This window comes from Sphingobacterium sp. BIGb0116, assembly GCF_024808035.1.
Lineage (GTDB): Bacteria > Bacteroidota > Bacteroidia > Sphingobacteriales > Sphingobacteriaceae > Sphingobacterium > Sphingobacterium paramultivorum.
The window spans coordinates 230686-346028 of record NZ_JANUDT010000010.1 but is presented as its reverse complement, the minus strand read 5'-3'; the positions used below and the strand labels follow the sequence as shown (position 1 = coordinate 346028).

At 39.1% G+C, this 115343-nt stretch carries 80 protein-coding genes and 2 pseudogenes (2 of these 82 only partly in view); 52 read left to right on the top strand and 30 right to left on the bottom strand.

The window, feature by feature from the left end; genetic code table 11:
• Nucleotides 1-1514, bottom strand: the 5' portion of a protein-coding gene (locus M2419_RS22910; RefSeq protein ID WP_153844795.1) for a fimbrillin family protein. 91 nt of this gene lie to the left of the window's left edge; only the first 1514 of its 1605 coding nucleotides appear in the window; its start codon is at nt 1512-1514; the stop codon falls past the left edge of the window.
• A gap of 156 nt (nt 1515-1670) precedes the next feature.
• Between M2419_RS22910 and M2419_RS22905 the strand changes: the two genes are divergently transcribed.
• The 11 genes from M2419_RS22905 (at nt 1671) to M2419_RS22855 (ending at nt 18979) form a co-directional block, all read left to right on the top strand.
• Nucleotides 1671-2801: a clostripain-related cysteine peptidase gene (locus tag M2419_RS22905; RefSeq protein WP_259255672.1), complete on the top strand. Its 1131-nt coding sequence runs from the start codon at nt 1671-1673 to the stop codon at nt 2799-2801.
• 160 nt (nt 2802-2961) lie between these two features.
• On the top strand, nt 2962-3666 hold the full coding sequence (locus M2419_RS22900) for a hypothetical protein (RefSeq protein WP_182330406.1): 705 nt from the start codon (nt 2962-2964) through the stop codon (nt 3664-3666).
• 91 nt (nt 3667-3757) lie between these two features.
• Nucleotides 3758-5728, top strand: a complete 1971-nt coding sequence (locus tag M2419_RS22895; RefSeq protein ID WP_153844798.1) for a DUF4836 family protein — start codon at nt 3758-3760, stop codon at nt 5726-5728.
• A gap of 175 nt (nt 5729-5903) precedes the next feature.
• On the top strand, nt 5904-6704 hold the full coding sequence (locus M2419_RS22890; RefSeq protein ID WP_227550088.1) for a tyrosine-protein phosphatase: 801 nt from the start codon (nt 5904-5906) through the stop codon (nt 6702-6704).
• Nucleotides 6705-6974: 270 nt separating this feature from the next.
• Nucleotides 6975-8558, top strand: coding sequence for a DUF3843 family protein (locus M2419_RS22885; RefSeq protein ID WP_159731506.1), 1584 nt, complete (start codon nt 6975-6977; stop codon nt 8556-8558).
• Between the two features lie 304 nt (nt 8559-8862).
• Nucleotides 8863-9417 (top strand): RNA polymerase sigma factor, encoded by a 555-nt coding sequence (locus M2419_RS22880; protein WP_153844800.1) that lies wholly within the window; start codon nt 8863-8865, stop codon nt 9415-9417.
• A 56-nt stretch (nt 9418-9473) separates the two neighbouring features.
• Entirely contained in the window at nt 9474-10430 is a 957-nt protein-coding gene (locus M2419_RS22875; protein WP_259255671.1) for a FecR family protein, read from the top strand.
• Between the two features lie 3 nt (nt 10431-10433).
• Nucleotides 10434-13781, top strand: a complete 3348-nt coding sequence (locus M2419_RS22870; protein WP_259255670.1) for a SusC/RagA family TonB-linked outer membrane protein — start codon at nt 10434-10436, stop codon at nt 13779-13781.
• A gap of 22 nt (nt 13782-13803) precedes the next feature.
• Nucleotides 13804-15327 (top strand): SusD/RagB family nutrient-binding outer membrane lipoprotein, encoded by a 1524-nt coding sequence (locus M2419_RS22865; protein WP_227550089.1) that lies wholly within the window; start codon nt 13804-13806, stop codon nt 15325-15327.
• 141 nt (nt 15328-15468) lie between these two features.
• Entirely contained in the window at nt 15469-17946 is a 2478-nt protein-coding gene (locus tag M2419_RS22860) for a phosphocholine-specific phospholipase C (RefSeq protein ID WP_259255669.1), read from the top strand.
• 178 nt (nt 17947-18124) lie between these two features.
• A complete protein-coding gene (locus M2419_RS22855; RefSeq protein ID WP_259255668.1) occupies nt 18125-18979 on the top strand; it encodes a PIG-L deacetylase family protein in 855 nt (284 codons plus the stop codon).
• A gap of 87 nt (nt 18980-19066) precedes the next feature.
• On the opposite strand, the gene M2419_RS22850 is transcribed toward M2419_RS22855, so the two are convergent.
• From M2419_RS22850 to M2419_RS22775, 16 genes are all read right to left on the bottom strand, one after another.
• Nucleotides 19067-20410: a TlpA disulfide reductase family protein gene (locus M2419_RS22850; protein ID WP_153844806.1), complete on the bottom strand. Its 1344-nt coding sequence runs from the start codon at nt 20408-20410 to the stop codon at nt 19067-19069.
• A gap of 12 nt (nt 20411-20422) precedes the next feature.
• Complete coding sequence (locus tag M2419_RS22845; RefSeq protein WP_259255667.1) at nt 20423-21649, bottom strand: thioredoxin family protein; 1227 nt, start codon at nt 21647-21649, stop codon at nt 20423-20425.
• A gap of 45 nt (nt 21650-21694) precedes the next feature.
• On the bottom strand, nt 21695-23188 hold the full coding sequence (locus tag M2419_RS22840; RefSeq protein ID WP_259255666.1) for a retropepsin-like aspartic protease: 1494 nt from the start codon (nt 23186-23188) through the stop codon (nt 21695-21697).
• Between the two features lie 75 nt (nt 23189-23263).
• Nucleotides 23264-24826, bottom strand: coding sequence for a PKD-like family lipoprotein (locus M2419_RS22835; RefSeq protein WP_153844809.1), 1563 nt, complete (start codon nt 24824-24826; stop codon nt 23264-23266).
• A gap of 7 nt (nt 24827-24833) precedes the next feature.
• Nucleotides 24834-25616: a DUF4843 domain-containing protein gene (locus M2419_RS22830; protein ID WP_153844810.1), complete on the bottom strand. Its 783-nt coding sequence runs from the start codon at nt 25614-25616 to the stop codon at nt 24834-24836.
• Between the two features lie 8 nt (nt 25617-25624).
• On the bottom strand, nt 25625-27079 hold the full coding sequence (locus M2419_RS22825; protein ID WP_153844811.1) for a RagB/SusD family nutrient uptake outer membrane protein: 1455 nt from the start codon (nt 27077-27079) through the stop codon (nt 25625-25627).
• 2 nt (nt 27080-27081) lie between these two features.
• Nucleotides 27082-30564 carry a SusC/RagA family TonB-linked outer membrane protein gene (locus M2419_RS22820; protein WP_259255665.1) on the bottom strand — a complete coding sequence of 1161 codons (3483 nt, stop codon included), beginning with the start codon at nt 30562-30564 and terminating at the stop codon, nt 27082-27084.
• 34 nt (nt 30565-30598) lie between these two features.
• A complete protein-coding gene (locus tag M2419_RS22815) occupies nt 30599-31714 on the bottom strand; it encodes a FecR family protein (protein WP_259255664.1) in 1116 nt (371 codons plus the stop codon).
• A 188-nt stretch (nt 31715-31902) separates the two neighbouring features.
• Complete coding sequence (locus tag M2419_RS22810; protein WP_259255663.1) at nt 31903-32481, bottom strand: RNA polymerase sigma factor; 579 nt, start codon at nt 32479-32481, stop codon at nt 31903-31905.
• A gap of 200 nt (nt 32482-32681) precedes the next feature.
• Nucleotides 32682-33407 (bottom strand): DUF4998 domain-containing protein, encoded by a 726-nt coding sequence (locus M2419_RS22805; protein WP_259255662.1) that lies wholly within the window; start codon nt 33405-33407, stop codon nt 32682-32684.
• Nucleotides 33408-33413: 6 nt separating this feature from the next.
• Nucleotides 33414-34688 carry a DUF5000 domain-containing lipoprotein gene (locus M2419_RS22800; protein ID WP_200845686.1) on the bottom strand — a complete coding sequence of 425 codons (1275 nt, stop codon included), beginning with the start codon at nt 34686-34688 and terminating at the stop codon, nt 33414-33416.
• A 55-nt stretch (nt 34689-34743) separates the two neighbouring features.
• A complete protein-coding gene (locus tag M2419_RS22795) occupies nt 34744-36660 on the bottom strand; it encodes a RagB/SusD family nutrient uptake outer membrane protein (protein ID WP_259255661.1) in 1917 nt (638 codons plus the stop codon).
• Between the two features lie 12 nt (nt 36661-36672).
• Complete coding sequence (locus M2419_RS22790; RefSeq protein ID WP_259255660.1) at nt 36673-40131, bottom strand: TonB-dependent receptor; 3459 nt, start codon at nt 40129-40131, stop codon at nt 36673-36675.
• A gap of 303 nt (nt 40132-40434) precedes the next feature.
• Nucleotides 40435-41562 (bottom strand): FecR family protein, encoded by a 1128-nt coding sequence (locus M2419_RS22785; RefSeq protein ID WP_259255659.1) that lies wholly within the window; start codon nt 41560-41562, stop codon nt 40435-40437.
• 152 nt (nt 41563-41714) lie between these two features.
• Entirely contained in the window at nt 41715-42290 is a 576-nt protein-coding gene (locus M2419_RS22780) for an RNA polymerase sigma factor (protein WP_120333010.1), read from the bottom strand.
• A gap of 160 nt (nt 42291-42450) precedes the next feature.
• Entirely contained in the window at nt 42451-43884 is a 1434-nt protein-coding gene (locus M2419_RS22775) for an arylsulfatase (protein WP_227550090.1), read from the bottom strand.
• A gap of 400 nt (nt 43885-44284) precedes the next feature.
• Here M2419_RS22775 and M2419_RS22770 point away from each other — a divergent pair, with 400 nt between their 5' ends.
• From M2419_RS22770 to M2419_RS22630, 29 genes are all read left to right on the top strand, one after another.
• On the top strand, nt 44285-45271 hold the full coding sequence (locus M2419_RS22770) for a LacI family DNA-binding transcriptional regulator (protein WP_153844821.1): 987 nt from the start codon (nt 44285-44287) through the stop codon (nt 45269-45271).
• A gap of 148 nt (nt 45272-45419) precedes the next feature.
• Nucleotides 45420-47768, top strand: coding sequence for a GH92 family glycosyl hydrolase (locus M2419_RS22765; protein WP_153844822.1), 2349 nt, complete (start codon nt 45420-45422; stop codon nt 47766-47768).
• Between the two features lie 10 nt (nt 47769-47778).
• Nucleotides 47779-48501 (top strand): basic secretory protein-like protein, encoded by a 723-nt coding sequence (locus M2419_RS22760; RefSeq protein ID WP_153844823.1) that lies wholly within the window; start codon nt 47779-47781, stop codon nt 48499-48501.
• Between the two features lie 10 nt (nt 48502-48511).
• Nucleotides 48512-50806 (top strand): GH92 family glycosyl hydrolase, encoded by a 2295-nt coding sequence (locus M2419_RS22755; protein WP_153844824.1) that lies wholly within the window; start codon nt 48512-48514, stop codon nt 50804-50806.
• A 603-nt stretch (nt 50807-51409) separates the two neighbouring features.
• Nucleotides 51410-54343, top strand: a complete 2934-nt coding sequence (locus M2419_RS22750) for a SusC/RagA family TonB-linked outer membrane protein (RefSeq protein WP_182330381.1) — start codon at nt 51410-51412, stop codon at nt 54341-54343.
• A 10-nt stretch (nt 54344-54353) separates the two neighbouring features.
• The gene (locus M2419_RS22745; protein ID WP_259255658.1) at nt 54354-55868 is read left to right on the top strand and encodes a RagB/SusD family nutrient uptake outer membrane protein; all 1515 of its coding nucleotides are present in this window, start codon (nt 54354-54356) and stop codon (nt 55866-55868) included.
• Nucleotides 55869-55879: 11 nt separating this feature from the next.
• Nucleotides 55880-56986 (top strand): fasciclin domain-containing protein, encoded by a 1107-nt coding sequence (locus M2419_RS22740; protein ID WP_120333017.1) that lies wholly within the window; start codon nt 55880-55882, stop codon nt 56984-56986.
• Nucleotides 56987-57007: 21 nt separating this feature from the next.
• Nucleotides 57008-58117, top strand: coding sequence for a DUF5007 domain-containing protein (locus M2419_RS22735; protein ID WP_227550091.1), 1110 nt, complete (start codon nt 57008-57010; stop codon nt 58115-58117).
• An 11-nt stretch (nt 58118-58128) separates the two neighbouring features.
• The gene (locus M2419_RS22730) at nt 58129-61287 is read left to right on the top strand and encodes a SusC/RagA family TonB-linked outer membrane protein (protein WP_153844828.1); all 3159 of its coding nucleotides are present in this window, start codon (nt 58129-58131) and stop codon (nt 61285-61287) included.
• 12 nt (nt 61288-61299) lie between these two features.
• Nucleotides 61300-62847, top strand: coding sequence for a RagB/SusD family nutrient uptake outer membrane protein (locus tag M2419_RS22725; RefSeq protein WP_153844829.1), 1548 nt, complete (start codon nt 61300-61302; stop codon nt 62845-62847).
• Nucleotides 62848-62858: 11 nt separating this feature from the next.
• On the top strand, nt 62859-63620 hold the full coding sequence (locus tag M2419_RS22720) for a fasciclin domain-containing protein (RefSeq protein ID WP_153844830.1): 762 nt from the start codon (nt 62859-62861) through the stop codon (nt 63618-63620).
• 36 nt (nt 63621-63656) lie between these two features.
• Entirely contained in the window at nt 63657-65273 is a 1617-nt protein-coding gene (locus M2419_RS22715) for a DUF5008 domain-containing protein (RefSeq protein WP_159731487.1), read from the top strand.
• Between the two features lie 16 nt (nt 65274-65289).
• A complete protein-coding gene (locus M2419_RS22710; RefSeq protein WP_259255657.1) occupies nt 65290-67026 on the top strand; it encodes a DUF4983 domain-containing protein in 1737 nt (578 codons plus the stop codon).
• 16 nt (nt 67027-67042) lie between these two features.
• A complete protein-coding gene (locus M2419_RS22705; RefSeq protein ID WP_153844833.1) occupies nt 67043-68413 on the top strand; it encodes a DUF1735 domain-containing protein in 1371 nt (456 codons plus the stop codon).
• Nucleotides 68414-68455: 42 nt separating this feature from the next.
• Nucleotides 68456-69499: a PKD domain-containing protein gene (locus M2419_RS22700; protein WP_182330379.1), complete on the top strand. Its 1044-nt coding sequence runs from the start codon at nt 68456-68458 to the stop codon at nt 69497-69499.
• Nucleotides 69500-69749: 250 nt separating this feature from the next.
• On the top strand, nt 69750-72047 hold the full coding sequence (locus M2419_RS22695; RefSeq protein WP_153844835.1) for a GH92 family glycosyl hydrolase: 2298 nt from the start codon (nt 69750-69752) through the stop codon (nt 72045-72047).
• Nucleotides 72048-72272: 225 nt separating this feature from the next.
• Nucleotides 72273-72635 (top strand): hypothetical protein, encoded by a 363-nt coding sequence (locus M2419_RS22690; RefSeq protein WP_070561742.1) that lies wholly within the window; start codon nt 72273-72275, stop codon nt 72633-72635.
• A gap of 184 nt (nt 72636-72819) precedes the next feature.
• A complete protein-coding gene (locus M2419_RS22685; RefSeq protein ID WP_153844836.1) occupies nt 72820-73926 on the top strand; it encodes an efflux RND transporter periplasmic adaptor subunit in 1107 nt (368 codons plus the stop codon).
• 13 nt (nt 73927-73939) lie between these two features.
• Nucleotides 73940-78490, top strand: coding sequence for an efflux RND transporter permease subunit (locus M2419_RS22680; protein ID WP_153844837.1), 4551 nt, complete (start codon nt 73940-73942; stop codon nt 78488-78490).
• A 163-nt stretch (nt 78491-78653) separates the two neighbouring features.
• Nucleotides 78654-80282, top strand: coding sequence for a DUF6377 domain-containing protein (locus tag M2419_RS22675; protein ID WP_153844838.1), 1629 nt, complete (start codon nt 78654-78656; stop codon nt 80280-80282).
• A 256-nt stretch (nt 80283-80538) separates the two neighbouring features.
• Complete coding sequence (locus M2419_RS22670) at nt 80539-83517, top strand: TonB-dependent receptor (RefSeq protein WP_259255656.1); 2979 nt, start codon at nt 80539-80541, stop codon at nt 83515-83517.
• 11 nt (nt 83518-83528) lie between these two features.
• Entirely contained in the window at nt 83529-85046 is a 1518-nt protein-coding gene (locus tag M2419_RS22665) for a RagB/SusD family nutrient uptake outer membrane protein (RefSeq protein WP_182330375.1), read from the top strand.
• 79 nt (nt 85047-85125) lie between these two features.
• Nucleotides 85126-86598 (top strand): glycoside hydrolase family 30 beta sandwich domain-containing protein, encoded by a 1473-nt coding sequence (locus M2419_RS22660; protein ID WP_227550093.1) that lies wholly within the window; start codon nt 85126-85128, stop codon nt 86596-86598.
• A 57-nt stretch (nt 86599-86655) separates the two neighbouring features.
• A complete protein-coding gene (locus M2419_RS22655; RefSeq protein WP_182330371.1) occupies nt 86656-87993 on the top strand; it encodes a DUF5125 domain-containing protein in 1338 nt (445 codons plus the stop codon).
• Nucleotides 87994-88190: 197 nt separating this feature from the next.
• On the top strand, nt 88191-88568 hold the full coding sequence (locus M2419_RS22650; protein ID WP_153844843.1) for a hypothetical protein: 378 nt from the start codon (nt 88191-88193) through the stop codon (nt 88566-88568).
• A gap of 413 nt (nt 88569-88981) precedes the next feature.
• Nucleotides 88982-89887, top strand: a complete 906-nt coding sequence (locus M2419_RS22645) for a hypothetical protein (protein ID WP_228280080.1) — start codon at nt 88982-88984, stop codon at nt 89885-89887.
• 5 nt (nt 89888-89892) lie between these two features.
• Nucleotides 89893-91881, top strand: a complete 1989-nt coding sequence (locus tag M2419_RS22640) for a TonB-dependent siderophore receptor (protein WP_259255655.1) — start codon at nt 89893-89895, stop codon at nt 91879-91881.
• A 22-nt stretch (nt 91882-91903) separates the two neighbouring features.
• On the top strand, nt 91904-92752 hold the full coding sequence (locus M2419_RS22635; protein ID WP_159731466.1) for an MbnP family protein: 849 nt from the start codon (nt 91904-91906) through the stop codon (nt 92750-92752).
• Nucleotides 92753-92900: 148 nt separating this feature from the next.
• On the top strand, nt 92901-93923 hold the full coding sequence (locus M2419_RS22630; RefSeq protein WP_259255654.1) for a cytochrome-c peroxidase: 1023 nt from the start codon (nt 92901-92903) through the stop codon (nt 93921-93923).
• A gap of 7 nt (nt 93924-93930) precedes the next feature.
• Here M2419_RS22630 and folP read toward each other — a convergent pair whose 3' ends face one another.
• Genes folP through M2419_RS22610 form a run of 4 tightly spaced genes read right to left on the bottom strand, consistent with a single transcriptional unit; the run spans nt 93931 to nt 96709 of the window.
• Entirely contained in the window at nt 93931-94773 is an 843-nt protein-coding gene (gene folP, locus M2419_RS22625; protein WP_259255653.1) for a dihydropteroate synthase, read from the bottom strand.
• Nucleotides 94774-94805: 32 nt separating this feature from the next.
• A complete protein-coding gene (locus M2419_RS22620; RefSeq protein ID WP_182330365.1) occupies nt 94806-95285 on the bottom strand; it encodes a DUF4920 domain-containing protein in 480 nt (159 codons plus the stop codon).
• A gap of 1 nt (nt 95286) precedes the next feature.
• Complete coding sequence (locus M2419_RS22615) at nt 95287-95865, bottom strand: L-threonylcarbamoyladenylate synthase (RefSeq protein ID WP_153844849.1); 579 nt, start codon at nt 95863-95865, stop codon at nt 95287-95289.
• Between the two features lie 25 nt (nt 95866-95890).
• Nucleotides 95891-96709 (bottom strand): 2,3,4,5-tetrahydropyridine-2,6-dicarboxylate N-succinyltransferase, encoded by an 819-nt coding sequence (locus M2419_RS22610; protein WP_075990775.1) that lies wholly within the window; start codon nt 96707-96709, stop codon nt 95891-95893.
• Nucleotides 96710-97108: 399 nt separating this feature from the next.
• Here M2419_RS22610 and M2419_RS22605 point away from each other — a divergent pair, with 399 nt between their 5' ends.
• Nucleotides 97109-97519, top strand: a complete 411-nt coding sequence (locus tag M2419_RS22605) for an RNA-binding S4 domain-containing protein (protein ID WP_088159990.1) — start codon at nt 97109-97111, stop codon at nt 97517-97519.
• A complete protein-coding gene (locus M2419_RS22600; protein WP_227550095.1) occupies nt 97476-98561 on the top strand; it encodes an isoaspartyl peptidase/L-asparaginase family protein in 1086 nt (361 codons plus the stop codon). Before M2419_RS22605 ends, M2419_RS22600 begins: the two co-directional genes overlap by 44 nt.
• A gap of 121 nt (nt 98562-98682) precedes the next feature.
• Here the strand turns inward: M2419_RS22600 and ytxJ are convergent, their stop codons facing one another.
• The 5 genes from ytxJ to M2419_RS22575 all read right to left on the bottom strand — a co-directional run bounded on the left by ytxJ (nt 98683) and on the right by M2419_RS22575 (nt 103350).
• Complete coding sequence (ytxJ, locus tag M2419_RS22595; protein WP_200845685.1) at nt 98683-99021, bottom strand: bacillithiol system redox-active protein YtxJ; 339 nt, start codon at nt 99019-99021, stop codon at nt 98683-98685.
• A gap of 1 nt (nt 99022) precedes the next feature.
• Nucleotides 99023-99763 carry a hypothetical protein gene (locus M2419_RS22590; protein WP_259255652.1) on the bottom strand — a complete coding sequence of 247 codons (741 nt, stop codon included), beginning with the start codon at nt 99761-99763 and terminating at the stop codon, nt 99023-99025.
• Nucleotides 99764-100050: 287 nt separating this feature from the next.
• Nucleotides 100051-100539 carry a 6,7-dimethyl-8-ribityllumazine synthase gene (ribH, locus tag M2419_RS22585; RefSeq protein ID WP_182330363.1) on the bottom strand — a complete coding sequence of 163 codons (489 nt, stop codon included), beginning with the start codon at nt 100537-100539 and terminating at the stop codon, nt 100051-100053.
• 87 nt (nt 100540-100626) lie between these two features.
• Nucleotides 100627-101298: a tetratricopeptide repeat protein gene (locus M2419_RS22580; protein WP_259255651.1), complete on the bottom strand. Its 672-nt coding sequence runs from the start codon at nt 101296-101298 to the stop codon at nt 100627-100629.
• Nucleotides 101299-101376: 78 nt separating this feature from the next.
• On the bottom strand, nt 101377-103350 hold the full coding sequence (locus M2419_RS22575) for a nucleoside-diphosphate sugar epimerase/dehydratase (protein WP_227550096.1): 1974 nt from the start codon (nt 103348-103350) through the stop codon (nt 101377-101379).
• Between the two features lie 85 nt (nt 103351-103435).
• Here M2419_RS22575 and M2419_RS22570 point away from each other — a divergent pair, with 85 nt between their 5' ends.
• Both M2419_RS22570 and M2419_RS22565 read left to right on the top strand, forming a co-directional pair.
• A complete protein-coding gene (locus M2419_RS22570; RefSeq protein WP_153844853.1) occupies nt 103436-104647 on the top strand; it encodes an alanine dehydrogenase in 1212 nt (403 codons plus the stop codon).
• 78 nt (nt 104648-104725) lie between these two features.
• On the top strand, nt 104726-105577 hold the full coding sequence (locus M2419_RS22565; RefSeq protein WP_153844854.1) for an alpha/beta hydrolase: 852 nt from the start codon (nt 104726-104728) through the stop codon (nt 105575-105577).
• Nucleotides 105578-105586: 9 nt separating this feature from the next.
• Here the strand turns inward: M2419_RS22565 and M2419_RS22560 are convergent, their stop codons facing one another.
• From M2419_RS22560 to M2419_RS27545, 3 genes and pseudogenes are all read right to left on the bottom strand, one after another.
• Nucleotides 105587-106633, bottom strand: a complete 1047-nt coding sequence (locus M2419_RS22560) for an ABC transporter ATP-binding protein (protein ID WP_259255650.1) — start codon at nt 106631-106633, stop codon at nt 105587-105589.
• Nucleotides 106634-106657: 24 nt separating this feature from the next.
• Nucleotides 106658-107068: a tRNA (adenosine(37)-N6)-threonylcarbamoyltransferase complex ATPase subunit type 1 TsaE gene (gene tsaE, locus M2419_RS22555; protein WP_259255649.1), complete on the bottom strand. Its 411-nt coding sequence runs from the start codon at nt 107066-107068 to the stop codon at nt 106658-106660.
• Between the two features lie 12 nt (nt 107069-107080).
• Nucleotides 107081-107932, bottom strand: a pseudogene (locus M2419_RS27545) (PglZ domain-containing protein); the annotation flags it as partial.
• Here M2419_RS27545 and M2419_RS27540 point away from each other — a divergent pair.
• On the top strand, nt 107925-108044 hold the full coding sequence (locus M2419_RS27540) for a YSIRK-type signal peptide-containing protein (protein ID WP_227550103.1): 120 nt from the start codon (nt 107925-107927) through the stop codon (nt 108042-108044). The pseudogene M2419_RS27545 and the gene M2419_RS27540 overlap by 8 nt on opposite strands.
• A gap of 257 nt (nt 108045-108301) precedes the next feature.
• Here the strand turns inward: M2419_RS27540 and M2419_RS27535 are convergent.
• A pseudogene (locus M2419_RS27535) lies at nt 108302-108634 on the bottom strand (response regulator); the annotation flags it as partial.
• A gap of 220 nt (nt 108635-108854) precedes the next feature.
• Here M2419_RS27535 and M2419_RS22545 point away from each other — a divergent pair.
• The 7 genes from M2419_RS22545 to M2419_RS22515 all read left to right on the top strand — a co-directional run.
• Nucleotides 108855-110105 carry an HD domain-containing protein gene (locus M2419_RS22545; RefSeq protein ID WP_182330355.1) on the top strand — a complete coding sequence of 417 codons (1251 nt, stop codon included), beginning with the start codon at nt 108855-108857 and terminating at the stop codon, nt 110103-110105.
• Between the two features lie 33 nt (nt 110106-110138).
• Nucleotides 110139-111179 (top strand): UDP-3-O-(3-hydroxymyristoyl)glucosamine N-acyltransferase, encoded by a 1041-nt coding sequence (gene lpxD / locus M2419_RS22540; protein WP_182330352.1) that lies wholly within the window; start codon nt 110139-110141, stop codon nt 111177-111179.
• A 139-nt stretch (nt 111180-111318) separates the two neighbouring features.
• Nucleotides 111319-112719, top strand: coding sequence for a bifunctional UDP-3-O-[3-hydroxymyristoyl] N-acetylglucosamine deacetylase/3-hydroxyacyl-ACP dehydratase (locus M2419_RS22535; RefSeq protein WP_172840641.1), 1401 nt, complete (start codon nt 111319-111321; stop codon nt 112717-112719).
• Nucleotides 112720-112729: 10 nt separating this feature from the next.
• A complete protein-coding gene (gene lpxA / locus M2419_RS22530; protein WP_075990789.1) occupies nt 112730-113518 on the top strand; it encodes an acyl-ACP--UDP-N-acetylglucosamine O-acyltransferase in 789 nt (262 codons plus the stop codon).
• A 17-nt stretch (nt 113519-113535) separates the two neighbouring features.
• Nucleotides 113536-114165, top strand: a complete 630-nt coding sequence (locus M2419_RS22525; protein WP_310442570.1) for an ATP-binding cassette domain-containing protein — start codon at nt 113536-113538, stop codon at nt 114163-114165.
• 300 nt (nt 114166-114465) lie between these two features.
• The gene (gene efp, locus M2419_RS22520; RefSeq protein ID WP_153844861.1) at nt 114466-115026 is read left to right on the top strand and encodes an elongation factor P; all 561 of its coding nucleotides are present in this window, start codon (nt 114466-114468) and stop codon (nt 115024-115026) included.
• A 253-nt stretch (nt 115027-115279) separates the two neighbouring features.
• Nucleotides 115280-115343 carry the 5' end (the start) of a 5-formyltetrahydrofolate cyclo-ligase gene (locus M2419_RS22515; protein WP_182983426.1) on the top strand. It continues 521 nt past the right edge of the window, so 64 of the gene's 585 nt are visible here — the first part of the coding sequence; its start codon is at nt 115280-115282; its stop codon lies off the right edge, out of view.

Genomic DNA, 115343 nt, shown 5'->3' with positions numbered 1-115343 from the left:
ACGGTTAATCTATAATTTTCGAAGGTTACTCCTGAAGGAGGGGTTTCATTATTTATCTTATAAGCAAGGGTATAATATTCGGACCCTTTCTTCATGGCTAATGCTTTGAAATAGTATTTTGGCTTGGCGATATCTTTTCCGTCATTGTCCTGTGCAAAATCTAGGCGGCTATCTGTGCTTGTCTTAGGCATTGCACCAGTTACAATATACATTGTATCGCACTGTGCCGTCCATGTTCTGACTTTGGTTTCCAGGTTTGCCCAAATTCCTTGGTTAAGACGTGATACCTGAGCTGTCATGTTGGTAAAATAAAACGTTGTTTTATTTTGGGTTGTATTTAAGTTGCGGTCTGCACTTGGCAACTGGTGGCCTCTGTCATAGCCTGTTGGCTGGAAACCTTTAAATAGATTGGGTTGAAACGCAGTAGATACTTGCGGATCATATCCCCATGCATCTGTACGATTGCCTGATCCAAGAATACTGCTGTATAATGGATAGGCTACCCAATAAGCCATTTTTAGCTTTTTGTCATAGAGCATCGCGTAATTCCTACTGTCGCTTGCATCGGGCATAAAATGTTGAATAAATACCTCGTCATTGCCTAGGTTACTCATTTTTGGGATTTCCAAATAAGCTTGTGAATCACCGATTCCACCACTTGGCTTGCCATTGTCGATTTTGATATCGAAGCTATATTGATTTCCAGCTATTAAATTTTTTAAATTCTGATTTTGCGGGATTGTCCAGGTGTAGGTATCACCATTAGCGGCCATAAACTTAATAGCTTTTCCTGTAATGTCTTCACCGGGGAGTAGTATAAATTCTATGCGAGCCGTTTTATTGGCATTTACCGATACTTTTCCTTGAACATCTTTTTTCTCCGTCGAATTGACTGTCAATTTCCCTGTTGTTAAGTCAAATCCTCCTTGCGTGCTTATGGACGGCATTTTTACCGTAATCTGGTTTGCTTCCAATGCGGCAGTATTGGTAATGGATAGATTAATGCTGACTTTACTCAATTGACGTACAAAAATAAGGGGAACCGTATTGTTACTCTTGTCGATGTTTTTGGCATTGTTTGCGTACATCAGATCTAAAGCTGTCGGATTAGACTGATCACTTAAATCAATTGGATATTGAAAATCTGTAAGGGATTTATAAGGATGATAGGCGATAAAATCTACTTTTTCAGCAGATAGGAAGATTGGGCGGGCACTTTGGAATATTGAGCCATTGAAAGTAAATAACTGATTTTTGACCTCATCAACAATGGAAGTTGCTTCCAGAGGCTGGCCTGATTTGGACATAAATACTCCGATCTGGTCATTCTGATCCCAGGAGGTTCCAGTTGCTTTCGTGTTAATTTGACCGACGATAGTCGGGGAAAATTGTACTGCAGCTTGCTCCATTTTAGATTCTGTTTTCTGGCAGGAATCTAATGTAAGCAATGCAATCATAAAGTAAGCTATTCGCAAGATATTCTGTCTTGGAATAGTTATGATCTTGTTAATCATATTGATAGTTAGTGTGTGTTAATAAAGTAATGACAAAAATACTTAAGTTAAGTTAAATTAATGTGAACCTTTCGTGTTCTTTTGTGTAATTAAATGTTTGTTTGATGTATATATTTGATTTTTAGATATATTTGTTGCGATTTTAATTGTATTTTGATGAATTCTAGGCTGTTCAGATTATTTGGAGTGTTTTATTTGCTATTTATAGTGCTGTTAACTAGTTGCAATGACAAAGAAAATGCTATAAATGAAAGAGATGGCCGTGTTTTGCTGGTTTATATTGGGGCCAATAATAATTTAGTTTCGGATGCTTACAATAGCATCAATGCAATGGAAGAGGGAATGGTTGGATTAGATGCAGATGTGTATGTGTATGCGACTTTGGCAGGTACTACACCTAAAATTTATAAAATTGTTGCTGACCAGAGCCCGGAAATAAAGAGTACGGTCATCAAATCTTATGGGGATCAAGATTCGGCGAATCCAGTAGTGATGAAGCAAATCCTGCAGACGATGAAAGGATGTGTTGGTAATCGCCCATCAGGTCTGGTTCTGTGGTCACATGCAACAAATTGGCTGCCGAATGTTGGGGTCAAGTTAATGTCGTTTAATGAAGATCGGGGAAATAAAACGGAGTTGCGAGATTTGCAGGCGATCATTCCTTCTGGGCTTGATTTTCTCCTATTTGACGCCTGTTCCATGGCAAGTGTCGAAGTATTATATGAACTTCGGGATAAAGCAAAGTATACGATAGCTTCTCCAGCAGAAGTGCTTTCAACCAGTATGCCTTATCATTTGGTCTTGAAACACTTGGTCGACCCTGATCTTGAACGGGGGCTGATATCTACTGCGACAACATATTTTAATTTTTATAATCAGTTGACAGGACTCTATCGATCTGCTACTATTTCTGTGGTCAATAATGCATATTGGCCAGATCTTGCAAATAACGTTCACGTCGCACTGACCAGATCCCCGCTCACGGTGATCTATCGCGATAACTTACAGCGATTGGATTTTGATGAAAAATCCTTATCGGCTGGCTTTGATTTTCTTGATTTTGTACATCAGAATATGTTGCCGATTGAGACTACCGCTATCGAGGCTACAGTTTCGAAATTGGTTATTTATAAGGCGAATACAGCAACTTTTTTAGGTAAACCCATTTTGCGATTTTCTGGACTGTCCTGTTATGTCCCTAATGATTTAAATAAGTGGATACATCCCTATTATAATTCGCTCCAATGGGCTAAGGATAGCGGTTTTAATTCCTTTGTGAAGGAGTAATAGCATCGCATTGGTTTTCTTCATTTTTCCCTGAAATCAGGTAGTAAACTGCATTCTCGTTTTTAATAAATTTGTCAATAGGAAAAAAATAGCACAATGTTTGCTGTTCATGTCAAAACATATATTGATTTGACAAATTATTAATCGTTACAACGTTGTAATGGAAGAAGTACTTAAAGTGAAAGGAAAATTGAAAAGATTTTATACGATGATCTGTGCCGTTGTAATGGCGTTGACATTATCGAGCTGCTTTGATTTTGTTGAGCAGATCGACTTAAAAACGAATGGTTCTGGGCATATTGCAGCGACATTGAATTTAAGTAAAAGTAAGACCAAGGTAGCTTCTTTAATGAAGATGAAAAGTATCAAGGGAATCCAGATCCCTTCTCAGGCCGATATGGAGAAAGAGATTCGATCTGCGGTTCAGCTACTCAAGCAGACTAAAGGTATTTCAAATGTACAATACAGCACAGATTTTACCAATTATATCGTTAATATTTCATGTGACTTTAGTCAGATAGAATCGTTGAATGCCTTTTCAGATATATTGGCAAATCGATTTAAAATGAAGATATCGAATTCAAACCGCTATTATTATAACGCACAAAGCAATGTGTTTGAACGCAAATTTGTGGCTTCTGCTGACTGGAAGACAAAATTCAATCAGTTGGGAAGCGATAATACGACCCAGTTTGCAGATGCATTCTATACGCAGATTATTCGTTTTGAAAAACCGATAGCATCTCAGGCAAACGGCCTGGCAAAGGTTGCCGGAAATAAGAAAGGGGTCTTGCTAAAGCTACCTTTTATGGATTTGGTATATGGTAAATCGAGTTTGGCAAATAAAATCACATTAACAAAATAACCTAATAACATTGGTGAAACCAGGACCATATTTAGTTGCTGAAAGCGCTTCTATAGAGTAGGTTGGGTGTAGCTGAAAAATTATTTATAAGATGAAATCAAAAATTATACTGGTAGGATTAGCCTGTTTGTCTTTTGGGACAATTGTAAAGGCGCAGGACTTGATCAAACAGATCCCTGAAGATGCAGAAATGATTGCGGCCTTTAACGTAAAAGATATTGTACAGAAGGCTAATGCAAATAAGCTGAACGAGTTGCTTCAGAAAGCAGGTTTTTTTGAGAAATCTGGAATCTCAGCGAGCAATGATATTAAAAATTTGGGAGTAGACCTATCTCAAACGGCCTATTTTTATACCAGAAAGACCGATAGTATCAGTTTTACGGAATTTATATTTTCCTTGAACAACAGAGGGCAATTTGAGAAACTGCTTCATGAGGCTGGAGAACCCAAAGCATTTGCCAATGGTTATACGAGCATAGGTCTCAAAGCCGGCAGTATGTTGTTGTATAACGATCGGGTTGCTCGATTTATTTCGGCGACGACAAATACCACCTTTTTGGATAATGATTCGATCGCTAGTCGTTATGGAATCAAAAAGGTGGATTACGTTGCACGTCCAGCCGACGACGAAGATGCTTGGGCAGATACAACTGTAGCCGCTGTGGATTCGGTTGCCGTAGTCTGGGATGCGGATGAAAATCTAGCTGTACCGGTATCCCCACCGGTTGCTATAGCTGTGGAGCCTGATACGATAGTAGGTGCTACGGAAGTACTGCCACCTGTTGCTGATATTGCGATGGATGAAGCGGCAGAAATACATGATCCTAGTTATTATGATTCACTTTATACGGCCTATGAAGATCAAAATCGGAAAAACGATTCTATTCGTAACGGCTTACGCGATAAATGGTTGTTGAATGAGGTTACCCGTTTGCTTTCAGGGCGTTATAAGCCTTTGTCAATTGCAGATCAGGATAAGGTTTTAAAGAATCTCGGGCTTATTCGATTGTATGTTCCTCGTGTAGAGGATCTGTACCGTGGTCTTTTACCTTATACCACCTCTCTTCCTTATTATTATATGGGAATCAAACTGGATAAGTTCAAGACGGGATATCAAGACGGTCTATTGGATTTAGTGCAAGAGGGGAGTGTGCTGAAATTAAAGGGATCTGTGGGTTTAGATAAAGACCTTGCTGAGATGACCAAAAGAATGTATGCGCGAAAACCTAATTCAAAGTTCAGTAAATATTTAACGGATAAAACCTTAGGTTTTTTTAATGTGAATATTAATTCGGAGGCTTATCTGAGAGAAATGCCTGCCTATATGGCAAAATATTATAGCGGTTTGTTGGGGCCTCAACAAGATGTTGTAGAATGGGGACTGATGGCTCTCGAAATAGCGCTAGATGAAAAGGCCATTGCCCAGGTGATGCCAGGAGACCATTTGGTTGTCGTTAACGGTCTTCGGAAGTTCAAAAAAGACTATATCGATTACACCTATGACGATGATTACAATGCAACCGAAGTGAAAAAGACGAAGGAAGAGACGCTTCCAGTATTTATTTGGATGTTCACGTCAAAGGATCAACGTCTGATAAAAAAAGGCTTGGACATGGCTGTTTCAAAGCAAGTTGGGCAGGTTTATGACGGTATTTATGCGTTTTCAAAACAGCAAGCCAAGGATTTTCCAATGTATGTTCTCTTGAAAGAAGACCTTGTAATGGTCAGTAATGATTCATTGTCTCTAAATGATATCCGTCAGAATAAGATGAATGCTCCCGGAAATAAAGACTTTGTAAAACTGATGAAGCAAAACAAGATGTCAGCAGCTATAGACCTACAAAAGCTACCTGCTATGTTAAAGGAAATGGGGGTTGCACCTGGTAAACAATGGGAAGCAACGCTGGCACAACTCAATCAATATGGCAGTACCGCAATTACTTCAAAGGGCGTAGTGGGTAACCGTGCCGAAGTTGAAATGTCGACAAGATTGCCGCAGACCAGTGATGGTGCGATCGGTTATTTACTCGATCAAATTTTGGCGGAATTAAATAAAAAGTAACTAAAGGAGGGTGCTGAACAATTTTATTGCACTATTGTTTGGGTGTCTTTTGTAATATTATGGTTATATTTTTATAATGTTAAAATAATATTAAGATCGTTTGGCTTGTTTATGGTACTTTTGACGTTTAATAAATTAAGTAAATAGACTAAAAAACGATTTTATACATCACGGTATGGGGATATTTTCAAAACTGTTTGGAAACAAAACTCAGGAATCAAAAGTAAAGGTTGTCGGTAAATTGGCCTTCTTGGAGGTGGATATGCATAACCATATCCTTCCTGGAATAGATGATGGAAGTCAATCAATTGAACAATCATTAGTATTGTTGAAAGGGCTTGGCCGAATGGGCTTCGAGAAATTTATATGTACACCGCATATTATGGATGGTGTACATCCAAATTCGATTCGTACGATTGAAGCTGCTAAGGACAAATTACTAGCTGGTATGGTTGGGCTGCCTAATATGCCGGAAATTCATGCAGCAGCTGAACATATGATTGATGACGGAATCGTGAATCTAATCGGGTCAAATGAACTCTGTGTTATGCCCGGTGGTTATGTGCTTATTGAGATGTCCTATTTACAAGAATCCAAAGCGCTATTTCAAACGATATTGGATATACAAAATCTCGGTTATCAACCTATTTTAGCGCATCCAGAACGTTATAATTATTACCATTATAACTTTAATATGTATAAACAGATTAAGGACGCCGGTTGCATGTTGCAGCTGAACTTGTTGTCTATCAGTCGGTATTATGGTGTTGAGGTGAAATCGGCAGCTTTGACGATGATTAAATCTGGGATGTATGATTTTGTGGGGTCAGACGCACATCATGAACGCCATTTGGCTGCTTTAGAAGATGTGGTGGCTAAATATCCTGTACGTGATTTACTCAAAACATGTCCCATATTGAATCCGTCATTGCAGGACCATTTGGGAAGTAATAAGAATGTGATCGCTACTGGCTAGCATCAAAATATATTAATTGGAGAAAGAGATACCTTTTTAGGTATCTCTTTTTTTGTGATAATTTTATCTGTCCTAGCAGATACCGCCTGCTTTTAGTCCAGTTAGCCTGCTTTGCTGTAAGGACGTATTTTAAATTTTACGAGGGATTCTTGGCTGTTATTTGCTGTTTGTAGTTGCTTTAACTCATGTAGATTATTTTCGTCCGCGTTTGTGTTTTGCCCATATGGATATTTCGAAAATTTGGCTACTTTTGGTTTTAGCATTTTTCATATGAGAGGAAACAGAATTTTTATTCAAGACTGGATAGCACACCATACTTATCAAAAAACAAACGAAATAGATAGTTATTACTTGCGCGTTGCAAATGAAATCAATGATAGTTTATCTACACTATGGTTTGAGGAGCAAGAGACAAATGATCTCATCCATACCGATGCTTTAAAGACATTGAGTATCTATCTAACGTGTTACTTAGAAGACGTTATTGCGAAAACAGGAATTTTTGCTGCTTTTAGAACGATCCATACAGAACTATACAATCAACTTTTGCCTTTTTATAATGATAATGACCTAATGGATTATTATGCTGAGGATATTAATAGTGAAGATATTGCTGTATTGACCTGGTTGTTTTTCAGTGAACGTAATCCACATTTATTTATTGATCCCCGTGGTCGTTTGATCCAATTGGTTACAGATTTGGCCTATTCGATCTTGGAAGAACATTATGAAGTTGCTCCTGAAAATGAAAAGTTAAAACTAGAATATGTTTTGGACGAAGGGGCGAACTATTTTGAAGTCCGTAATTTTATTGAAAAGCTTGTCGCCACAAATTACCTGACAGCGGGTGAATATAACACCAATCTCAATCATTTGATGCAAGTTGCGGAGATAGGGCGATATCAACACGATCAGAATCAGTTACAGCAGATGATCTATCGCGTTCGAGATAACCATTTCAATAATTATAGACTGCATCTGTTTGCATTGAAGGCATCTGAATTTGTAGCTGAGGTGGTTGGCAAAGAACATGCGCTATATGGTATTGTCAAAACTTTAGGTAATCGCATTAATAGCTTTTTTGAATATGTAAAAACGGACGAGCTTTATGTGCATGTAAAACATATCGGTACAAAGTCTGCGTTTAAAATCTTTAAGGACTCTATACAGCAATTTGTTGAACCTACGGAAACCTTATCTTTCTATATGGAAATTGTGCCATGGAAAGATGCTTGGAATCTCTCTGGAATCATGACCGTTGTGAATACCGATGAGGTAAATTTTGATTTACCGGAGCAGTATGAGATGACTTATCGCATTGAGGCCTTGAATGGTAAGGATAAGAGCTTGAAGAAAACGGAAAAGCAGCTGAAAGATATGGGTAAATTGTTCCAGTCAGAGCATAAGGCGGCTGTTGCGTTTATGGAAGGAAAAGAAGTGAAGGAATTTGCAACAGATTTCTTTAAGAAATATCAACAAAAATATCCGAGCAAAGAAGAATCTCCACTTCCAGAATCAAATTTGGATCTTACGGAAGATGCCCAAGTTACGGTGTTCTTTAATCCAAAAACGGGTTTAGAAGTTTTTGGCGGTATAGCGGAATTCTTTCCATTAAAGAATAACAACTTTGTAGAGAAAGATGATCAAAGTGAGGTACCTTATGCACGGTATTTTTTGAATCTTTTGGTTGAAGATTTTTTCCCAAGCGAGTTGCCGAAGTACTATGTTAATCTATTTAAGGCGGAGGTGGATAAACAGTTCTTCTTTCCAGTGGACGATGCGGTACTTGATTTCTTTCTCCGTTTCTATAAGCGAGGAACTTATTTCTTGGGACCATTTCCGTTGTTAAAATAACTTGTGTAGTCGACTAAAGAAATATAGGAATACATAAAAAAGTTCCATTGCCTACCTGCAATGGAACTTTTTTATGTATTTAAGTCAGGCTATTCTTTGCTGTATAAGATTGCGCGGTCTTCTGGCTATTATTTTGTTGATCGAATATCCCATGACACTAGTGTTAATTTAATATAAATTCATTATAATTAAATTGTTACCACTTATATTGCTTGAGCTTACATGCCACACATCCTACGCATTTCATGGGCATATTTTAAAAAATTCTCACTAAACTTGTAGGATCAATTATATGTGATGAAGAATGCCTATTGAAAATAATAATGCCCTGGATTTTAAAACTTTCTTTTTGTTGTATAAGGACAAAGTGTATAAATATGCTTATTTACATCTGAAAGAAGAGCCAGCTGCCGCAGATTTGGTCCAGGAAACATTCTCCCGAATTTGGAAAAAATGGGCGGAATTAGATGGAAATAAAAATCCGCAGTCTTACCTCTATACGATTGCCCGAAACCTTGTGTTTGACGAATTGCGGAAACAAAAGGTCAGATTCCAATTTCAAGCTTCAGATATCGATCAGACCAAATTGGTAGACAATTCGAATGAGGAAGCTATTCGGTTTAAAGATTTGGAGCGAGTTTATCGTGAGGCCATTTCAAAACTCCCAAAAGCGCGACTCGAAATTTTTCTTTTGAGTAAAGAAGAGTTTTTGGATAATCAGGAAATTGCAGATAGGCTTGGGATTTCCGTTAATACCGTTCGAGATCAATTGGTTAAAGGCAATAAGTTCGTTCGGCAATATATTATTGATCATTTTGAGATTTCAATAGCCCTATTGATTTTTTTAAATATTTTTTAGAGCCGCATCGTCTTTCGGTCATCTAGGTACGTATATGTATTTAAAGATGGGCATAGATGATGAATTCCAAAATAGCTGCTTTATATAAAAAATTCCTTAAGGGAGAACTTAGTCCCGAGGAAAACACCATATTTCTTGATTTACTGACATCTTGTGACAGGGATGAACTTCCAGGTGTGGAGGAAGTCGTTGCGTTGGACGATCGCGATTGTGAACTGAACAAAACAACTTCTGAAGATATTTTCTTTACAATTACTGGGACTTCATTGACTCCGTCCGTAATACCTATTTGGAAAAGGCGTTGGTCTGTCATTTCCGCAGCCGCCTGTTTACTGTTGATCAGTCTCGCCTGCCTATTCCAATTTAAAGTTAAGGAACAACATGGGACTACAGCTTCTGAAGTTGTTTATTATTCCAATCCGACAAAATTTGTTAAGCGCCTTGTATTACCAGATGGTACACATGTTTCTCTTCGACAAGGGGCAGAGATTGAATTGTTGTCAGATTTCGATACAGACAGCTTACGTCGGATAAAGCTTTCTGGGGAAGCATTTTTTGAGGTAGCGAGAAACCCGGGGCAACCTTTTGTAATTGCCAGTTCTGGCGACTTTGATGTACGTGTATTGGGTACAGCATTTAATTTAAATTGTTCTGAAGGACGTAGCAGCCTGGTGTTGAATCATGGTAAAGTACGGGTCTCACGTGCCGGACAATATTCTGTTGTTAGTCCCGGTGAGAAAGTCGCCTATGATAAGCAACACAAGCAATTTGATGTATCCAAAGCGGATACGAGCACTGCATCGAACTGGAAAAGTGATCTTTTGTCATTTAATCAAGTTCCACTTACGCAGATCGTAGCCGATCTAAATAATCTTTATCCTGATAGTCATCTCGAATTAATTGATTCTTTCCGGACTGAAAGTTATACCGGTTATCTACCGGCTAGCGATTTGGAAAAATCTCTCAAGATGCTTAATACTGCATTTAATCAAACAATTATCCATAAAAAGTAATTTATGAAAAGAACCAATTACTATTTAAAACTTATGGGAAGTGCGCTGCTCTTTCAGTCGCTCGCACTTCAGACCATGGCCTCACAATTTTCAACCAGTGAAGGAATCGGGAAAATCCTCACGCGAATGGAACAGAAATTCAACGTCAAATTTGGTTATGACGCTTCGATCTCGAACCAAAAGATCAATGAAGCCGCTGACCTTGATAAATTGAAAAAGGAGCAAATTGTTCAATTTATCCAGACAATTTCAGACGGAAATCTTGAGGTCAAAAAAATTGATGAGAAGCTTTATGTGATATCGAGAAAAACTGGCAACGATACTAAGGTGAAAAACGACAAGCCAGTTTCTAACGCTGCCAAAGAGATCCGAGGAAAGGTTGTCGACCAAGAAACGGGGCAGCCTATCGCTGGTGTGACCGTACGGGTTAAAGGGACTGCCATTGCTGTAACTACCGACGGAAGCGGTGTCTTCAAACTGCCAGATACTGCTGACGATGCGATCCTCCAAATTTCCTATATAGGGTATGAAAGTGTTGAAATTTTGTCGACACAAGCAGGCACTATTAAACTAGTCAAATCTTCCGAAGCATTGGAAGAGGTTGTTGTTACAGCGTTGGGAATAAAAAGAGAGCAAAGGGCTTTGGGGTATTCAACTCAAAGTGTGAAGGGAGAAGATTTGACTCGTGTGAAAGGAGTAGATGTCGGAACGACTTTGACCGGACGTATTTCTGGTGTACGTGTTATGAATAGTACAGAATTTAACAAAACACCACAAATCGAAGTACGTGGACTGACACCTATTTTGGTCATTGATGGCGTGGCTTACGAAAATATGGACCTAAGGGATGTCCCTGTCGACAATATCCAGGATATGACGGTCTTGAAAGGAGCTACTGCTACCGCCCTTTATGGAAGTAAGGGACAAGGAGGAGCAATCATGATCACGACCAAAAAAGGTCTAGCAGAGAAAGGAACAGAGATTACGGTGAATACCAATAATATGTTCTTTTCAGGCTATCTTGCGTTGCCTGAGGTACAGCATAGCTATTCTTCGGGCGAGTCCGGAAAATTTAACAATGATGATTATGTCTGGGGGGATAAGTTGGATATTGGCCGAACTGCCGAACAATGGAATCCAATTAGCAAACAGTATGAAGTAAGTGAGCTTACGTCAAGGGGTAAGGACAATTTTAAAAACTTTTTGGAACCAGGCTTCATCACCAACAATACAGTCAGCTTTACTAATCAAGGGGACCATGGAAGCATAAGAACATCCATTAACCATATTTATAATAAAGGACAGTATCCCAATCAAAAGTTGAACCTGACAAATATTTCGGTGACAGGAACAACCAAGATCAGCGAGAAATTTGACTTGGAAACTAGGCTTGGGTATAACCGAAGTTCTTCCTCTAATAATTTTGGTTCTGGCTATAATGATCAAGGATACATCTATAATATCTTAGTGTGGACCGGCCCTGAATATAATTTGAAAGATTACAAAGACTATTGGCTGGTGAAAGACCAGTCTCAAAATTGGATGTATAAAGGATGGTATGACAATCCATACTTGATCGCGCACGAAAAAACTACTCCCGAATTAGTCAATAAGGTGAATGCTGCTGTTACCTTGAATTATAAGGTTAACGATTGGGCGAAATTCATGGTGCGATCTGGTTATGATTATTATGGCAAGTCAAGGACTCAGCAAAATCCGATCGGAATATATGGAACACGGGGCGGATTTGAAGATTTTGGTGGATTTGATAGTAAAGGGAAGTATATGAAAGCCGATTATGATGGCTTTGCGACGACGAATGATGCGATCTTTACTGCCAAGAAAAATTTTGGCGACTGGGGAGTTGATGGATTATTAGGGGGGTCTATTTTCTATAGCAAGGATAATAATTTGATCGCGAATACGGTTAACGGTTTGTCAATTCCAGGATTTTATTCATTACGGAATTCAATCGATCCGGCAAAAGCGGTTGAGTCGCGTGTTAAAGAAATGCGGAATGGCCTTTATGGACGTCTATCTTTGTCTTGGCGAAATGCGATCTTTTTGGAAGCTACTGGACGTAATGATTGGGTATCAACGTTAACGAAGGATCATCGCTCTTATTTTTATCCTTCAGTTTCAGGAAGTGTTGTGGTTACGGACCTGCTTCCATCAAAGCCTCTCTGGTTGGACATGTTCAAGGTGCGGGGATCTTGGGCTATTACAAAATCTGTACTGAATCCATATGAGATAAATTCAACTTTTACGGTAACAAGCAATGTTTGGAATGGCTTGCCAACAGCCTCCTATCCGAATATTATCAAAGACTATTCGATTTCACCTACGCAACGCGATTTGACGGAGTTCGGGTTTGACTTCGCGGTATTGAACAATCGGTTGTATGGTAATTATACCCGCTACTATCGTTTATTACACAATCAGATTGTCAAAGCTAAGATTTCAAAAACTACAGGATTTGAGGAGCGCTTGATAAATACAAAGGAAGAGGAGATGACTAAAGGGCATGAAATCACATTGGGAGGTACACCGATTAAGCGTGAAAATTTCCAATGGGATATTACGATGAACCTTTCTCAGAACATGCGCTATTTCCACAAGTTAGATCCTCAATATTCAAAAGATGCATTATATGTTAAGGAAGGATTGCGGGCCGATTATATCGAATATAAGGACTGGGAGCGTTCTCCGGATGGACAGATGATACTAAATAGTTCTGGGATGCCAATTTCAGCTCAGTATGCCAATCAATTAATAGGATATACTGCGCCAAAATGGTTTTGGGGTTTTTCAAATCAGTTTCGTTATAGAGACTTCTCATTTGGTTTTAGCCTAGATGGTCGAATTAAAGGGATGTCCTACTCAACAATGAATGGTCGTTTATGGCAGACAGGTTCTCATCCTGATTCAGATACACCATACCGTTATGAGGAGGTGGTTAATGGCAATAAAACCTTTATCGCTCCGGGTGTTAAAATTGTTTCCGGTAGTGTGACCTATGATAAATACGGTCAGATTACAGAGGATACGCGTGTATTTGCTCCAAATGATAAAGTGGTTTCATATGAGGGGTATTACAAACGAGCCTATTCAGGCCGATGGAATTATTGGGACGAAACATTCATTAAACTTCGTGAATTGTCGCTTAGTTACCGAATGCCCGATAAGATCGCTTCGAAGTTTAAAGCGAAACGCGCCAGTGTCGGTGTGACGGGGCAAAATTTATTGTTGTGGACCAAAGAGTTTCGTTTCTCAGATCCAGATGTTGGTTCTGAAGATTTAAGTTCACCATCGATGCGTTACATTGGTTTCAATATTAACCTAACTTTTTAAAAATTACATGACAAATATGAACATGAAAAGATTATTGACGTATATCACCCTAGGTACTTTGGTGATGTCGACAAGTTGTTCCAAATTTGATGAGATCAATACCAATCCTGAGACACCATCGGTTGTTAAACCTTCCATGTTGGCTACTCGTATAATATTAAATTTGGCACGCCAATCCTCAACTAAAGGTTTTATGCAGCCTTATATGCTTACCAAAGAGATTGCTTGGACAGAATTAACAGAGGGATATCAATACAATAGCCTCGGCGAATGGGATATCTCGATGACCTCGATCAACGATGCTCATTTTATGGGAGAGTTTGCAACAAGCGAAAAACTCAAGAACTCGTATAATGGTCTGATGTATTTTGCGCGTGCCATGAAGTTTTACGAGGGGACAATGAGTGTTGGAGATATTCCCTATAAAGATGCATTAAAAGGGGAAACGGATAAAGTTTATTTTCCTAAATATGATACTCAAAAAGATGTTTTTCTGGGTATTTTGAATGAATTGGAGCTTGCAGATAAACTCTTTTCGGAAGGTGAAAAATTTGATGGTGATCCATTGTTCGCTGGAGACGTCACGAAATGGCGCAAATTGGTAAACAGCTTTGCATTAAATGTTCTTATTCAATTAAGCAAAAAAGAAAGTGATGCCGATCTGAAGATAAAAGATCGTTTTAAATCAATCTTGACCAGTAAACCGATCTTTGGTAGTAATGCAGATAATTTTCAAGTCGTTCATGAGGACAAAGCCAGCCAAACTTATCCTTTTTATAAGATTAGTAATAGCTTTGTTATTTATCCTATTGTTTCGACAGAGGTTATTGACCGATTGAAACAATATCAAGATAGAAGATTGTTTTATTATGCGAATCCTTCCGCATTACAGATCACAAACGGTAAACAGTCTAATGATTTTAGCGCGTACATAGGGACAGATCCTTCTCTTTCCTTTAGTGAAATTGCTGAGTTAAAGAAGAAAAATGATTATTCTAAATTGAATGACCGTTATACGGAACTAGTTAGTGGTGAACCAACACAACAATACAGTTATGCACATCTATGTTTTGTGATAGCTGAAGCTGCCGCAAGGGGCTGGGTTGCCGAATCTTCCGTTAATTGGTATAAGAAAGGAATTGAAGCCGCAATGAAATTTATAGCGGATAATACGCCGAATACGGCTCAATATACCCATAATATGCCATTGGATGCCAACTACATCAATACAGCAGTAGCAACTTATGGAAATCAATTTCCGGTTGTACTCGAAGCACAACTGGAGGCTATTATGACACAAAAATATTTAGCCAGTTACTTGCAGGGTCGTATGACCCCATATTATGATTACAGAAGAACGGGCTATCCTAAATGGAAAATCAATCCAACATCAAGTTTGAATTCAGTCGCACCGGATAAAATACCGATGCGGTGGCGTTACCCATCATTAGAGTACAATTATAATTCTGCAAATTTGGACGAGGCAATGCAGCGCCAATATAAAGGCAATGATGAGATCAACCAATTGATGTGGCTTTTGAAATAGACCATTTGGAAAAACAATCCCCGCAAATGAGATCAATCGTTTGCGGGGATTGTTTGTTAAAAACGTTACATAAAAAAAGGTAGCGAATGAATATATTCGCTGTAGACCATTGAATTTAGTAGAGAGACAACAAATTTATTTATGGATAGCAGAAGAGATTTTATCAAGAAGGCTTCATTGTTAGCTGGTGTTTTTGGCTTACAGAGTGCTATGCCAGATGCCATACAGCGAGCATTGGCGATTGAACCTATAACAGGAAGTACCTTTTTAGATGCCGAACATATTGTATTATTGATGCAAGAGAATCGTTCTTTTGATCATAGTTTTGGAACACTTCGTGGGGTTCGGGGATTCAATGATCCACGAGCGATTAAATTACCTAATGGTAACCCCGTATGGTTGCAGTCGTCGGCTGCAGGTAAGACCTATTCGCCGTTTCGACTGGATATCAAAAACTCAAATGCTGCCTGGACCGGAAATTTACCACATTCCTGGGAAAACCAGATGGCAGCCCGTAATCAGGGAAAACACGATAACTGGATCGAAGCGAAGCGTCCGGGGGGAAAGGTCCTGAAAGAGATTCCTTTGACGATGGGTTATTATACACGTGAAGATATTCCTTTTTATTATGCATTGGCTGATGCTTTTACAATCTGTGACCAGCATTTCTGTTCATCTATTACAGGTACAACAACCAATAGGCATTTCTTTTGGACGGGAACCTGTGTGCCGCATAAAGGGGCGAAGCCATTGGTGCGGAATTCAGATATCTATTTTAATCGTTGGGCACATTGGAAGACTTTTCCTGAGCGCTTGGAAGAAGCAGGGATCTCCTGGAAAGTCTACCAAAATGAAGTCAGCATAGAAAGCGGCTTAGACGGTGAGGATCTGTTGGGTAATTTCACGGACAATAATTTGGAATGGTTTGCGCAATATCACATTGAATTTAAGAAAAGCCATCTTGATTTTATGCGTAAACGTATTGCAGAATTACCCGCGGAGATTCAAGAACTTGAAAAAGCATTAGCGAATAATAGCTCCGAGAGTGTCCAGAAAACACAGAATAAACTCAAGCAGAAGCAGGAGCAGCTGAATAGCTACCAAAAACATTTGGCACGTCTTACGGATCATGCTTTTCAGCAGCTTCCTAAAGAACAGCGTGCCTTGCATGAACGCGCTTTTCAAACGAACGAGGGTGATTCTTTCTATCGTGAGACAAGCGTGGTGACACATGAAGGTGAAAAGATTACTGTTCCTAAGGGAGATGTTTTACACCAATTTAGACATGATGTGAAATCTGGGAAGTTACCTGCAGTGTCTTGGCTTGTAGCACCACAAAGCTTCTCAGATCATCCGAGTGCCCCTATGTATGGAGCTTGGTATGTATCGGAGCTTTTGAATATTCTGACAGAGAATCCCGAAATCTGGAAGAAGACTATTTTTATTCTGAACTATGATGAGAATGATGGTTATTTTGACCATATTCCTCCTTTTGTAGCACCTAACCCAGCAGATAGCCATTCAGGAAAGACTTCGCCGGAATTAGATTATAGTGGTGAATATGTGAGTTTAGCACAGGAGCTTGCCGACGGCGAAGAAAAAGATAATGCGACGGAAGGTCCAGTAGGGCTCGGTTACCGCGTGCCTTTGATTGTGGCGTCACCTTGGTCAAAAGGCGGTTGGGTCAATTCGGAGATTTGCGATATCACATCGACGATTCAGTTTATGGAGCATTTCTTTGAGAAAAAGTTGGGCAAGCATGTGAAAGAGGAGAATATCAGCTCTTGGCGCCGGGCCATTACAGGTGATTTGACATCGATATTTCGGAAAGCTGAGGGAGCGAATGCTGTTGATTTGCCTTTCCTTGATCGGAATCAGCAGATTTATGCGATTGATCAGGCGAAATCGAAACCGCTACCTAATAATTTTCATGTTTGGTCGAAAGAGGATGCCGCAGGATTGCGGTCTAAAGGTCATTCCACTTTACTGGCAAGACAGGAGAAAGGTCAGAAAAACTCCAGCGCGTTGGCTTACGAGCTTTATGTCAAAGACTCATTTGCTAAGGAACACAATCAGATTCATCTGACACTAGAGGCCGGTAATAAGGTCTTTGGTAGTAAATCGCTAAACAGCCCATTTAATGTCTATAGTGGACCGAGTTATAAAGACGGAGTGAAATTTTGGCCATTTGCAGTTGTCGCTGGTCAGGAGCTAAGCTTTGACTGGAACTTGGCGGACTTTAAAGATCACTACTACGATTTGACTGTGTACGGACCTAATGGTTTTATGCGCGGATTTAAAGGACAGGAGGAACCCTTATCTGTTGGAGCGACCTATGAAATAGGGAAGAAAGGTCTTTTGACAGGTAATCTTGTACTGGAGGTCCATAACAAAGGGAAAAAATCATTTCAAGTACATGTAGAAGATAATGCTTACAGCACCTGGAAAAAATCTATTGTACTTGCGGCAGGGAAATCTACGAAGTGGATTGTGGAATCTCATAAAACCCATGGTTGGTATGATGTGACGCTGCACGTGGAGGGAACCAAATTTGTACGCCAGTTTGCGGGGCGTGTGGAAACGGGTAATCATTCGAAAACTGACCCTCAGTTGGGATAATAAGCAAACAATTCATCGATAAGTGGTATCTGTTGGCGGTACTTCTTTAACTATGCGATCCTAGTTCTACAGTGGGCTAGGATCTTTTTTTGTGCCTGTATAGGAAGTCAATCATTTGTTTGTTATGATGAATTTAGTTAAATTCATCATACACTTTGACTTACCAGAAATTTTAACCATGATTAGACTTTTTTTATTCGCTGCATTGTTCTTATTGCAGACTACACTAAGTGTGGCTGAAAAGAGCCTAAAGATAATGATCATCTTTGCGCATCCTGATGAAGGCGAGAAATATACGGGCGGTATTGCTGCTTTGTATACAAAAATGGGGCATCAAGTAAAATTTATGTCGCTAACAAACGGAGATGCGGGTCATTATGCGATGAATCCAGTTGAATTAACTAAGATGCGCTATCAGGAGGTTATGGAGTCTAAACGAATATTGGCATTAGATGCTTATGAAGTACTGGATTATCATGATAAATATCTGAAAAATACAAAAGAGGCACAGGAGAAGGTTATCAAGAGTATTCAAGACTGGCAGGCCGATGTTGTATTTACATATTACCCTGCGGAAGGAGGGCATATAGATAATATGACCGCCGGTTATATTGTTCGTGATGCAGCACCAAACCTACAGATGAAGAAAAAGCCTGTCTTTGTATATGTTCGTGACTATCACACCATCAAATTTTCATATATACCTGATTTTGCTGTTGCCATTGATCCTGTTTGGCCGGTTAAACTAGCCGCTTTAGGGGCTCATCGATCTCAGCTTGCGGATGTTATTCCCCATAGTATGGGGATTTTGGATGAAGTTAGGGCAGATCCTAAGAAACAGAAGAAAATAATCTATGACAATGCATATCCATTCAGTAGTGTTACCGACATTAATCGACCAGCGCTGCTCAAGTGGTATGGAAAGGATAGTGCCGGGATAAAGTATATTGAATCCTATGAAATTGCTGAATTTGGACGTCAACTCGAGGATAAGGAGATGCCTTTATTTTTTCCAATGCTGTCTCAGAGATGAGGATTATTGCTACTTGAAAGATGCTTTGTTTTAAGAAAGGCCATCCTTGGATAGCCTTTCTTTAGGTAAATGTATGGCTGGATTTTCCTATTTTTTACTCCATTCTTCGAGTAGTGCCTTCAATTTAGGGTCGCTTGGTCTCGGACTGTCGGCTGAGATCAGGTTGCCAGATTTGTCGATGAGGATATAACGTGGAATCGAGTTGACTTTATAGGCGTCTGATAGGGTATTTCCAGATCCTGCGTGTAATTGGATACCTTTTAAGTTTTTTTCTTTAATATAAGCCTCCCATTTGGGTTTATCTTGATCAACGGAAACTCCAACAAAAGCGACTGATTTGTCTTTGAATTCCTCGTTCAATTTTTCCCAATGTGGTTCTTCTGCACGACAGGGACCACACCAGGTTGCCCACATATCGATTAAAACAACTTTACCTTTTAAGTCCGCAAGGCCAACTTTTTGACCGCTGATATTCGGATAGCTAAACTGAAATGCAGGTACACCAGTTTTTGTCTCGACAAGCTTAGCTTCAACAATCTTTGCACGTTCAATCTGCTCAGGTAAAGTAAAGTATTTTCTATAGGTATTATTCATTTCCTGAAAGTCGCTGTAAGAGCGTGCTCCTTCTAGACGTTGTAGCACATATTGTCCTTTAAGCACATCGGGACCTATCGCAGCAACCTGTTGATCAAATGTCGGTTTCGTTGCCAAGTCTAACTTCCTGTACACCATATTACTCATGAAACGATCTCCGTAAGGAAATTTAAGAAGCTCAGTTGTGAGAAAGCGATCTGCATTAAATTGCGTATAATAATCGCTCATTTCCTCTTTGCTCGGGTGTGCCGTACGGGGCATGTATAAATAGGAGATGGCATAATAAGCAAAATCGTAATCTACTATTTCAGGGAAAAATTTATCGAAATTTGTGTTTCCGGTTTTGACTGCTTTTTTGATACCATCGAGTTTTCCTTTGAATTGTTCCACCTCGGGGAAGAAATCTACATAGGTACTCATACCTCCCGGTGTTGTTCCTTTATCATGGAAACTTTTTGAAAGTTTATCCCAATGATAAAGCGCCTCATTTTCGGGACTATTCTTGCCAATAAGTTCATATTCACTCGGTGTCAATGTTAGATTAAGATCCTCACTGCCTTTGAAATAGAAGCGGAACAATCCCTGTTGATTTTGCGCGGTTCCGCTACCAATCGAATATAAGCCTTCATACTCTGGTGTGAAACGGAATCCAAATCGACCAGCAGCATCCGGAATAGCTGTTGCAATTTCTTTTAGCCGTCCATTAAGTACTTTGAATAGGCCTACACGTTTTACTTTAATAGGATCTGTTGTTCCGGTAACATTGCTCGGTTGTTGTGCTAGCACAACAACCGATGAAACGAATGTCGTCAATAATAAAATGGTTTTTCTGATCATGATTGAATTGGTTTAACTAAGTGTAAATGGAATAATTTTCTTGATATCTTTCGCTTGAAATAAATCTGGATTCTTTTTGTCTATGGCATCTTTCAAGGCAAGTATTTCTTTTTTTAATGTGGAATGACTGGAGCTAGACAGATCAGCGTTTAAGAGTGTTTGCACAGATTTTGTCGCGTTTTTAAAGTCTTTTAGATAGTAATAAAGTAAGGTCAAGCGGTAGTTATCGATGGCATCTAGTTGCTGCATACTTTGCTGTTGCTGGTATTCGGCTAATATTTTATTTAGTATTTTAGGCTCCTTTGCTTGGTCTATGATGACTTGTCCCAATGCATTGCTTCTAAGATCCCAAGTCGTGTAAAGATTGAATTGCGTGATCAATTTCATATAGGTATTGGCATCTTTGGAGCTTGTGTAATAATTGGAGATAAATGCGGGTAAAAAGATATCCCAAAGTTTGTCATTAAAAGTTGGACGAATATACGTGAGCATGCTTTCTAAGCTGTCCAGCTGTTGCGTAGAACCATATTGTTTGCTTTTCTTTGATGCCATTGCTGAAATTTTATTCCGAAGTAGATTACTACCGTACATCTTGATGAGTTGAGGTAGGTGTGTGTAAACCCAATCGTTGTATTTCGGGAGTGAGGTAACGCTATTGGCTAAAAATGCTGCTTCGCCGAAAAGGTCTTTTTGTTGATCCAGATAGCCTTCTAATTCTGCAAAATCGTGCTTCTCACCGGTCTTGATAAACCGCTCACTATAGGCCGCTGGATAGTTATTGTCCAGACTATTATTAAAGGCTAGAAATAATTCGGATTTGCTGCGTTGAACGGCTTCTTTTAACAAGGGGACAAATCGGTCTACCCCAAAGAACCCTGATTCGGTCAATAGCGTTTTTCCATCTGGATTTACAATAACATAAGTTGGGAAACCGGGGGCACCGTATTTTCGGGCCAGCCTTTTGCCGTCCATCTCCTTCATCACGTCGGTTTTGTAGAGAATATAATTGGCTTTGAGTTCACTGACCACAGCAGGGTCTGGGAATACTTGCTTATCCATTTCCGCACAGGGCATACATCCGACAAAGTAAAGGTCAATAAGGATAAGTTTGTTCTCTTTTTTTGCCAGCGCTTGACATTCGGCATAAGTTCCTTGAACTATTTTTTCTTGCGCATGCAACAGGCATGACAAGAGCAGACCACAACAGGTTGCGACCATATAAAAGATATTTTTTTTCATCTAATCTGTGTTTTGTGCGATTGTATATTTAGGACCTCTCAGTTGTTAAATTGTAATTGTTTTATTGTCCGCAACTGTAATTACAATGGGCTGTTCCTTTGCTTTTAGTCTTATTTCTTCAATCAGCATCGGTTTTTTCTTAAGTTGATCTTCGGTGTAATTGTCGATCCTTTGAATTATGGTCCCTGCTTTTAAGCCATCGGGGTTTTCAAGGGCACCTATTATTCCTAAAGCTTTCAGTCGACCAACATTGTCCCATCCAAATTGATAGTTTTTTACCAGAAAGTCTTGTGGGGCGGTATGTAGCTTATTCGGTGAAAAATGGACCTCATTATCTGCTAGATTGATTGTGATATTGTATCTGCTGAGGAGGCGGACGCCTATGGATCCATCAAATCCTGGCTTCCATTGCTCGTTTGCAGAACTACCTCCCATTAATGTAATGGGTAAACCTTTTACGGCGGGTAGTGGTGAAATAGCAAATTGATAACTGTTACCGGAGAAGGTCGGCGAAGAGACGCCCATGCTTACGGTTGCTGCCTGAGCTTCGGGCTTAAATCCACTGACAAGTAACTTATTTTGGCGTACAAAAGGGCGGAAACAGATGAGGTCATAGGATGCTCCGGTATCGAATACAAAATGTCCTGTATACGTTTTACCTTGTATGATTTCAAGTTGACCGGGAAGAATCATTACTCCCGCGGGCATTGTAATCGGAACGGTAGTTCCTTTGTCTTTATATTGAAAATCTCCAAAATCATACAGCGAAATTAAGTTTTTGTCGTAATCGATGTGGGTAATAAATTGACGAATTAATGTATTACCAATGATACCATCACCTTCTTTACCTATTTCTGGGAATATCGCAATACCCTGTCCGTTTAATTTTAAGGTGTCTAATAGAATGCTGTTATTGTCCGACACTTGAATTTTGGTATTGCCACCAACCACAGAAGCATTATTCTCTCTTGTGACCTTTAGGCCAATAGCATCGGCTAATTGTTGATTTACAGCCATGCCGTCCGCTCCAGTATCAAACAATAGTCGTAATGGTTTTTCGTATCCGTTGATTTTGACCTGGAGATAAATGGAGCCGTTCTTGTTTTCGAAGGGGATAATAGCACGTAATTGTGCTTTTTCCTTACGTTGCATACCGTAGAGTTGGTCAAATAGGGAATGGCGCACTAACTTGCCCGATTTATCGAGAAACGCTTCTGTATTACGCTGTTTATCGGCCCCAGATGTGATGTTCAATTGCAAGGTAGTTCCCTTTGCTGTTTTTTTTTCTGATGTAACCTCAATTTTTGAAACCGGGTAATTTTTGACAATCTGGTTTAAGCGAAACTGGGCTCCAGCATCAGTATGTCCAGCGATGGAGAAGTTGGGTGCCAATTCTCCAGCTATGAAAGCGGTGTCTTTCTGCTGGAACGTTTGAAGCAGTTTTTGGGTAAATATTTCTGTAGATTGTGCATAGCTACTGAACCAAGCTAAGGCACATAACCCAGATAAAATTGATTTTTTTGTTTGTATATACCACATAAAATTGGTTTTAAATACTTTTAACCATCGGTGTTTCTTAGAACCTTAGAGATGGCTTTAGATTTCCATAATGAATTAATAGGTACTCGGATAACTACTTTCAGATACCCTTGGCGAGATATATAAAATTGATCTGGCGGAACCAGTTCCTTCTAAAACTTGAGTGGGAACAGATTCTAAATTTCCAGAGTTTTTCTTAAACATTCTTATTTTATAGTTTGATCCAGATTTACTTCCTATGATAAAGAAATTGAAATTGTATTCCGGCTCGGTTGTGACGGCATATTTTAGATGTTTGATAAAAGTGACTTGTTCTCCACTTGGTACGGCATATTGTAATTGTTCAAAACCATTGCTAAGATTTCTGCTGTAAACATTGTTATTGGTGACAAAATATAATAGATTTTCATCTTCAGTCAACAAGGTATATAGTGAGGCATTCTGTAATAGAGAGCTCGAGCTTAAAGTTTCACTTTTAATAGTCAATTTTGTTCTGTCGCCTTCTAGAAAACACAAGGATTTTAAGGAAGGATCCGTTTTATCTTTCAAAATAGCGTATCCCTGTCTTTTAGAATAGTAATCCGGTGCTGGTAGGTATGTGGTGGATTTGAATCCTAAATATAAAGCTGTTTTATTGTTTTTGACCGTAGGTAATGTATTTCCATCAACACTTGAGAAAGTCGTCAATGTAGATCCCGATCCATTTACAAGCGTAACAAATGAACTACTGTTGTTATCAAATAAAATAGGATCTACACTATATTGGCTTGCAAAATAAGGGGATAGGCTATATGGGCTATTATTGTCGTCATATCTTACTTTGCTCCCAAATTGCCCTTTATTTACGCTATTGGAGTAGATATTGTATAATTCACCTCTATTAATAAGATATATGGCAGAATTTCCAACAAATGCACTCACTGGGGGAGCGATGTTTTGGTCTCCACCTATAAATAGTGTTGATTTGTCTCTGATTGTTTTTAAATTATTAATGCCTACAGCTTGTACATCTTTTTCTGTGGTGATAAATAAGGTTCTCGTATTTGCATATGTTGTAGGGTTCAAGATATTACTTTTGTATGCAGATGTAAAACTGAAATTACTTGCTTTGCCCTGAAGTTTAGAACCATTCGCTGTGCTAAGCGCGTTTTCGATTTTTCCATTGACCATGATACTTTGGGGGGTTAAAAAAAGATCTAGATCTGAATTTGCACCGTCATCTTTCAGTATGTACCAACCTCTAGTAAAAGCAGTAGCGACCGTTAGTGTTGTAGTTTTATATTGGGTGTATCCTGTTCTTTTATTCTTTGCAAGGAACACCAGCACCCAGTCTTTTGCGTCTTCATGGACTGCATATTTTAGATTTTTCGTATGACTAATTGTGTCTACTGGAGCCGATCGACCTTGCACATTTGTTTCATATATGCCCCAGCTATATTCTAAATCACCATCTTTGTTTGAGCTGATCTGTGGTTCAATCTTGATGGTATCTTGAAATGCAACTGCTGTATACTTGTCTTCGATACCTTCAATTTCAATGTACTCTTCTGTATTGTATGTGTAGTTGCTTTTATCTTTAGCACAAGAGGAGACAATTAGTGTAAGTCCAATTAGTAAATAATAGAGAAACTTTTTCATATTCGTTTTAGTTTGGAAAGGTGATTAATTCTCCATTTTCATCTTTTAATGGATTGCCCGGGTGTGCATTATTGTAATCGATCAATGCAGTGCCAAGGAAAGATTTATAATAGTTGATTAGATCTATAGCGCTATATACTTCTGAAAAAAAATTATCGTCCCATCTTTCTTGTGTAGTCTCAATCATAAATTGATGTTTTCGGACACTATATGCTCCAAAATAGTATTGAGAGATCGTAGTTGTCCAATTATTGGGTTTATTTAGACGATCTGTTATTTGGAGCTTACGCCAGAGTTTGCTGTTTTCTCCGAGCTTGAAATTGTTGTTTTCTACTAATTGAAATCCGAGATTTATCGTTTTGGCTTTTAATTCTGGATCGCGTAAGATAACAATTGGAACCTTTGCATGTACTGAATCGGCATTGATGCTATATGCATTTGTGAGACTCGGGTCGTCAAATGCTACATAATGTTTTCCGGGGATAGCATTATCGACATTTGGTAGATTTATTTGCTCAATTTTATAGCTGCGGTCTGTTTTGGACAATTTACCAATTGTATAAATGTCGAAGTATATGGTATCCCTAGTGATTTTTTCAGCATCGTAATAGAAAGTCGCACCTTTTAATGTATCCTGATATTCCGAAACAGTCGTTCCTCGCGGTACGATAGGAGGCCCAAACTGAATACGAGCTTCATCGTTAAAAATATAGTACTCATCTTTTGCACAGGAGATAAATATTATGGTGCATACTGAGAGCATAAATAGTATAGATTTATAGTTGTTCATTGTATTCCTTAATTAGATGATTCAACCGTTGGCATAGGTAATAAGTAATTAATTAAAGCTGCTGATGGAGCGAATAGCACTTGGATTTTGGGAACGTTTAACCTTTTGTAAGTGTAAAATGCCTGACCTTCAGCATAAAATTCTTTCCGATATTCTTTAATTATTTCTGATAGCAGGCCTGATTTGTCTTGTGGTATAGCAGTGGATCCAATATTCCGAGAGAGTCTGAATTGTTTAAAATAATCTAAACCTTCATTAAATGGTGCTGTTTCAGCTAAAATTAGATACATTTCACTTGTCCTAAGTAGTGGAATTTGTTTATAATCCGTGCTTACAGTAACGTTATTTTCATTTGTGAGATACTTTTTGATGACGTTATATTTTGAGCCGTTAGTCATGGTAATTAAATTCCATAAGGTAGCTTCCCTGAAATCGGTGCCGGTATTACCGTATAATTGATTTGTAATTGTTGTGGCCGATGTCCCTTTGCGGTAGAGGCCGTTTCCGAAATAATTTGTATAAGTTTTGGCCATATCATAAGCATAAAGGCCAAAAATTTGTTCGGTTGTCAGCATAAAATTTGATGCTGTATATTCAACGCCACCAGCTAATTGAAATTTAGGGGCATTTTTTTCGTTACGTGCTTCGATGATCTCTTTTGCAGCCAAATATGCTTTGTCGTTATCTCCATACCATAAGTTCGCCCTAGCTTCCAATGCCTTTATTGCATAGTAGTTCATGCGCATATTCCTGTAGGCGATAAAGTCATCATCTGGTTTAAAAGCACTACCATACCCATTGGGGTTGCGTATATCTGCCATTGAATAGTTAAGCATGGGATCTACTGATTTAATAAGTTCTTCTGCTTGTTTGATGTCGTTCAATAGTTGTGCTTTGTAGGATTCATAGGAAATATGTGCATTGATATTTCTTCCAAATTCTGTCACATAGGCTAATTCGTTGCCAATCGCATGGTTTTGAGGCATAGGACCATACAAGCGCATTAAATCTAAATGGATAAAGGCTCTTAAACCGAGGCATTCCCCTTTTATGATTTCGTATATACCTGCTGTTTTTAAGACCGATTTTTTTAAATCGATTTGTTGCAGTATAGCATTGATATGAGCTATTGTTTTATATTGTTGGCTAAAGATTAGGTTAAATTTGTCGATTACTTTGCTATCCGAGAAATTGTAAAGGCCCAATTGTTGTTCGACGGTGTTGTTTGTGACATCCCAACTTGATACTAAATTTTCAATGGTAGCAAAACTTAATTCTTTGCCATATGTACTTTCATTTTTTAGATTAATATAGACGCCAGTCAAAGCATCTTTAAATCCTTGTTCAGTATCAAATTGTTGATCCTGCGGAACTTGGGTTTTTGGTACGATATCCAAGAATTTGTTGCATGAAACTGTATAAAACGCAGTAGCAAGCAAGATTATATAGATAGATTTTTTCATGTTTAAAAAGTTGCATTTAAACTCAATGTAAATTGACGAGAAAATGGATAACTGGTTCCTCGTTCTTGACGAATAGTTGATATGATAAATGGGTCTGATATATTTAGTCCTACGTTAACATTTTCGAAACCGATTTTTTTAACCCATTTTGCATAACGGAAATCATATTGAACATTGAAATTCCGGGCATAAAAGGTATTCTCGTCTTGTACAAATCGGGATGTTTTATAAGTCGGCGTAGTATTTAATAGTCCTTTAAATGGAACAATATCTCCGGGCTGTTGCCAGCGGCCAGTATATACGCGTTGATCAACATTATTGGAATAATTTCCTGTTTCTACTCGGTCGGCCAGTGTTTTATTATACGTTTGTCCGCCGAACTTATAACTCAAGGCTGCAGTGAATGTCAATCCTTTATAGCGTACCATGGTATTTAAGCTACCCCATATTTTAGGATCTGTATTTCCGACAGCTGTCACATCATTTGCATTCCATGTGTAGGTTGGTGTACCATCCGATGATAAATATAGCTCCTTACCTGTGCTTGGATCTATCCCAAGAGATTTTACAACCCAAATCGCGTTGCTAGAATATCCTTCTATATACATCTGTGCAGCATCGTACTGGTTTCCCTGTAAAGTTTTCTGCGCATCTTTCAAGGCTTCGGAGGTTTTAATGATTTTATTTTTATTATGTAAAACCGTTCCTGAAACAGACCAGGTAACTCCTTCTGGCTTTTTCATAAGAAAAACTGTTGCGTAGAATTCGAATCCTTTATTGCGAAGTTTCCCAACGTTTGATGTGTAAGATTCAAAACCATTGGATGCCGGGGTATTAATAGCCGAGACTAAATCATTGGTGTTTTCGATATAATAATTTGCTTGTAGAAGAAGGTAGCGATCGAATAGATCGATATCTGTTCCAATATTATATTTCATGACTTGTTGCCATTTGAGGTCGGGATTACCCATTCCCAATAAATAGGACCCTATCCAGTTATAATAGCGATCACCGGTGTAGTAAGCGTAAGTCGTGAGCGCCTGATAGGTGTCGAAGTTTGTAGAACCTGAGGTTCCTACAGACCCTCTCAGCTTCAGTCTGTTGATTTTTCCTTCTTTATTGAAAAATTTTTCTTCATCTATATTCCAGCCTAAACCTGCAGACCAAAAAGGTGCGAATTTCTTGTTTGATCCAAATTGGGATGATCCGTCATAGCGAAATGTACCATCAATAAAATAGCGATTGGCATAATTGTAATTTGCATTTCCAACAAATCCCAACGTTCGATAGAAGTATTCTCTACCACTTGGTTTTCCTCCCTTTTGATATTGTAAAGCCATTGATGGGAAATCCAGATTAGAATTTGGAAACCCCTCTGCTAAAAATGAATAGTCGGAAGATTTACTTTGTAAAATATTTGCCTCAGCCCCTGCGAAGATCTGATGTTTATCTTTGATTTTGGTCCTGTAAGATAGGTTCAATCCACCCTCATATCTCATTCCATTTGAAATTCCAAGAGCATAATCCCCTTTTCTAAAGACATCATCACCGGTATAATTTGCAAAGTTTGTATGTTCTGCGGGTCTAAATGCATCATTTTGGCTATTTGTTTTCGTAAAACTAAATTTACCTGTAAGTAGGAGATCCTTTATGATTTTCCACTCAACAGCCGTCTGGTTTGTGATTAGCGTTTGTTCACCTTTTTCAAATGTTTTTAATGTCGCATCATAAAGGGGATTAGTTGGTAAGGTACCCCTTACGTATATGTTGTCATCATTTCCCGGATCGCCCAATACTTTATTGACATTCCCACTAACATCGTAAGGACGCCAGTATGGATTGAGTTTAACATAGTCTGAAAAAGTACCGTATGGAGATTCCTGACTCTTGACATTATTAACATTCAGATAATTTCGAAATAATAGGTTGTTGTAGGTGTATGATAAGGTGATCGATCCATTTATTGTATTTCGTGAAGAACCTTTCATCACACCCGCAGTATTATTGTTCTGTAAGGTTGCGGAATACCGAAATTGCTGGTCACCTCCTTCAAGACGTAGGTTATTTCTCAATGCATGTGAGGTTCTTAAGGGAATTGCCATCCAATCCGTTTCTACGCCACTATTGATTTCGTTGAGAAGAAAATTGTAATATCTCTTTGAAGGTATATCTTGATAAGCATTTGCTTTGTCATAATAACCAGCTTGCCGCTCCAGTTCCAGTTTATCCCTTGCATTGAGGAGATGGTAGCCGCTTAAATCTGCCATCTCAATTTTTAATTCTGATCCAAAAGTTAATCTCAGCTTTCCTGGACGAGGCATTCTAGTTGTTACAACTATAACTCCATTGGCACCTCTGGAACCGTATAAAGCTGTCGCTGCGGCATCTTTTAATAGCGTAATAGCCTCAACATCGTTTTCATTGATATCAATCAACGCTTGCAATGTCGTTTGAAATCCATCTATTACTATTAAAGGGGTATTTAATTGCGTCTTCGTTTCACTTTGAATCTGATTAACATTTGGGATACTTGCATTCCCTCGCATTTGGATCTCTGGAAGCCTATTCGGATCGGAACCAAATAAATTGCTTTCAATGATATTAAACGATGGGTCTATATTTCGAAGTGATGTTACTAAGTTGCGGGAACCGTATTGTTTTAATTCCTTAGCAGAAATAGTTCGAGACGCTCCGGTGAAACTTTTGTCTTCTTTTTTAAAGATACCAGTCGAAACTATAGAAACTTCATCCAGAGCGGTATTTTGTGGCTTTAACTGAATGGTCATTTCATCCTTATTCAAACTAGCTTTAACTTCTTTCTTTTCATAACCTACGGAAGAGATAATAAGAATTTCATTTAGTGAGGTTATGGGAAGGTTAAAGCTTCCATCAACTAGACTTTTAACACCTTTCTTTTCATCGTTTCTTAGTCGAATAGATGCGCCCTGAATAGGTTTGCCGTTTTCATCTAGGATCCTTCCGGTGACATAGCTTTGTAAGCTTTTACTTAGTAGTTTGTTGGTCTGGATTGGTTTTGAGATAGGTTTAATAATTACAGTCATATTAACAACCTCATAATCCAAACCATTTGGTTTAAGAATGGCATCTAAAGCTTGTTGAAGGGAGCTATTTTCGAGTCTAACACCCGTATCCTTAATTTTTTCGAGAATGACGTCTTTATAGAAAAAACTATAGCCAGACTGTTTTTCAAGTTGCTGGAAAACTTGCTTGATGGACAACTGATTTGAATTGATAGAGATGCGCTGCGCATTTGTTGTGCCATGGAGCTGCATCAGACTGATCGTCAAAAGCGCCGAAACAAGGTGAAAACGCAGTTTGTTTTTTCGGTTAAATACGGTGGGTAATTTGTTGTCATTACTGCTCTCCACAATAGCCTGAGGCCAGGTGATGGCGTCTGAGTTTGCTGAAATTTGGACATGGTTATCCCATGGGACCGAAGGTTTGGCCTTCCTGTTGTTTTGCATTAGGTTAATGTTTTATAAGTTCAGTATTAATAATTTAGTTTTTCAGTAGGATTGTTTTTTGTTGATTTTTATTCTGTACGATATCGAAATTCAACCCAGCAGTTTGGAGGACGGTTAGGATTTCCTGCAAATTCATCTGCTTATTGATTTTTCCACTGAATCGTTCGTTTATTTCGGAGTCGTCAAGACGGACGTTGAGATCGTACCATCTTGCCAACTGTTGCATGATTTCATTTGCTGTGGCATTATGGAAGGTAAAATAACCTTCACGCCAGGTTATATACTCGGCGGCATCCACATTTTTCTTACTGAGCGTTGTACCTTTAAAATTCGCTTGTTGGTTGGGTGTCAAGAGTATTTTCTGCTGCTGATGTTGTACTTCAACTTTACCTTCAACAAGTGTTGTTTGCGTCGTAAGATCATTATCATAGGCATTGATATTGAAATGTGTACCCAAAACTTTGACTTGTTGATCGGTTGTTTTTACAATGAATGGTTGTTCCGGATTTTTGCTAACTTCAAAATAGGCTTCACCATGTAATTCAACTAAACGCTCTGGGCCTATGAATTTCGAAGGGTAGCTTAAAGAGCTGTTCGCATTCATCCATACTTTGGTTCCATCGGGAAGTACAATTTTAAATAGTTGCCCCCGAGGTGTTGAAAGCGTATTTTGAACGATGTGATTTGCATTGTCATTATAGACAAGTTCTCCGTTTTTGATTTCCTGAACGCCTTCAATAGCTTGGGTAGCTTTACCTTGATTATTGAGTATGACGACTGCTCCATCTTCAAAAGTAAGCTGTACATTTTCCTGAACGGGGTGTATCATCGCTACTTGCGCAGGTGCTATTTTATCGAACACTGCATGCTGATAGTAGAAGTAGCCCATGGCAAAACCGAGCGCAATCGTAATCGAAGCTGCTATACGAATCCAATACCTATAGCCAATTGATTTAGGTTCAGGGAATGTCATACTATGATTTAGACGTTGTAGTATACGGTGCTGACTTGCTTGAATATCGTTATCCGTAGGCATGTTGCTTGCCTCGGCCTCTTCAAACCATTTTTTCAAGGTATCGTATTCGGCTTTATTTTCGAAGCCCAATAGATAGTTTTTGATTAGTTTTTGCAGCGTATTAGGTACTTTCATCTAGTTAAATCTATTTATTCATTTGTAAGCAGTCTCTTTAAGAGATTTATGTTCCCTTCGACTGTTTCAGCTATGATTGAGTTATCAGTGATATGCATTATCCTGTATCACTTGAATACATCATGATGACTTCACAGGTCGTTTGGTTAGCCTTGTATAGATATAGTCATCGAAAAAACTGAAAGCACCTACGCTAAAATGAAAAAAAAATAAAAAAATGAGAGAAAGGCATGGAAGTCTTTGGTAACTAGGCGTAAACGTTTGAGAGCTTTGTTTATTTGATTCTCAACGGTACTTTTTGATAGTCCGTATTCAAGGGCTATCTGGTTGATGGATTTGTGGTTGATGCGGCTTTCATTGAAAATAATTCGGCAACGTTCAGGAAGATTTTGTATTTCTTCTTGGATGAGGTCCAATAGATAGCGGTAATGTAAGCGATCTTCGATTGGCGCATCATCAACGATGATATCTACTTTATCGATATCCACCCTATGCTGTTCGCTATTTTTATTGAAGTAGGAGAAGGTGAGGTAGCGTGCGCCAGTTTTGAGGTATGATTCGATGTTATTGATTTCTTGCAATCTACTCCGGTTTTTCCAGATACTCAGGAATAGATCATGTAGAATGTCTTCCGTTGCTTCTGTATTTTTAGTTTTGGGGTAAACATATTGGTAGATTGTTTTCCAGAAATGATTGTATAGTGCATCGAATGCAGTTCGGTCGCCTTCTGCGATTTGTTTCAGCCAAAGTGCAATTGTACTATCCATCTTTTAGTTCCCCAATTATGGTACAAATGTATCTAAAAAAAAGATAGTTAAAAAAGGTTAGACAGGGAACTGCTTGAGAAGCGTTTCCGTCTAACCTTTTCTGTTGTAATCTACGGGATCAAAAAATGCATGTAAGGAAATCCCAATTATTTACCTTACCAAGTATCGTCGCAATAGTTACAATTTTGTTGGTATTCTTGTTATTTGCTATATTTCTGTTCTGTAAAAGCGGTATAAAAATAGTCGATAGAAGCTTGTACAGGTTTGTAAACAGTCCTATACTTGACCGTGCTTGGACTAACAATATTTTTTAAACTTGCAAAATCCTCATAGGGTGTAATACGCACAGTTGTGGAATCTCCGGAATTGTTACGATAGGTGACCTCTGTAAATTGCATTGGATAAAATGTGCCCTGTCTGGGCAAATTGTTCTCTCGGGCTAGTACCAGGAAATGCTCATTGGCGTTTGCTTTGTCGAATTTTGAAAATGAGCGATTTACAAGGGTACGTATATAACTCTGACCGTAAATAAACTGACTCGAGGCTACCGATCGAGAACTATCGCCTTGACTGGTAAATGAATAAACGTTTGCCGTGTATGTTGCTTCCGAAAGTGCATCTAAGGTGATGAGTTTGATTTTACCATGTTCGCTACCTTCTATCGGATAATTTTTTACTTCTGCCGTAGGCGAGAGACTGCTCCTTAGATAGACTCTAACACTATTCACTTTGGGGTCTGTCGTTACCTTAAAACGTAGTATCCCTCTTTGGTTACCGGGGATAATAGATAGCGAATCTACGCGACCCGGATAGTAAATTTCCCCATTTTTTAGGTATTCCCCATAATAATAGTCTGATGGCTTGCAACTGTAGGTTAAAAGGACAGTACCCAATACGATCAGCATATAATTCAATATCTTTTTCATAATTTATCAGTCTACGTATTTTCCATATAATTTCAATTCCGATATCGCAACTGTGAGGGCATTACCCAGAGGTTGTTCTCTAACGCCGTTCCATGTACAGTTTACTTTTATGCGGAAATATTTGAATCCGCTCGGGTTGTCCCAGTTTACTTCAAAATCTTCTCCCTTACGTGCATAATCTTGATCCTCACTATTTGCGTTAGTGCCAAAAGCTAGGCCGGATGGACGGACGCCTTCAAATGTTCCGAGTAATGTCCAAGAATCCCAGGAGCCATCTTGTGCAGGTGAATTACTGCCATAAAGTTCGAATTCTTTTGGGTGTGTAGCTTGAAACAATAGCCCATAATTGTCGTTTCGACCCCAAAGTTTGACCCGACTTACCTGTGCCTTTTTACGCGCATCCAACGTGAATTGGAATGGGATCGGAGCAGCCTTACCCCACCACTGCTTGTTTGTGATATAATATGGTGATCCTTCAATCCCATCAAATAGTGATACCTGCATTTCGGCACTTCCGCTTTGTGCATTGTAATTGCTGATGTAATCACCATTTCTATTCATATCGCTATAGGCCGTGATACCATTATAGATCAGTAAATTGTTGATTTCATATTCTTCTTGTGGTGTTAAATTGCGACGAATGGTGTCTGATACGTTACCCCATTGATCGCGTATTACAATACCGTAGGTTGTTGCGATCGGTTGTTCTCCACGAACGCGAATAACGCCTTCTTTGGACTTTGTATAGGTCTCGTTCAGGACATTCCAGCCGATCTCTTTTGTTGTCGGATTTTCCCCATATTTGAATACACTTAAAATGATATTTGCGGCATCTTTATTTTCAAATTTGAGGTTTACACCACCAAATGTACTATAGAAAAAATCGTTAGATTTAAACGATTCGGCTAAGATGATATAATTGGGCTTTCCTGTCTTGATTTTAATAGTAACAGGATCGGATTCCACGTCACCAACTGAGACAGCAACAAGTTTAACTTCATGTTCACCTATCGCAGCATATCCTTGTACAGCAAGTTGGTTATCGTATATGCTGGCCTTGGTGACCATTTCTTTTCCATTTTCCAATGTATACGTTGCCTTGACATAGCGTAAGTCTGCTGAAGTAGGTAAATCGTAGCTGATCTTTGCTCCGCCAGGAGCTTCTTCATAGGCAAGGTTCTTTAAGGTATTCGGTTTTTCTCCTTGTCTTGCTGCGGTAATGCCTATGTCTTCCTTGCAACTTGTCCATAGTAATGGAGCCATCAAAAGGATTGCTAGCATGATTGGAGCGGTTTTATTTATTAAATTTTTCATTATGCGATATTTGTAATTTAAATTACCATCCTGCACTTTGGACAAGATTTGGGTTACGTCTTCTTTCATTTAAGCTCAATGGCCAAAAGTAATCCCGATCCATAAATGACCGTGTATATAATAGTGTTGTCCGATAGTAAGAGCCTTCGGATGATTGATTGATATCCCATCCTAAAATTGGATTGTTTAGTTCTTTGACGGCATCTTTCCAACGGCGAAGATCCCAAAAACGTACACCTTCCAAAGCAAACTCATTTGTACGTTCACGTTTGATAATTTCACGCAGTCCATCTTTAGTTGCAGGTTTATTTGGCGCAGAAGAGTAATTTTGCCATGATTCAACGACACCTTTAAGGCCACTGCGCGTTCGGACAGCATCAATGTAGGAATAAGCTTCTGCTGAGGGACCATTTGTTTCGTTTAATGCTTCTGCATAGTAAAGGTAAAGATTGGCTAAACGCATTATCGGATGGCCAAACAACCGCGCAGTATATGCATTACTTGCACCAACTGTACTTCGATAATTATAATGTTTTTTTGAGGCATATCCTGTCCAATTGAATCGTGTGGGGTCCACTTTTCCTGAAGATCCCGAATATCTGAGATCAATATTGTAAGCATTTGCATCCGAACCGGCTTGCAACATAAATACACGTCCGGCATCAAACATTAAGGTGCCATAAAATCTATTTTCCCGATTTAGATTCATTCGGGCTGTTTGTTTCCCAGCGACCAAATCGTATTTATAAGCATCTGTGTTGGGAACTGTAATCAAGTCGAATCTCGATGTATATGGATAAGTAATATCCTCCTCAATAGGGACGCCATTGTTTGAATAAAATTTTTCAACAATATTTATTGTTGCAGACATAAAGCCCAACAGGGTTCCCGACGTTGCATTGGCGGTATAGCGAGGAAGCATAAAATAACCTTGGATGGTTCCATTGGCAGTTGATTTCGTATCTAACCACAATACTTCTGGATTATCGGTGTTTTCGTTATAGGCCTCCCGAATATTCATTTGAAACTGTGTACTCGCTTGTGGGGTGAATCCTCCAGTGGGCGTCCAGGTATGCAGTTTCTTTCCATGTTCAGTAGCAAAATCGATGGCTTCTTTACAAGCTTTCGCTGCCAATTGCCATTTTTCAGCCGAATAGGTATGGTTGAACAACTCTTTCCCATCGCTGTTTTTAATAGAAGCTTCCGTACCAACATTTCCATTGAAAAGAGGGCTGGCGGCATAAACCAATATCTCAGCCTTCATTGCTTTGGCGACGATTTTTGTGATGCGTCCTGTTTCACTGTTCACTGCAGTAACGTCATCCATTAAATTGGGGATGGATTCATCAATCATACCGATAACATAGTTGAAGCATTCATCTATACTATTTCGAGGCAACTGAGAAGATCCCGGGCTATCATAGATAGGGATATTCTTGTCTCTGATAGGTACTGGACCGTACTGTTTCATTAGGAGAAAGTGATAGTAGGCTTTCAGAAATTTGACTTCTGAGATCCACATCTGTTTCTCTTCGTCTGTCATATCCGGTACCGACATAATATTGTCGAGAAATGTATTGCAGTTTGTGATACCCACCCAAAGATTTGTTGCTCCATTGTTCCCATCCCAAGCATTTAACAGGGGGTTGTCGCCATTTTGGTTGCCCAAAGCGATTCTCCAATTGAAGTACCCCGAATAGGTTGATTCGGAGTTTAACCAAAATTCATCTCCAGAGAGCCAACCTGGGTTATTGGTCATCGAAAAGCTTTGTGGTAATTGACTATAACAAGTCACTAAATAACGCTCGGCCATTGTGCGCATTGCAAATGCTTGATCGAGTACAGGTGCATTATCTGGAACAACATCCAGAAATTTATTACAGGAGGTCGAAAGACCTACGAACAACCCTAACGCGATTATACTTTTCTTAAATCTCATTTTCATAGTTTCTTATAAATTAGCATTGATACCAATGTTAAATACCCTTTGCAGCGGATAGTTTAGCGCATTACCACCCATTTCAGGATCCCATAATTTGAAAGAGCTAAATCGCAATAGATTTGTTGCACTGGCATAAATACGTAGGTTTTTGAATTTGTATCGTTGCGTTAGTTTTTTGTTGAATGTGTAGCCTAGTTCGACTTGTTTTAACCGAAGCAGACTGCCATTACGCATCCAAAAAGTACTTTGAACCGTATTGTTGGCCATTGGCATTACGCTTAAACGAGGCCATGCTGCATAGATATTTTTATTGTCTTCGGACCAATAATTATTTGCCCATTCTTGGAAGACAGCGTTGGGTGATGTTTCAACACCGAATGGAGCAATTCCTCGACTCAATGGACTGCTCGTATTATTCGTTGTTGGATTAATAAATAACGATGTTCTTCCAACTCCGCTAAAAAAGAACGAGCAGTCGAAACCTTTATAGCCAGTGCTTAAACCAAACCCATAATTGATTTCTGGAGTCGTAGGATAGCCAATTGGCATGCGGTCGTCGTCATTGATTAAACCGTCTCGGTTAACGTCCAAGTATTTGATATCTCCGCCACGGACTGTTGATCCGAATTCTTGGGCGGGACTATTATAGACTTCGTTATCATCAATAAACAAGCGCTCCGCTATATAGCCGAACTGATTGCTTACGGAAGTTCCTTGGCGTTGACGGTACTCGTTTTTATAGGCTGGCTCTTCGAAAAATGCATATTCCCCTGTTGCAAAAGTGAATGTTCCTCTACCTTGGAACCATAAATCACTGTTAACAGACTTATTGTAGACCAATTCTCCGTCAAATCCCTTACTCTTATATTTTCCGACATTGGCAAAAACAGAGGCGGTTAGACCATTGATTGAGGATAATGAACGTGCTTGAACGATATTGTCGCGTTCTTGCTGATAAAAATCACCTGTAAATGTTAATGCGCCTTTAAATAAGCTTAAGTCAATTCCTAAATTGGTTTGTTTGGAAATTTCCCATCTAATGTCGGGGTTGGCATACCGATTGACCACAATACCGTTGACGGTTCTACGCCCTGACTCGGCAGGTAAGCCAAAGGAATAACCATAGTCTGTGCTATTAAGGTTGACATCTGAAAGATAGAAGAATCGAGTATCAAGTATCTGGTCATTCCCGAGAACACCACGAGTGAAGCGGAATTTTAAATTACTGACGACGTCCTTAATTGGTTCGAAAAACTGCTCATTGGAGACATTCCATGCTAAACCGAAGGAAGGGAAAAATCCCCAACGAAATTTGTCCGAAAACTTCTCCGAGCCATTGTACCCAAAAGCAAATTGAGCGTGATAACGATTATCATAACCATAGGTGAAACTACCTGATAAGGACACATTTCTGTTGGGAAGCGTATTGATTAGGGAAATGTTATTGTCGACGGGTGTTTTGATATTATCCCGAATGGTGTTGATCAACATTCCAAATACATTATGCTTCTCATTAAAGGTCCGTTGATAGGAGAGCTGATTCTCCATATAGAAAACAGCGGATTGGGTTCTTTCTCCAGGAACAAAGTCGAGATATTCTGTTCCTGTTTCAGGATTGATCTCGCGAAAGAGCAAAGAGTTGTTTTTTGGATCGGTTCCTATTGGCTCATAATAAAACGGGTTGTACTGGCGTGATTGGGCAAAATAAGAATTTCTGCTTAGATTAAAGAGTCCTCTATAATTTAGACCTTCCAAAAGAATTGTTGAAAAATCTTGTTTTAATTCCAATTGTACCTGAATATCACTTCGCTTTCTTTCCGAGTATCCGCGCATAATCTGTGCGTAAGGGTTGGCATACTGTCCCTTATCGGCATTTCCGAAGAGTGGATGCTGAATATAGGACTGACTAGGACCAGCTTGATATACAGGGAGAAATAAAACAGGATTTGCACGAAGTGCAAGATTGTAGGCCTCTGCTCCATTTGTCGGTGGACCACTGTAATTTTGCAGATTGGCCACGGTGCGAACCATAGCGAATGTTGATTTGGTTAAGTTGATACCAATATTGCTCCGCAGGTTCATAACCTTGAAATTAACGTTATTGTTAAAGTTGTTCAAAGCATCCATTTTAAGTAGACCATTGTCATTGGTAAAATTTCCACTCACGTTATAAGTTGCAATTTGTCCACCACCAGATACACTTAAGTTGTAGTTTTGGGTTGTTGTGGTCTTCTTAGTGAGGGCATTGAGCCAATCTACTGCTGGGTAGGTGATAGGATCATCTCCAGCAGCAGTGCGTTCAATTTTATATTGCCCATAAGGTTCTACCCCCAAGGGGTCACGTGTTGTAACAGCTTCGTTGTACATTTTCATCCAAGTGACAGGATCAGCAAATTTCAACGTTTGGGTAGGTGTTGATATTCGTTGTTCGGCTCTAAAGCTGATCGTTGCAGGTCCGTCACGTCCTACCTTTGTTGTCACGAGGACAACACCATTTGCTCCGCGAGAGCCATATACGGCTGATGCGGTGGCATCACGTAAGATTGAAAAGTTTTCGATGTCATCAACTGGGATACGTGCCAAATCATCCGCTGTGACCTCCATATTGTCAACAAGGATTAACGGCTTGTTATTTGTTCCAAAAGTTCCTACACCTCTGATGAAGAAATCGGCATTATCGCCTCCCGGCTCTCCGCTACGTTGAAATGAAACGACACCGGCAACTTTGCCTTGTAATGCTGCCGTAAGATTGCTTACTGGGGCACGTAATTCTTTGGGGCTAAGTGATGAAACGGAACCAATAAGGTCGCTCTTCTTGGAACGTTGACCAAATGCTGTAACAACGACTTCGTCAATGGAACTTGATGCAGATTCTTTTAATATGATATCAAATTTTGATTTTCCGTTAATAGCAACTTCCTGTGGGTCATATCCAACCATTGTGAAAATCAGGGTCGCATTAGCGGGTACTTTTAGTACAAAAGCTCCATTGATATCTGTTGCTGTACCAAGGCCTGATTTCCCCTTGATACTTACACTTACACCGGTAAGTTTTCTGCCTAAGGTGTCACTGACAGAGCCTGTTACTTGAGTTTCTTGCTGTAGGTCTAAACTCTTATTGATTATTGGTCTGCTAATAATCTTGTTAAGGTCCTCTCTCAGCGGTTCATTTTTTTTCTTAATGACAATTGTTTTGTCAAAGAAATCGTAAGTAAAATCTGCATTTCCTAATACAATGTTTAAAACCTGTGAAAATGGCTGGTTTTTTACATCGATAGAGATGTCTTTATTGGCAGATATTTCATTCTTTTTATAGAAGAAAGTATATCCACTTTGTTTCTCAAGATCTTTTAAAATAACTTGAAGACTCGCATTATGCTTTTTAAGCGTAATTTGCTGTGCATAGGTATGAGCATCCACTTGGGATAGTCCTATGCCGATCAATAAAGTGATTAAGTTGACCCTCATAAGAGATCTAGGTAATGGTCGCGCAAAAAAAGGTATTTGTTTTTCACGTTTAAGGCTTTTATTAGGCGTCATGTGAACGCCCAACAAACCTTCATGAAAATCCCTCTCCTTCTTCATGAACGGAGTTATTGAAAATTTCATTAAATTCGTTTGGTTTTAATGTATTAATAATTGAGATGTTATACGATGCTTTAATACCAATTACTACTACGGATTCTGCGCCAACAGGGTCCGTTTTTTATTGGTATTATCAATAAGGATTTATGGTGGCAGTTTTGTGCTTGTCATAATTTTAGCAATTGGTTATGTAATGATTAATTTAATTCGGCTATTGTCACCCACCAAAGCTTTTGTATTGATATCTGCAAAATTGAGCAGCTCAATCAATTTGTTTAAGCTTAGATTGCGGGGAATTGTACCCGTGTATTGTTCTTTACTTTTACTTCGTCTGTACGTAATGTCAATATTATACCAGCGGGCAATTTGTTGCATTACCTCTTCCGTGTTATTACCATTGAAATAAAACTGACCTTTTTTCCAACTTAATACTTCTTCAAGATCTATGTGGCGGGAATTTAGTGTGCCATGTTGCAGAGTAGCCTGCTCATTTGGTTTTAGGTAAAGATTGGATTGAGGTACATCTTGTGCTGAGACTACAACAGACCCTTCCTCTAGGGTTGTTTGTGTTCTATCTGTCTCGGGGTATGCGTTGACATTGAAGCGGGTTCCAAGAACTTCAATTTTCTGACCACGTGTTTTAACGATAAATTTGCTTTTATTGGTTGTTTTCTGTACATGAAAGTAGGCTTCACCCTGTAATTCAACTTCTCTGTTTCCATTATCAAAGGAGGTTGGGTAAGAGATTTTCGAATCAGCGTTTAGTGTCACTAATGTGCCATCTGATAAGGTTAGGTCATAGGTGGCACCCTTTGGCGTATACATGCTATTTTTTTGTATACTTATTTGTCCTGTTTTAACATCATGATAGCTGATTTGTCCCTTACCATCCTTTTTTATAATGACATCGCCTGTTTGTATACTTTGATTGAGCGAAAGATGTTCGAGATCTATTCGTTTACCATTTCCCAAGATAATGATTGCTCTTTCTTTACCGGGAGGGATTGATGCCAATTGCTCTGTGGTCGCTAAGATCTCGGGCTTTGGCCAGAATTGTAAGATCGAAAAACCTATCAGCAGTATACTGGCGGCGATTGCTATATACCTGACTGTCCGAAACTGTGTAATATTTCTTGCCGGATTTTGTATTTCCTTGATAAGACTCTTTTTTGCATTATTTTGAATATCCACAAATTCGGTCTCAGAAATGCCATTTTCGGACTGTTTTTCAAACCAGTCGAGTAGTTCTTTTCTATCTTGAACAGTATCCTTCCTGTTCAAGAAGACGGAAATCAGCTTGTATATTTCGTTCATTTGATTCATAACAGGTTCCATTGGAATGGTCAGTTACTATACAAGTGTGTAAAATAAGGTGGAACCTCCAGTCGAAAATGAAAAAAAAGTGTTTTTTTTAAAAATGGGTAAAATATCTATGAAAATGCCTGTTAAAAAGGTACGGGTGTTGACTAGAAAAACAGTGTAAAATGAAATAAATGGCTTGTCGCTGCTCGAAGATGTTTGATTGCTTTATTAATGTGTTTTTCGACGGTAGACTCGCTGATATTAAGCTGCTGGGCAATAGCTTTGTTGCTCATGTAGAAGTCACGGCTCAATTTAAATACTTCTCGGCACTTTTCGGGAAGGTTTTCGACTTCTTTGGCGACAATATCGATGATATAACGATAATAGAGTTTATCTTCTATTGCAACGGTTTCATCTTCCAGTTCGAGCTCCTCAAAATCGAGAGATGATACCTTTAATTTTAAATTCTTGCGATAATGAGCAAGGATGAGGTACCTACAGGAGCTAAATAGATAGGCCGGGAGAGATTCTATTTGTTCAATCATTTCCCGATTTTTCCATACTGACATAAAAAGATCGTGCAGTATATCTTCAGCGACTTCACTGCTAGCAACTTTTTTTGCAATAAAAGCGATTAAATCGGGCGTAAAAAGGTCATATAATATAACAAATGCTCGTTGGTCCCCTTGGCGTATAAGAGGGAGAAGTTCGTGATATTGATATGATTTTTGATTTTTCATGGGTGTACTCGGGCAGTAAACTTAGCGAAAAAAATATGATTTCTTGTTACAGGAAAGATAATCTCTATTTTTTAGCGTTCTTACTACATTGCTATATTTTCAGTGACTTTAATCGTTTTTTGGGGAATAACACGCAGTTAGCTACTCCCCAAACTTAGTTTTATTTTTTGTGCGTGTTTACACTTGTCAATGGGAAAATACCACTTTCGACATGCGCTTTTTCAATCAGCTGACGTAATTCTTTTACTTTCGTTGGGTTTCCTTGGGCAATATTGTGTTGTTCTTTTGGATCTTGTTTGAGATTATATAGTTCGGCTGTAGGTTGGCTACTTGTAACTTTTTGTAAGATAAGTTTCCAATCTCCCTGGCGCAGGGCTTGACGCCCCCCATCTTCATGAAATTCCCAGTACAGGTATTGGTGCTGTTTTTGTTGCTTATTTTTACCTAGCAACGTTGGCAAAAATGAAATTCCGTCTGTATAATGCGGTTTTTTTGTTCCGGCAAGCTCCACCATCGTAGGCATAATATCCCAAAAAGCGCCCAGGTAGTTTGAGGTTTTCCCTTCGGCAACTTTGCCATGCCAATAAACAATGAAAGGGGTCTTAATGCCACCTTCATAGAGGTCGCGTTTGTTGCCGCGTAACCCGCCAGAGCTATTGAAAAAATTGGGATCGGCTCCGCCTTCCTTGTGCGATCCGTTGTCGCTCGTGAAAATGATAATTGTATTATCCAATAGCTTGTTCTCGCGTAACCGATCAACAATTTGACCGACATAAGCATCCATACGGCTTACCATACTCGCATACATGGCATGCGGTTTTTCTACCGAAGCGTAACCGGGAACAGTCGCTTGTGGGCCATAGTCATTTCCTTTATGTGGTTTTTCATCAAACCTGTCTGCATATAATTGATAATATTTGTCATTCGGACCTGATAATTCGGCGTGAGGAAGAACTGTAGGTACATAAAGGAAAAAAGGTTTTTCTTTATTTTCATCAATAAATTTCAAGGTCTTTTCTTGGATTAATGCCGGTGCATACTGCCCTTGGGCCATTAAACCATTGCCATGGAGTTCTATCCTTTCGTTATTATGCCAGAGGTGAGTTGGGTAGTAGCGATGGGATTGACGTTGGCAGTTATAGCCATAGAATTCATCGAATCCTTTTTGATCAGGAGCACCTGTTGTATGGACCATTCCAAGTCCCCATTTTCCAAACGCACCGGTTGTATATCCTGCCTGTTGTAGAAGCATAGCAAAAGTTTGTACAGAGTCGGCTAAGGGTTGTTGTCCTTCGGGCTCAATTTCTTTGTTACCGCGTACGTAGGTGTGGCCGGTGTGCTGTCCTGTCATTAAAGATGATCGCGAGGGAGCGCACACTGATGTACCAGCGTAGAAGTTGTCAAATTTCATCCCTTTGGCAGCCAATGAATCGATATGCCTCGTTTCAATTTTTTGCTGACCGTATACACCAAGGTCTCCATAACCAAGATCATCTGCCATGATAAGTACAATATTCGGTCTCTGGTCCTTCTTTTGAGCAATAGCAAGAGAGGCTAGAGTCAAAAGAAGAGATAACATAAAAGATGTTTTCATTTGCATTCGGTTATTTCTTTAAATTAATTTTTTTCTTAGCTAAGATTGTCCACTAGTTTATATTGCAGTGCAACTTAATCCATTAAAACAGTCAGGTGGTCCTATTTAATTTTATTTATAATGGTTCGTATGTTTTTTTAGAATAATACTTCTTTAAAATAGAAGTATTACTCTAAAAAGAATGAGCGTTAAATTTACTCAAAAATATCTTTTTGATCGTATTGGCTTGCATTCGTGGAGGGATAGCAACGGTAATGAAAGAGCCTTAATCTGATAATCTGTTCCTTTTTGCTGCCTACGCATACGATTGTGTAATAATTTATTGTGTGCTATCAATTGTAATCTCCGATATGTTCATATTTATTTTCTAATTTCACCCTAATTTTATGAAAATGCTCTTATGGCCAAATCAATTAAAGAAATAGCACAGGAACTCAATGTGTCTAAATCAACTGTTTCGTTAGTCATTAATCACAAAGCCGAGCGAGCACGTATTAGCAAGGAATTGGAAAACCGTGTACTTGCATACGTTGAAAAAGTTGGCTATAAGCCCAATGCTCTCGCCAAGAGTTTAGCAACGGGGCGGTCAAATACCATTGGTCTAATTGTAGAGAATATTGGGGATTCTTTTTTTGGTCCATTTGCATTGTATGTAGAGGAATTGTTCCGAAAGAAAAATTATCACGTCCTCTACAGTAGTACGCTTGGAGATTCGCAAAATGCACGCGATATCATCGATTCGATGTTGGAAAAGAAAGTGGAGGGTATTATTTTGGCCCCGACAGTAGATCTGGAAGAGTATCTGCGAAAAATATTGGAGCATAAGGTTCCGTTGGTAGTTTTTGATAGAAATTCTCCAACAGTGGAAACCCATTATGTACATATTGACAATGAAGTTAGTGGGAAGAATGCATGTGACTATTTGAAATCTATTGGTTGTAGAAATTTTGGGCTGGTAACCATCGATTCGGATCAACCACAAATGCTGGCACGTAAGCGTGCTTATTTGGAGTTTTGTGACACATACGGAATGGAACCTCGCATACTGCAATTACCTTATCAGCACCTGAAACAGAAAGGTTCACGTATGTTGAAAAATTGGGCAGCTAAGCAGGTAGGCTTAGATGGTCTATTTTTTACCACAAATTATCTTTGTATTCTCGGATTAAAGGTATTGCGGTCGGCGCCTGAGAATAGCTATAATTTTCCGATGTTTTCTTTTGATGACCATGAATTATTTGATATTTTGAATCCTAAAATTTCCTGTATCCAGCAACCATTGGAACCTCTGGCTAAAACTTGTGCGAAAGTTTTGTTAAAGGAAATAGATCAAGGGATATCCACACCAAAAGAATATATCATCTCAACGAAATTGATTCGGCGCTAAAATGGGACAACAAATGGATATATAAAAATTGAATTGTAAAAATCATAAGACGTGTTTGTCCAATTCCAGGTCTTTATTTTGATTTAATATTCTTTTTTATATCTTTACTAATACGTTTTAGTAGAAATATTTTTATATATCCTAAATAATGAAGAAATCTTTAAGTGTTTTTCTAGGGTCGTTATTGTCTTTGGGTTTGTTTTACGCAAAACCGGTTTTGGCTCAGAAATTTAGAGGGCAGCAGCTAGAAGCTGTCGATCTTGTTAATCCATTAATGGGTACCGAATCCAAATTTGAGTTGTCCAATGGTAACACCTATCCCTCGATTGCGAGACCTTGGGGCATGAATATGTGGACACCACAAACAGGGAAAAATGGCGACGGATGGCAGTATCAATATACCGCTGATAAGATTCGTGGTTTAAAACAGACTCACCAACCATCACCCTGGATGAATGATTACGGTGTTTTTTCTATCATGCCTGTGACCGGAAAACCTGTATTTGATCAAGATGAGCGTGCGAGCTGGTTTTCGCATAAAGCGGAAATTGTAAAACCGTATTATTATTCGGTTTATCTAGCAGATCACGATGTGACTGCAGAGATGACACCAACAGAACGCGCAGCCATGTTTAGGATCTCGTTTAATAAAACAGACGACGCTTATATTGTTTTGGATGCTTATGAAAAGGGATCTGAAGTTCAGATTATTCCAGAAAAAAATATGATAATTGGCTATTCTTCGAAATATGCACGCGGTCCGCTGCCAGCTAATTTCAAGAACTATTTTGTTTTGGTTTTTGATCAGCCTTTTGCAAGTGTCGCTACTTGGGAAGGCAAAGAGAAGAAGGATGGGCAACTTCAGATCAAAGGTGATCACACTGGTGCAATCGTAGGGTTTAAGGTAAAAGACAAAACGAAACCAGTACAGGTGAAAGTGGCGTCTTCCTTTATCAGTGCCGAACAAGCCTTATTAAACTTAAATGAGTTAGGTAATAAATCTTTCGATCAAGTAAAAGAAGACGGACGTCAGATCTGGAATTCCACTTTAGGGAAGATTAAAGTAGAGGGTGATGATATTGATCAACTGCGTACATTTTATTCGACCATGTATCGGACTTTATTTTTCCCGAACAAGTTATATGAAATTGATGCGCAAGGAAAGGCTGTACATTACAGTCCATATAATGGAAAAACACTTCCTGGCTATTTATTTGGAGGAACAGGTTTTTGGGATACTTTTAGAGCGTTGTATCCATTCTTAAACTTTATGTATCCTTCCATTAATAAGGAGATGCAAGAAGGTTTACTTAATGCGTATTTAGAAGGAGGTTTCCTTCCTGAATGGAGCAGTCCTGGATATGCCGATATCATGGTGGGTAATAACTCCGCTTCGGTGGTTTCGGATGCTTATATGAAAGGATTACGCGGTTATGATATCAATAAGTTATACGAAGCTTTACAACACGGTGCTAATAACGAAGGACCAATGAGTGCTGTTGGAAGAAAAGGGGTGGAATATTATAATAGTTTAGGTTATGTGCCATATGATGTTAAAATCAATGAAAATGCAGCACGTACATTGGAATATGCTTATGACGATTTCACTATTTACCAATTGGCAAAAGCGTTGAACCGTCCGAAAGCTGAAATTGATTTGTATGCTAAGCGTGCACAGAACTACAAGAATTTATTTGATCCATCGACCAATCTTATGCGTGGAAAGAATAAAGATGGAAAATTCCAGGCTCCTTTTAATCCATTAAAATGGGGTGACGCATTCACAGAAGGAAATAGCTGGCATTATTCGTGGAGCGTATTTCACGATGTTCAGGGGCTTATCGATCTGATGGGAGGAGAGAAGACTTTTGTGAGCATGTTGGATTCGGTGTTTGTTCAGTCCCCAGATTTCGACGATAGCTATTATGGTGGTATTATCCATGAAATACGTGAAATGCAAGTTGCGAATATGGGGCAATATGCACATGGTAATCAGCCAATTCAGCATATGCCATATTTGTACAATTACGCTGGCCAACCTTGGAAAACACAATATTGGGTGCGTCAAGTGATGGACCGAATGTATAAGCCTACACCTGATGGCTATTGTGGTGATGAAGATAATGGTCAAACCTCTGCATGGTATGTCTTTTCAGCGCTTGGATTCTATCCGGTTTGTCCGGCGACGGATGAATATGTGCTCGGAGCTCCATTATTTAAAAAAGTGACCTTAACATTTGAAAATGGTAAGACATTGACCATTGATGCACCAAAGAACTCAGCTGAAAATGTATATGTAAACACATTACAAATGAATGGTAAGGATTATGGCAAGAACTGGTTAAGTCACAGAGCATTGCATGAAGGTGGCACACTTAATTTTGACATGACGGCAAAACCCAATTATACGAGGGGATCGTCCAAAAATTCAGCGCCTTATTCAATGACAACGGATTCGCAAACAAATATCAAGTTGAAATCGAACAAAAAGAAATAATCATTGGGTTATGATAAACTTTAAAAACTTAAAAGTAGTTGTTACCGTATTTGGCTTGGTATACTCTTGTTCACTTTTCGCGCAGGACAACTGGAAACATACAGAAAACGACCGCAAGGTGGCTGTGGATGTTGATAGTATCAGTAAAGGCGGTTATACCCTAATTTGGATAAATAAAGACAAAGATTTTAGTGCTCCTTTAAAAGAAAGGTTGGTGGCGGCATATTTTACAAACTATCCTAAACTAGCCAAGAAATATAATAAAAAGACCATAAAAAAGGTGTCTTTCGTTATTGATCCGGACTATAAAGGTGTGGCAGCAACAGCGGGCGGGATCGTCCGTTACAGTCCAGCTTGGTTTGCCAAAAATCCGGGCGATATTGATGTGGTTACCCATGAGGTAATGCATATTGTCCAAGCATACCCCGATGGGGCAGGCCCTTGGTGGATTACCGAGGGGATAGCCGATTTTGTGCGATTTGATGATGGAATAGATAATGCTGGAGCAAATTGGAAGCTGCCAGAATATAACGAAAAGCAGAAATATACAGATTCTTATCGTATTACAGCGCGCTTTTTGTACTGGATCAATCTACATGTAAAGAAGGATTTTGTTAAAAAATTGGATGCGGCGATGCGTAGCAAAAGCTATAGTGATGCTTTTTGGAAAGTGGAGACGGGTAAAACTATTGATGAGCTGTGGGCCGATTATAGCCAAAATCCCAAACTATAATTCATAAGCGATGAATATCAGAAGTTTAGTCTTTTTGGGATTAATTAGTGTCCCATATTTATTAAAGGCACAAGAAACTAAATTAGTTCAGTATGTCAAACCTCTCATCGGTACGGCGAAAATGGGGCATACTTTTCCGGGGGCGACAGTTCCATTCGGTGCTGTACAATTAAGCCCTGATACGGATACATTATCGTATGCTGTTAATGGGCGGTATAACGGCGATGTTTATAAATATTGTGCTGGTTATCAATATGATGATCCGACGATTGTTGGGTTTAGTCATACGCATTTTAGTGGCACAGGTCACTCCGATCTTGGTGATATACAGATCATGCCGACACAAGGAAAAGTCCAATTAAACCCGGGTACAGCTGATCGACCACAAGATGGTTATCGATCGCCATATTCGCATGCCAATGAACGGGCTGAGGCCAACTATTACAGTGTTTTACTGGATAAACATCAGATTAAAGCTGAATTAACGACAACAACACGTGTAGGACTGCACCGTTATACGTTCAAAGAATCGGATGCTTCACATCTTATTGTAGACTTAACTGCTGGGATCTATAATTATGACGGCAAGAATGTTTGGACCGTTGTCAAGGTCCTGAACGATTCAACCCTGGTAGGCTACCGCCAGACAAACGGTTGGTCAAGAACCCGCACCGTATACTTCGCAATAAAGACATCAAAAGCTTTTAAGAATTACGGCGCCAAATATGAAGATGGAAAATCTGTCTATAATGGTTTCTGGCGTAAGTTTGATCAACAGAACAATTTCCCTGATCTTGCAGCACACAATATTAAGCTTCACTTGGATTTTGATACAAAAGCACAAGAAGCCATCCTCCTGAAAGTAGCTTTAAGTCCAGTAAGTATGAAGAATGCATTGGCCAATATGGAGGCTGAGGCTCCGGACTGGAATTTTGACGGCTACGTTAAGCAAGGGCAAAACGCCTGGGAAAAGGAGTTGCATAAAATAGAAGCTGAAATGTTGAACAAGGAAGACCTTGTTAATTTTTATACAGCTATGTACCATGCAAGCTTAATGCCGACGGTGTATATGGACAGCAATGGTGAGTATAAAGGGTTGGACCAGGAGGTGCACCGCGCTGAAGGCTTTACGAATTATACCTCATTTTCTTTATGGGATACCTTTAGGGCCTTTCATCCGCTGTTGAATCTAATAAACCCTTCTCGTAATGCAGATATTGTGGCATCCATGATGGCTCATTATGATCAGAGTGTATTGAAAATGTTGCCGATCTGGTCGCATTATGCAAATGATAACTGGTGCATGAGTGGCTATCATTCCGTATCGGTTATTGTTGATGCTATCCTCAAAGGTGTTTACAAAGGTGATTCGGAAGCCGCGTTAGCAGCTTGTGTACAAACAGCAAATAAACGTCAGTATGAGGGTATTGGGGCTTACATAGATAAGGGATATGTTCCTGCAGATGTATCGGGAACATCTGTTTCTAATACATTGGAATATGCGTATGACGATTGGTGTATCGCGCAATTAGCGAAAAAATTGGGAAAAGAGGATATTTACACGACTTTTTCCAAAAGGGCTGAAAGTTGGAAATCACTCTATGATTCCGCTATTGGATTTATGCGCCCGAAGAATTCGGCGGGTAAATTTCAGGAGAAATTTGATGTTTTGGATACACATGGACAAGGATTTATTGAAGGTAATTCATGGAATTACAGCCTGTATGTACCGCATCAACCTACTGAAATGATGGCATTAATGGGAGGCAAAAAACGTTTAGAGTCTTATTTGGATTCACTGTTTACCATGGAATTACCGGATAAATATTTTGAACATACGGAGGATATTACCCGGGATGGCATTATCGGAAATTACGTGCACGGAAATGAGCCTTCACATCACGTGGCATACTTGTACAATATCACCAAAAGCCCCTGGAAAACTCAGGCACGTGTAAGACAGATCATACGGAATCAGTATCATAATGGTCATGCGGGCTTAGGGGGAAATGATGACTGTGGACAAATGTCTGCTTGGTATTTATTTACTGCATTAGGCTTCTATCCGGTGGCACCTGGGGAAGATAACTATTGGATTGGCAGTCCTTTGGTAAAATCGGCAAAGGTTAATCTTGAAAACGGACGCAGTCTTTCTATAGTTGCCCGTAACCAGTCTGAGAAGAATGTTTACGTTAAATCCGTTTCTTTAAACGGGCGGAAATTGGCTGATTTGCTACTACCCTATAGCAGCATTATAAATGGCGGTGAATTAATCTTCGAGATGAGTAATAAACCGAACAAATAATAGTAACGATAGATTACTATAATAAAAACCCCTCTTTTACGAGGGGTTTTTATTTTTTTCCTACAATCTGAATGAGTAGTGCTAGCAAGCTGGTATTCATATGATTGCTAAGCTGTCCATTCGTTTTTAAATTCGTTTGTGCCATGAAGTTACAATTGGAAAAAAAAATTAATTTAAAATTCCATTTTAGCAAAATCATATTTTTTCTACGTAAAAAACCAGTTTTTAAGCTATAAATTGCTTAATGTTAGTGACTAAACCAGTTTAGCAAATAAAGAAAATTTCACTGATAATTTTTTTTTCTCATTTTTCTATATATCTTCAATATAACCAAGAGAGATAAGTGCTGACCAATTAAGCAAACCGACTCGTTTTGACATTTCATTATGTTGTGTTATGCTAAAACGTTTTTATATTTTAAACTTAAAACCTTAAATTATGATGTTAATCCTATTTGATACTGCATAATATCAATTTTGGATGGGAATCGACCAATTTTCCTATCCCGAAAAATCAATGAATTTTCACCTCTTTTTTGAGGTGATTTTAACCAGTTATAGTAGAAAAGTAAAAATAACCTAATTATATATCATTCATATGCACATGATAAAAAAAAGGTATTTGGATAGGCTTATTCTTTTAGGGTGGTCCTGTGCCTGTTATTCTTTTGCTTTTGGTCAAGATAAGGTGTTATCACCATCCGATAGTCTTAAGCTTCAGATTGGAACTTCAAAATTGGATTCAGTATTTCAGATTAAGACTAGCCAAGTAAATCCAATAGAAATAAAAAAACAGGCGTTATTACCTTACTCTTCCTTAGCACAATACCTAAAAGGAAATAATACTGGGCTTTATGTAACTGAACCTTCCGGGGAATCGGGTACCAAGCAGCCAATGTATTTTCGTGGTATTTCGAGGCCATTGTTCTCTGATATTGACGTATTTCAGAATCAGCCATTAGTTGTTGTGGACGGAGTTCCTTTGGTTGGAGAACACCCCTTTGCTTATGCCGTTCAAACCTATAACCTAGAGCGTATTGGCCCGGCTACCAATTTATTAGCGAATATTAATATAGACATGGTTAAGTCTATTGAAGTATTAAAAGATGTTGCCGCGATTGCGATGTATGGGCCTAACGCTGCAAACGGAGCTATAGTTGTTCGTACGAAAGAGTATAAAGCGGATAAAAGCAACCGGATAGCGGTCAATATGTATACGGGTTTGGCCGAGCGTCCACATGTCACAACAATTAATGGCGAATACGAAAATAAATTCAGAAAGCAGTTTTATGATCTGTATACTTCCAATGGCAAATATAATGACGGCGATTCATACCCTGTGTATTTAAGTGACTCGCTCAACATGAATTATTTTGGAAAATCCGATTGGACGGACTCTTATTACAATAGTGGTTTAGTTTACAATTTGAATGCAAATTTATCAGGTGGTGGGCCACGTGCAAATTTTCAATTTGCAGCGGGCTCAACACAGGATAAAGGCGTGGCTGATCAGGTAAAATTGAATAAATATTATGCTTTGTTTGGGCTGAATATGCGGCCGATGACTTGGCTGACGTTCTCCATGCAGGCAAATATAGCTCGACTCGATCGTAATCGTAATCTGAACCTGCGGGATAGGTTTGCCCAGTTAGCCTATTTTCCGGATCTGTCGGCACCCTTGTCACCCAATAAGGAGGTCTACAATGAGTATTTAAGTTATTATAAAAAGGGCTTTGATAACAACAAGACGAACGTTGTGCAGGGGTACGGAAAGCTGCAGTTTGATTTTGGAAACTTTCATTTTCTTTCGACAGGAATGCTCGATTATAATGAGGGCTATAGGGACCAATTCTATCATAGTAAGCTGATGGAATCCAATAATTTTGCGTCAAACTACTATGGCTATAATCAGCGGGCAGTATTTGACAATAAGGCTTTTTATGATTGGAATATTAATGAAAAGAATAAGATAAATCTATTGGTCGGCAATAGTTTGCAATGGGATACCTATCGCTACAACTATGCTTATGCTTATAAGGGAGTGAATGATTTCATTAAGGTGAATCTGTTGGAAGATGATGCGCTTAAATCAAATTATCTCGAAGCTACTGCATATCCTAAGGCGCTTATATTTAAATTTTTAGATCGCATTCGTCATAACCTGGTCTCATTTTATGGAAAAGCGACCTATAACTATGGCGATAAGGTTGAGACGTCTCTCTTACTGCGTTCTGATGGATCTTCTAATGCACAACCGGATGCTCGCTGGATTTTTACGCCTTCATTGTCTATAAATTGGAATATCAAGAATAGTTATTTTAATACCAATACTAGTCTGAAAGACCTTACTGCTCGTTTCAGTGTTGGACGTATTGGCTTGAACAATGTGTTTGATGATTTTGCACAAGGTCCCAATTATGTCGCTCAAATGGGCTTTACGGGTAATCAGCTTATCGCTGGTTATAATGCGATTGCAGGGTTGGTAAGACCTTATGAGTCGGGATGGGTTGGATACAATATTCCTTGGGCCTACATAGACCAAGGCAATCTGGGCCTGGATTATGCCATTCAAAAGAAAAATTTTCATGTTTCCCTTGATGTCTATGTGAAACAGACAAAAAACCAGTTGATTAACGTTCCATCTTATAGCGAATATGGCTATAAATCGAGCTATGCAGCAGGAATGAATGTGCAGAATTTAGGTGCAGAATTGACTGTTGGGCTTGATCCGGTTCAATCAGATAATTTTAAATGGTCTACGGCACTGAATGTATCCCATAATCAAAATAAATTAAAGGCATTGCCTAATGGTCTAGATCGGCTCGTGATAGGGAATAATCTTTTGGAGGTCGGCAAGCCATTAGACCAGTATTGGCTACTTGCTAATGAAGGTATTTACAGGACAGATGCAGATGTTCCTCAGGGAATGACCTACAATGCGATCCAGTTACGTGCGGGTGATCCGATTTGGAAAGATCGAAATGGCGACAATACAATCAATGATGAGGATCGGAAATTGCAAGGCCATCGTTTACCTGCTGTATTTGGTAATTGGTATAACAATTTTGTGTTTGGAAAATGGGACCTGGGGATCAATATGTACTATAATATTGGTCGACAACTCATTAACCAAGAAATGGCTAATCGGTTTGATTTTATCAATAATGAAGGGGCGAAAAATCTAGATGCTATCAAAGAGATTACGTATTGGGAAAAAAGGGGTGATTACAGTAAATATCCACTGTATAACCCGTGGAGTACTGTTATAGCTTATCAGGCCGATCAAGATCTTTTCTTAGAGAATGCTTCATTTGTTAAAATAAGGGCGGTCACTTTGGGCTATAACTTAACTTCTCTTGTGGCGGGCCGAACTCAGGCCATTAAAAATGCATATGCCTACGTATCTGCGAATAATGTTGCTACGATTACATCTTATAGTGGAGTGGACCCTGAGATTGTAGATTACACAGGTTATGATATTGGGTCAAAGATGAGGATACCACGAATTTATACGCTAGGAATAAAAGTTGACTTTTAAACGTAAAGAAATGAAAAGATATCACCTCATATTGAGTGTTTTGTTGCTTTTCTTATTGCTTCTGGGAGGCTGTAAGAAAATGCTGGATATAGATTCCTCTCGTACGGTCAAGGAAGAGAACATGTGGAATACTTTGGAGGACACGCGCGCAGGTTTGATGGGAATTTATGGTTTAACCAAAGCGGCTTTGGACGATAATAATGCGTATTGGTTATATGGAGAAGTTCGGGCGGGAGATTTCGAAAGCCCTAATCGGCAGGATCTCAAAGCAATTATTAAGAATGACCTCAAAGCGGATTATGAATCGCTGAATGCATTATCGAATTGGAGACGGTGGTTTGCGGTAGTTAATGCCGCTAATATTTTTATGGAGCGTGCATCGGGAGTAAGAGAAAAAGACATGCGCTACACCGAAAATAATTTGGTAGTAGATGTTGCTCAGGCTCGATTTCTACGTGCTTACGCTTATTTTAATATGGTCCGTATTTGGGGTGATGTACCCCTAATACTAAATTCCCATGACGGAAATTTTGAGAATAAGCCCAAGGAAGATCGGTTAAAACTGTATGCTTGGATTGAAAAAGAAATGTATGATGCAGCGCAATTATTGCCTTATTCCTATAGTACCGGTGATGAACAGCAAATTGGCAACTATTACAATGAGGCCTCTTCAAGATGGAATGGTGCTTTGGTTAGGAAGCTTTCTGTCTATGCTATTCTTGCACATTTGGCGGCATGGCAAGCTAATTATGCTGATGCGGCTTCTTATTCACAATTTGTGATGGATAATTATAGTAAAGGAGGTGCCTATTATTTGTCTACTTCGTTTTTAACGGAGGGCAATGGTTTTTTCTTTGAGAAACGGTCCGAGCAGATGTTCTCATTTCCTTACATATGGGCCCATGTGGAGGCATCGTTTACAGGGCATATTGAAGAATTGACACTGGCTGCTCCTGTTGTCAACAAGTCGGTGCCAGATATTTATATGCCGAAAGAAACGATTTTAAAAACTTTTAATGAGAAGAAGGATCAGCGCTTTAGTATTGATACACTAGGTAGCCCCACTACTGAAGTGTATTTCAGAAACTTCAATGGTAAGTATCCAATCTTTAGTAAAATCAAGTGTATCATGGGAGGTTCTTCCGATCCTACTTTTCGCATTTTTACCAGTGCGACTGTACTCACACGTTTGGAAGATATCACGCTTTTGCGGGCGGAATCTTTAGCCGTGTTGGGTGAAAAATCTACTGCCATTGAACTTCTAAATGAGATTAGGGAACGAAGGGGGCTTAAAGTTTATAGTGAAACGACAAATGGAGATCTGGTAGATGCCATTTTTTTAGAACGAAAGAGAGAATTGATGGGTGAAGGGCACCGCTGGTATGATATGATTCGGCGGGAGAAGATCAAACATGACAATCCTCAGTTGGCACAATTGATAGCCAATGATGGAATCTATTGGCCAATTGCTCGAGAGATTCTAACACAAAATAAGTTGATCGAACAAAATGCTTATTGGAAGTAAAGGAGTTAATTATGAGAAATAACCTATTTGTACGTGGTGTATATGCACTCTTAATGACAGCCCTGCTGTATGCTTGTGCCAAGGATAAAGGCTATTATTCGCCCATATCCCAGGAGCCGGTGTTTAAAGGCAATTTATATAGCTACCTTAAAAGTAAACCTGGTGTGTATGACTCTTTGGTTAAGGTCATCGATAGAATCGGTCTCCAAAAGAAACTGGAAGATAGTACAGTAACACTGTTTGCGCTAACTAATGCCAATTTTCAATTGGCTATTCAAAACCTGAATAATACATTGAGTGTGTCTGACAAGCCTGCACAATACCTGAACTCGGTCAAGTATGAAATACTGGATTCTTTGTTATGCCAATATATTATCCAAGGAAAAATTGCGAGCGATTCCCTTAATAGTCAGGATGGAAAGGATGTATTGGGAATTCGCTATGGCTATCCAATGCATATTGGGCTGAACAAACAATCTTCATCTGGCTATATGAATGGCGGCCCTACGATTGTTGACCTGTCCGATACAAGAAGATCTGTTTTCAATCGTAACTGGGTAACGACTGAAACCAGTTCGTTAAATATCCAAACAGATAATGCCGTTGTTCATGTGTTGAACCCAGACCATGTATTTGGATTTAACAAGTTTGTTAGTCAGATCATTTACATCCCACCGCCAGAAAATCTTTTCATAAAATTCAAAGGACAGGGCTCTGCATCGAAAGAAACTTCAGGTGGGCCCAATGCAGTAGAAGCATCAAAATATGTATTCGATGGTAATCCAGAAACAAAGTTCTTTTTATCAAGTCCTGGGCAGTTCTATCTGCAGTGGGATTTTCCTGTCGAAGTACTTGCCAACAGTTACACACTCCGCTCAGCTAATGATATTCAAGACCGAGATCCAACAGACTGGACTTTGCAGGGGCTTGATGGAGAAAGTGGGAAATGGATCTTATTGGACTCTCGACAAGGGGAGGAGTTTGACGAGAGGTTTCAATTGCGCGTATTCTTTTTTACAAATACGAAGACGTACAAAGCTTATCGTTTGAATATTGCACGCATGTACGGTGGTAACGATTTCCAGTTGGCAGATTGGACAATGAATCGTAATCAATAACCAATTTAAGAATGTATGGACATGAAAATTGCTAGAAAATTTAACACAATAAATAAGACATGCAACTTGGGACTGCTCATCTTGATGTGCGTCGGCTTAAATGGATGTAAAAAGCTTTACAATTTACCTGATGAAAAGGAATTTTTAAGTGTCAACTTGACTTACGACGGAAAATCTTTTTATCCCATCTTGGGAAGAACCTCGCTGATGGGGAATATTAATACCGATCATTCGACCACACCGCTACGATTTGAAATTGTTAATCCCCGTTATGGTGATGGGCGTCCTTACAAGGACCTTTTCGAAGTAAAACCTGTCTATCGGTGGATATACCGTTACGATGGTACTGAAAAGAACTTGGAAGAAATTGAGGCCAAGCGCCAGTTGGTGTATCGCCCTCTTTTTGAGGTAGATTCTACAGGTAGCTTTATTTTGTGGAATTCTTCGACAAACGAGTTGATCGAGCCGCGCTCAAAAGACAGTATAGATCTGGTGCAGAATATACGATATTTTGATCTAAAGGTCTCCAATTCGGGTGGGTCTACAGTGATCAAGGATTTTATGATCCTGCCATGGCGTGTTCAGGACTATGAACCTTATTCGGATAAAAATCCATATAATGGCGAAACTGCTCCTGATCCAAATGACCCTAAAAATCCAAACAAGAAAAGCTATATCTGGCCTTCCTATATGAATGGGGTGTATGGGGAATCTTCCAATCAGTTATTACGCACGGATGATCAGTTTAAAGATCTGGTTGTCTATATCCGCAGATTTACTGGAGGGAATGGACATAATTTGCGCTTTGTCTTTTTGAATAAAAATGGAGAACCGATAAATCCGGATAGTTTTAATGAAACAAAGTGGAATGAACTGGTGCATGGTTTTAACATGAAAAAAACCTCTACTTATGTGCAATATGATGTAGCTTATCCAATTCCCTTAACAAGTTTCCCAACAAAGTATAGCAATGGGAACAGTGCAAAGGTCGATTTTTCCTATTCCAGAAAGGGATTTGGCGGCGGTTTAATTACGGCCAATTTTGGGTTGAACTTTAAAATTTTTACCAAAGGAGATTGGGAGATTGTTTTCCATTTTCAAAGGGAGAATCCACGATTTGATAATGAATAATTGAAAAAGTTATGCAATTTAAGATATTTTATAACAGCTGCATGCTGTTGATATTGTGTGTGTTTCTTTCTACAAAGGTTTTTGCACAGACAGTCATTATGTCTGGTAAGGTAACAGATAATAAAGGGAGGCCGCTGGCGGGTGTTACAGTACGTTTTGGCAAATCTGGAAAGGAAGCGACCTCGACAAATTCCTCGGGGGCATTTAGCTTAACAACGGCAACCGGAACTTCCGTTGCCTTTAGATTAATTGGTTATGATGGAACCACGATGACTGTGAAGGCCGACAGAAATGTAGTCGTTCAATTGAAGGAGATCGATAATCAAATGGATGAAGTTGTTGTTAGGGGGTATGTGAAGCGTCCAAGAGAGACAACTACAGGGTCCTCGACTAAGATCAGTGGAAAAGAAATTCAAGATATTCCATCGGCGAATGTGGAAAATTTGCTTCAAGGCAAGGTCGCAGGGTTAAATATACAGGTAAATACTGGAGCACCGGGATTTAGAGGATCCACACAGATCCGTGGACTTTCGACAATCAGTGTGACAGGTAGCGGTGATCAGTCATTTCTGACCCCCACCTCACCGTTGTATGTTATCGATGGCGTGCCAATGGATGCGGATAGAGCCAATGAACTTGGATTAAGCCAGCAGGGGCCAGGAATCAGTCCATTGTCATTAATTCCCCCTGAGGATATAGAAAGTATAGAGGTGCTTAAAGATGCGCAGGCTACATCGCTATATGGATCGTTGGCTGCCTATGGTGTGATCATTATCAATACGAAACGTGGTAATTCTGAGGTTCCCAGAGTCAGGTATACGGGCAATTTCTTCCTGAAAACGCCACCCCAGTTACGTCCAACTTTGGGAGGAAATCTAGAACGCCGTTTAAAGCTATTGCAGATCTACGGAAATGCGCTGTCGCAGGATGACCTGGACCGAATTTCACAAACCCCCATGTTATCGGATAGTTTGAACGCTTATTACAATAATTCAACCAATTGGCAGGACTTATTTTATGCGACAACCTACAACCAAACGCATAATGTCGCAATTGATGGGGGGAACCAGAAGTTAAACTATAAGGCGAACCTGAATTATTATAATGAAAATGGTATCATCAAAAATACGGGTTTTGATCGCTATATGACCAATATGCGATTTGAATATTATCCCAACGAGAAATTTAAATTTACAGCGCAGATAAGTGCTTCACTTGGCTCAAAAAGTAAGGGGAACGGGTTAGGTATTTTACAATCTGGTGTGGCAACAAACGGGATGGCATCAACGTTGTTGCCTGGTCCGTCTTTTTATCTGGCATCCTCAGGATATAATTCAGCATTGAAGACCCGAAATGATAATTCGTCTAAATCGATCAAGCCTTTCATTGAAGCATCCTATGAAATTATTCCAGGTTTGCGGGCAACAACAACAATGAGTTATGAGTCTACTTCCGATAATGAAAACACGTTTACACCAGCGGCAGCAAATGGTCAATTTGCACAAGTTTATGCTTATTATGGTCGATACAATTCATTGTATAATAGGAACTCTATCAATTATAGTCACACGTTTAATGAAAAGCATACCGTATTTTTCAATCTATTCAATGAGATTCGGACCTTGGAAAAACAAGCAAATGCAACTTTACAAGCCCGTACACCAAATGATCAATTTGAAGGACCTCTTGGATTTGATGGCTATTTTTCCAAAGGAGGAGGATTATTGCGCCGTGGATTCGGAAAAGAAAGAGGATTATCTTTTGCAATCGCTGGAACTTACGATTACATGAAGAAGTATGTGGTAGACCTCTCTTACAGAATGGATGGGTCGTCACAGAATGGATTTGGAAACCTGTATACCAAAAATCCTGCTGTTGGTCTTCGATGGAATGCCTATCATGAGAATTTCTTGAGAGATGTGGACTGGATTAATTTGCTCTCCATTCGAACCAGTTGGGGGGTGAATGTTATGCCGAATAGTACCTTGGAGCGCGTTTACGGAAAATACGATATTGCAGGAAGCTATAATGATAAGATAGGCATCGGAATCAATTATGAACAAATTCCAAATCCTGATCTAAAACCGACAACAACAAGCCAGTATAACTTAGGTTTGGACCTCGCTTTCTTTCAAAATAGATTTGAATTGACTTATGACACGTATTATAAGAAAGTAAACAATATTCTATTTGAAGAACTACTTTCTTCGTCGCTCGGCTTTGAAAAGGTAAATAGCAACTCAGCTGCCATTGCCAATTATGGACATGAGTTATCTGTTATGTTAAGGCCTTTGACCGAAGGTCGTTTTACCATGTCCATAGGGGTAAACGGAGCCTATAACCGGGATGTTTTGTTAAAACTACCTGAGCATTATGGTGGGCAATTTGTCCGTTGGGAAAATATTGATAAATATAAGCAACACGTTGTTTTTAGAGTGGGAACCTCAACGATGTCCAACTACATGTTATTAAATAGAGGTGTATACAGCACAGATGCGGATGTACCGGTTGATCCGGCGACTGGACGACGTTATCGGATGGCCAATGGTACAGAATTTCAGGCGGGTGATCCCATTTTTGCAGATTTAGATGGCAACTATGTTTTAGATGAAAATGACTATGCCCGTACCGGGAATTCTCAACCATTGATTACCGGCGGTATGCAATTGAATTTTAATTACAATCATGAAACTCTCGGATCATTTGGTTTGAACTTATATGCGTCCTATACGGCAAAACGCACCATCTTGAATAATGCACTTGCCGAGCGACTGCAATTGATGAGCGATCCCTATGGTGATAGAGCGGTGGTTCCGTTAGATGATGTTAATATGTGGATGAAACCCGGCGATAATGCAAAGTATCCTTATGCTTACGATTTCAGAAGATACTCAAGTGTTAATCCGTTTCGGATGGATCAAGATCTCTGGGCTGAAGATGGGTCCTACTTTAAGTTAAATAGTGTGACACTGTCTTACATGTTTACAAAAAATGCTATCAGAAGATATGGACTTGAGCGTCTACGGGTATATGTTTCGGCTGAAAATATAAACACATTCTCCAAGTACAGTGGACCTAATCCCGAAAATGTAAGCACGATGGGTAGGGATGCTTCTGGTGGATACCCTGTTCCTAGGCAATATAATGTTGGTGTTAATATTGATTTCTAATCGAGCTGTATTATGAAAATAAAAAGAAATATAGGAAGAATAGCGTTTGTCATATTTCTATGTACAACCGTAATGATGGGCTGTAAGAAATTTCTGACGGTGGAGCCGATCGATAGGCTTACGGGTAACAATTTCTATCAGTCAAAGGAGGATGTAGAAGCAAATATAGCACGTATCTACAGTCAGTTTTTTGAAAAACTGAACGAGTCATGGGTAATCGGTGCCATTGGTGAGGCGAGGTCGGGAGAAATTTTTCCCGCCCCTACAGCTGGAACTGATCGAATGATACTTCGCGACCTAGGGACGAATGACATGAATGCTGTGTATAACAATACAATGAGTGGCGGTCGTTCCCAAGGTTATGCCATGTATAAGGTTTCTATCTGGGATACTTATTATAAGGTAATTCAGAGCTGTAATATTTTAATCTCCAAATTGGAAGAGGGAATTCCAGGTTTATCTGCTTCGGATAAAGATCGTTATAAAGCTGAAGCCACTTTTATGCGTTGTCTAAGTTACTTCTGGATGGTTCGTCTATATGGCGACGTGGTTTATTATACCGATGCATACTTCGCAAAGCAACTTTCACGTGAGGATATGGTTTCTGTAATTAGCAAAAGCATTGCCGACTTAGAATCTGTTAAAGATATTATGCCATGGACTTTTGGGGAGTCATCACAGCGTGGGGCCCGAGCAAGCCGGGGAAGCATTATCGCTTTGTTGATGCACATGAAGATGTGGAATGCGAATTTTGATTCGCCAAATGCAACGAAGTATTATGAAAGTGTGGCTAGCTTAGGTAAGGAGTTGCGTGCTAGTGGCGTTCACCGTCTGTACAAACTAACCCCCGAGGAGTGGGCTAAAGTCTCAAAAGGACGTACGGAGGAATCGCTGTTCGAATTCTACCGAACGATCAATTACGATGATCAGAACAATGCATATGCGCCTTTGTGGGATCATTTTTTACGTTGGCCATATAAGTTTCCTCGTTATAACCAGCAATTCAGCATTGCTTATTATTCCTCCATTTTCATGTACAGGATTTATCCGCTAAATGGTCCTGCAGATAAGCGAAAAGAGCTTTGGTATGAGGATATGTATGCGAATGATGGATTATTTGTTTTGAAGAAATTTGCAGCCAATGTCTTTGCGTCGGGAAATGAAGACTCTAATCCGGATAATACATTTATGATATTTCGTTATGCGGATGCGCTGTTATTAGAAGCGGAGGCGCTAGCTAATTTAGGTGCTGCACGTGAGGCTGAGGCAATCACAGTACTTAATATTGTTCGGGATCGGGCTGAAGCCCCTCGCTATGCTGGTGGTGGTACAGATCTTAAGAATTTTATTTTCGAAGAGCGTTGTCGTGAATTGATTGGCGAAGGGGCAAGATACTTTGATCTGATCCGGACCCGAAGAATACTAAATCCACAATGGACCATGAATCCCATGACAATTGATCAGTATAACCGTCGTGCGTGGACTTGGCCTTTGGATGCTTCAGCTAAAAATTTTAATTCAAAAATCGTGTTGAACGATTATTGGACAGGAGGAAATTAAATCAGTTTATTATGAGACAAGCTAAGATTATAGGATATGCCTTCATTACGATGTTACTGTTTGGCCTGGGATCATGCAAAAAGGATGCATATTATAAAGATGGCGGATTGGCGCAGGCAAAATTTGATGGCTCCATTATAGATTACCTGGATTCAAAACCAAGGGAATTTGATTCGATTGCCAAAATAATTAGGTTGGCAGGTTTGGAAGAAGATTTTAAGACCAAGGAATTTACTTTTTTTGCTCCGAGGGATGAAAATATAAAGAGGTTGATTGGTCGAGCGAAATCAAATTCCATTATCGATCAGTCAAGTGTTAATTGGTTGCTTTACAATTTAGGGCGAGATACCATCAAAACATTGGCAGATGTAGATAGTGCGATTTGGCGTAAGTATTTACGGCGTTATATGTTTAATGGAAAACGAAAATTAATGGACTATCCACAGATCGATTTTGATTTACTAAATGTCTATAAGGGACAAAATTACACCTCATTTGCAAATACAGTTTCCAATATAGGAGTTGTCTATAACGATGCAATAAATGATTCTGATAAAAACAATATCACCCGATTGAAATATATGGGGTACCGACAATTGTATATCTCCTATATTCCAGATATCAGTAGGCCAAATGAATGGCGGTCATGCCCGGTCGCTTCATCAGATATTCAACCTGATAATGGCGTTGTCCATGTAATCGATTATACCAAAGCTCAGTTCGGATTCAATCAGAGCGATATTCTATGGGATATATTAGAAAGTAAGCGTTAATAACAATAACCAGTTGTAGTTTAAATTATGAAAGTTATGTACAATACGATTTGGAAATTTACAGCCTTGTTGTTTGTTATTGCTCTTTTTTTGGGATGCAATAAGAATAATAAGATGTTTTCAGCTCCATATGAGGAAGGGCTACCGCCTTTGGATATAGAAATCAATCCAACCGATAAAATGCAACCAGAATCGGGTAAAACCGGAGTTGAGACAATCATGCGGATTAAAGGTTTAGATAAATATAAAGATAAAGCTATCATCCGATTTAACGGCGAGAAAGCACAGATTGTCGAGTTAACAGCAGATTATGTAAAGCTTAAGGTTCCGCCTTTTGCTAGTACGGGAGTGCTTTCTGTTGCAATTGATGATATTGTATTTTTTGGACCACAATTTACGGTTTTAGGAAATGTATCTATAGATCCAACTTTTCAAGTGGGGGTAGGAACAAATAATACCGTTTCTGATGTTCTTTTTTTGGAAGATGGCAAAATGATCTTTACAGGGGCCTTTACAAATTATAATAATAAAGGATCGATCCGGCCAATTAATCGTCTCGTCAGAACTTTTGCAGATGGAACGTATGATGCAAGCTTTCGTATAGGTACCGGCGCCAATAATTCGCTAAATAGCATTTTAAAATTAGGAAATTACTATTTTTTGGCAGGTTCTTTTTCGGGGTATGGGCAGCGTAATTCAGATATCAGCAATCTGACACGAATTTATACAACAGGAGCTATCGATACAATGGGCATTAAACCATTCCGACGTCCTGGGCAAATAGATACACTAAAGTATTATCCGACATTTAATGGTGGGTTTGATGGAAATATCGGAAATATTTATGAGTCTGAAGGAAAAATCTTAGCGACAGGAAATTTTAGATATTACATTCACCGCACCTATGATAAGCCAAATCGGCTTGAGACAAGAGATACCATTATTTTGGATAGTACAGAAATCAGGCATATCGCCCGATTGAATCTGGATGGTTCACTGGATAAGTCTTTTAGGTTTGGGGCAGATGGCAAAGCAATGGCTGGTGGAAATGGATCTGTAGCAACTGTCTATCATAATAGTGGGGCTTTAAAGGGGAAAATTTTAGCTTATGGTTCTTTCAATAGATTTGATGGACAATCCGCAGGATATATAACACGGTTAAATGCTGATGGAACATTAGATGCTACATTTAACCCTGGTGGAGTTGGAGCGGACTACAATGTGTCTTCGGTTACTTACAATAATGTCACGAATAAATATATGGTTGTTGGAGATTTTAGTAAATACAACGGTGTAGCTGCAATAAAAGTTATTATGTTGAATGCAAATGGAACAGTAGACCAAAGTTTCCAGGCCAAAACTTTTGAAGGTGGAAGTCCCTTCTATGCGATGCAATTAAATGATGGTTTAGTTGTCGTTTCGGGAGATTTTGCGCGCTATAGTAATATTGCCCGAAATGGCTTTATGATCCTGAATTCCAATGGAGAATTGAATGGAGATTATAACACTTCTGGTTATTTCTCTGGCTATATCAATAAAGTTGTCGAGACAAAAACAGAAGATGGCAAACGCGCATTACTTTTGATGGGCTTTTTTGGACGATTTAATAATGAAGAAGTACATAATCTGATTCGAATTAAATTGGAACAGTAACTTAAATTTTAAACTGATGAGATCTCAAGCTAATTTTCGAAATATAAGCCGCTGGCTAATGTCTTTGGTCATGTTATCGATGTTCATGTCCTGTAAAGATGAATTCGGTCGCTTGCTACCGGATAATGAGGGTAAACAAGATACCGTGGACCTGGTGTATGGTAAGCCTAAAGTGCTCATGCTCATTGTGGATGGAGCAAGAGGAGAATCGGTTCGAACGGCAAATATTCCAACGATGAATGGTTTGCTCAACCATTCGATTTATTCATGGGTTTCGTTAAGCGAGGAACATGACGATGCAACTGCTACTGGCGCTGATTTATCCAGTATTATCACCGGGGTAAGCCAAAATAAACATTTGGTCATTGGTGATAATTTTAAGAACAATAATTTTCAGACCTTTCCGACAGTCTATACAAGGGGCGCTTCAAATATGAAAAACCCTGAATTTAAGGTGTATAGCAGTTCTAAACTATTTGTTGATCATCTAACTCCTGTTGCGGTAGCTAAATTGGAGAGTACAGACGAAGAGGTTGTCAATGGTATTAAGGAGGGTTTAAAGCAACCAGAGTTAACAATGCTAACTGCACATTTTACAGCGATTGATAAAGCAGGAAAGGCTAGCGCTTATGACAATAGCAGTGCTGTTTATAAAGCTGCCATAGAAAATTTCGATAAGCAGGTAGGGGAAGTTATTAAGGCGTTGGAGCAACGTCCCGCTTTTAAAAAAGAGAATTGGTTGGTAATCATCACTTCAAGTAAAGGGGGGCCGTTTGAAATTCCTCCGACGCAGAATGACAATACAATCTTTAGCAACCCAAATGTTAATACCTTTACTATTTTCTACTCGCCGAAATATAATTCAAGGTATATCAATAAACCTTATTTGGGCAGTCGCTTTTCGGGAGATTTTTTAAGGTTTAAAGGCGGTATTTACGCAGAGTTGACCGAAGGGGATAATCCTGTTTTTGATCTCGGCGATAATGAGGAATTTACCATTGAATTAAAAGTTAAGAAGAATAAAGGACCAAATAATACCTATAAATTTCCCAATTATCCATCTTTTATTGGTAAACGAGAGAAATGGGAATCAGGCGCGCCGACAAATGGATGGATCATGGCTTTCAAAGACGATTATTGGATGTTCAATGGTCGCGGTCCGAATGGAAGTGGTGAGGTAAATGGCCCGAAATTGAACAACGCAACATGGAATAATGTAACAATAGTCGGAGCATTGACAAGTGACGGTAAACGCATAGTTAAAACCTATACAAATGGTCTCCCCGGCAATGAGATGGACATTAGTTCATGGGGTTCAATTAGTAGTCCAGCAAAATTTAGGTTGGGACTGTTAAATGGGGGAAGCAATTGGAACGAAGGCGATTACTACTTGGCTGATGTTCGATTTTGGAAAGTAGCATTGCCCCTGGCAGTTATTACGCAATATAATTGCCAAGTAGGAGTAAGTGAAGAACATCCCTATTACCCAAATCTTGCGGCCAATTGGCCTATTGTGGGAACTGTTACTGATGGCGTACTTTATGATGATGGCCCCTATGGCAATACATTGAAGATTGGGGATTCCGCCTATGAAATTTCTAAACTGAATGATTTCCTTTGCGCTCCTTCTGTTGAAACAATAAGTACGTTAGTGCCGAAAAATACCGATATAACTGCCCAGATATTTAGCTGGTTGCAGATTGCTAGACAGGAGAATTGGCAACTAGATGGACGAGTTTGGGTAGACAAATAATCTTAAAAAAGCTAATATGAAAAGACTATTTTATTATATAACGATAATTTTGGGCTGTAGTCAATTTTTGGCTTGTTCAAAAGATAATCTAGAAGTGTTTAATTTACAAGGAGGGGCTCCTGTTCAAGTTATCGCAGAAGGTGAGGGAAAAGATCTGATCAAAACAAATGATTATGTACAGGTTCCGATGAAAGTGAAATTGAGTAGTCCAGCATCCCAAACTTTTGATGTTGAGCTTCAATTGAATACCGATACAGTTACCAAATTAATCGAATCGGGAACACTAAAAGAGGTGGTTACACTTCCGAATTCAGCATTTTCTTTTCCCAATGTAGTGAAGTTTCAATATGGTGCAGATACCACCTCTTTTTTGTTAACGATTTCGCGAACAGAAATCGAACGTGTTTACGGTAAGAAGTTCGCACTGTCGTATAAGTTGTCTAATCCAGGAAAAGGTAATCAGTTGGGAAATCCAAATAGCATAATTATAACGATGGACTCAAAGGATCTGCTGACTGTGCAAGATATCCATTATCTTTCGATAACAAATTCACCTGGCAATATTATCCTGGCAAGTGATCATAATAATTACAATACAACACCTTCTGGAATTGAAATACCGATCGGTGTTTCGTTAGCGTCCTTTCCTAGTAAATTTTTTTATGTTGAAGTGCGAGGAACAACTGATTCAATTTCAAATTGGATAACGAAGAAAAAGGTGCCTGTGAACACGATCGGTTTAAAGGAGAATGAATATTCCATTCCTTCACGCGTGCAGGTTTTGGGTAATAAATCCGCAGCGGCGTTCAATATATCAATTCCTTGGGATGTTATTACCAAAAATAAAGATAAGTTTCTCGCTGTAACGGTCTACTTGAAGGACCCGACGCTGCATGTGATCAATCCTCAGAAAAATTATACTACGATTTTGATTGATTGTGCAAAGGTTGTCGAATTCGATGTAACGGGGGAAGCAACTCTAACGGTAAATCGCGATAATAATGGTGGTGCAAATGCAGGTGAGGGGAGTCTCAAGCTGGTGGATGATCTGACGAGTACAAAATTCTTGCAGAGCGCATTTACAGGTGATCTGCAGTGCACGCTTACATTTACCAGAACCCTGAAGATTGGAGCATATACACTTACATCTGGAAATGATGCTATAGAACGTGATCCAAAAAGCTGGTTTCTTGAGGCGTCTTTAGATGGTATAAATTGGGTCACTATTGATACAAGAGTAAATGAAAGTTTCCCAAATAGAATTCAAACAAGACGATTTAATGTGCAAAAACCAGGTAATTATAAATTTTATCGTCTAAATATTACAGAAAACGTTGGAAGTAGTTTATTCCAATGTTCTGAATGGAGGATGATTGAATTTTTATAGACGGGCGGTAACTTATGGTATTACAACGATGAATTTATGAAGATGAAATTAGTAAGATATAACTTTTATATACTTTTACTGTTTACCTTATTAGGTTGCAGTAAAGAAAAGGAAGTGGTTGTTGACAAACCTCAGCTTCCCAATCCGGTTTCTGCTTTTTCTATTAAGCAGGTTGCGAAGGATGACCCATTTACTTTTGAATTTACAAATCAGTCAAAAGACTATACTGAAACACGTTGGAGCTTTGGTGATGATAGCACCTCTTCGAAAACTTCGCCGCAACATACTTTTTTAGGGACGGGTGATTTCACTGTAAGACTTAAAGTGCTCAATGAAAATGGCGATTGGGCTCAACGGGAGGAGGTCATTAAAATTGATGCGGAGAAGCTAATTCGATTCAATGCGACAAAGAACGGAACAGGAAAGTTGATCCTAAGTTATGCTAGTGATATTGCAGTTAAAGGAGTCATTTGGTCAAAGATGACTGATAAAGATAAATATGAGCAAGTTTCTGATAAGGAGAAAGCCGATATTTCGATTGAGGTGGGGAAATTCGAAACCTACCAGCTAAATGTAAAAACTCCTAAAGGATCTCAAATCGTCGTTACCAAGATGCTTACCGATCTAGGCATTATAAAAGACTGGACAAATATTGATAATACCTTTCGAATCTCTCAAGACAACTCGAGCGGCCCTGACGCAGGTGAAGGATCGAAGAAGTTAATAGATGGTGATAACAAGACGAAACTATTTATTGGTGGATATCAACCTGGAATGTATTGGCAATTTGTATTCTATCAACCACAAACCATTAATGGTTATACCATAACAACAGGAAACGACTCTCCAGAACGAGATCCCAAAGATTGGGAAATACAGGCCTCTGAAAATGGAGATACTTGGGTAACATTGGGCACTGTCACGGGGTATAGTTTTGGAAATACTCCGGCTGATAGAAATAAATCGGTCAATTTCACCTTTACGAATTCAAAACCTTACACCCATTATCGGTATGTTGTGAAATCAGTCTCCTCTGGATCAAATTTCCAAATGAGCGAATTTAGGCTTTTGGAACTACCTCAGTAGACACTAAAGAACGACATCAGCACGCTAGTTAGCGAAAAGAGGGTGATTGGCTCAAAAAGTAGCCGTAAGATATTCGCTTGAAAGAGGAATATTCTACGGTTATTTTTATGTTGGGTAGGATACGATCTACTCTTTTTTTGTAACCATCTTGTGAAAAATACCTTGCCATCTTCTATATTTAATTATCTTACTTATATTTACTAATACGTTTTAGCTTTTTTGCTAGTGCTATCAACCAAATACATAATTTATGTTTAATATTAAAAAACTAACAGGTAGTATTCTTTTTCTATTCGCGACGCATGCTGGAATGGCGCAACAAACCTCGCCTGTTGATTTCGTGAACCCTTTGATTGGTACTGAATCGAAGTATGAATTGTCTAATGGCAATACTTATCCTGCAATAGCTCGTCCTTGGGGTATGAATTTTTGGACCCCGCAGACTGGAAATATGGGCGATGGCTGGGTATATACTTACACGGCAGATAAAATTAAAGGATTTAAGCAAACCCACCAGCCAAGCCCCTGGAACAATGATTATGGTCAGTTTTCAATCATGCCAATAACAGGTACACCGCAATTTGATCAAGAAAAACGGGCGAGCTGGTTTTCGCATAAAGCTGAAATTGCCAAACCTTATTATTATAGCGTTTACCTTGCAGATCACGATGTGACAACAGAATTGTCGCCATCACAACGGGCAGCGATCTTTCAGTTCACCTTCCCCAAAACAGACAGTGCTTATGTTATTATTGATGCATTTGATAAGGGGTCTTATATTAAAGTAATTCCGCAGGAAAATAAGATTATCGGGTATTCAACAAAAAATAGCGGTGGTGTTCCAGAGAATTTCAAGAATTACTTCGTCATTACTTTCGATAGACCATTCTCCTACAAAGCTGCTGTTAAAAGCGGAGCGATAAGTAAAGACGAATTGGAAATTCAGGATAATCACGCTGGAGCAGTCGTTGGTTTCTCTCCCTTGAAAAGAGGGGAGAAGGTCACCGCCCGTATTGCTTCTTCCTTTATAAGTTTTGAGCAGGCAGAAATTAACCTGAAGGAGGTTAAATCGAAAACATTTCAACAGGTTGTTGACGAAGGTAAAGCACAGTGGAACGAAATCCTCGGACGTGTACAGGTTGAAGATCCTAATATTGACCGATTACGTACATTTTATTCCAGCCTCTATCGTTCAACACTTTTTCCAAGGGACTTTTCTGAAATTGATGGAACAGGCAAGCGTATACACTATAGCCCTTACAATGGGCAGGTCCTGCCTGGCGAAATGTTTACGGATACAGGCTTTTGGGACACCTTTAGAAGTTTGTTTCCCCTGTTGAATTTATTGTATCCGTCGATGAATGATCGGATGCAGGAAGGTTTGGTGAATGCGTATAAAGAGAGTGGTTACCTTCCGGAGTGGGCCTCGCCAGGACATCGTGCATCGATGATTGGAAACAATTCCGCTTCTATTGTAGCAGATGCCTTGATTACTGATCGCAAAGGCTATGATAAAGACCTGTTATGGGAAGCGCTTAAGCATGGGGCCAATAGTGCCTATCCGAAACACTCTTCGACGGGACGCTTCGGTTATGAATATTATAATAAATTGGGCTATATACCTGCTGATGTAAAAGTAGACCAAAATGTAGCACGTTCACTGGAATATGCATACAATGACTGGTGTATTTATGAATTTGGCAAAGCACTGGGCAAACCGGAAGCTGAAACAGCTATTTATGCAACACGCGCGATGAACTATAAAAATCTGTTTGACCCAAGTACAAAACTTATGCGTGGAAAAAAAGCAGACGGATCGTTCGTCTCAGATTTTGATCCAAGTGCCTGGTCGCGCGAATACACAGAAGGAAATGCTTGGCATTGGAGTTTTTGCGTGTTCCATGACCCTCAGGGTTTAATTAATTTGATGGGTGGTAATAAATCTTTTGCTTCCATGTTGGATACGGTGTTTGTTATTCCGAGTTATGAGGGTATGAAAAGTCGCGGAATGATCCATGAAATGCGTGAAATGCAGGTGATGAATATGGGGCAGTATGCGCATGGAAATCAGCCTATCCAACATATGCCCTATCTGTATAATTATGCTGCAGAGCCCTGGAAAGCACAATATTGGGTACGCAAAATAATGGATAAACTTTATTTGCCTACACCAGATGGCTATTGTGGTGATGAAGATAATGGGCAGACTTCAGCCTGGTATGTCTTCTCTTCGCTAGGATTTTATCCTGTTTCTCCTGCCTCGGGCGAATACGTGATTGGTTCACCACAATTCGATAAGGTGACATTAAATCTTGAAAATGGGAAAAAAGTGAATATCCAAGCGAAACAGCAGGGAGCAAATCAGGTCTACGTAGATCAACTAACTTGGAATGGAAAGCCTTATAGTCATAATTATATCCGTTATAAAGATTTATTGCAGGGTGCCAAACTTGATTTCAAAATGAGCGACGCACCGAATAGAAATAGAGGTACAAAAAAAGAAGATGCTCCATATTCCTTTAGTAACGAAAAAATAAAAGGAAAATAAAGATTGAGTTCTGATAGACAATAATGAATTCAATGATGATACTTTAGTTCGAAGTAATTGTGTCGACTGTTTAATTGATCTTTTAAGGTTTATAACGGAAACCATGAACATTACTTGTTTTTTGAAAACCATGACAGCTAATTTTTTAGGCTGTCATGGTTTTTTTACACGAATAAAATAATCTTAGCTATTTAAAGTCATACCTTTGTAGTTCGAAATTTCGATATGTTAGGCAAAATATTTCATTTTTTAACACTCTTTGCATACCTTAATCTGTTGACCTATGAGTCTTTCTCCTCGGCAACCGGACAGGTGCTGCATGCAGGTGAGACTATTGTGGAGTATTTTCTGGATGATGTATTGGATTTGGAACCCATTCATTCTTCCCAAGAAGAAAAAGTACTATTGCAAGATGATTATCGTATATTTTCGCTCAATAGTCAAGTACTACCAATTTTTATTTTTGTTTTTGGAATCGTCTTTACGGCATTATGTTTCGCAAAAGATGATGAACATCCTTTTTACCGATCTAAAACCCTATGCTTACCAGGGTATTATCGCTTCCTGTCCCGTTTTAGGCCATTCTAGTTACGCTCCTCTAATTTTCTAGCGGAGGCTGCAACAGTTTAATTTTATTTCTATATATGGTATGGAAGGCCTTGGGCCGCTCTTTACACTATAGAATTGCTGTAGCTCCCATCTAACACATTCTCCTAACGACTGATTTTAAAATACCGTAGGAGGGTTTAACATTTTACATTTTTTATCGTTTATGAAGAAATTACTTTTACTGTGCCTTTTCGTGGGTATGGTTGGGATGCTGGCTTCATGCCATTCATCCAACGCTAACGCTGATCCGAAAGAAGAACTCAAAAATATCCCTGTAGTACCTTTAATGGTAATGGATACGACTGTTTATCAAGAGTATATTGCGGATGTTCAAGCCTTAAAAAACGTCGAAATTCGTTCCAAATTGAATGGGTTTTTAGATAAAATTTATGTAGACGAGGGGGCTTGGGTAAAGAAAGGCCAAATACTATTTAGGTATAATAATGAGGAATATCGTTCGGAATTAGCCAAGGCCAAAGCACAGTATGATAATGCCATTGCCGAAGCACAAAAGATTAAGCTGGAAATGGAGCGAACTCAAAAATTGGTTGACAAGAATATTGTGAGCTCTTCCGAATATAATTTATTGAAAATTCAACTAAAAGCGGCCAATTCTAAGATAGAAGAAGCCCGAGCTTTGGTTAATCAGGCACAGACAAGATTGGACTATACTGTTATACAAGCTCCTTTTGACGGCCGTATAGACCGTATCTTATTGAGAGAAGGCTCTTTATTGACCGAGGGTAGCTTAATTACGACGATCTCCGATTTAAGCAAAGTGAACGTTTATTTTGACATTTCTGAAAGGGAGTATCTGACACTTATGCGTGATAAGTTGGACGGTAAGGAAACGCAAAAATCGGTCAAGTTAATTTTGGCCAATGGTGAGCTGTATCCACACGAGGGAATTGCCCATTTGGTAGAAAGTGAATTTGAAGCCAATACTGGATCCATTGCCCTTCGAGTTCAATTTCCCAATGCCGAGCATATCCTAAAACATGGTGCAACAGGTAAGATTGCGGTGCCAATGCAGACAGGGGAACATACCTTTGTACACCAAAAATCAGTATTTGAAATTCAGGACAAGACATACGTTTATACTGTACAGGCAGATAGTACCGTAAAAATGACACCTTTTACAGCGGGCCCGCGTGTGGGGCATTATTACATCGTGGATGGAGGTTTAGATCCCAACGCCAAGATTGTCTATGAGGGGGTACAGGGACTGCGGAGTGGAATGAAGATTAATCCAAAAATGAGGAAACTGTAGGGGAGGATAAATTATGTTTGAAACATTTATAAAACGACCCATATTGTCGTTGGTTATTTCGGTGTTTATTACACTTTTAGGGTTGTTGGCCTTATTTACATTGCCCATCACACAATTTCCGGACATTGTACCACCTTCGGTAGTCGTCAATGCCAATTATACAGGTGCCAATGCTGAGGTGAGTACAAATGCCGTCGCTATTCCTTTGGAAAAAGCAATCAACGGTGTAGCTGGGATGACTTACATGAATTCAGTGTCTACCAATAACGGCAGCACGGTTATTCAAATCTTTTTTGAAGTTGGTACAGATCCAGATATTGCAGCTGTAAACGTACAGAATAGGGTAACTACTGTATTGGATGAACTCCCTGAAGAGGTCATCAAAGCAGGGGTAACCACCGAAAAAGAGGTCAACTCCATGCTGATGTATCTGAATGTTTTTACCGATGATGAAACCGCGGATGAAAGATTCATTTACAATTTCGCAGATATCAACATTCTAAAGGAACTGAAACGGATTGAAGGTGTCGGTCTCGCTCAGATTATGGGAATGCGTGATTATGCGATGCGTGTATGGGTTAAACCTGACCGTATGGCAGCTTATAATATCTCTACGGAGGATGTGGTGGCCGCATTACGAAAACAGAATATCGAGGCTGCGCCTGGACAAACCGGTATCAGTTCCGATAAAATGCGTAACATGCAACAATATGTATTGCGTTATCCAGGTAAATTCACTGAAATTGAGGAATATGCCAATATACCTATTCGAGCTACTTCAAATGGTTCTATTATCCGTATAAAAGACGTAGCAGATGTTGAATTTGGTTCATTGGATTATGAAATGGTATCCAAAACTGATGGACGTCCATCCGCATCCATCATGCTAAAGCAATTGCCGGGATCAAATGCACAAGAGGTTATTCAGCGTGTAAAAGACCGCATGGCAGAATTGAAACAAACTCAATTCCCGACTGGCATGACCTATACCATGGGTTATGATGTGTCGCGGTTTTTGGATGCCTCAATTTCTTCTGTCATCAAAACCTTATTGGAGGCGTTTCTTTTAGTTTTTATCGTTGTATTTATCTTTTTACAGGATTTTAGGGCGACTATTATACCAATTTTGGCTGTACCAGTATGTTTGATTGGGGCATTATTTTTTATGCAAATGTTAGGTTTCTCAATCAACCTGCTGACCTTGTTTGCCTTGGTACTGGCCATAGGTATTGTGGTAGACAATGGAATTGTCGTCGTCGAGGCTGTATATGCAAAGATGGAAGAAGAACATCTTCAATCTATGGAAGCGACATTGGAGGCAATGAAAGAAGTCGGTGGCGCTGTTGTGGCCATTACGTTGGTGATGTCTGCCGTGTTTGTTCCAGTTGCCTTTCTTTCAGGACCGGTGGGGATATTTTATCGTCAATTTTCATTGACGCTCGCGGCTGCCATTGTTATTTCAGGTATCAACGCGTTGACATTGACGCCCGCTTTATGTGCGCTTTTCCTAAAATCACCCCATGACCGTAAACCTTCGAATAACTGGTTGGACCGTTTCTTTAAAAAATTCAATGCCATTTATGACAAGACTGCCTTCGGCTATAAGGGAATTTTGGTAAAAACCAGTGCGCGACGTGGATTGACTCTCCTTCTACTTGGAGGATTCTTTCTAGCGACCTGGGGAAGTAGTGCCATCTTACCCTCAGGTTTTATTCCAACCGAGGATCAAGGAATGATCTATGTCGCTGTAACAACCCCGCCGGGAGCAACCGTAGACCGTACAGAACGCGTTTTGGATAAAATTGACTCCGTATCACGGAAACTCGATGTTGTTGAAACAGTCTCTACGTTGTCCGGTTATAGTATCATTACAGAAGTATCCGGTGCTTCCTATGGGATGGGGATGATTAACCTTAAGCCTTGGAAAGAACGTGATCAGACCGTAGCGGATGTCATTAAAGAATTACGTGATAAGACTAAGGATTTTGCGGATGCAGAGATTGATTTTTTTCCGCCGCCAACGGTGCCAGGCTTCGGTAACTCTTCAGGTTTTGAGTTGCGGCTTTTGGATCGCAGTGGTAACGAAGATCTCAATAAGACGGCTGAGGTATTGCAGAAGTTTATGGACGATATGGAGAAAAGCGAAGTCCTTCAGGATATCGGTTCCAGTTTTGATGTAAACTTCCCGCAATATATGCTGAAGGTGGACTACGATATGGCTGCAAAAAAAGGAATATCGGTGGAGAATGCCATGAATACACTGCAGACCTTAATGGGAAGTCTTTACGCGACAAATTTCATCCGTTACGGACAGATGTATAAGGTCATGGTACAGGCTGGTCCCGAATATCGCCAAAGACCAGAAGATGTATTACGCTTATATGTGAAGAATGAGACGGGGGAGATGGTACCATACAATGCCTTTATTTCGATGGAAAGAATATATGGTCCTGAACAAATTACCCGTTACAATATGTTTAGTTCAGCAATGATTACTGGACAGTCTTCAGCTGGTTTCAGCTCCGGGCAAGCTATCGAAGAAGTCGAGAAAATTGCTTCTTCTTTGCCGCAAGGGTATAGTATCGAATGGTCGGGGATGACTCGTGAACAGAAAATCTCCGGAAATCAAGCCTTGTATATTTTTGCACTCTGTCTTCTGTTTGTTTATCTGTTGTTATGTGCACAGTATGAAAGCTTTCTGTTGCCTTTACCTGTTCTGCTCTGTCTTCCGGCAGGGATCTTTGGTGCATTTATCTTCTTGAAAGTCTTTGGATTGGAAAACAATATCTATGCGCAGGTCGCATTGGTCATGCTGATTGGTTTGCTAGGTAAGAATGCGATCCTGATTGTGGAATATGCCAATTTGAAATATAAGCAGGGAATGGATATCGTGACCGCTTCAATCGAAGGAGCTGTTGCCCGTTTGCGTCCGATATTAATGACTTCCTTTGCATTTATTGCAGGTCTAATTCCCTTGATGATGGCCAGTGGAGCAGGAGCATTGGGTAATCGAAGTATCGGTACCGCTGCGGTGGGAGGAATGCTTATCGGAACCATACTCGGAGTAATTGTCATCCCGGGATTAGTGATCTTATTTTCAAAAAAGGATAACAAGAAACAGGTCGTTAAAAAAGCTTCTTTAGTCATAGCTGCACTTATTTTATTTGGTAGTTGCTCGGTTCCCCAAAAAACGCTTCAACCGGAGAAATTAAATGTACCTACTTCCTTTTCCAACCATCTTTCGCCAGATAGTTTAAATGTAGGAAGCCGGTCTTGGAGGGAAATTTTTAAAGATCCGAAGTTGGTTTCTCTAATTGATTCTGCGCTGCAGAACAATTTAGATATTCGTCAATCCATTTTGCGGTTGGAATCTGCACAAGCTTATTTTAAACAACGGAAGGCGGCATTGGGGCCCACTGTAGAGGCTGCAGTAGAAGGAGGAATTCGGAAATATGGGCATTATACAGAATCAGGAATAGGTAATTATGATTCAAATTTTTCGGAGAACTTGAAAAGTGATGAAAAATTGCCCGAACCATTTATCCCAGATTATTTTATAGGACTTCGTTCGTCTTGGGAGATTGATCTTTGGGGAAAGTTGAAGAGTCAAAAGCAGGCCGCTTATTTTAGCTTTTTAGCTGAGCAGGAAGGCAAGCGTCTATTAGAAACGGAATTGGTATCCAATATTGCGACGGCTTATTATGAACTAATTGCTTTGGATCAAAAGATAAAAGTTTACAATCGGAATATTGAATTACATAAAAATGCACTGGAGGTTGTTGAGGTGAAAAAAGATGCCGGTTATGCGACTGAACTTTCTGTGCAACAATTTAAAGCACTATTAGCCAACTCGAAAGCTGCCAAAGAACAATTGAGCCAGGAAATAGCACTTTGGGAACATCATATCAACGGCCTGTTGGGGCGTTTTTATCAGCCTATTGTAAGAAGTACATATACCGAAAATGCAGATTTGTATCATGCAATGCGTTTTGGTACACCAGATGATCTCGTGAACCAACGCCCAGATATTAAGGCCGCTTATTTGAAAGTCATTGCTTCTTCGAATAATCAGGAAGCATCACGTTTGGCTTTTTTGCCTTCTGTTGCAATAAGTCCATTTCTCGGATTACAGAGCTTTAGCTTTAACAAGTTATTTAATTTGGATAAATCTATTGCTTATAATTTATTTGGAGGTATTACACTGCCGATATTTAATCAAAGACAGCTTAAAACACAGTATGAGATTGCGAAAGCAGATTATGGAATTGCGTTTGTAGACTATGAAAAAGCAGTTGTAAACGCTTATAACGAAGTTTCCAATGTTGTCATGACGCAAGAGGCAATCGTCAAACGACGTAGCTTTGTCGATGAACATGTTCAAGCGTTAAACCTCTCTATTGAAGCGGCACAGGAACTATTTATTGCGGGGCGGGTGACTTCTCTTGATGTCGTTACAGCACAAAAAGAGTCTCTGGAAGCCCAAATAGGAAAAGTAGAATTGGAGAAAGAGAATACTTTAAATCAGATTCTACTCTACAAAGCCTTGGGAGGAGGTTGGCAATAGGTTGCGATATAAAAAAAGAAAACTATTTTTCATGCGATAAAGAATTAACTTGTTAATTCTTGGACCCTTAACTGGGTCAGGGGAAGAGGCCGTCGTGAGACGTCCTCTTTTTTGTTGTTATTTTTATGTAGTTTAGTCTACACTATCTTGAACCGATTTTATTATGTTGCAGCGCATTTTTCTTTTTATTCTTTTCGCACATTTTAGTCTTTACCTATCTGCACAAGTGGCTTCCGATAGCACCCGGGTTTTGCAACGATTGGAATATCTGATGGAAAATCAGAAAATTTACATCAAGAACCGTGAAGATAAATTGGAGAAATTAAAACAGGAGGCAAAAGCATTAGAAGGCAATCCCGTTCAATTTTTGAAGAAGAACTACGAAATCTTTGAAAATTATAAGAAGTTTGATTCTGACGCAGCGCTTACTTATATTTTACTGTGTCAAAAGCTCGCTCCACCGCTTAATGACTCCCTACAGGCAGTGATTCATCTCGATTTGGCCTGGGTGTATTCCACCATCGGAAGGTATATAGAAGCTTCACAATTGTTGAAGCAAGTCGATCCCGCTCATCTAGGTAGGGATCTTCTCGCCAAGTATTACGATACCTACAGCTCGTTCTATAGTCATTATGGTCAGAGCAATAATCGACCAGAATATTATCAGGCAAGTGAAAAATATCGTGATTCTTTGTTAACGGTACTACCGAAGTCTTCCTTGGAATATCGTACCACCATTGCGATAAAAACGCTGTTTAACGGTAACCGGGAGGACGCTAAAAAGCAATTGTTAATCCTCTGGAATGAGAATAAAAAGGATATTGAGCAGCGCGCGCTGATCGCCTATTTTATGGGGCTCATTTATAAATATGAAAAGGATACGAAAAGCCAAATTTACTACCTTTCAATATCGGCCAGTGCAGATATTGAAATGGCAAATCGTGATAATGCATCTTTTCATGATCTGGCGTTAACGTATTACGATCAACAGGATTTTGATCGGGCTTTTCAGTTTATTGAAAAAGCAATCGACGATGCGATGTTATGTAAAGTACGGTATCGCATTATTGAGGGGACCTCTTCTTATCCCATTATCAATGCCGCCTATCAGCAGAAAATCAGTAGTCAAAATCGACAATTGGTTGGACTGGTCATTATCGTTAGTATTTTATTGATCGGTGTCATTATTGGACTTGTTGTTATCTATAGACAGGTACAACATTTGCGGCGAATACGATCAGAATTATCTGCCACAAATCAGCAGCTTCGCTCATTGAATAACGAAATTAACCAGACTAACCTTAAATTGTCGGAATCCAACCATATTAAAGAAGAATATATCGCCCAATTCTTTGACATGTGTTCGAGTTACATCGATAAAATGGAAGATATCAGAAAGGCATTACTGAAAAAAGCGACGAATCAGCAATGGGATGCGCTGCGGGAACAGTTAAAGTCAACGCAAATGGAAGAAAGGGAAGTGCAGCAGCTTTATGTTAATTTTGATCGTATCTTTTTAAATCTATATCCAACCTTTGTTGATGAATTCAATGCGCTACTTCAGGAAGAGGAGAAGATCTATCCCAAAAAGACAGAGTTGTTAAATACCGAACTTCGGATTTTCGCATTAATTCGATTAGGGATCGATGATTCCGTGAAGATTGCAAGTTTCCTGCGATACTCGCTTCGGACGGTTTATAATTACAGAACAAAAGTACGTAATAAAGCCGCGGGAAATCGTGATGCTTTCGAGGCGGCTGTATGTCAGATTGCGGTGATCGACCGGGCATAAAATGTGCTGTAATACCCGAAAATTGTCTATGTTAAAGACAATTGTACGCTCCTTTAGGTACTTTTTAAGGGTGTATATTTTTTATAGTCATCTTGTTTTTAGTTATTTATGTTTTTTCTTCGGTACTTTTTAAGTACTAGCTCTTTTTTCTCCGTCAAGCTGATCTTAGTTTTGTTTTGAGCAATGAAGCAGGGGAAACTCATTGCCATTTTGGAATAACCAAAAGATTAAACAATAACCAATTTTTTTATTTCATATGATTTACTTTACACGAAAAGTTGCCTTTTCAACGGGGTTAGCTTTCTTGTTTACTTTGGTGAATTTGGTGTTTGCCCAAGACCGAATTCAAGTTAGTGGACGAGTCTTGGATGCCCAAGATCAGAAACCACTCTCTGGAGTAACCATTACACAAAAAGGAAGTAATAACGCAGTCTCCAGTAACGGAGATGGGCGTTTTCAAATTTCAGCTAGCACGGGCAGTATACTCCAATTTACTTTTGTTGGCTACGACAGTAAAGAACTACCTGCCAACAGTACCATGATTGTCCAATTAAATTCCTCAACCAATTTGCTGGAGGATGTTATTGTCATCGGTTACGGTAGCGTGAAAAGAAAAGATGTCACGACTGCAATCTCTTCAGTTTCCACCAAAGACTTAGAAAAGAGACCCGTTACTAATTTTGGGCAAGCCATTCAAGGTAAAGCTGCCGGGGTCACTGTTATTCAGCCGAGTGGTCAACCAGGTGCAGCACCTCAGATACAAATTCGTGGAATAACGTCTTTTAATAGCAATACCACTCCTTTGTATGTTGTTGATGGAGTTCCTGTGGAAGATATTAAGTTCTTGTCTCCTAATGATATCACGGATATTCAAATTCTAAAGGACGCGTCATCGGCAGCGATCTACGGCTCCCGTGGTTCGAACGGTGTTATCTTGGTTACGACAAAATCAGGAAAAGCCGGGGAAGCAAAAATTACACTGGGAACACAGTGGACAGCCAATGTTGTCAATAACACGGTTAAAGTTTTAAATACCAGTCAATACAAAGATTTACAGGATGAAATAGGCATGATAAATCTGCCAGAGGGATTGTTGGATCAAACAGATTGGTTTAAAGAAACCTATAAGACAGGTATTCAACAAAATCATCAAATATCCGTTTCGGATGGCAATGAGAAGCTCCGTTATTATTTAGGAGGGGGGTATTTGAACGAAAAAGGAACACTACAAGGATCCTTCTTTAGACGATATAATTTTCGTGCTAATATTGATAACCAAGTCCGAAAATGGCTAAAGGTGAATGCGAATATCAATTATTCCGATAACAATGATAATGGAATTACCTCAGGATTGGGTTCTAATCGTGGGGGGGTAGTTACATCGGTGATTACAACACCAACCTACGCGCCTGTATGGGATCCAACCAATCCGGATCGATTCTATAATAATTTCTATGGGATCAACAACATCACCAGTCCTTTGGAAAACCTAGCCCGGACAAGAAATAATAATAACCGCGAAAACCGACTTGTTGCCACAGGAAGTGCACTGGTTTCTTTTATGCCTAATTTAACTTGGAAAACTGCGTTTTCATTAGATAGAAGATCAGGTGTGATGACGACCTTTTTGGACCCTTGGACAACAGCTTGGGGAAGAAACCAATTCGGGGAGGCTTCAGATATTCGTAATACAAATACCGTGTTGACTTGGGACAATTTCTTGACGTACACGAAGAGCTTTGGAAAGCATAATTTGGAAGTAATGGGCGGTTCGTCATGGACAGATTCCAAGTACTCCAGAAGCTATATCTATGGTTCAAACTATGCAAATGGAATCATTGAGACACTTAATGCGGCAAACAAAATCTCTTGGGATAGAACAGGATCCACAGCATCCAACTGGGGGATTATGTCCTATTTCGCCCGCGCAATGTATAACTACGATGGCAAGTATTTATTGACCGCAAATATGCGTGCCGATGGTTCTTCGAAGTTGAGTCCGGAACGTCGCTGGGGGTATTTCCCATCGGTTTCAGCTGCATGGAGAATCTCTTCTGAAGACTTTATGAAAGATGTAACCTGGATAAACGACTTTAAAATCCGTGGCGGATGGGGACAGACAGGTAATCAATATGGATTAGGTGATTATGCGTACCTACAGTTGAGTGGGATCCAACGTCAACAGTGGTTCGTTGAGGGAAAAGACAATTCATTGCCAAATATCAATAAACCAACAATCTTAAGAGCGAAAGATTTGACTTGGGAGACGACAAGCACAACCAGTATTGGTTTTGATATCACTATGTTGAATAATCGACTCAGCATCAGTGCAGATTATTACAACAAGGATACGAAAGATCTTTTAATGAATGCAAGTTTGCCCGCAGGACAGCAAGCAACCACAATCCAAAGAAATGGTGGAAGGTTGAATAACCATGGTTTTGAATTCGCGGTAAATTCAAAAAATCTGACCGGAAACTTGACTTGGAATACCGATTTTAATATTTCTTTTAACAGAAATAAACTGAAACAACTGGATCTACAACAAGTGTACTACGATGTAAAGACAAACGATTATGTCAATGATTTTGTCGTGAAGAATGAGCCAGGAAGATCACTTGCAGGATTCTTCGGTTATATCTCTGATGGTGTAAACCCTGAAACCGGCGAACTCATGTACCGCGACTTGAATGGCGATGGAAAGATTTCATCGAGCGACCGCACATATATCGGTAATCCTCTTCCAAAGTTTGTCTATGGTATGACAAACAGCTTCTCCTGGAAAAATTTCGACCTCAGTATATTTATTCAGGGAACTTACGGAAACGATATCTTCAATGCGAGCCGCATGGAAACAGAGGGGATGTATGATGGTCGAAATCAAACTACTGTTGTATTGGATCGTTGGCGGGTACCGGGACAAATTACCAACGTTCCGAAAGCTGGGTTTGACATGAAGAATTCAACCTATTTTGTTGAGGATGGTAGTTATTTGCGGATGAAAAATGTTTCCTTGGGCTATTCCATTTCTCCGGAGAGACTGAAACGTATTGGTATCCATAAAATTCAGCCTTATCTATCTGTAAGTAATCTATTTACCTTGACTAAATATTCAGGTATGGATCCCGAAGTAAACCAGTATTCCGGTGGATCTGATTCCAGAATCCAGGGTATTGATTGGGGGACCTATCCACAGAATCGTTCATTTGTTTTAGGTCTTAATATTGAGTTTTAATTGTCTGTATCATGAAAAAATATATAAGTAACGCTCTTTCTTTGCTAACCGGCTCTTTGTTTTTATTTTCTTGCTCTTTGAACCGTGATCCACTTTCAGATTATTCGGATGTTAGTCAAGGGAAGACAGAGACAGGAACGCAGGTCGTTTTCAAGAATAAAGCCGAAGTTGAAACTTACTTGGCGGGGATCTATCAACAGATGAAAGATCGGCAGGAACATTGGTACCTCGACCTGCTCTTGATTGGCGATTCGCACGCCGATAATTCCTATGCGGGAACGACCGGCGCGGAAGTTGTACCTTTTGAAAATAATTCTATTGAAGGGTCTAATTCTGTGGTTGACCGGGATTGGGGAAGATATCTGGAAGATGTTGGACGTGCAAATCGATTGATCATTTATGTGGATAGTGTCGCTGATAAATCGGTGAGCGATACAGAAATTAGGACTTATAAAGCACAAGCGAAACTATTCAGAGCATTGGCGATGTTTGATATGGTCCGTATATTTGGATCTATCCCTGTCATTACCACAATTGCACCCGATATTACCGGTGATAATGTCAATGAAGTTTATCCGCAGTATTTCCCTAAACAAGCTACCGAAGAAGAAGCCTATAAGCAGATCGAAAAAGATTTGATGGATGGATTGGCAGATGCGCCGGCCAACAATAACGGAAATAAGACTTTATTTACTAAATCCGTAGCGCGAGCTATGCTGGCAAAGATCTATGCCGAAAAACCAATTCGCGATTATGCTAAAGTTATCCAATTTGTTGATGCATTGACTGGGGATGGCTTTGATCTGAATACCAATTACTCGGATTTATATGCGATGAATGCAAGCAGCACAGATCTTGCACAACGGAATACGAAAGAATCGATTTTGGAAGCACAGTTCACTGCAGGTGGAGGCAATTGGGCGACTTGGATGTTTGGAAGGGATTTGTCCAATTATGATAATAACTTCACATGGGCAAAATGGATAACCCCATCACGGGATTTGATACAAGCATATACTAATGAAGGGGATCAGATTCGTTTGGGGCAATCTATCGTCTATTATTCCACTACTTGGAGCAACTATTATCCTTCAAATCATTATCCATTCATGTTTAAATTGCGGTCTGCATTTAATAGTATTGTCAAGCTTCGTTACGCAGATCTTCTATTGCTCAAGGCAGAAGCTTTAATTCAACAGGGATCAGATTTATCCGGCGCAGCAGACATTATTGACAAAATTCGCACACGTGTTAAATTACCAAAATTGTCAACTGCGATACGTTCAAATAAGGATGCTTTATTAGATGCTTATCTGAAAGAACGTCGTCTTGAATTAGCCTTCGAAGGACAACGCTGGTTCGATCTCGTGCGCTTAGATAAGGTGGAATCTGTCATGAATGCGGTCTATGCAAAAGACGCTGGCAGAAAGGCGCAGGTGTATCCCTTTACGAAAAACTCTTATCGTTTACCGGTTCCGCAACCAAAAATTGATCAGAATCCTAATCTAGTTCAGAATCCGGGGTATTAATTGATTTAACAAGTGGAATCCCCCATCTGATGGATGGAGACAAATATATTAACAGATGAAACGTAATAATAAAAAAACTATGATATATACATTCTTGTTGTCCTGTCTAGTGACGGCAACATCTTGTAACCGTGACAGCTATACACCTTCGCAAGGTGATGAAATTAAAAAAAGTGGTGATGTTACCATTTATACGACGACGGGCAGTCGGTCTTTGGATTTTGGAAAGCGCTTTGTTGATTTCAGCTCCAAATTTAATATGTCGCCCAATACAATTACGCTAGATCCTACTAAGAAATTCCAGACGATGGACGGCTTCGGTGCAGCCATCACAGGCTCAACATGTTATAATTTAATGAAAATGAGTAAGGAAGATCGGACAAAATTCCTTACAGAGACTTTTTCAGATAAAGATGGAATGGGAATGAACTATATCCGTATTGCTATTGGATGTTCCGACTTCTCTTTGAGTGAATATACCTGTTGGGACAAAGAAGGAAAGGAAAATTTTGGATTGCAGTCTGAAGAGATCCAATATATCATTCCGGTGCTGAAAGAAATACTTGCTATCAATCCATCCATAAAAATCATGGGCTCCCCATGGACTCCACCGAAATGGATGAAAGTTAACAACCTAACTGATTTAAAGCCCTTTGATTCATGGACCAGTGGTCAGTTAAATCCAAAATATTACCAGGATTATGGTTGGTATTTCGTTCAATGGATCCAGGCAATGAAGAAAGAAGGCATTAATATTTATTCGATTACTGTTCAAAATGAACCATTGAATAGAAAAAATTCCGCTTCGCTTTATATGTCATGGCAGGAACAACAGGCTTTTGTCAAACAAGCGCTAGGCCCGCAATTAAAAGCGGCTAACTTATCAACAAAGATCTATGCATTTGATCATAATTATAACTATGATAATATTGCCGATCAGTCTGATTACCCAGTAAAGATTTATAACGATGCCGGAGCAGCGTCATTCTTCGCCGGAGCGGCATACCATAATTATGGAGGGGATAAAGCTGAACTTATCGATATTCATAATCAACGCCCAGACAAGGAACTGGTATTTACGGAAACATCCATTGGGGAATGGAATGATGGACGCAATCTTGAAAAACGTTTGATGGAGGATATGCGTGAAGTGGCTCTCGGTACAGTGAACAATTGGAGTAAGGGTGTTATTGTATGGAACCTGATGCTTGATACTGACAAAGGGCCAAATCGCGAAGGTGGCTGTCAGACATGTTATGGCGCCGTGGATATTAGTAAGGCAAATTATAAGAATATAACGCGCAATTCGCACTACTATATTGTTGGTCATCTTTCTTCGGTTGTCAAATCAGGAGCCTCGCGGATTGGTACTTCTGGGTATACAGCAGAAGGGCTAGTTTATACAGCCTTTCAAAATACAGATGGGACCTACGCTGTTGTTCTGTTAAACGAGTCAGGAGATAGCCGTAAAATTACCGTCGCAGACGGTAAACATCATTTTAGCTATGATGTGCCAGCTAAGTCGGTTGTTTCTTACCGTTGGACCTATTAACTGGAGGATGATAAACCCTAAGCGCTATCACATTGATAGCGCATAAATTATGAACAAATGAAAAGATATCTCATCAATATACTATTGGGAACTGCTGCTATTACTGCAGTTAGTTCCTGTAAAAAGGATGAAAAATATACCTATCAAATAGGGGATCCTAAAATCGAATTGAAATCGCCTATCTCGGCTGCAAATTTTGGGGATAGTCTCGAGTTTCAGGTCCATGTGTCGGATAGTGAAGTTGCGCTGTCTACTGTTAAAGCACAATTGTATTTTACAGATGACAAGGTAACAGAAACCGTTATCCGTACCAAACAAAATGGAGACTATGCTGGAAAGATTTATGTTCCGTTCCTGAAAGATATTCCCGATGGAAAAGCAACCCTTAAGTTTGTCTTACAGAATATTAGCCAAAAAATAACGGAACAATCTTTTGATATTAACCTGAGCAGACCCGACTTTCCATATTTGACTTTAGTCACAGAATCCAAATCCTATCGCATGGAAAAAGTAGGGCGCAACCAATATGCGGCAAAAGAAAATTTTGCAGCTGAGGTAAAAGGCTATATTCAAGCGCCAAAAGTAGGTACACAAGGCAATGCGATGAACTTTGGATGGGTCAATAATGTTATTAACTTGGGGTCTACCGCTGAAATTCCTTTTTCAAATTCGACTTCTGGCGTATATCCAATTCAATTTAATACATTGACATTTCAGGCATCTCCATTTATTGTTGTACTGCTAAATGGATCGCAGTTCAGTCGACTGGATGATAAACATGCTAAAGTTGAAATCGAGCTGGCGCAAGGGAAAACGACGACTTTTGAAGGGATTGCGGATCTGCAAGATTGGTGGATCGATCCAGATTTCTTTACCAAAGCGGCCGATGGCACCCTATCGTTTAAAGGAGCGACAGGGAAATATCGTGTTACCGCAGACTTTAACTTAAAATACTTTGTGGTTGAGGCGATGACGGGCAATGATTTGGCAAAACTCCAAGATGATGGATCTGGGGCTGTCTGGATTATTGGTGAAGGAATTGGAAAGCCTAAAGTATCCAGTAACCAGGTGGGCTGGAACACGGATAAAGCGCTTTGTCTGGTTCCACTAGGTAACAAGAAATACCAGATAACTGTTAAGGCAGGAGAGTCTATAAATTCTGATAACATCAACTTCAAATTTTTCCATCAAAAAGGATGGGGAGGTGAATTTGGGGGTACAGATGTGACAACCTCAAATGATATCGTCTTTGTCGGGGATGGCAAGAATGGTCGTGATTCAGGCAATCTAGGCATCAAAACGGGTAAAGTTTTAGAGGCAGGTAAAACCTATGTTTTTACATTGGATTTGACCGCCGGCAATAAGAAAGCAGTTTTGACGGTCACGTCAAAATAATTAAAATTGAGTTTTATAAGTCCTAGGTAGTAGTCTGCCTAGGACTTTTTCTTTTAAATAGCATTTGTTTATTCCAAGATTCATTTGTTATATTTGCCCAAACTCAAAACGAATTAGCATGAGCTCGATTTGGTAAGCTTACAAGATAAAGAAGTAATCTTAACGATGTAAGCTGCTATTGAGAATAAAATATTCGAATGAAAACCAGACTGTTTATATGGATTCTATTACCCTTGATGCTCCTCCAGAGCTTCTCGACGGTATGGCTATGGACAGTCTTCGAGTTGAATCGAGATTATATTGCACGTTACGAATGTATCAATCGTTTTAACGATAATGCGCTTGCCTGTCGAGGCCAGTGTATTTTGATGAAGAAAATGCGCGAGCATGAGGAAAAGGAACAAAAAAATCTTGAATTGCGTATTATCGATGTTGTTTTTATAAATAATACACAAGATTTTACATTTAAAAATACGGCTCTTTATGAAGATACTGTGGAGCGCCTGCTTCCAGTATATAATGAAGATTATTCTTATAATCCCATCTTTACGATATTTCACCCCCCTTTGGTTTAAATCCACTTAGAAATTTATTTGATTAAGTAGTCGATCACTGACGATGGATTACAAGGTATGCTAAGATTTCCTTCGCGTTATAATTGTGCTGTGAAAATGCTTTTAGTGATGCTTTGTCCATAAAATCGATCTTCGGTTAAGCTATTTCTTCAATAACTATTTATTTCAATGAAACCTTCCTAATTATTTGGGCTACATCATGGTGTGGATCCGAATCATTTGAATATTGATAATAGATAATAATCTGTTTAAGATCAATATTGATAGTTTCATTTCTCTAAAAGTTGAATGGAGCGCATCTATACGATGAAATATATCCGTTCGTCACAATAGGATATCATTTTGATTTATTGGATGAGCCCTCGTGCTCACGCAATAAATCGGATAGCTTCCTAACAAATGAAAAATTATAGATGAGAGATTTATTTATAAAAAAAGTGGGTTTTTATATCGCGATTATGTCTTTTCTCCTAGTCGCTTGTACAAAGGAGAAAACAGACTATGAGGCAGAGCGGGGAAATACTGTGGCAGAGAATACAGAGTTTAAAGAGGTTACAAGCCTTGTTTCTTCAGGGTATAGTATTCGTATTGAGGCTCTAGGCGGGGTATTGTATCGCGGTTATAATGATATCCGCGTGATAATCAATAAGCAGCAAAATAATGAACCTGTAGCCGTTTCCTCAGTCAAATTGCTGCCAGTCCAAACCAATGTGGAAGGAATGAAAATTGTTTGTCCGCACCAGTCCGAAATGGACTACACGTTGGATGGTCGCTACTTTTCGGGTTACAGTGTGTTTACAGATGAAAGCTCTGCAGCAGCAAACTGGAGTTTGGAAATCGATTTTACAATTGGCGATCAGACCTTCACCGCTACACAACAAGTAACTGTAAAGCCGCAGGTAAATAAAAATCGTAACATAACCACCTTAACCGGGAAAGATGGCGAACAGTATTTAATCGCCTTGATTGCTCCTTGGAAACCAACTGTTTCTGAAAATAAACTGGTCGCCGGGATTTATAAGTTGGACTTGGCACAATTGTCTTATACGACAGTCAATGGATATACCTTACAATTGGATCCGCGTATGCCAGAACCTTCGATGGGCAACCATTCTTCGCCCAATAATAAAGACTTGGTACAACAGGCCGACGGATTGTACCACGGTGTTGTGAATTACACAATGACAGGAAACTGGACATTGAATTTTATTTTGGTTAACCAAAATGGAAGGGTGATAGCAGGAACTGAGGTGCCCAAGGACTTTACACCGGGGGTAGAAGGTCGTAAAAGCGAGTTATACATTGATATTCTATTCTAGAGGCTATGAGGAAGATAAGTATTATTCTCTTTATGTTGTCTTTGGGATGGAACGTACACGGAAAAAACAATCCTGTTACCCGCGATACAACGAGACGTCTAGCCGAGGTTACAGTCAATGCAGCTGCCAAAAAGAGAATTGAAAACGATCTGAAGATGACAGTCTCCGTGGATGAATATTTGGCTTCTGCAAGTAATATTAGCTTTATCAAACGCGGAGCCTATGCTTGGGAACCCCTACTCAATAATATGAGTAGCGAGCGTTCGACAATTACGATCGATGGGATGCATGTCTTTGGAGCATGTACGGATAAAATGGACCCGATAACCTCGTATGTAGAAAGTAATAACCTTGCCGCCATAGATATTAAATCGGGGCAGGAAGGTAATCTGCATGGTGCTACGGTCGCTGGCAGTATAGATCTAAAAAGAAGGAATACCTCGTTTGGTTTGCAGAAAAAAATTGGCGGAGCCTATCAGACAGGTTTTGAATTCAATAATAAGCAGACTTTCAATCTTGGGAATTTATATTACTCAAGTGACAAATTTGTGGCAGATGGAAGTATTGCCTTCCGGAAGGCTGGAAATTATTATGATGGAAATGACGATGAAGTACGGCATTCACAATATAATAAATTCAATGCGTCGCTGGGCTTGGCCTATAAAACAAGTCCGCTTTCTGCTGTTCGGGTAGATGCTATTTTTGATCGTGCAAAAGATGTGGGATTCCCGGCTTTGCCAATGGACTTATCCTTATCCAGAGCGATTATCACTTCGGCTGCATACAAACAGTTGTTTGAAGAGGGCTTGGTAAAAGTATGGGACACCAAAGTTTATTTTAATGCAGTTGAGCACTATATGGATGATACCACCCGTCCCGAGAATTTGGTCCATATGGATATGCCGGGCTGGAGTACAACCTATGGTCTTTTGTCCAAAATTAATCTGCAGAAAGATCGTTATTCTTCGGAAATACAAGTAAATGCTTACGATAATCTATCCATAGCTGAGATGCGTATGTACCCGCAGGATCGATCCAAACAGACCATGTTTGCCTATAGCTGGCCATGGGTGACCACCCGTTTCGCGAGTGTAGCCATTAATAACTCGTTAGATCTTTCTGATATCAGTAGACTTGTCTTTGGAGGTTCATTGGGTTTGAACTATAATTATTCGAAATATGTTGAATTCAACTGGATCTTCCATCCTGGTTCTCCACAGAAAAAAAATAGAATTCTTCCGAGCCTACACGCCAGTTATCAGTTAAATATTGGTCAGTTTGACTTTTCCATAGGAACAGGGTTTGGGCATCGTGCTCCCTCTGTTTCGGAGGCTTATGGTTATTACATTTACAACAGTTTCGATCGGTATGACTATATCGGAAATCCGGATTTAAAAAATGAAGTCTCTTATGAAGCCAATGCCAGTGCCGGATTTAAGACCGGAAAGTTAAGCATTGGGGCCAAGGCCAATTATTTCTTTATCCAAGACTACATTATTGGCCGGATTTTGAGTTTGGGTAGCCCTATGAACTATCAATCGGTAGGCGTGAAAGGCTATACCTCTTTAGATCATGCGACTCTGTTTAACCTAGCACTCAATGCGCAATATCAAATTTTGCCAAGTCTAGATTGGAAAGTCGTACTTACCTATGCCAGAGGGCAAGACAATATGGGCGGAAACCTGCCTTTTATACGTCCCTTAAGTTATCAAACATCATTGCATTATCGATACAAAATGATCGGTGTGCAAACTTCAATGAACGGGGACTTTAGCCAGGTCAATTTTAGCCCTGAATACGGAGAGGACCAAACTGCATCCTATAAGATATGGAATGTTTCGGCAGACTATACCTTCACTATTGGAAAATTAAATGCCGTGTTTCAGGTCGGTGCGGAGAACCTCTTCAATGAATACTATAGTACCTATGCAGATTGGGGAAATATACCACGCATGGGTAGGAATATTTTTACATCCTTAAAAATCAATTTTTAAATACCTTAAAACTTAGAATAAAATGAAAAACAATGCAATTAAACTCCTGATGATTTCTTTGGTTATGGTTTCTTGTAGCAAAAGTGAAGATGTCGCCAACAGTGTTAACTTACATTTCAACAATACATTTAAAAATACAACAATTGTGCTGGGTAGTGCAGATTCACCAGCTGCCACAACAAATACATCAGCCAGTGGGCAACTGCATCAGTTTTCTGAGCTGAAGTATGTAATTAGCAATATCAGGCTTATTAAAGCCGATGGATCTGAAATCCCTTATAATGTAAATGACCTCGATAAAGGGGCTACAGTAATTGATCAGGCGAAAGCAGCAACTTTAAATTATGTACTGAGTAATATACCTGTTGGCGATTATAAACAGATCAAATTCGGTTTGGGAGTAAAACAGGAAATAAATACATTGGATCAACTGAGATTCCCAGTTTTCTATGCAACAGCAGGGGCTAATGACACCAAAATGCACTGGGAATGGGGAACAGGTTACCGATTTACGAAATTGGAAGGCTTTTATGGTGCGGATCATAAAGAGTTGTCTATTCACACAGGAAGTACGATCAACGGAACAAATGGTGATGAATCCACTTATAAACAGGGGGTAGATGCTTATCGGGATATTACGTTGAATTTACCGTCCTTAGTTACTGTTGGAAAAAGTGTACCACAGATTAATATCAGGGCGGATTTCGATAAGCTCTTAAGCGGGAAAACGAATACCATTACATTGGGTGCTAACAACGCTGTGCCTAGTATTCATTCGGCAGTCGAAATGGTCAAATTTGTTGATAATCTTGGCGGTAACGGCAGCAGTGATACAGCAGGGATGTTCACTGTTGAGCGTGTTTCTAACTAAATTTTACGTAAATGGCTATGATCTTGAATGAGGTTGTAGCCATTTGCTGAAAATACGTTATGCATAAACAAAAGAACGCCGTCCGATTGCACCATGACTTTCAAGTGTGCATTCTGAATATTCATCAACCATTGATAAAAATAGAAGGATGAAAAAAGTCATCTTAATCCTGACAGTTATACTGATTGCTTTATCCTGTAGTAGGGATAATATCGTTGAATCTACGCTGGAAGACAACCCCACAGTCACGTTCAATATTCCTGCGGATTTTCCGAGTCTGAATAATGCATTTAATAGCAATAAGCCAACAAAGTATGGTGTTGAATTGGGTGAAAAACTATTTCATGAAAAAAGATTCAGTGGAAATAATACGATATCATGTGCCAGTTGCCATAATCCCTCATTGGCTTTTTCCGATGGAAAAATGCAGGCAGTGGGTATAGATAATCGCGTCGGATTTCGGAACACTCCACCTTTGCAGAATTTGGCTTTTATGAAATTTTATAATTGGGATGGCAATATACTCGAACTGGAAAAGCAACCTTTAGTGCCAATTATCACGCATGAGGAGATGAACTCATCTATCCTGGAGGTCATCGGTAAAATCAATGGCGAGTTTGATTATAAAAGATTGTTCAAGAAGGCTTTTGGCGATGAGAATATTACACCTGAACGAATTTATAAAAGCATTGCACAGTATGAGTATACCTTAGTTTCGGCCGACAGTAAATATGATCAGGTAAAAAGAGGTGAAGGGGAGCAATTCACGATCGAGGAAGAACGGGGGTATCAGCTGTTTAAGTTGAAATGTGAAAGCTGCCATGCAACAGAATTATTTACCGATCAGAGTTTTAGAAATGTAGGGTTTCCTTTAAATAAGCATCCCGATGAGGCCGGGCGAGCACGCATCACAGGTATTGAAACAGACTATATGGCTTTTCGGGTACCTTCTTTAAGAAATGCGGAATATACAGCGCCTTATGGAAGTTTTGGGCAGTTCCCAACGTTAAAATCTGTCCTGGATTATTTTGACAAGGGTGTTTTGGATGCAGCTAACCTAGATCCGATTCTTAAGGAAAATGGTAAAAGAATTCCTATGACAGAAGAAGAAAAGGAAGCTATCATAGCTTTTATTAAAACATTAAGTGATCCCAAATTTGTAGGCAAATAATGCTGATTTATGAATAGAAGAGATCAACCAATTGTTTCGCTTCTTTTACATCATGTACGCGGAGAATTTGTACGCCTCTTTCGAGAAGTAAGGTATTTAAAGCGGTGGTGCCATTTAAAGCTTCTTGGGCGGTGATTCCGATTTTTTTATAAATCATAGATTTACGGGATATTCCGCCCAAAATTGGTAATTCGAAGTAGTGAAGTTCATTGACACGATAGAGCAACTCATAGTTCTGTTCGACTGTCTTTGCAAAACCAAATCCCGGATCAAGAATAATGTCTTTCACCCCCATACTTCTTAGCGTCGCAATGCGGTCACCTAAAAAGGTGGCTACGTCAGTTACAATATCTGTATAATCTGTTTTTTCCTGCATATTTTCGGGAATACCGCGCATATGCATGAGAATATAAGGAACTTGATATTTTGCCACCGTGGCGAACATGTTATCATCGAGCGTACCTCCCGACACGTCATTTATGATGTGCACTCCCGCATCGATTGCAGCAGCAGCAACGTCTGCCCTAAAGGTATCTATTGATAAAATAGCGTCAGGAAATGCAGTTTTAATTGCTCGAATAGCGGGAAGAGCTCGATCCATTTCCTCCTGTGATGAAATTAATGGAGCGCCCGGACGTGAGGAATATGCGCCAATATCAAGAATTTGAGCACCTTCAAGCAATAGCTTCTTTGCTTTCTCTATCGCGAGTGCTACGGTTGTATTGTCGCCACCGTCATAAAAAGAATCTGGAGTCACATTGAGTATCCCCATAATAATAGGCTTTTCGAAGGTCATTAAGGTACCATCGACCAGTATAGAATGACAGGCTGAAGTGTGGAATCTTTTCATCAGAACAATGCTAGGCTTGGTGTGAGAGCGTCTTATTTGACAACCAAAACACCGTCAGCAATAATGCTAATATCTTTTTTAGGTTGTGTAATCTGGTCTATTTCAGACTGTGATTTACCAAGATCCTTTGCCGCATGTTGTAACGATGCTACCGAAACTTCCTTTTTCTTTGCGATACCCTCGACGACAACTGTTTTACCGACAATGTCTGCTGGCATGAAGAAACCATAGTCTTTAAAACGGACGGTAATAGGCTCTTCGCCGTCCCGTTGCAAGGTCATGAAACAACCTTTTTTCTTACACACTTCAACAACTTTGCCCGATATCTTTCCATTGAAGGCATTCTTTTGCGTGAGTTCTTTTTCAAGCTTAGCTACTGAAATCGCATTGGTCGCAGAGATTTCTTTGCCATATTTTACGCCTGGTTTGGCTGCGGGAATATCCTTTTGCTGTGCGAAAGATAAATTGGTAACAGCAAATGCTAATGCAAAAAATAAAACGATCTTTTTCATGCTATTTTCTAATAAATTCAAATTTACCACTTGGGTCCAGCTTCATGACAGTAGATGATTTCCCATCTGTTGTTACGTCTCTGTCATAGGCGACAATATAGTCTACCCCATCTTTGATGGCATCAGATATTTCGTCAAAATCTTTCGCTGTGGGTTCACCACTGATATTTGCCGAAGTTGAAATTATCGGTTTGCGAAACCGTTGTAAAAGTTGTTCACAAAAAGGGTGCTTGACAATTCGAATGCCAATTGAACCGTCCTCAGCAATCGCATTGGGCGCAAGATTTTTGGCATTCGAATAGACAATTGTCAAGGGTTTTTCGGTGTATTCAATAAGTTGATAAGCCACATCCGGGATTTCATTTACATAACTCGCTAATTGATTGTCGTTGTGTAATAGGACGATCAGACTTTTGGATTTATCTCTTCCTTTCAGTTGGAAAACTTTCTCCACGGCTTCTGGATTGGTGGCATCACAACCTATCCCCCAAATGGTGTCGGTGGGGTATAGAATTAATCCGCCGTTTTTTAATGTCTCCAAGGCCTTATTCAAATCCTCACGATCTACGAATGCACTCATCTTATCTTTATACTAGTTTTAACTTTTATACAGCTACATTATGATCACGTAGTGCATCATTTAATGAAGTCTTTTTGTCTGTAGACTCTTTACGTTGACCAATGATCAAAGCGCAAGGAACTTGATATTCCCCTGCCGCAAATTTTTTGGTGTAAGAACCCGGGATAACAACAGAGCGGGCAGGTACATAACCTTTATATTCTACTGGTTGAGGTCCCGTAACGTCGATAATTTTTGTTGACGCTGTCAATACGACATTAGCACCCAATACAGCCTCTTTTTCTACACGAATACCTTCTACTACAATCGCTCTTGAACCTATGAAAACATTGTCCTCAATAATAACTGGAGCTGCTTGTACGGGCTCTAATACGCCACCAATTCCGACGCCGCCACTTAAATGGACATGTTTACCAATTTGTGCACAAGATCCAACAGTTGCCCAAGTATCCACCATGGTACCTTCGTCTACATAAGCACCGATGTTAACGTAAGAAGGCATCATAATCACTCCTTTAGCCAAATATGCACCTAAACGAGCAGAAGCCCCTGGTACAACACGTACTCCAGTGTGCTTGTAGTCTGTCTTTAATTTCATTTTATCATGAAACACAAAAGGACCTGCAGTCATTTCGCGCATATCATTGATTGGAAAATATAAAATAACAGCTTTCTTAATCCAGTCATTGACGTGCCATCTTGTACCGATCATTTCAGCGACGCGGATTTCACCGCTATCTAATTTCATGATAACAGCGCGAATGGCTTCTGTATATTCTTTATATTCTAATAATTGCCTATCTTCCCAAGCTTCCTCAATCAGTTTTTTAAGTGGCTCTACCATATTATTTATTTTCTTATTTGAATTAGTTTATTTTGATGTACAAACTTAGATAAAGTTGGACTTAAAAACAACTTTATCCATTGTTCCTTGCAATAGACTTTCCTGATAACAACACCCTACCAAATTATGATCAACTCCTGACTCCAACCACAGTGTGTGCACAGTGAGTCCACGTTGAGTCCACCTTTTTAAGGTGCATTCACGCTACAGACATTGTTTTAACAATCCGCTTGCAGTCAGTAGTTGGTATGGATTTGATGATAACTTGTCCGCAATTAGCTATTAAACTCTTCCGGCGAACGGATGAAAGACGTTTTAATAAGTGAACTCAGTTTAATAGGAATTTTCCATAATTGCTTTTGGTTATAATGATTCTAAAAATATAATTATTTTTGTATTATGGCTGGAACATCAGAAAAATTGAGAATTGATAAATATTTGTGGTCAATTCGCTTATTTAAGACAAGAACTTTGGCAACAGAGGCCTGTAAGGCAGGTCGGGTGAAACTAAAAGGCCAAAATATAAAACCCTCTTATGAAGTTAAGATCGGAGATGTATACCATGTCCAAAAGGGAATTGAGAAAAAAGTGGTGATGGTGACAGGTCTTTTGGAACGTCGTGTTGACGCCAAGACTGCTGTTCAATTCTACGAGGATCAAACACCTGTTGAAGAAACTGTAGGGTTTAAATCCGTATTTCATGCGCCTGTCCTAAAACGCGACCGCGGTACAGGGCGCCCTACGAAAAAAGACCGTCGTGAGATAGATGATTTACAATCTTCAGAATGGTGGGAGAAGGAAGATGAATAATCTCAAGATATGCGCCATGATAATTATGGGAAGTCTGTTGACAATCTCCTGTAAATCATATAAAAAACCTGTAGCCGTGACTGAGGGAGAATTTGTTTTGGCGATCCATGGTGGAGCGGGGACGATCTTGAAAAAGAATATGACAGATTCGATGGAACAAGCTTATAGAATTGTCTTGGAGCAAGCGCTTCGTATGGGCTATCAAAAGTTGCAAGAAGGTAAATCCAGTTTGGAAGCGGTTGAATCTGCTATCCATGTTATGGAAGACTCTCCCTTGTTTAATGCGGGGAAAGGAGCGGTTTTTACACATGACGGACATAACGAACTGGATGCCTCCATCATGGATGGTAAATCCTTGGCTGCAGGCGCCGTTGCGGGAGTGACAACAATCAAAAATCCAATCTCAGCAGCCAAGGCTGTGATGGAAAAATCTGAGCATGTTATGATGGTAGGTAAAGGTGCCGAAGAATTTGCGAAGCAAGTGGGATTAGCCATTGTAGATCCTTCTTATTTTTGGACGAAAGCACGTTGGGAAGCTTTGCAGAAAGTGAGAAAGGACGATAGTACTCAAACACAACTAGATCACGATCAAAAACAAAGTTCACGTTTAGGCATTATCAATAAAGACGCTAAATTTGGTACTGTAGGTTGTGTTGCTTTGGATAAAGCAGGTAATCTGGCTGCGGGCACATCAACAGGAGGGATGACAAACAAGAAGTTTGGACGGGTCGGAGATTCGCCAATTATCGGTGCTGGAACGTATGCGAACAATAATACCTGTGCTGTTTCCTGTACTGGATGGGGTGAATATTATATCCGCACCGTGGCGGCATATTCGGTGTCAGCTTTAATGGAATATAAAGGTGAACATGTTGATCAAGCGAGCTGGCAAGTAATCGATCGGATTGGTGAAATGGGCGGTAATGGCGGCATGATCGCATTGGATAAAAACGGACATGTTGCTATGCCTTTTAATACCGCCGGCATGTATCGGGGTACGGTGACTAAAGACGGTAAAATAACTGTAGAAATTTATAAATAGCCAATTCAGCTTTTTTCATCATCATAAAATATCCCAAGTGATCAATACAATACATGTTGAAGATCGCTTGGGATAAATTTTGCTAAAATTTTTTATTGAACAGCAGTTATGGCCTATAATGTCAAATTGCCGTTAGGTATTGTTCTATCTCATCAAATTGGATATCACCATGTGAAGCGTCATATAGACTGTCTTTTCCTGCAACAATCAGTATTTGGGGTGATTGATGTTCTACATGCCAACGTTGGGCAATCTCATTCGATAGTGGGCGGTAACGCAAAAGGTCTAAAAGATAAATCGCATAATCATGGTCTGAAGTAGCAGACATACGCTCAAGACTACGCTTAGCCATATTGCTAATACCACAAGTTGTGCTATGTTTAAAGATGGCTACAACTTTATCAGATTGATAAAGCTCCTGTAGCTGTTCTTCTGTATTTAATTCTATCCAATTAATCATATTATAGTTCTGTAAATTTTTTCTGTTCTACCTGTACAAAAGATGAAATAGAGGAGAATATACAACTCTTTTGGTCATTGCTTGTGGAATTGAAAAAACTGGGTAAACGTATACCGTCGCCAATCTCCTTATATTTGCTCACTTCATAGGTGTTTTTTTCGCCCTTATCTGTGTATTCGTAACGGACAATCTCACCGGTATTTTGATCAATATAAAGCAAACCATCAATCTTTGAACCAAAGATAGGGCCTGACGAGCTGATATTTGCTATCGTTAATTTCTGTCCAGCACTGAAACTTTCCTTTTGGCTTTTCAGCTGCACATTTTTCTGCCCGATCAAGGTGGGCAAAAGTAGCAGATTGAGATCCGAAAATAGCTGGTTTTTAATTGATTTCTTGAGCTCTGGCTCATCTGCAGATAAATTCCCTCCAATAAAGAGTTTGTCTGACCCTGGGTTTTTAAAATTAAACAGGTAGGTCACCTGATCCGTTCCCTTATAGCCATCAAATCGACATGCTCCAGTCGTTCTATTGAACAGGAACTTTCGTTCGTCGTTTAACAACTGGTCTGAGATGGTATTTCCCTTTGCTGAGAAAGCCAAAAACTGCAAAGAATCCCATTTTTCCTGGCCACCGATACTTTGCCAAATCTGCTTGTTTAGACTATCGTCTTGTGCCACTAGATCCAACTGACAAAATAACGTCAGTATAACGACCAAGAGTACATTCGATAATGTTTTCATAATCCTATTTTTTAAAGAAACAATCATCAAGTAATTCGTACCAAAATTGATAGCGTTAAACTTCATCATTGCGTCATTGTCTATAAAACTACCGACTGTTGTATAACTGATTTACACTACAATCAAGACAATTCAATAACAATTTATTCTAGTGAAAAAATAAAAATCGATTAATAAGATAACTAAATATTTTATTAATCGATTTATTCAAAATATAAGTACCTGAGTAATAAGCTGTGCTCAGCAATACTTTTCATCATTGAATGGTAGGCAAAATTAATACCAAACTAGAATTTTTTGGCAATATGGGCCATTTGTATTGCTGTAATAGCAGCTTCTTCACCTTTATTACCATGTTTCCCTCCGGCGCGATCCAATGCTTGCTGAAGATTATCAGTCGTTAATACACCAAAAATAGCTGGTTTATTGTATTTTAGCCCTACATTGGCAATGCCATTTGCAACTGCATCGCAGATAAAATCGAAGTGTCTGGTCTCACCCTGAATGACGCAGCCTAAACAGATTACAGCGTCAAAACTCTGATTTCTGAATGCGAGGTCTGCTCCTGAAATTAATTCGAAACTTCCAGGAACCTCTATGACTTGGATATTGCTTTCCTGAGCGCCATGCTCTTCCAAGACCTTTATTGCACCATTCAATAATGCACCTGTAATTTCTGCATTCCATTGTGCAACAACGATTGCAAATTTGAATGGACTTGCATCCGCAACCTGGATATGCGAAAAGTCGGATAAATTTTTAATGCTACTTGCCATAATAGTAACAAAGATAGTGATTTTAGATGGTCACAAAAAAAGAGGCTATCAAATAGCCTCTTTTTATTATATTTTTATAATTATCTATTATAGATGTGCTTGTACACGGCCTAATAAACCATCAATTGTTGAAGCTTCTTGACTCTCAGGAAAATCTGTTTTAATCTTCTTGTAAGCATTCTCTGCACTTTTATAGTCATTTTGTGCTTCATATACAAGTCCTAGTTTTTTCAAAAAGAGTGGAGTTGTATACGAGTTGCTTGATTTTTCAGAAGCTTGCTTGTAGTAATCAGCGGCTTTTTTGTAGTCTTTTAACTCTGAAAAAGCATCACCTGTTAAACCAATTACGAGTGGGTCTAGAATTTGGCTTCCTGTTGGAGCATATTTTTCAAGCGCTTTCGCAGCCTCATCGAATTTACCTTGACGCAAATATAAACCTCCTAAATAGGCGTTTGCAATATTGGCAGATTTTGTATTGGAATATTCGTCCGCAATTTGTTTAAAACCAAGAAACGCACCATCACCCATGATTGCTTTACTTTGTAAAGAATCAATTGTAGCAAGCTGTTCTGCTTTGTACATACGGTTCGAAGCTTCTTCTGCTCTTGGATCTAGATAAAGCTTTTGATATCCAAAATAAAGTAAGATCAATACAACGATACCACCTAAAATGAACACTACACTTTTTTGGTTATCTTGAAAAAAAGATCCTTTTGAAGGTTTGAAACCTTGATTTGTATTATTTGTGTTTTTAGACATTACTAATCAGTAAAATATGGATTGCAAAAATACACTTTTCGAGCAAATTTGCAAGCGTTTTGCAAATTTTAAAGTGAATTAACTTTGGTTTTCTGACTCATTCGATAGTTCAATTTCCTTGTCTAGCTGTTCGTAGATGGAATTTTTACTTTTGAATTCAGGTACAATAATTTTCATTTGATAGACAACTTCGTTTTTGTTTTGTGTCGCTAAACGCTGTTGCAATTCGCCAATTTTCATACACACGATATCATAATTATTTTCTCTGACTTTGGCGATCATGATTTTTTCGTGGTGAGTCGGTAAGGTATTCTCTAAATCATTCAGTAATTCCTCATATAGTTTTTCACCAGGTCTTAATCCAGTGAATTTTATTTCAATATCTTCATTCGGTTTAAATCCTGAAAGACGAATCATTTTTTTAGCTAACTCAACTATTTTTACAGATTTACCCATATCAAATACAAAAATTTCGCCACCTTGTCCCATTGTTCCAGCTTCAAGGACTAGTCGGCATGCTTCGGGAATGGTCATAAAATACCGCGTAATTTCTGGATGAGTAACTGTTACAGGGCCACCTTTTTGAATCTGGTCTCTGAATCGAGGGATAACAGATCCATTGGAGCCTAGGACATTGCCAAAGCGGGTTGTGATAAATTTGGTGTGCACAGTTGCCCCTAACGAGTTTTCCAAATGATTGTTTAACGATTGTACATAGATTTCTGCGATACGCTTTGTCGCTCCCATGATATTCGTGGGATTGACAGCTTTATCGGTAGAGACAAAAACAAATTTTTCAACTTGAAATTCCACGGCTAAATCAGCTAGATTCTTAGTACCCATGACATTGGTCTGTACTGCTTCCAAAGGATGGTTTTCCATCATTGGCACATGTTTGTAAGCTGCCGCATGATATACATAATGCGGCTTGAAAGTGTCAAAAAGTAATTGCATCCTTTTTGTACTTCGGACGTCTGCTATATAAGTATGATAAACTTGATTTGGAAATTCATCTTGAAGGTCAAGTTGGAGATTATGTAACGGGGACTCCGCTTGGTCACAAAGGATAATCATCTGGGGCTCGTATTTCCCCAATTGGGATGCAATCTCACTACCTATGGAACCTGCTGCCCCAGTAACTAAGATCCTTTTGCCTTTCGTTTGGCTTAGGATGTGGTCGTCGTTAATCTTAATCGGCTCCCTTTCTAGTAAATCTTCAATTTTTATTTTTTGGATCTGATTGGGGTTAAGATCACCATTCATGATCTTTTTAACAGGAGGGAGCGTTAATATGTTGACATTTTTTTCGAGCGCAACATCTGTAATTTCATTTTTACGGTCGGAAGGAATGTTGTGCGAAGCGATGATGACCTCTTCAATATTTAGTGTGTTGATGAGGTGGCTAAACTTTTGAGAAGAGTAAATTTTGGTCCCATCAATAACTTTGTTAATTTTTTGCTCATTATCGTCTAAGAATCCAACAATAGCATTTTTGGATCGTACATCATGGTCTAAGGTTCTTTTTACAGCAATTCCCAAATCACCGGCACCGTAGATGAGTGTCTTTTTTCTGGATCCGTTGACTTTTTTTGTGTATAGAAAGAAAATTTTAATAATTGTTCTATATACGGTTAAAATAAGAAATGAAAAGAGTGCAAAGAAGATAATGAGTGCAGTTGGGATGTTTCGCTCTATCTCGTTTGCCTGGATCACTAATTTTATAACCAAGAGAACGAAAACACTAAATGTTATCGTTGATAATATACGTATGGAATCGATAGCGCTTGTGTAACGAACTATCCCAGTATACATCTTGAAGAGGTAGAATGATAAAGAACATATGGCTATAAATAAAATGTAACGAATGCTAAAATCAATGTCGAGCAGAAAATCGAAGTTAAAATCATAGTAAATAACATTTGCGAGGAGATAAGCGATGGAAACACTAAAGATGTCCAATAAAAAAATGATCCATCGTGGCACTATATTGACTTTACTGAGCATGGTATTATATCTGATTAATTTAGACAAATGTATATAAATTTGTTTCATTCCAAAGCCGTGCCAAACCAAATTTATCTTCGTTTGATAAGATTGATTTTTTATTGTAATTTTAGCTAACTATCAATTTTACAAGATGAATGAGTTAGGAAAGCTTGCGAGTCAGGCTATGATTTCTCCAAAAGAGATGCTGTTTGAGAAGAAAAAGAATGCAAAGAGTTTATTTATAGGCATTCCAAAAGAAATCTCGCTTCAGGAAAAGCGGATCTGCTTGACGCCATTAGCGGTTGCATTATTGGTAGAAAATGGACATGAAGTAATCATTGAGACGGGAGCAGGTGCTGGGGCCAATTTTTTGGATCATCATTATAGTGAACAGGGCGCTCGTATCGTTTCATCTCGGGAAGAGGTGTACCAAGCAGATCTGATCATTAAAGTTGGTAGCCCTATGCTTAGTGAAGTTAAGTTGATGAAAGAAAGACAGCTTTTGTTATCTTCTCAGCAACCTTCACTCATGAACCTGGATGTACTAAAGGCGTTAATGCATAAAAAAATCACTGCAATTTCTTACGAATATTTAAGAGATGAGGGCGGTTGCCTGGCAGTGGTTCGTGCGATGAGCGAAATCGTGGGGGCAACGGCAACCTTAATCGCTGGAGAGTATCTGAGCAATGCATTTGGAGGGAAGGGACTGATGCTCGGTGGTGTGACCGGCGTAGCTTCCACAGAAGTCGTTATTATAGGCGCGGGGACCGTTGGTGAACAAGCTGCCCGAACGGCTTTGGCGCTAGGTGCACAGGTAAAGGTTTTTGATAATTCGATTTATAAACTTAGACGCCTGCAAAACAATCTTGGCAGCCGTGTTTTCACTTCCGTTATACAACCTATTATTTTAAACAAGGCTGTGATCAGTTCGGATGTAGTTATTGGCGCTTTACGAGCTCGTAATGGACGTTCTGCTTGTATAATTTCGGAGGAAACAGTTTCTAAAATGAAACCTAATTCTGTAGTGATAGATGTGAGTATCGATCAAGGGGGGAATTTTGAAAGCTCAGAAGTGACTTCACATGATAAACCTATCTTTCGGAAATTTGATGTTATTCACTATTGTGTTCCCAATATAGCGTCTCGGGTAGCACGAACAGCCACTTATGCAATGAGCAATATTTTTACGTCTATTTTGCTTGATTTTGCAGAACTCGGGGGACTGAAAAATGCAATCTGGAAGAATCCCGGTATTCGGAGTTCTATTTATTTGTACCAAGGAAACCTTACAAATATTGACATGGCCTCAAGATTTAATATGACGGCGAAAGATTTAGATCTTTTAGTTGTTTCTTCCTTATAAACCAGGGGTATCCAGTTCATGTTTGATTCGTTTTTTTAGTATATGTAGTCTGGAGCTCTCTTTAAAAATATCATTTTAATGAAAAGAATTTTTATGATTTTATGTTCGTTGATTTCGCTTGTTAAAGCGCAGGAAGCAATCAACCTTTATGCAGATTCTATTCCAAATTCGACTGATAAAGAGCAGGTAAATTTAGAAAAGAATGTACCAAAGTTATTTGCATATACAGCAGATAAAAGTATAGATAAAAATATCGCGGTACTGGTTATTCCAGGAGGAGGGTATTCTCATATAGCAATGGATCATGAGGGGCATGCCGTTGCAAAAGAGCTGATAAAAAATGGCTATTCGGCATTTGTTTTACAATACCGATTGCCTTCACCAAATATCATGCGTGACAAATCAATAGGACCTCTTCAGGATGCCCAGCGGGCAATGCAGTTGATCCGAACCTTGCATCCCGGACTTCGAAAAGTTGGGGTAATAGGATTTTCCGCTGGCGGGCACCTAGCTTCCACTTTAATTACGAAGTTTAAGAAAGACTATATAGCGAATCCTTCCCATGTATCGCTAAGACCTGATTTTGCAGGATTAATTTATCCAGTAATCTCTATGGAAAATGATATAACACATAAAGGTTCGCGTATAAATCTCATTGGAGAAACCCCCTCACAAGACCAAATAAAGCTGTTTTCTTCCAATTTGCAGGTGTCTTCTAACGTTTGTCCGGTTTTCTTTGTCCATGCCAAAGACGATATGGCTGTGCCAATAGAAAATAGCTATAGAATGATGGCAGCTTTGGACAAGTCAAAAGTGCCCAACAAGCTTTATACCTTTGAGCAGGGGGGGCACGGTTTCGGATTAATTAACAAAACCTCGGATAAATTATGGTTTGACGCATTTTTATCTTGGCTAGAGACACAAGACTAGGGCATACAATTAATGGTCAAAAGCGATCCAGTGAGATATGGTTAGATCGACAGCTTGTAGTTTTTGTGGAATTATTTGCGATGTTATAATCGCATGTAAGTTAACCTCATTATTGCTGACGACGATTTCATAATAAAAACCTCTGAATCGGACATCTTTTACAAAAAAAGTAGACTGTTCAGAAGGACTAATTGAAATCCATTCTTGATGTATCGCGATTGGTTTTTCGCTTGTTATGCCTAAATTTTGAGCTTGCTCAACCTGTAATATATTGCTTTTTGCCAGTAATTGCGCAGTATAAGGGTGCGATGGATTGCTATACAATACATGTGGATTGTTTTGATCTAGGATTTTACCAGATTTCATCACAATGAGATTATCTGCCAAAGCAAGTACTTCCGTAGGATCGTGTGAAACTAAAATGACGGTCAGCCCAGTTTCTTTAACAATATCTTTTATGTCCTGTTGCAAGGTATCCCTAAAAGAGGCATCAACCTGATTGAAGGGTTCATCCATTAGTAAAACTTCAGGCTCGTTGATCAACGCACGACAGATGGCGACGCGTTGTTTTTCTCCCCCACTAATGTCTGCTACTCTTTTTTTAGCGAGGTGATCTATCCGTAGACGTTGTAATATTTCCGCAGTTTTGTCTTGTTTGCGTTTGATATCTGTGTTTGGCAATTGTGAAGCAACATTATCCCATACATTGGCATAAGTATTCAAATCGTCAAAGCCCTGTGACACTAATTTCATCGCATCGTGTCCGGGAATTAACTTGTCTTTACGTGTAGGAACCTGCCACCCCTTATAACGGACAGTACCGTCTGTTGGTTCCAATAAACCATATATTAATCGTAGTAAGGTGCTTTTTCCACTGCCAGATTCACCAATGATCGCTGTTATTTTTCCTTCATCGATATCGAAAGAACTATTTTCAACAGCAAACTGCATATTGTTCTCATGAAAGGAAAAGCTAAGGTGCTCGGCGTGTATAGCCGCTAATCCGGGCACATGGATATCAGATGGAATATATTGACAAGATGATAAATGAGCCATAGTAGGGAGTCAAAAAAAAGGTAGTTAACGAATAGAAATTTTACGTGTTGTTGCATCTATGATGCTAATATGTATCTCTTTTGCTTCTTCAGGAAGTAAATTGGGGATTTTCTCTGGCCATTCAACAAAGCAATATGCACCTGAATAGAAATATTCTTCATAGCCAAAATCGAAAGCCTCCTGTTCATCTTTAATGCGGTAAAAATCAAAGTGATATATGGGTCCAACTGTAGACTCATATTCATTAACAATGGAGAATGTTGGACTAGATGTACTATCTTGTACATTCAATTGTTTGCACAGGTGTTTTACAAAAGTTGTCTTTCCTGCTCCCATTGAACCATATAATAGAAAAATTCGGTCCTTTGGAAAACTATTTAAAAGTGTCTGAGCCGCTTGAGATAGATCCGCTGTCGTATTTACAATAATTTCCATGTTGCAAAATTACTATTTCGGTAAGTATGTCGCAAAGGGGATAATCATTTCTTCCAAAGAGATTCCTCCATGTTGGAATGTTCCGTTAAAGTAATTGACAAATTGATTGTAGTTGTTGGGGTAAACAAAATACGAATCTTCTTTGGCAAAAACGTATGTTGAACTAACATGAAGTTTAGGCAACTGTGCCTCGTGGGGATTTTTGATAGCAAAAACATCTTTGTCAATATAGTTCAGATTTTTCCCTTGCTTATATCTCAAATTTGTATTTGTATTTCGATCACCAACGATTTTACTTGGCTTTTTTACACGTATCGTGCCATGGTCGGTTGTAATAATCACACGAACTTTCTTTTGTGAGAGCCATTTTATAGCCTCTAATAAAGGTGAGTGTTCAAACCATGACAAAGTGAGAGAGCGATACGCTGCTTCGTCGTTTGCTAATTCACGAATCATAGAGCTGTCCGTACGTGCGTGAGAAAGCATATCAACAAAGTTATACACCAACACATTCAGTTGATTGTGCATCATATTACCGAGATTGTCTAACACATCCTTTCCTTGTTCCAGGGTCAAAATTTTCGTGTAGGAGTGTTTTATGGACTTGCGGTAAAGTCGCTTGATCTGATCTTCCAAAAATTTATCCTCATATAAATTCTTGCCACCTTCATCTTCATCGTTTTGCCATAATTTCGGGAAGCGTTTTTCCATTTCCAGTGGAGTTAATCCACTAAAGATGGCATTTCTAGCATATTGTGTTGCTGTTGGTAAAATACTGTAATAGTTTATCTCCTCCTCAAGTCTAAAATAGTCGGTGATTACCTCATTGATAATTTTCCATTGATCGAAACGCAAATTGTCTATTAGAAAGAAAAATGTCGGTGTATCATCTTCTATGGTCGGAAATACCTTTTTCTTAAATAGCTGGTGTGAAAGAATGGGCGCGTTTTCGGGGCGATTAATCCACTGTATATAGTTGTTTTCTATAAATTTTGAGAATTGCATGTTTGCTTCGGATTTTTGCATCGTCAGAATTTCATGCATATTGTTATCTTCAAGCTTTTCGAGGGATAATTCCCAGTAGACAAGTTTTTTGTAAACTTCTGACCATTGGTTGAAATCCAGATTGTCATTCAGGATCATCCCCAAATTGCGGAAGTCTTGTTGATAGGCCATGGATGTTTTCTCATTGACAAGACGTTTGTTCTCCGTTAATTTTTTTATTGTCATCAAGATCTGCTTGGGGTTGACCGGCTTGATAAGATAATCATCTATTTTGGAGCCGATGGCATCTTCCATGACATGTTCTTCTTCATTTTTTGTGACCAGAACAACGGGGACAGTAGGGTTGATCGATTTGAGTATAGCAAGTGTTTCGAGCCCGGTTAGCCCAGGCATATTTTCGTCTAAGAAAACGAGGTGGAAAAAACCATTTTTAAAGGCTTCAACGGCATCATTTCCATTATTGACTGTGTCAACTTTGTAACCTTTGCTTTCTAAAAATAAAATGTGTGGTTTTAGAAAGTCAATTTCATCGTCAGCCCAAAGAATATGTGTTTTTTGCATCTTGTTATTATATGTCTATTAGTAGTAGAGGGGAGGATCGGATTTTCGATCTCATGCTAACATAAGCAAATATCGTGCTTCAGATTTTATTTTTAACATTTATTAACGATGAACTAACTATCTTTGTTTTAAGTTTATACTAGTGTTAACCAGGAGTTCATGATTAAAGGGCTCGGTTTCATATTTATAGTGTTGATGATCGTATTAATTTGTCTCCACATTGAACAAAAATAAAATTATTAATGATCCGGTATATGGATTTGTCGCTATTCCTACAGGATTGGTCTTTGACCTAGTGCAACACCCTTATTTCCAAAGGCTCCGCTATATTAAGCAGGTGAGCATGACGCATCTTGTCTATCCCGGAGCGTTGCATACTCGTTTTCAGCACGCCATAGGAGCGATGCATTTGATGTCGATGGCTTTGGAAACTTTGAGGAGTAAAGGTGTTATAATTTCAGCGGATGAAGAGGAGGCTGTTCTGTCGGCAATATTGCTGCATGATATAGGTCACGGCCCTTTTTCACATTCCTTGGAGCATAGTTTGATTGAAGGAGTTTCTCATGAGCTATTGTCTTCCCTTTTAATGGATCGAATCAATAATGATTTGGGTGGAAGACTAAGTCTAGCAATTACAATCTTTAATAATAAATACGAACGTAAATTTCTTCATCAATTGGTGTCGAGCCAATTGGATGTTGATCGAATGGACTACCTCAATAGAGATAGTTTTTTTACAGGCGTATCGGAAGGCGTTATCTCATTTGACCGTATTATAAAAATGCTCAATGTGGTGGACGATGAAATAGTAGTGGAGTATAAAGCGCTTTATTCTGTGGAGAAATTTCTGATTGCGCGGCGGTTGATGTATTGGCAAGTATATTTACACAAGACCGTTATCGGTGCTGAACAGTTATTGATTAAAATTCTGCAGCGGGCAAAATATTTGACGGCTGCTGGCCATAAGCTCTTTTCTACCCCGGCTTTTCATTGGTTTTTAAGCCAGCAGGTCAACAAAACTAACTTTTTGGATGACTCGTTACATTTGGATTGGTTTACTCGTTTAGATGATACGGATATTATGTCAGCCATAAAAACATGGGAACGTCATGAGGATTCGATTTTAAGTACAATGTGCCAGCGTGTTATGAAACGTAATCTATATCGATCTGTCATGAGTGATAAGCCATTCTTGCCAGAATATGTTGATTTAGTAAAGGCGAAAGTACAAGCTGAGATGGGAGTGGCTCAAGAGGATATTCATTATTATGTATTTATGCAGGAAATTCAAAACCGGGCCTATAATTCTTCCAGGGATCAAATTAAAATATTATTGAAATCGGGCGAGCTCGTCGATATAACAGAGGCTTCTGATCTAGGGAATTTAGAAGCGCTATCGAAAAATGTAGCTAAATATTCCTTATGTTATCCAAAAGAGGTGGGATATGTTGCAATTACTTCCATCAAGTAGTTATTTTTTAATAAAAAAACATAGATTTGTACCATGCAATTTACTGCTCAACAAATAGGGACATTATTAGAAGGACGGATTGAAGGAAATCCAGAAGTTACTGTAGGTAACCTTGCCAAAATTGAGGAAGGTAAAAAAGGCGATCTTTCTTTTTTGTCAAATCCAAAATATGAGCATTTTATTTATACTACTGACGCCTCGATTGTAATTGTTAATGAAGATTTACAATTGACCCAAGCAACTAAACCGACATTGACGATCATACGGGTTAAGAATGCCTATGCTGCTTTCTCTACTATTTTGAACATGTATAATGAGTTTCGTCTTGACAAAAGCGGACGTGAGGAACCTCATTTTATACATGCTGAAGCGGAGATCGGCCAAGGAGGTTATATCGGTGCATTTGTATATATTGGACGCGGGGCTTCCATTGGAAATAACGTAAAAATCTACCCACAGGTCTATATTGGCGATAAAGTTACGATTGGAGATAATACAACACTCTATCCAGGGGTGAAGATTTATCATGATTGTAAGATTGGGGAAAATGTCGTAGTACATTCCGGTGTTGTGATTGGGTCGGATGGATTTGGATTTGCTCCACAAGAAGACGGAACATATAAAAAAGTACCGCAGATCGGTTATGTGCAAGTGGAGGATAATGTTGAGATTGGCGCCAATACTGTAATCGATAGGGCAACAATGGGCGCTACAATAGTGCGTGATGGTGTTAAGTTGGATAATTTGATTCAAATTGCACATAATGTTGATATTGGAAAGAATACAGTAATCGCAGCGCAAACAGGTATTTCTGGTAGTTCAAAAATTGGAGAACATGTAGTTTTAGGAGGACAGGTTGGTGTTGTTGGGCATATTGTTGTTGCAAAGGGGTCTCAAATCCAAGCCCAATCAGGAGTGAATAGATCGATTAAAGAAGAAGGCAAAAAATGGGGCGGTACACCAGTGATGCCTTATCAGCCGCAATTGCGTTCTAATGTGATTTTTGCACGTCTTCCTGAGTTGGAAAAACGAATCCAAGAGTTAGAAAAGTTAGTAGAAAAAAAATTGAAATAATTATTTTTCATTGAAAATAAACTGTTCTTTATTTGTGATGAAATAATCATTCCTAGTAAGGCTATGGCGAACATCGAAATAGCTTCAAGGATAAATGTTTTGTCAAAAGAAGTTTTGATTTAAAAATATGTTATTAGAAATGAATGTAAAACAGAGAACCATCAAAAACGAGGTTGAAATTTCGGGGGTAGGTCTTCATACAGGAAAAATTGTATCGATGACGATTAAGCCAGCTCCGGAAAATCACTGGTTTAAGTTCAGACGTGTGGATTTAGAGGGGCAACCGGAAATTTTGGTTGATGCGGATAATGTTACGGATACCTCCAGAGGGACAACAATAACGCAAAATGGAGCAAGTGTGAGTACAATTGAACATTTGATGGCATCGTTAATTGGTTTACAAATTGATAATGTGCTGATTGATATTGATGGTCCTGAAATACCAATTCTCGATGGTAGTTCAGCTATTTTTGTGAAGTTGTTAGAGGAAGCGGGATTTGAAGAACAAGATGCTGATCGGGATTATTATGAGATTTCCAATAATATCCATTATGCAGAACCAGATCGCAAAGTTGAAATACTGGGCATGCCAATGGATGGTTATCGTTTGACTTGTATGATCGATTTTAATTCGCCTGTGTTGGGAAGCCAGCATGCAGCAATAACATCTATTGAGGATTTTAAATCGGAAATAGCCTCTTCGCGTACGTTTTGTTTTTTACACGAATTGGAAATGTTGGTTGATCATGGGCTTATTAAAGGTGGTGATTTAAGTAATGCCATCGTTATTGTGGACAAGGAGACTTCTCCTGAGGAATTGCAAAAATTAGCGCACCTTTTTCATAAAGAAACCGTTGCAGTTGCTAAGGAAGGAATATTAAACAATAATCAATTGCGTTACCAAAATGAGCCTGCTCGACATAAATTGTTGGACATGGTTGGAGATTTAGCGCTAGTCGGAAGACCTTTGAAAGGGCATATTATGGCTGCACGGCCAGGTCATGCAGCGAATGTGGCTTTTGCAAAAAAGATAAAGGAGCAGATCAAGAAAGATAAAACACGAAAAAAAATTAAAGTTTACGATCCCAATATGCCGGCATTATACGATACGGTAGAAATCATGAAGATTTTACCTCATCGTCAGCCCATGCTTATGGTCGATAAAATTCTTGAGTTGACAGAAACACATGTTGTGGGGTTGAAGAATGTTACCATGAACGAAGATTTATTTATGGGACATTTTCCTGGTGCACCATTATTTCCCGGTGTTTTGCAAGTGGAGGCTATGGCACAGACAGGGGGAATTTTAGTTTTGAAGACGGTCCCTGATCCAGAGAATTGGCTGACCTTATTCCTTAAAATTGAAAATGCACGTTTTAAAGCGCAGGTAACTCCAGGAGATTCTGTTATTTTTAGATGTGACTTGATGGAGCCGATCCGAAGAGGTATCGCAAAAATGAAAGGTGTGGCTATGGTAGGAGAGAAAATTGTGTGCGAAGCGGAGCTTATGGCACAGATCGTAAGAGTAAATAACAACTAAAGTAGTATAGATGATACAGCCATTAGCTTATATTCATCCGGAGGCAAAAATTGCTAAAAATGTGGTCATCGAGCCATTTGTAACCATTTATAAAGACGTCGTCATTGGTGAAGGCACTTGGATAGGATCAAATGTGACGATCATGGATGGAGCTCGAATTGGAAAAAACTGTAAAATATATCCCGGTGCAGTAATCTCTGGGGAACCTCAAGATTTAAAATTTGATGGTGAGATTACTACAGCTGAAATTGGAGACAATACAACCATTCGTGAGTGTGTAACAATCAATAGAGGAACCAAGGATAGGTATAAAACGGTCATTGGAAAAAATTGTTTGATCCAAGCTTATAGTCATGTTGCACATGATTGTGAAGTAGGTGATAATTGTGTTTTTTCGAACAACAGTACACTTGCTGGACATATTACGGTCGGCGATTATGTTGTACTTGCTGGAATGGTTGCTGTTCACCAATTTGTCAAAATTGGTTCGCATGCATTTGTTACCGGTGGTTCATTGGTGCGTAAGGATATTCCTCCTTTTGTTAAGGCCGCACGTGAACCGATTTCTTATGCTGGTATTAATTCTGTTGGATTGAGAAGAAGAGGCTTTTCGGAAGAGCAAATTGCCGAGATTCAGAATCTTTATCGAATTCTTTTTGTCCAAAACAGAAATTTGGCTAAAGCAATAGAAATTATAGAAGCTGAATATCAGGCAACGGAAATCCGTGATGAAATTTTGGATTTTATTCGGAATTCAGGCCGGGGTATCATGAAGGGATTCAATAATAGAGCGATGTAATCGCATTGTCGATTCTAGTGAATTTGAAAATTACATTAAAAGATATTGGTAGGAGGTATAACAATGAATGGATTTTTAGGCATATAAACTATACCTTCGAGTCCGGCAAGAGTTATGCCATCCTTGGCCATAACGGTTCAGGGAAGTCCACTTTCCTAAAAGTGCTTTCAAGTAGTTTGACACCCTCAGCGGGTGAATTGATTTACACATATGGCGAAGAGGTCTTAAGTGTGGATCAAATATATCAACAACTGTCTCTTGCAGCCCCCTACGTTGAACTGATCGAGGAATTTACCTTAAATGAGTTGATCGATTTCCATTTTAAATTTAAAAATTATCTTCCTTCTTTTGATAAAGAAACAGTTGTCAGCTTATTGGGATTGGAGCATGCACTTGACAGAGAGATAAGATTTTTTTCTTCAGGTATGCGTCAACGGGTAAAGCTAGCACTAGCTTGTTGTTCTGCATCTAGCTTGGTATTGTTGGATGAGCCAACAAGTAATTTGGATAGTGCCGGTGAAGAATGGTACATGAATTTGATCGATCGAGCAAAATTAAAATCAAGAATACTTGTCGTTTGTTCAAATCAAAAGAAAGAATATGAGTTCTGTGATGAAACGATATCCATTCTGGATTTTAAAGCCTAATTCTCCTATTTCTCATAGCATTTAATGCACAATTCTTAACAATAACATCCTAATATTTCATTTTTTTATGAACCCAAATTGTTACGAATTGGAATCTTTATAGCTGCATATCTGTTTTTGGGTAAATGATGGGAGTATATTATTCGTATCCGCTTTTTGAAATTATAGGGATGGCTCCAGCTACTCTTGAAAACGGTTATTTCAATAAAAAAGTAGCGAATGAAATTTTAATAACACAATTAGTTTTTGTACTTTTGACGACTCAATAATGAGATAACCGTTTAAAGTTCAATTCAAAGAATGGCTAAGGCATCAGAGGTAAAATCAGGAAATATCTTAAGATTTAACGGAGAATTAGTATCCGTAGAGGAATATATACACCGTACACCAGGTAATTTACGTGCTTTTTATCAAGCTAGAATGCGTAATGTTAAAACTGGTAAGTTAGTTGAATACCGTTTTAGAGTTGATGAGTCTGTCGAGATTGCACGTGTAGAAACGAATGATTATCAGTATCTATATGATGATGGCGATTTCTTCGTTGTAATGGACAATAATACATATGAGCAGTTTAATATTCCGAAATTTTTATTTGGTGATTCTGCACGCTTCTTGAAAGAAGGAATGACTGTAATTATTGCTTTTGAAAGTGATGAGCCTATCATGGCAGAAGCTCCAAAAAGTGTTGAGTTAGAAATTACATATACTGAACCGGCTGTAAAAGGAGATACTTCTACAAATGCATTGAAAAAAGCAACTGTAGAGACTGGTGTTGAAATTATGGTGCCGTTGTTCATTAATCAAGGTGAGAAAGTAAGAGTTGATACGCAAACAGGTAATTATATCGAGCGCGTAAAATAATATAAAGATTTTAGGTTTAGGTTGATTATTCGGTCTTGTTAGCGCTCGCTACAAGGCCGTTTTTTGTAATACTAGACTCGGTTTAGCACCTGGTTTTTCTATTCTGAACAAAAAACTCTAATCGCTTTTGAAGCTTAAATAAAAATTGAATTGGAAGGAATACTATTTTTAATTGACCTTGGCATAGGTGATGGAATTTAATGGGGCTTTTGGTAAGAAAGAGAAATAAATTTTGGAAATAACTATTTTACAAATGAAATCGAAACAAGAATTGAGACTTGAGTATAAAACTAAGCGATGTCAATTGTCTTTAGAGG

Coding starts and splice junctions, on each gene's coding strand:
- M2419_RS22905 (WP_259255672.1), top strand. CDS start 1,671: ATGAATTCTAGGCTGTTCAGATTATTTGGAGTGTTTTATTTGCTATTT.
- M2419_RS22900 (WP_182330406.1), top strand. CDS start 2,962: ATGGAAGAAGTACTTAAAGTGAAAGGAAAATTGAAAAGATTTTATACG.
- M2419_RS22895 (WP_153844798.1), top strand. CDS start 3,758: ATGAAATCAAAAATTATACTGGTAGGATTAGCCTGTTTGTCTTTTGGG.
- M2419_RS22890 (WP_227550088.1), top strand. CDS start 5,904: ATGGGGATATTTTCAAAACTGTTTGGAAACAAAACTCAGGAATCAAAA.
- M2419_RS22885 (WP_159731506.1), top strand. CDS start 6,975: ATGAGAGGAAACAGAATTTTTATTCAAGACTGGATAGCACACCATACT.
- M2419_RS22880 (WP_153844800.1), top strand. CDS start 8,863: ATGCCTATTGAAAATAATAATGCCCTGGATTTTAAAACTTTCTTTTTG.
- M2419_RS22875 (WP_259255671.1), top strand. CDS start 9,474: ATGATGAATTCCAAAATAGCTGCTTTATATAAAAAATTCCTTAAGGGA.
- M2419_RS22870 (WP_259255670.1), top strand. CDS start 10,434: ATGAAAAGAACCAATTACTATTTAAAACTTATGGGAAGTGCGCTGCTC.
- M2419_RS22865 (WP_227550089.1), top strand. CDS start 13,804: ATGAAAAGATTATTGACGTATATCACCCTAGGTACTTTGGTGATGTCG.
- M2419_RS22860 (WP_259255669.1), top strand. CDS start 15,469: ATGGATAGCAGAAGAGATTTTATCAAGAAGGCTTCATTGTTAGCTGGT.
- M2419_RS22855 (WP_259255668.1), top strand. CDS start 18,125: ATGATTAGACTTTTTTTATTCGCTGCATTGTTCTTATTGCAGACTACA.
- M2419_RS22850 (WP_153844806.1), bottom strand. CDS start 20,410: ATGATCAGAAAAACCATTTTATTATTGACGACATTCGTTTCATCGGTT.
- M2419_RS22845 (WP_259255667.1), bottom strand. CDS start 21,649: ATGAAAAAAAATATCTTTTATATGGTCGCAACCTGTTGTGGTCTGCTC.
- M2419_RS22840 (WP_259255666.1), bottom strand. CDS start 23,188: ATGTGGTATATACAAACAAAAAAATCAATTTTATCTGGGTTATGTGCC.
- M2419_RS22835 (WP_153844809.1), bottom strand. CDS start 24,826: ATGAAAAAGTTTCTCTATTATTTACTAATTGGACTTACACTAATTGTC.
- M2419_RS22830 (WP_153844810.1), bottom strand. CDS start 25,616: ATGAACAACTATAAATCTATACTATTTATGCTCTCAGTATGCACCATA.
- M2419_RS22825 (WP_153844811.1), bottom strand. CDS start 27,079: ATGAAAAAATCTATCTATATAATCTTGCTTGCTACTGCGTTTTATACA.
- M2419_RS22820 (WP_259255665.1), bottom strand. CDS start 30,564: ATGCAAAACAACAGGAAGGCCAAACCTTCGGTCCCATGGGATAACCAT.
- M2419_RS22815 (WP_259255664.1), bottom strand. CDS start 31,714: ATGAAAGTACCTAATACGCTGCAAAAACTAATCAAAAACTATCTATTG.
- M2419_RS22810 (WP_259255663.1), bottom strand. CDS start 32,481: ATGGATAGTACAATTGCACTTTGGCTGAAACAAATCGCAGAAGGCGAC.
- M2419_RS22805 (WP_259255662.1), bottom strand. CDS start 33,407: ATGAAAAAGATATTGAATTATATGCTGATCGTATTGGGTACTGTCCTT.
- M2419_RS22800 (WP_200845686.1), bottom strand. CDS start 34,688: ATGCTAGCAATCCTTTTGATGGCTCCATTACTATGGACAAGTTGCAAG.
- M2419_RS22795 (WP_259255661.1), bottom strand. CDS start 36,660: ATGAGATTTAAGAAAAGTATAATCGCGTTAGGGTTGTTCGTAGGTCTT.
- M2419_RS22790 (WP_259255660.1), bottom strand. CDS start 40,131: ATGAGGGTCAACTTAATCACTTTATTGATCGGCATAGGACTATCCCAA.
- M2419_RS22785 (WP_259255659.1), bottom strand. CDS start 41,562: ATGAACGAAATATACAAGCTGATTTCCGTCTTCTTGAACAGGAAGGAT.
- M2419_RS22780 (WP_120333010.1), bottom strand. CDS start 42,290: ATGAAAAATCAAAAATCATATCAATATCACGAACTTCTCCCTCTTATA.
- M2419_RS22775 (WP_227550090.1), bottom strand. CDS start 43,884: ATGAAAACATCTTTTATGTTATCTCTTCTTTTGACTCTAGCCTCTCTT.
- M2419_RS22770 (WP_153844821.1), top strand. CDS start 44,285: ATGGCCAAATCAATTAAAGAAATAGCACAGGAACTCAATGTGTCTAAA.
- M2419_RS22765 (WP_153844822.1), top strand. CDS start 45,420: ATGAAGAAATCTTTAAGTGTTTTTCTAGGGTCGTTATTGTCTTTGGGT.
- M2419_RS22760 (WP_153844823.1), top strand. CDS start 47,779: ATGATAAACTTTAAAAACTTAAAAGTAGTTGTTACCGTATTTGGCTTG.
- M2419_RS22755 (WP_153844824.1), top strand. CDS start 48,512: ATGAATATCAGAAGTTTAGTCTTTTTGGGATTAATTAGTGTCCCATAT.
- M2419_RS22750 (WP_182330381.1), top strand. CDS start 51,410: ATGATAAAAAAAAGGTATTTGGATAGGCTTATTCTTTTAGGGTGGTCC.
- M2419_RS22745 (WP_259255658.1), top strand. CDS start 54,354: ATGAAAAGATATCACCTCATATTGAGTGTTTTGTTGCTTTTCTTATTG.
- M2419_RS22740 (WP_120333017.1), top strand. CDS start 55,880: ATGAGAAATAACCTATTTGTACGTGGTGTATATGCACTCTTAATGACA.
- M2419_RS22735 (WP_227550091.1), top strand. CDS start 57,008: ATGAAAATTGCTAGAAAATTTAACACAATAAATAAGACATGCAACTTG.
- M2419_RS22730 (WP_153844828.1), top strand. CDS start 58,129: ATGCAATTTAAGATATTTTATAACAGCTGCATGCTGTTGATATTGTGT.
- M2419_RS22725 (WP_153844829.1), top strand. CDS start 61,300: ATGAAAATAAAAAGAAATATAGGAAGAATAGCGTTTGTCATATTTCTA.
- M2419_RS22720 (WP_153844830.1), top strand. CDS start 62,859: ATGAGACAAGCTAAGATTATAGGATATGCCTTCATTACGATGTTACTG.
- M2419_RS22715 (WP_159731487.1), top strand. CDS start 63,657: ATGTACAATACGATTTGGAAATTTACAGCCTTGTTGTTTGTTATTGCT.
- M2419_RS22710 (WP_259255657.1), top strand. CDS start 65,290: ATGAGATCTCAAGCTAATTTTCGAAATATAAGCCGCTGGCTAATGTCT.
- M2419_RS22705 (WP_153844833.1), top strand. CDS start 67,043: ATGAAAAGACTATTTTATTATATAACGATAATTTTGGGCTGTAGTCAA.
- M2419_RS22700 (WP_182330379.1), top strand. CDS start 68,456: ATGAAATTAGTAAGATATAACTTTTATATACTTTTACTGTTTACCTTA.
- M2419_RS22695 (WP_153844835.1), top strand. CDS start 69,750: ATGTTTAATATTAAAAAACTAACAGGTAGTATTCTTTTTCTATTCGCG.
- M2419_RS22690 (WP_070561742.1), top strand. CDS start 72,273: ATGTTAGGCAAAATATTTCATTTTTTAACACTCTTTGCATACCTTAAT.
- M2419_RS22685 (WP_153844836.1), top strand. CDS start 72,820: ATGAAGAAATTACTTTTACTGTGCCTTTTCGTGGGTATGGTTGGGATG.
- M2419_RS22680 (WP_153844837.1), top strand. CDS start 73,940: ATGTTTGAAACATTTATAAAACGACCCATATTGTCGTTGGTTATTTCG.
- M2419_RS22675 (WP_153844838.1), top strand. CDS start 78,654: ATGTTGCAGCGCATTTTTCTTTTTATTCTTTTCGCACATTTTAGTCTT.
- M2419_RS22670 (WP_259255656.1), top strand. CDS start 80,539: ATGATTTACTTTACACGAAAAGTTGCCTTTTCAACGGGGTTAGCTTTC.
- M2419_RS22665 (WP_182330375.1), top strand. CDS start 83,529: ATGAAAAAATATATAAGTAACGCTCTTTCTTTGCTAACCGGCTCTTTG.
- M2419_RS22660 (WP_227550093.1), top strand. CDS start 85,126: ATGATATATACATTCTTGTTGTCCTGTCTAGTGACGGCAACATCTTGT.
- M2419_RS22655 (WP_182330371.1), top strand. CDS start 86,656: ATGAAAAGATATCTCATCAATATACTATTGGGAACTGCTGCTATTACT.
- M2419_RS22650 (WP_153844843.1), top strand. CDS start 88,191: ATGAAAACCAGACTGTTTATATGGATTCTATTACCCTTGATGCTCCTC.
- M2419_RS22645 (WP_228280080.1), top strand. CDS start 88,982: ATGAGAGATTTATTTATAAAAAAAGTGGGTTTTTATATCGCGATTATG.
- M2419_RS22640 (WP_259255655.1), top strand. CDS start 89,893: ATGAGGAAGATAAGTATTATTCTCTTTATGTTGTCTTTGGGATGGAAC.
- M2419_RS22635 (WP_159731466.1), top strand. CDS start 91,904: ATGAAAAACAATGCAATTAAACTCCTGATGATTTCTTTGGTTATGGTT.
- M2419_RS22630 (WP_259255654.1), top strand. CDS start 92,901: ATGAAAAAAGTCATCTTAATCCTGACAGTTATACTGATTGCTTTATCC.
- folP (WP_259255653.1), bottom strand. CDS start 94,773: ATGAAAAGATTCCACACTTCAGCCTGTCATTCTATACTGGTCGATGGT.
- M2419_RS22620 (WP_182330365.1), bottom strand. CDS start 95,285: ATGAAAAAGATCGTTTTATTTTTTGCATTAGCATTTGCTGTTACCAAT.
- M2419_RS22615 (WP_153844849.1), bottom strand. CDS start 95,865: ATGAGTGCATTCGTAGATCGTGAGGATTTGAATAAGGCCTTGGAGACA.
- M2419_RS22610 (WP_075990775.1), bottom strand. CDS start 96,709: ATGGTAGAGCCACTTAAAAAACTGATTGAGGAAGCTTGGGAAGATAGG.
- M2419_RS22605 (WP_088159990.1), top strand. CDS start 97,109: ATGGCTGGAACATCAGAAAAATTGAGAATTGATAAATATTTGTGGTCA.
- M2419_RS22600 (WP_227550095.1), top strand. CDS start 97,476: ATGATTTACAATCTTCAGAATGGTGGGAGAAGGAAGATGAATAATCTC.
- ytxJ (WP_200845685.1), bottom strand. CDS start 99,021: ATGATTAATTGGATAGAATTAAATACAGAAGAACAGCTACAGGAGCTT.
- M2419_RS22590 (WP_259255652.1), bottom strand. CDS start 99,763: ATGAAAACATTATCGAATGTACTCTTGGTCGTTATACTGACGTTATTT.
- ribH (WP_182330363.1), bottom strand. CDS start 100,539: ATGGCAAGTAGCATTAAAAATTTATCCGACTTTTCGCATATCCAGGTT.
- M2419_RS22580 (WP_259255651.1), bottom strand. CDS start 101,298: ATGTCTAAAAACACAAATAATACAAATCAAGGTTTCAAACCTTCAAAA.
- M2419_RS22575 (WP_227550096.1), bottom strand. CDS start 103,350: ATGAAACAAATTTATATACATTTGTCTAAATTAATCAGATATAATACC.
- M2419_RS22570 (WP_153844853.1), top strand. CDS start 103,436: ATGAATGAGTTAGGAAAGCTTGCGAGTCAGGCTATGATTTCTCCAAAA.
- M2419_RS22565 (WP_153844854.1), top strand. CDS start 104,726: ATGAAAAGAATTTTTATGATTTTATGTTCGTTGATTTCGCTTGTTAAA.
- M2419_RS22560 (WP_259255650.1), bottom strand. CDS start 106,633: ATGGCTCATTTATCATCTTGTCAATATATTCCATCTGATATCCATGTG.
- tsaE (WP_259255649.1), bottom strand. CDS start 107,068: ATGGAAATTATTGTAAATACGACAGCGGATCTATCTCAAGCGGCTCAG.
- lpxD (WP_182330352.1), top strand. CDS start 110,139: ATGCAATTTACTGCTCAACAAATAGGGACATTATTAGAAGGACGGATT.
- M2419_RS22535 (WP_172840641.1), top strand. CDS start 111,319: ATGAATGTAAAACAGAGAACCATCAAAAACGAGGTTGAAATTTCGGGG.
- lpxA (WP_075990789.1), top strand. CDS start 112,730: ATGATACAGCCATTAGCTTATATTCATCCGGAGGCAAAAATTGCTAAA.
- efp (WP_153844861.1), top strand. CDS start 114,466: ATGGCTAAGGCATCAGAGGTAAAATCAGGAAATATCTTAAGATTTAAC.